General features: G+C 74.3%; 105 protein-coding genes, 4 tRNA genes, 1 other RNA gene and 1 pseudogene (2 of these 111 running past the window's edge). 51 read left to right on the forward strand and 60 right to left on the reverse strand.

The window, feature by feature from the left end; genetic code table 11:
- The 9 genes from ACFC2L_RS03010 to ACFC2L_RS03050 form a co-directional block, all read left to right on the forward strand.
- Window positions 1-161: the end of a hypothetical protein gene (locus ACFC2L_RS03010; RefSeq protein WP_375822831.1), read on the forward strand. Its footprint begins 412 nt before the window's first position; only the last 161 of its 573 coding nucleotides appear in the window; its start codon lies off the left edge, out of view; it ends in the stop codon at window positions 159-161.
- Complete coding sequence (locus ACFC2L_RS03015) at window positions 158-1900, forward strand: AAA family ATPase (RefSeq protein WP_375822833.1); 1743 nt, start codon at window positions 158-160, stop codon at window positions 1898-1900. The genes ACFC2L_RS03010 and ACFC2L_RS03015 overlap by 4 nt, the downstream gene beginning before the upstream one ends.
- On the forward strand, window positions 1897-3243 hold the full coding sequence (locus ACFC2L_RS03020; protein WP_375822835.1) for a hypothetical protein: 1347 nt from the start codon (window positions 1897-1899) through the stop codon (window positions 3241-3243). The genes ACFC2L_RS03015 and ACFC2L_RS03020 overlap by 4 nt, the downstream gene beginning before the upstream one ends.
- Window positions 3240-4268 (forward strand): glutamate ABC transporter substrate-binding protein, encoded by a 1029-nt coding sequence (locus tag ACFC2L_RS03025; RefSeq protein WP_375822837.1) that lies wholly within the window; start codon window positions 3240-3242, stop codon window positions 4266-4268. The genes ACFC2L_RS03020 and ACFC2L_RS03025 overlap by 4 nt, the downstream gene beginning before the upstream one ends.
- Window positions 4265-5371 (forward strand): hypothetical protein, encoded by a 1107-nt coding sequence (locus ACFC2L_RS03030; protein ID WP_375822838.1) that lies wholly within the window; start codon window positions 4265-4267, stop codon window positions 5369-5371. Before ACFC2L_RS03025 ends, ACFC2L_RS03030 begins: the two co-directional genes overlap by 4 nt.
- Window positions 5368-7725: a tetratricopeptide repeat protein gene (locus ACFC2L_RS03035; protein WP_375822840.1), complete on the forward strand. Its 2358-nt coding sequence runs from the start codon at window positions 5368-5370 to the stop codon at window positions 7723-7725. Before ACFC2L_RS03030 ends, ACFC2L_RS03035 begins: the two co-directional genes overlap by 4 nt.
- The gene (locus ACFC2L_RS03040) at window positions 7722-9011 is read left to right on the forward strand and encodes a protein phosphatase 2C domain-containing protein (RefSeq protein WP_375822841.1); all 1290 of its coding nucleotides are present in this window, start codon (window positions 7722-7724) and stop codon (window positions 9009-9011) included. The genes ACFC2L_RS03035 and ACFC2L_RS03040 overlap by 4 nt, the downstream gene beginning before the upstream one ends.
- Before the next feature lie 102 nt (window positions 9012-9113).
- Window positions 9114-10397 carry a VWA domain-containing protein gene (locus ACFC2L_RS03045; RefSeq protein ID WP_375822843.1) on the forward strand — a complete coding sequence of 428 codons (1284 nt, stop codon included), beginning with the start codon at window positions 9114-9116 and terminating at the stop codon, window positions 10395-10397.
- Complete coding sequence (locus ACFC2L_RS03050) at window positions 10394-11317, forward strand: FHA domain-containing protein (protein WP_375822845.1); 924 nt, start codon at window positions 10394-10396, stop codon at window positions 11315-11317. Before ACFC2L_RS03045 ends, ACFC2L_RS03050 begins: the two co-directional genes overlap by 4 nt.
- A gap of 6 nt (window positions 11318-11323) precedes the next feature.
- On the opposite strand, the gene ACFC2L_RS03055 is transcribed toward ACFC2L_RS03050, so the two are convergent.
- Window positions 11324-11812, reverse strand: coding sequence for an Hsp20/alpha crystallin family protein (locus tag ACFC2L_RS03055; protein WP_374614547.1), 489 nt, complete (start codon window positions 11810-11812; stop codon window positions 11324-11326).
- 358 nt (window positions 11813-12170) lie between these two features.
- Here ACFC2L_RS03055 and ACFC2L_RS03060 point away from each other — a divergent pair, with 358 nt between their 5' ends.
- The 5 genes from ACFC2L_RS03060 (at window position 12171) to ACFC2L_RS03080 (ending at window position 16938) form a co-directional block, all read left to right on the forward strand.
- Complete coding sequence (locus ACFC2L_RS03060) at window positions 12171-12851, forward strand: biotin transporter BioY (protein ID WP_375822847.1); 681 nt, start codon at window positions 12171-12173, stop codon at window positions 12849-12851.
- 19 nt (window positions 12852-12870) lie between these two features.
- Entirely contained in the window at window positions 12871-14337 is a 1467-nt protein-coding gene (locus ACFC2L_RS03065) for a class I adenylate-forming enzyme family protein (RefSeq protein WP_375822849.1), read from the forward strand.
- Window positions 14334-15527 carry a thiolase family protein gene (locus ACFC2L_RS03070; RefSeq protein ID WP_375822850.1) on the forward strand — a complete coding sequence of 398 codons (1194 nt, stop codon included), beginning with the start codon at window positions 14334-14336 and terminating at the stop codon, window positions 15525-15527. The genes ACFC2L_RS03065 and ACFC2L_RS03070 overlap by 4 nt, the downstream gene beginning before the upstream one ends.
- Window positions 15528-15682: 155 nt before the next feature.
- The gene (locus tag ACFC2L_RS03075) at window positions 15683-16342 is read left to right on the forward strand and encodes an energy-coupling factor ABC transporter ATP-binding protein (RefSeq protein WP_375823161.1); all 660 of its coding nucleotides are present in this window, start codon (window positions 15683-15685) and stop codon (window positions 16340-16342) included.
- The gene (locus ACFC2L_RS03080) at window positions 16339-16938 is read left to right on the forward strand and encodes a CbiQ family ECF transporter T component (RefSeq protein WP_375822852.1); all 600 of its coding nucleotides are present in this window, start codon (window positions 16339-16341) and stop codon (window positions 16936-16938) included. The genes ACFC2L_RS03075 and ACFC2L_RS03080 overlap by 4 nt, the downstream gene beginning before the upstream one ends.
- A 136-nt stretch (window positions 16939-17074) precedes the next feature.
- Here ACFC2L_RS03080 and ACFC2L_RS03085 read toward each other — a convergent pair whose 3' ends face one another.
- The 3 genes from ACFC2L_RS03085 to ACFC2L_RS03095 are packed head-to-tail and all read right to left on the reverse strand — an operon-like array spanning window position 17075 to window position 19879.
- Window positions 17075-18421, reverse strand: a complete 1347-nt coding sequence (locus tag ACFC2L_RS03085) for an MFS transporter (RefSeq protein ID WP_375822854.1) — start codon at window positions 18419-18421, stop codon at window positions 17075-17077.
- On the reverse strand, window positions 18418-19098 hold the full coding sequence (locus ACFC2L_RS03090; RefSeq protein ID WP_375822855.1) for an ArsR/SmtB family transcription factor: 681 nt from the start codon (window positions 19096-19098) through the stop codon (window positions 18418-18420). The genes ACFC2L_RS03085 and ACFC2L_RS03090 overlap by 4 nt, the downstream gene beginning before the upstream one ends.
- Window positions 19099-19141: 43 nt before the next feature.
- Entirely contained in the window at window positions 19142-19879 is a 738-nt protein-coding gene (locus ACFC2L_RS03095) for a phosphatase PAP2 family protein (RefSeq protein WP_375822856.1), read from the reverse strand.
- A 213-nt stretch (window positions 19880-20092) separates the two neighbouring features.
- On the opposite strand from ACFC2L_RS03095, the gene ACFC2L_RS03100 reads away from it, so the two are divergent.
- The 4 genes from ACFC2L_RS03100 (at window position 20093) to ACFC2L_RS03115 (ending at window position 22066) form a co-directional block, all read left to right on the forward strand.
- Window positions 20093-20242 (forward strand): hypothetical protein, encoded by a 150-nt coding sequence (locus tag ACFC2L_RS03100; RefSeq protein ID WP_156533217.1) that lies wholly within the window; start codon window positions 20093-20095, stop codon window positions 20240-20242.
- A 187-nt stretch (window positions 20243-20429) separates the two neighbouring features.
- Window positions 20430-21074, forward strand: a complete 645-nt coding sequence (gene orn, locus ACFC2L_RS03105; RefSeq protein WP_375823162.1) for an oligoribonuclease — start codon at window positions 20430-20432, stop codon at window positions 21072-21074.
- A gap of 75 nt (window positions 21075-21149) precedes the next feature.
- Window positions 21150-21225, forward strand: a tRNA-His gene (locus tag ACFC2L_RS03110).
- A gap of 115 nt (window positions 21226-21340) precedes the next feature.
- Window positions 21341-22066, forward strand: coding sequence for a Crp/Fnr family transcriptional regulator (locus ACFC2L_RS03115; protein WP_375822858.1), 726 nt, complete (start codon window positions 21341-21343; stop codon window positions 22064-22066).
- On the opposite strand, the gene ACFC2L_RS03120 is transcribed toward ACFC2L_RS03115, so the two are convergent.
- The 3 genes from ACFC2L_RS03120 to ACFC2L_RS03130 form a co-directional block, all read right to left on the reverse strand.
- Entirely contained in the window at window positions 21997-23988 is a 1992-nt protein-coding gene (locus tag ACFC2L_RS03120) for a heavy metal translocating P-type ATPase (protein ID WP_375822860.1), read from the reverse strand. The genes ACFC2L_RS03115 and ACFC2L_RS03120 overlap by 70 nt on opposite strands.
- Complete coding sequence (locus ACFC2L_RS03125; RefSeq protein ID WP_264032217.1) at window positions 23985-24218, reverse strand: heavy-metal-associated domain-containing protein; 234 nt, start codon at window positions 24216-24218, stop codon at window positions 23985-23987. Before ACFC2L_RS03125 ends, ACFC2L_RS03120 begins: the two co-directional genes overlap by 4 nt.
- A 142-nt stretch (window positions 24219-24360) precedes the next feature.
- Window positions 24361-25014, reverse strand: a complete 654-nt coding sequence (locus ACFC2L_RS03130; protein ID WP_375822861.1) for a LysE family translocator — start codon at window positions 25012-25014, stop codon at window positions 24361-24363.
- Window positions 25015-25249: 235 nt separating this feature from the next.
- On the opposite strand from ACFC2L_RS03130, the gene ACFC2L_RS03135 reads away from it, so the two are divergent.
- The 4 genes from ACFC2L_RS03135 (at window position 25250) to ACFC2L_RS03150 (ending at window position 28447) form a co-directional block, all read left to right on the forward strand.
- Window positions 25250-26083, forward strand: a complete 834-nt coding sequence (locus ACFC2L_RS03135; RefSeq protein ID WP_264032219.1) for an ABC transporter ATP-binding protein — start codon at window positions 25250-25252, stop codon at window positions 26081-26083.
- Entirely contained in the window at window positions 26080-26721 is a 642-nt protein-coding gene (locus tag ACFC2L_RS03140; RefSeq protein ID WP_237842265.1) for an ABC transporter permease, read from the forward strand. The genes ACFC2L_RS03135 and ACFC2L_RS03140 overlap by 4 nt, the downstream gene beginning before the upstream one ends.
- Window positions 26718-27452, forward strand: coding sequence for an ABC transporter permease (locus tag ACFC2L_RS03145; protein WP_375822863.1), 735 nt, complete (start codon window positions 26718-26720; stop codon window positions 27450-27452). Before ACFC2L_RS03140 ends, ACFC2L_RS03145 begins: the two co-directional genes overlap by 4 nt.
- A 77-nt stretch (window positions 27453-27529) precedes the next feature.
- Window positions 27530-28447 (forward strand): ABC transporter substrate-binding protein, encoded by a 918-nt coding sequence (locus tag ACFC2L_RS03150; RefSeq protein ID WP_375822865.1) that lies wholly within the window; start codon window positions 27530-27532, stop codon window positions 28445-28447.
- A gap of 109 nt (window positions 28448-28556) precedes the next feature.
- Here ACFC2L_RS03150 and ACFC2L_RS03155 read toward each other — a convergent pair whose 3' ends face one another.
- The 7 genes from ACFC2L_RS03155 to ACFC2L_RS03185 all read right to left on the reverse strand — a co-directional run bounded on the left by ACFC2L_RS03155 (window position 28557) and on the right by ACFC2L_RS03185 (window position 36217).
- Entirely contained in the window at window positions 28557-29480 is a 924-nt protein-coding gene (locus tag ACFC2L_RS03155) for a RimK family alpha-L-glutamate ligase (RefSeq protein ID WP_375822866.1), read from the reverse strand.
- 95 nt (window positions 29481-29575) lie between these two features.
- Window positions 29576-31159, reverse strand: coding sequence for a dihydrolipoyl dehydrogenase family protein (locus ACFC2L_RS03160; protein WP_375822868.1), 1584 nt, complete (start codon window positions 31157-31159; stop codon window positions 29576-29578).
- Window positions 31160-31223: 64 nt separating this feature from the next.
- Window positions 31224-31790, reverse strand: coding sequence for an AAA family ATPase (locus ACFC2L_RS03165; protein WP_375822870.1), 567 nt, complete (start codon window positions 31788-31790; stop codon window positions 31224-31226).
- A gap of 126 nt (window positions 31791-31916) precedes the next feature.
- A complete protein-coding gene (locus ACFC2L_RS03170) occupies window positions 31917-33563 on the reverse strand; it encodes a cation acetate symporter (RefSeq protein WP_375822871.1) in 1647 nt (548 codons plus the stop codon).
- On the reverse strand, window positions 33560-33910 hold the full coding sequence (locus tag ACFC2L_RS03175; RefSeq protein ID WP_375822873.1) for a DUF485 domain-containing protein: 351 nt from the start codon (window positions 33908-33910) through the stop codon (window positions 33560-33562). The genes ACFC2L_RS03170 and ACFC2L_RS03175 overlap by 4 nt, the downstream gene beginning before the upstream one ends.
- A 173-nt stretch (window positions 33911-34083) precedes the next feature.
- Window positions 34084-34848: a tRNA (guanosine(46)-N7)-methyltransferase TrmB gene (gene trmB / locus ACFC2L_RS03180; RefSeq protein ID WP_375822874.1), complete on the reverse strand. Its 765-nt coding sequence runs from the start codon at window positions 34846-34848 to the stop codon at window positions 34084-34086.
- Window positions 34849-34906: 58 nt separating this feature from the next.
- Window positions 34907-36217, reverse strand: coding sequence for a TrpB-like pyridoxal phosphate-dependent enzyme (locus ACFC2L_RS03185; protein WP_375822875.1), 1311 nt, complete (start codon window positions 36215-36217; stop codon window positions 34907-34909).
- A 349-nt stretch (window positions 36218-36566) separates the two neighbouring features.
- Here ACFC2L_RS03185 and ACFC2L_RS03190 point away from each other — a divergent pair, with 349 nt between their 5' ends.
- Window positions 36567-37328: an SDR family NAD(P)-dependent oxidoreductase gene (locus ACFC2L_RS03190; RefSeq protein ID WP_375822876.1), complete on the forward strand. Its 762-nt coding sequence runs from the start codon at window positions 36567-36569 to the stop codon at window positions 37326-37328.
- 123 nt (window positions 37329-37451) lie between these two features.
- Here the strand turns inward: ACFC2L_RS03190 and ACFC2L_RS03195 are convergent, their stop codons facing one another.
- The 4 genes from ACFC2L_RS03195 to ACFC2L_RS03210 all read right to left on the reverse strand — a co-directional run bounded on the left by ACFC2L_RS03195 (window position 37452) and on the right by ACFC2L_RS03210 (window position 42180).
- On the reverse strand, window positions 37452-41228 hold the full coding sequence (locus ACFC2L_RS03195; RefSeq protein ID WP_375822877.1) for a hypothetical protein: 3777 nt from the start codon (window positions 41226-41228) through the stop codon (window positions 37452-37454).
- A gap of 269 nt (window positions 41229-41497) precedes the next feature.
- Window positions 41498-41570, reverse strand: a tRNA-Lys gene (locus tag ACFC2L_RS03200).
- Window positions 41571-41690: 120 nt separating this feature from the next.
- Window positions 41691-41766 (reverse strand) — tRNA-Lys (locus ACFC2L_RS03205).
- Between the two features lie 117 nt (window positions 41767-41883).
- Window positions 41884-42180 (reverse strand): co-chaperone GroES, encoded by a 297-nt coding sequence (locus tag ACFC2L_RS03210; protein WP_253051451.1) that lies wholly within the window; start codon window positions 42178-42180, stop codon window positions 41884-41886.
- Between the two features lie 158 nt (window positions 42181-42338).
- Here ACFC2L_RS03210 and bcp point away from each other — a divergent pair, with 158 nt between their 5' ends.
- Together bcp and ACFC2L_RS03220 are read left to right on the forward strand one after the other, a co-directional pair.
- On the forward strand, window positions 42339-42815 hold the full coding sequence (gene bcp, locus ACFC2L_RS03215; protein ID WP_375822878.1) for a thioredoxin-dependent thiol peroxidase: 477 nt from the start codon (window positions 42339-42341) through the stop codon (window positions 42813-42815).
- A gap of 98 nt (window positions 42816-42913) precedes the next feature.
- Window positions 42914-42995 (forward strand) — tRNA-Leu (locus ACFC2L_RS03220).
- Between the two features lie 224 nt (window positions 42996-43219).
- Here ACFC2L_RS03220 and trxA read toward each other — a convergent pair.
- Window positions 43220-43603 carry a thioredoxin gene (gene trxA, locus ACFC2L_RS03225; RefSeq protein ID WP_375822879.1) on the reverse strand — a complete coding sequence of 128 codons (384 nt, stop codon included), beginning with the start codon at window positions 43601-43603 and terminating at the stop codon, window positions 43220-43222.
- Window positions 43604-43736: 133 nt separating this feature from the next.
- Here trxA and ACFC2L_RS03230 point away from each other — a divergent pair, with 133 nt between their 5' ends.
- From ACFC2L_RS03230 to ACFC2L_RS03250, 5 genes are all read left to right on the forward strand, one after another.
- On the forward strand, window positions 43737-45188 hold the full coding sequence (locus ACFC2L_RS03230) for an MFS transporter (protein ID WP_375822880.1): 1452 nt from the start codon (window positions 43737-43739) through the stop codon (window positions 45186-45188).
- Window positions 45154-46779 carry an aminotransferase class V-fold PLP-dependent enzyme gene (locus ACFC2L_RS03235; protein WP_375822881.1) on the forward strand — a complete coding sequence of 542 codons (1626 nt, stop codon included), beginning with the start codon at window positions 45154-45156 and terminating at the stop codon, window positions 46777-46779. Before ACFC2L_RS03230 ends, ACFC2L_RS03235 begins: the two co-directional genes overlap by 35 nt.
- Before the next feature lie 41 nt (window positions 46780-46820).
- Window positions 46821-47390, forward strand: coding sequence for an NUDIX hydrolase family protein (locus ACFC2L_RS03240; RefSeq protein ID WP_087471623.1), 570 nt, complete (start codon window positions 46821-46823; stop codon window positions 47388-47390).
- Window positions 47387-48049: a Pr6Pr family membrane protein gene (locus ACFC2L_RS03245; RefSeq protein ID WP_375822882.1), complete on the forward strand. Its 663-nt coding sequence runs from the start codon at window positions 47387-47389 to the stop codon at window positions 48047-48049. Before ACFC2L_RS03240 ends, ACFC2L_RS03245 begins: the two co-directional genes overlap by 4 nt.
- A 146-nt stretch (window positions 48050-48195) precedes the next feature.
- Window positions 48196-48738, forward strand: coding sequence for a flavodoxin domain-containing protein (locus ACFC2L_RS03250; RefSeq protein ID WP_375822883.1), 543 nt, complete (start codon window positions 48196-48198; stop codon window positions 48736-48738).
- Between the two features lie 103 nt (window positions 48739-48841).
- On the opposite strand, the gene ACFC2L_RS03255 is transcribed toward ACFC2L_RS03250, so the two are convergent.
- Entirely contained in the window at window positions 48842-50476 is a 1635-nt protein-coding gene (locus tag ACFC2L_RS03255; RefSeq protein ID WP_375822884.1) for an ABC-F family ATP-binding cassette domain-containing protein, read from the reverse strand.
- Between the two features lie 110 nt (window positions 50477-50586).
- On the opposite strand from ACFC2L_RS03255, the gene ACFC2L_RS03260 reads away from it, so the two are divergent.
- Window positions 50587-51060, forward strand: a complete 474-nt coding sequence (locus tag ACFC2L_RS03260; RefSeq protein WP_375822885.1) for a DUF3054 domain-containing protein — start codon at window positions 50587-50589, stop codon at window positions 51058-51060.
- 44 nt (window positions 51061-51104) lie between these two features.
- Here ACFC2L_RS03260 and rdgB read toward each other — a convergent pair whose 3' ends face one another.
- The 6 genes from rdgB to clpS form a co-directional block, all read right to left on the reverse strand.
- Entirely contained in the window at window positions 51105-51812 is a 708-nt protein-coding gene (rdgB, locus tag ACFC2L_RS03265; RefSeq protein ID WP_375822886.1) for an RdgB/HAM1 family non-canonical purine NTP pyrophosphatase, read from the reverse strand.
- The gene (gene rph, locus ACFC2L_RS03270; RefSeq protein WP_087471618.1) at window positions 51809-52579 is read right to left on the reverse strand and encodes a ribonuclease PH; all 771 of its coding nucleotides are present in this window, start codon (window positions 52577-52579) and stop codon (window positions 51809-51811) included. Before rph ends, rdgB begins: the two co-directional genes overlap by 4 nt.
- A 92-nt stretch (window positions 52580-52671) precedes the next feature.
- Window positions 52672-53502, reverse strand: a complete 831-nt coding sequence (locus ACFC2L_RS03275) for an MBL fold metallo-hydrolase (RefSeq protein WP_375822887.1) — start codon at window positions 53500-53502, stop codon at window positions 52672-52674.
- Entirely contained in the window at window positions 53502-54305 is an 804-nt protein-coding gene (murI, locus tag ACFC2L_RS03280; protein WP_375822888.1) for a glutamate racemase, read from the reverse strand. Before murI ends, ACFC2L_RS03275 begins: the two co-directional genes overlap by 1 nt.
- Window positions 54306-54416: 111 nt before the next feature.
- Window positions 54417-55085: a DUF2017 family protein gene (locus ACFC2L_RS03285; RefSeq protein WP_375822889.1), complete on the reverse strand. Its 669-nt coding sequence runs from the start codon at window positions 55083-55085 to the stop codon at window positions 54417-54419.
- Window positions 55082-55369, reverse strand: coding sequence for an ATP-dependent Clp protease adapter ClpS (clpS, locus tag ACFC2L_RS03290; RefSeq protein WP_375823163.1), 288 nt, complete (start codon window positions 55367-55369; stop codon window positions 55082-55084). The genes ACFC2L_RS03285 and clpS overlap by 4 nt, the downstream gene beginning before the upstream one ends.
- Before the next feature lie 113 nt (window positions 55370-55482).
- Here clpS and ACFC2L_RS03295 point away from each other — a divergent pair, with 113 nt between their 5' ends.
- Window positions 55483-56910 carry a nicotinate phosphoribosyltransferase gene (locus ACFC2L_RS03295; protein ID WP_375822890.1) on the forward strand — a complete coding sequence of 476 codons (1428 nt, stop codon included), beginning with the start codon at window positions 55483-55485 and terminating at the stop codon, window positions 56908-56910.
- A 19-nt stretch (window positions 56911-56929) separates the two neighbouring features.
- On the opposite strand, the gene ACFC2L_RS03300 is transcribed toward ACFC2L_RS03295, so the two are convergent.
- The 9 genes from ACFC2L_RS03300 to ACFC2L_RS03340 form a co-directional block, all read right to left on the reverse strand.
- Window positions 56930-58783, reverse strand: a complete 1854-nt coding sequence (locus tag ACFC2L_RS03300; RefSeq protein ID WP_375822891.1) for a DEAD/DEAH box helicase — start codon at window positions 58781-58783, stop codon at window positions 56930-56932.
- Window positions 58780-59115, reverse strand: coding sequence for a DUF3039 domain-containing protein (locus tag ACFC2L_RS03305; RefSeq protein WP_141388733.1), 336 nt, complete (start codon window positions 59113-59115; stop codon window positions 58780-58782). The genes ACFC2L_RS03300 and ACFC2L_RS03305 overlap by 4 nt, the downstream gene beginning before the upstream one ends.
- A 187-nt stretch (window positions 59116-59302) precedes the next feature.
- Complete coding sequence (gene nagB, locus ACFC2L_RS03310) at window positions 59303-60085, reverse strand: glucosamine-6-phosphate deaminase (RefSeq protein ID WP_375822892.1); 783 nt, start codon at window positions 60083-60085, stop codon at window positions 59303-59305.
- Window positions 60085-61113, reverse strand: a complete 1029-nt coding sequence (locus tag ACFC2L_RS03315) for an ROK family protein (protein ID WP_375822893.1) — start codon at window positions 61111-61113, stop codon at window positions 60085-60087. The genes nagB and ACFC2L_RS03315 overlap by 1 nt, the downstream gene beginning before the upstream one ends.
- A 1-nt stretch (window position 61114) precedes the next feature.
- Window positions 61115-62047 (reverse strand): carbohydrate ABC transporter permease, encoded by a 933-nt coding sequence (locus ACFC2L_RS03320; protein WP_375822894.1) that lies wholly within the window; start codon window positions 62045-62047, stop codon window positions 61115-61117.
- Complete coding sequence (locus ACFC2L_RS03325) at window positions 62044-62997, reverse strand: carbohydrate ABC transporter permease (protein WP_375822895.1); 954 nt, start codon at window positions 62995-62997, stop codon at window positions 62044-62046. Before ACFC2L_RS03325 ends, ACFC2L_RS03320 begins: the two co-directional genes overlap by 4 nt.
- Window positions 62998-63148: 151 nt before the next feature.
- Entirely contained in the window at window positions 63149-64459 is a 1311-nt protein-coding gene (locus ACFC2L_RS03330; RefSeq protein WP_375822896.1) for an extracellular solute-binding protein, read from the reverse strand.
- Between the two features lie 196 nt (window positions 64460-64655).
- Window positions 64656-65816, reverse strand: a complete 1161-nt coding sequence (locus tag ACFC2L_RS03335; protein WP_082141568.1) for an ROK family transcriptional regulator — start codon at window positions 65814-65816, stop codon at window positions 64656-64658.
- Between the two features lie 132 nt (window positions 65817-65948).
- Window positions 65949-66830: a PfkB family carbohydrate kinase gene (locus ACFC2L_RS03340; protein ID WP_375822897.1), complete on the reverse strand. Its 882-nt coding sequence runs from the start codon at window positions 66828-66830 to the stop codon at window positions 65949-65951.
- 150 nt (window positions 66831-66980) lie between these two features.
- On the opposite strand from ACFC2L_RS03340, the gene ACFC2L_RS03345 reads away from it, so the two are divergent.
- Both ACFC2L_RS03345 and ACFC2L_RS03350 read left to right on the forward strand, forming a co-directional pair.
- On the forward strand, window positions 66981-67964 hold the full coding sequence (locus ACFC2L_RS03345; protein WP_375822898.1) for a DUF4349 domain-containing protein: 984 nt from the start codon (window positions 66981-66983) through the stop codon (window positions 67962-67964).
- Complete coding sequence (locus ACFC2L_RS03350) at window positions 67957-68316, forward strand: hypothetical protein (protein ID WP_375822899.1); 360 nt, start codon at window positions 67957-67959, stop codon at window positions 68314-68316. Before ACFC2L_RS03345 ends, ACFC2L_RS03350 begins: the two co-directional genes overlap by 8 nt.
- Window positions 68317-68396: 80 nt before the next feature.
- On the opposite strand, the gene ssrA is transcribed toward ACFC2L_RS03350, so the two are convergent.
- From ssrA to ACFC2L_RS03430, 16 genes and pseudogenes are all read right to left on the reverse strand, one after another.
- Window positions 68397-68763, reverse strand: a transfer-messenger RNA (tmRNA) gene (gene ssrA / locus ACFC2L_RS03355).
- Window positions 68764-68892: 129 nt separating this feature from the next.
- Window positions 68893-69306, reverse strand: coding sequence for a hypothetical protein (locus ACFC2L_RS03360; protein WP_375822900.1), 414 nt, complete (start codon window positions 69304-69306; stop codon window positions 68893-68895).
- A 99-nt stretch (window positions 69307-69405) separates the two neighbouring features.
- The gene (gene smpB, locus ACFC2L_RS03365; protein ID WP_375822901.1) at window positions 69406-69876 is read right to left on the reverse strand and encodes an SsrA-binding protein SmpB; all 471 of its coding nucleotides are present in this window, start codon (window positions 69874-69876) and stop codon (window positions 69406-69408) included.
- 153 nt (window positions 69877-70029) lie between these two features.
- Window positions 70030-71409: a peptidoglycan DD-metalloendopeptidase family protein gene (locus ACFC2L_RS03370; RefSeq protein WP_375822902.1), complete on the reverse strand. Its 1380-nt coding sequence runs from the start codon at window positions 71407-71409 to the stop codon at window positions 70030-70032.
- Between the two features lies 1 nt (window position 71410).
- Window positions 71411-72322, reverse strand: a complete 912-nt coding sequence (gene ftsX, locus ACFC2L_RS03375; RefSeq protein ID WP_047234060.1) for a permease-like cell division protein FtsX — start codon at window positions 72320-72322, stop codon at window positions 71411-71413.
- Between the two features lie 224 nt (window positions 72323-72546).
- Window positions 72547-73227 (reverse strand): annotated as a pseudogene (gene ftsE / locus ACFC2L_RS03380) (cell division ATP-binding protein FtsE); the annotation flags it as partial.
- A 161-nt stretch (window positions 73228-73388) separates the two neighbouring features.
- A complete protein-coding gene (gene prfB, locus ACFC2L_RS03385) occupies window positions 73389-74501 on the reverse strand; it encodes a peptide chain release factor 2 (protein ID WP_375822903.1) in 1113 nt (370 codons plus the stop codon).
- A gap of 77 nt (window positions 74502-74578) precedes the next feature.
- Window positions 74579-75718, reverse strand: a complete 1140-nt coding sequence (locus ACFC2L_RS03390; RefSeq protein WP_375822904.1) for a WxL protein peptidoglycan domain-containing protein — start codon at window positions 75716-75718, stop codon at window positions 74579-74581.
- Between the two features lie 133 nt (window positions 75719-75851).
- Complete coding sequence (locus ACFC2L_RS03395) at window positions 75852-76466, reverse strand: hypothetical protein (protein ID WP_375822905.1); 615 nt, start codon at window positions 76464-76466, stop codon at window positions 75852-75854.
- A 189-nt stretch (window positions 76467-76655) separates the two neighbouring features.
- Window positions 76656-77147 carry a pilus assembly protein TadG-related protein gene (locus tag ACFC2L_RS03400; protein ID WP_375822906.1) on the reverse strand — a complete coding sequence of 164 codons (492 nt, stop codon included), beginning with the start codon at window positions 77145-77147 and terminating at the stop codon, window positions 76656-76658.
- Window positions 77147-77551 carry a pilus assembly protein gene (locus ACFC2L_RS03405; protein ID WP_375822907.1) on the reverse strand — a complete coding sequence of 135 codons (405 nt, stop codon included), beginning with the start codon at window positions 77549-77551 and terminating at the stop codon, window positions 77147-77149. The genes ACFC2L_RS03400 and ACFC2L_RS03405 overlap by 1 nt, the downstream gene beginning before the upstream one ends.
- Before the next feature lie 71 nt (window positions 77552-77622).
- Entirely contained in the window at window positions 77623-77973 is a 351-nt protein-coding gene (locus tag ACFC2L_RS03410) for a TadE family protein (RefSeq protein WP_375822908.1), read from the reverse strand.
- A gap of 58 nt (window positions 77974-78031) precedes the next feature.
- Entirely contained in the window at window positions 78032-78247 is a 216-nt protein-coding gene (locus ACFC2L_RS03415; RefSeq protein WP_375822909.1) for a hypothetical protein, read from the reverse strand.
- A 75-nt stretch (window positions 78248-78322) separates the two neighbouring features.
- Complete coding sequence (locus tag ACFC2L_RS03420) at window positions 78323-79264, reverse strand: type II secretion system F family protein (RefSeq protein WP_375822910.1); 942 nt, start codon at window positions 79262-79264, stop codon at window positions 78323-78325.
- Window positions 79261-80121, reverse strand: coding sequence for a type II secretion system F family protein (locus ACFC2L_RS03425; RefSeq protein WP_375822911.1), 861 nt, complete (start codon window positions 80119-80121; stop codon window positions 79261-79263). The genes ACFC2L_RS03420 and ACFC2L_RS03425 overlap by 4 nt, the downstream gene beginning before the upstream one ends.
- A gap of 1 nt (window position 80122) precedes the next feature.
- Window positions 80123-81424, reverse strand: a complete 1302-nt coding sequence (locus ACFC2L_RS03430; protein ID WP_375823164.1) for a CpaF family protein — start codon at window positions 81422-81424, stop codon at window positions 80123-80125.
- A 199-nt stretch (window positions 81425-81623) separates the two neighbouring features.
- Here ACFC2L_RS03430 and ACFC2L_RS03435 point away from each other — a divergent pair, with 199 nt between their 5' ends.
- Window positions 81624-82850, forward strand: a complete 1227-nt coding sequence (locus tag ACFC2L_RS03435; protein ID WP_375822912.1) for a pyridoxal phosphate-dependent aminotransferase — start codon at window positions 81624-81626, stop codon at window positions 82848-82850.
- Window positions 82851-82905: 55 nt separating this feature from the next.
- Here the strand turns inward: ACFC2L_RS03435 and ACFC2L_RS03440 are convergent, their stop codons facing one another.
- Together ACFC2L_RS03440 and ACFC2L_RS03445 are read right to left on the reverse strand one after the other, a co-directional pair.
- Window positions 82906-84273 (reverse strand): LCP family protein, encoded by a 1368-nt coding sequence (locus ACFC2L_RS03440; protein WP_375822913.1) that lies wholly within the window; start codon window positions 84271-84273, stop codon window positions 82906-82908.
- 86 nt (window positions 84274-84359) lie between these two features.
- Window positions 84360-85595: a multidrug effflux MFS transporter gene (locus ACFC2L_RS03445; RefSeq protein ID WP_375822914.1), complete on the reverse strand. Its 1236-nt coding sequence runs from the start codon at window positions 85593-85595 to the stop codon at window positions 84360-84362.
- 104 nt (window positions 85596-85699) lie between these two features.
- Between ACFC2L_RS03445 and ACFC2L_RS03450 the strand changes: the two genes are divergently transcribed.
- Window positions 85700-86467, forward strand: coding sequence for an SOS response-associated peptidase (locus ACFC2L_RS03450; protein ID WP_375823165.1), 768 nt, complete (start codon window positions 85700-85702; stop codon window positions 86465-86467).
- Between the two features lie 33 nt (window positions 86468-86500).
- Here ACFC2L_RS03450 and ACFC2L_RS03455 read toward each other — a convergent pair whose 3' ends face one another.
- Window positions 86501-87589, reverse strand: a complete 1089-nt coding sequence (locus tag ACFC2L_RS03455; protein ID WP_375822915.1) for an adenylate/guanylate cyclase domain-containing protein — start codon at window positions 87587-87589, stop codon at window positions 86501-86503.
- A gap of 128 nt (window positions 87590-87717) precedes the next feature.
- On the reverse strand, window positions 87718-88632 hold the full coding sequence (locus ACFC2L_RS03460) for a biotin--[acetyl-CoA-carboxylase] ligase (protein ID WP_375822916.1): 915 nt from the start codon (window positions 88630-88632) through the stop codon (window positions 87718-87720).
- Between the two features lie 168 nt (window positions 88633-88800).
- Between ACFC2L_RS03460 and ACFC2L_RS03465 the strand changes: the two genes are divergently transcribed.
- The 8 genes from ACFC2L_RS03465 (at window position 88801) to ACFC2L_RS03500 (ending at window position 97548) form a co-directional block, all read left to right on the forward strand.
- Window positions 88801-90444 (forward strand): acyl-CoA carboxylase subunit beta, encoded by a 1644-nt coding sequence (locus ACFC2L_RS03465; RefSeq protein WP_375822917.1) that lies wholly within the window; start codon window positions 88801-88803, stop codon window positions 90442-90444.
- Window positions 90445-90493: 49 nt separating this feature from the next.
- A complete protein-coding gene (locus ACFC2L_RS03470) occupies window positions 90494-91012 on the forward strand; it encodes a hypothetical protein (RefSeq protein ID WP_087471592.1) in 519 nt (172 codons plus the stop codon).
- The gene (locus tag ACFC2L_RS03475; RefSeq protein WP_375822918.1) at window positions 91009-91269 is read left to right on the forward strand and encodes an acyl-CoA carboxylase epsilon subunit; all 261 of its coding nucleotides are present in this window, start codon (window positions 91009-91011) and stop codon (window positions 91267-91269) included. The genes ACFC2L_RS03470 and ACFC2L_RS03475 overlap by 4 nt, the downstream gene beginning before the upstream one ends.
- Window positions 91266-92084 (forward strand): hypothetical protein, encoded by an 819-nt coding sequence (locus ACFC2L_RS03480; RefSeq protein ID WP_375822919.1) that lies wholly within the window; start codon window positions 91266-91268, stop codon window positions 92082-92084. The genes ACFC2L_RS03475 and ACFC2L_RS03480 overlap by 4 nt, the downstream gene beginning before the upstream one ends.
- 10 nt (window positions 92085-92094) lie before the next feature.
- On the forward strand, window positions 92095-93837 hold the full coding sequence (locus ACFC2L_RS03485; RefSeq protein ID WP_375822920.1) for a DUF885 domain-containing protein: 1743 nt from the start codon (window positions 92095-92097) through the stop codon (window positions 93835-93837).
- Window positions 93838-93911: 74 nt separating this feature from the next.
- Window positions 93912-94832: an AEC family transporter gene (locus tag ACFC2L_RS03490; RefSeq protein WP_375822921.1), complete on the forward strand. Its 921-nt coding sequence runs from the start codon at window positions 93912-93914 to the stop codon at window positions 94830-94832.
- Between the two features lie 60 nt (window positions 94833-94892).
- On the forward strand, window positions 94893-95552 hold the full coding sequence (locus tag ACFC2L_RS03495; RefSeq protein WP_375822922.1) for a Maf family protein: 660 nt from the start codon (window positions 94893-94895) through the stop codon (window positions 95550-95552).
- Between the two features lie 196 nt (window positions 95553-95748).
- Window positions 95749-97548, forward strand: a complete 1800-nt coding sequence (locus ACFC2L_RS03500; protein WP_375822923.1) for an acetyl/propionyl/methylcrotonyl-CoA carboxylase subunit alpha — start codon at window positions 95749-95751, stop codon at window positions 97546-97548.
- Between the two features lie 849 nt (window positions 97549-98397).
- Here the strand turns inward: ACFC2L_RS03500 and ACFC2L_RS03505 are convergent.
- Window positions 98398-99708, reverse strand: a complete 1311-nt coding sequence (locus ACFC2L_RS03505) for an MFS transporter (RefSeq protein WP_375822924.1) — start codon at window positions 99706-99708, stop codon at window positions 98398-98400.
- 58 nt (window positions 99709-99766) lie between these two features.
- Window positions 99767-100969, reverse strand: a complete 1203-nt coding sequence (locus ACFC2L_RS03510; protein ID WP_375823166.1) for an MFS transporter — start codon at window positions 100967-100969, stop codon at window positions 99767-99769.
- Window positions 100970-101110: 141 nt separating this feature from the next.
- Between ACFC2L_RS03510 and ACFC2L_RS03515 the strand changes: the two genes are divergently transcribed.
- The 7 genes from ACFC2L_RS03515 to narI all read left to right on the forward strand — a co-directional run bounded on the left by ACFC2L_RS03515 (window position 101111) and on the right by narI (window position 110837).
- Window positions 101111-101656: an NUDIX domain-containing protein gene (locus ACFC2L_RS03515; protein WP_375822925.1), complete on the forward strand. Its 546-nt coding sequence runs from the start codon at window positions 101111-101113 to the stop codon at window positions 101654-101656.
- Between the two features lie 91 nt (window positions 101657-101747).
- Entirely contained in the window at window positions 101748-102476 is a 729-nt protein-coding gene (locus tag ACFC2L_RS03520) for a helix-turn-helix transcriptional regulator (RefSeq protein ID WP_375822926.1), read from the forward strand.
- A gap of 121 nt (window positions 102477-102597) precedes the next feature.
- A complete protein-coding gene (locus ACFC2L_RS03525) occupies window positions 102598-103944 on the forward strand; it encodes an MFS transporter (RefSeq protein ID WP_255180872.1) in 1347 nt (448 codons plus the stop codon).
- Window positions 103945-104006: 62 nt separating this feature from the next.
- Window positions 104007-107759 carry a nitrate reductase subunit alpha gene (locus tag ACFC2L_RS03530; protein ID WP_375822927.1) on the forward strand — a complete coding sequence of 1251 codons (3753 nt, stop codon included), beginning with the start codon at window positions 104007-104009 and terminating at the stop codon, window positions 107757-107759.
- Entirely contained in the window at window positions 107759-109402 is a 1644-nt protein-coding gene (gene narH / locus ACFC2L_RS03535) for a nitrate reductase subunit beta (protein WP_375822928.1), read from the forward strand. Before ACFC2L_RS03530 ends, narH begins: the two co-directional genes overlap by 1 nt.
- Window positions 109399-110106, forward strand: a complete 708-nt coding sequence (gene narJ, locus ACFC2L_RS03540) for a nitrate reductase molybdenum cofactor assembly chaperone (RefSeq protein WP_375822929.1) — start codon at window positions 109399-109401, stop codon at window positions 110104-110106. The genes narH and narJ overlap by 4 nt, the downstream gene beginning before the upstream one ends.
- Complete coding sequence (narI, locus tag ACFC2L_RS03545; RefSeq protein WP_255180868.1) at window positions 110103-110837, forward strand: respiratory nitrate reductase subunit gamma; 735 nt, start codon at window positions 110103-110105, stop codon at window positions 110835-110837. The genes narJ and narI overlap by 4 nt, the downstream gene beginning before the upstream one ends.
- Window positions 110838-110941: 104 nt before the next feature.
- Here narI and ACFC2L_RS03550 read toward each other — a convergent pair whose 3' ends face one another.
- The 3 genes from ACFC2L_RS03550 to ACFC2L_RS03560 form a co-directional block, all read right to left on the reverse strand.
- Window positions 110942-111298 carry a DUF2249 domain-containing protein gene (locus ACFC2L_RS03550; RefSeq protein WP_255180867.1) on the reverse strand — a complete coding sequence of 119 codons (357 nt, stop codon included), beginning with the start codon at window positions 111296-111298 and terminating at the stop codon, window positions 110942-110944.
- Between the two features lie 92 nt (window positions 111299-111390).
- A complete protein-coding gene (locus tag ACFC2L_RS03555; protein ID WP_375822930.1) occupies window positions 111391-114303 on the reverse strand; it encodes a multicopper oxidase domain-containing protein in 2913 nt (970 codons plus the stop codon).
- Window positions 114300-114732, reverse strand: partial view of a hypothetical protein gene (locus ACFC2L_RS03560; protein WP_375822931.1) — the 3' portion only. 836 nt of this gene lie beyond the right edge of the window; 433 of the gene's 1269 nt are visible here — the last part of the coding sequence; its start codon lies off the right edge, out of view; its stop codon occupies window positions 114300-114302. The genes ACFC2L_RS03555 and ACFC2L_RS03560 overlap by 4 nt, the downstream gene beginning before the upstream one ends.

Consider the following 114732-nt stretch of genomic DNA (forward strand, 5'->3'; position numbering starts at 1 on the left):
CGGTCTCGCGCGCCGACGCCGCCGCGCTCGTCGCGCACGGCGCGTTCCTCGCGGAGAAGTTCCGCGACTCGTCGATCGCGCTCGACCCCGGGGCGGGCCAGGGCACGCCCCAGCCGCCGAGCGGCACGACGTCGGAACCCGGACGACTGGAGGCACCATGACCGGCCAGGTGGTCCCGAGCCTCGCGGCGGCGCTCGACGCGCTGGACGCCGCGGCGAGCGCCGCGGGCGTGGACGAGGAGGCCGCGCGCGACGAGGGTGCCCGCCTCGCGGCGGCCGTCGCCGAGTCCTCCCCCGGCGCACCCGCCGCGTGGCTCGCGGCGCTCGGGCACGACCCCGCCGCGACGGGCGCGTTCTTCACGGCCGCGTCGAGCGCGCGGCGCTGGCGCACGTCGCCGACGGACGTCCTCGCCGCGCTCGGCACGGCGCGCTCGAAGCACGCGACCGCGTACGGGCAGGCGCTCGCCGACGTCGCGCGCGCCGCCGCGCACCTCGGCTCCCCGGGCCCGCACGTGGCCGGGGCCGCCGCGGCCACCGCCGCGGTGCAGCAGTCGGGCGGCGTCCCGGCACCGGCCCCGGCCGCCGTCCCGGGTGCCGGTCGCACGCCGTCGGGCCCGACGCCGCTGCCCGCCGCGGGCGGGCCGCTCGCCGCGCGCCCGTCGGCCGGCGGGGCGGACCCGTTCGACCTCGGCGACCTGCTCGCCGCGCAGGGCTCGCTCGACGGCCTCCGCCGCCCCGCGCCCGAGGTCCCGTCGGTCGCGTCCATCCTCGACGCGCTCGGTGCCCGCCCCGCCGCGGCACCGTCCGGCACGTCGCACGGCCCGGCGCCCGCCGCACCGTCGGGCACGACGCCGGCCGGCGCGCCCGCGGGCGGCGCCGACGCCACGGCCACGCGGACCGAGGCGGCGACGACCGCCGAGGCCGCGGCCGAGGAGGAGCCTCCCCGCTCGATCGAGGAGCTGCTCGCCGAGCTCGACGCGCTCACCGGGCTCACCCGCGTGAAGGACGAGATCCACCGCCAGACCGAGCTGCTGCGCGTCGAGAAGCTGCGCACGGAGGCGGGCCTGACCCGCCCGACGCTCACGCGCCACCTCGTGTTCCTCGGCAACCCCGGCACGGGCAAGACGACGGTCGCTCGCCTCGTCGCGGGGATCTACCGGGCGCTCGGGCTGCTCGAGAAGGGCCACCTCGTCGAGGTCGACCGCTCCGAGCTCGTCGCGGGCTACCTCGGGCAGACCGCCGTGAAGACGTCCGAGGTCGTCGCGACCGCGCTCGGCGGCGTGCTGTTCGTCGACGAGGCGTACGGCCTCGCGGAGGACCAGTACGGCGCCGAGGCGATCAACACGCTCGTCAAGGACATGGAGGACCACCGCGACGAGCTCGTCGTCATCGTGGCGGGCTACCCCGGGCCGATGGCGGACTTCCTCGCCACGAACCCCGGCCTCGAGTCGCGGTTCTCCACGACCATCACGTTCGAGGACTACGCCGACGCCGAGCTGCGCGACATCTTCGCGGGCATGGCGGCGAAGTCCGACTTCGAGCCGACGCCCGAGGCGCTCGACGTGTTCGCGCGCCTCGCCGCGGCCCAGCCGCGCACCGAGGGCTTCGGCAACGCGCGCTGGGCGCGCAACGTGCTCGACGGCGCGATCGCGCGCCACGCGTGGCGCCTCAAGGACACCGACGCGCCGACGATCGACGAGCTCCGGCTCCTGCTGCCGGTCGACGTCGTCGACGGTGAGGGCGCCCCCGCGCTTCTCGCCACGCTCGACCCGCCCGAGCCCGACGGCGCCCCGGACGACGCCCCGACCGCGGACGCGCCCACCGACGACGCGCCGTCCCCCGACGTCGCGTCCGACGACGCGCCCGAGACCGCCCCCTCCACCGCCGAGGAGAACGCATGACGACCACCCCGGTCCGCCCTGCGGGCCAGCAGATCGTCCCCGCGGGCGGCCCCGCGCCGGGCGGCGCGCCCCGCCCGGCCGGCGCCCCGAGCGGAGCACCGAGCGCCGGCGTGTCCCGCGCCCGGGGCGCGCTGCGCCGCACGCCTGGCAAGCTGCGGCTCGTCATGGCGCTGTGCGTGCTCGCCGCCGTCGCGCTCGGCGTGCTCGGCTTCCAGGCGGGGAGCGTCCAGTCCCGGGCGCTCGAGGCCGCGAGCGAGGACACCGCGCAGCTCGTCGGCGTCCAGGAGGTCCGCAACGCGCTCGTCGCGGCCGACGCGACCGCGACCGGCGCGTTCCTCGTCGGAGGCCTCGAGCCCGCCGACCAGCGCGCCCGGTACGACGACCTCGTCGACCAGGCCGCGACCGGCCTCGCCACACTCTCCGGGAGCAACGAGGGCGACGCGGAGCTGCTCGGCCAGGTCGCGGCCGACCTCACGGTCTACACCGGGCTCGTCGAGCAGGCGCGCGCGAACAACCGGCAGGGCTTCCCCGTCGGCTCGGCGTACCTCGACCAGGCGTCGACGATCCTGCGCGAGCAGATGCTCCCGGCGCTCGACGAGGTCGTGCTCGACGACGCGGACCGCGTCGCCGCCGACTTCTCGGGCGTCCGCAACGCGCTGTGGGTGCTCGCGGGCGGGCTCGTGGCGCTCGCGGTGCTCGTCGTGAGCCAGGTGTGGCTCGCGCGCCGCACGCACCGCGTGCTCAACGTCGGCCTCGCGGTCGCCACCGCCGTCGTGCTCGTGGTCGGCATCGTGTCCACGGTCCTGCTGGCCCAGGCGGGCTCGCGCGCGCAGGACGTGCGCACCGGCCCGTACGCCGCGACGCTCGCCGCGTCCCAGGCCTACTCGCTCGCCAACGACGCCAAGTCGATGGAGGCGTTCACGCTCATCAAGCGCGGGTCCGGGCAGGCGTACGAGGAGGCGTTCGTCACGGCGACCGACGACGCCACCGCGCGGCTCGACACCGCGGCGTCCGAGGGGATCCTCGACGGGTCGACCGTGCAGGCGCTCGAGGCGTGGGTGACTCGGCACGCGGACATCCGCGCGCTCGACGACGCGGGCCAGTGGGACGATGCCGTCGCGCTCGCCACCGCGACGGACCCCGAAAGCCCCAACGCCGCGTTCGACGCGTTCTCCACGTCCGCGCGCGACGACATCGAGACCAACGCGGCCGCGACGAGCCAGCGGCTCGACGGGGCGGCGACGACCGCGACCGTCGCGGGCTGGCTCCTGCTCGCCGCGGGCCTGGTCGCCGCCCTGCTCGCGTGGCGCGGCGTGACCGCACGACTGGAGGAGTACCGGTGACCACGACGCTCGCCACCCCCGACCGGTCCGCCCGGAGCCGACGCGCCGCCGCACGCCGACGCCGCACCGGCGTCGTCGGCGCCGCGCTCGCCGCGGCGCTCGCGCTGACGGCGTGCTCGGGCCCGTCCGGCGCGGACGACCTCCGCCTCACGGAGGCTCCTCAGGACGAGGCCACCGAGGATGCGCCCGCCGCCCCCGCGGCTCCCGCGGAGTGCGCGGACCCGCTCGCCTCCTACGCGCCCGAGGGCGCGCTGCCCGGTCCGGACGCGCTGCCCGGCGGGAGCACCATGGCCGCGATCCGCGACCGGGGGTCGCTGGTCGTGGGCGTCTCGGCCGACACGCTGCTCATGGGCGCGCGCAACTCGCTGTCGGGCCAGATCGAGGGCTTCGACATCGACGTGCTGCACGAGATCTCGCGCGCGATCTTCGGCGACCCCGACCGGCTCCAGTTCCGCGTCATCACGTCGGGCCAGCGCATGGAGGTGCTCGAGAACGGCGAGGTCGACCTCGTCGCCCGCGCGTTCACCATCAACTGCGAGCGCTGGGAGACCATCGCGTTCTCGGCGGAGTACTACCACGCGGGCCAGAAGGTGCTCGTCACGCGGGACTCGACGGCGAGCGGGATCGCCGACCTCGAGGGCCAGCGCGTGTGCGCGCCCGAGGGCACGACGACGCTCACGCGCCTCGAGCAGTTCTCCGGCATCGAGCCCGTCCCGGCCACGACCCACACCCAGTGCCTCGTGCTGTTCCAGCAGGGCAAGGTCGACGCGATCACGGGCGACGACACGATCCTCGCGGGGTTCGCCGCGCAGGACCCGTACGCCACGGTGGTCGGCGAGGCGATCAGCGACGAGCCGTACGGCATCGGCGTCCCCGCGCAGAACGTGGACATGGTCCGGTTCGTCAACGGCGTGCTGGAGCAGATGAAGTCCGACGGGCGCTGGGCCGCGATCTACGACGAGTGGCTCGGCGGCCTCGGCCCGGCGCCGGCGCCGCCGACCGCGGTGTACGGCCGCACGCCGTGACCCGCTCGACCGCGCCCGAGGCGCCGGGACGCCTCGGCGAGGCGATCCCCGCCGCCGACCTCCTGGCGTACCTCGCCGCGCTCGAGACGTGGCTCGACGAGCGCCGCACGGAGCTCGACCGGCTCGACGCCGCCGCGCAGGCCGCGGCGACGCCCGACGTCTACACGGCCGACCTCGTGCTCGCGCTGTCGCTCTGGCAGGCGATCCGCTCGCGCGCGGACGAGATCCGGCCCGTCTGGGACTCCGGCCGGGCCGACGCCGTCGCGCGCGAGAAGATCTCCCAGCTCGTCTGGGGCCGGCTCGACTCCGGCTCCGGCGCCGCGCTCGTCTCGCTCGTCGAGGCGGTGAAGCTGTGCGACGCGCTCGTCGTGCAGCTCCGCACGCGCCTGTCGTTCGACCCGCACACGGCCGACCAGGTCGCGCGGCTGCGCGGCGTGCGCGCCGAGCTCGTGCGCTGCGAGGACCTGGCCGGCTCCGACGCGGACGCCCGCGGGCGCGTCGAGACCCTGCGCGGACGCCTCGACCACCTCGTCGCCCAGGCCGCGCGCGGGGCCGACGTCTCGGGCCCGCTCGCGGAGCTCGAGACCGAGGTCGCGCGCGCCGAGCGCGACCTCATCGTCGCGTCGGCGCAGCGCCGCGAGCTGCGCCGCGACCGTGCCCGCACCGAGGAGCAGCGCGACGCGCTGGAGGCGCGCGAGCCCGCCCTGCGCGAGCTCGTCGCGCGGTGCCGGCGCGAGATCGCGCACCCGCCGCGGCTCGCCGTCCCCGACGTCTCCCGCCTCGGTCCGGTCCCCGACTCCCGCTTCGAGCTCGACGCGTACACGGCGCGCCTGGCGACCGTGGCGCGCGCCGTCGAGACCGTCGAGGAGGCCTACACCCGCCCCCTGCGCGCCCGCGCCGAGCTGCGCTACAGCCTGGAGCGGCTCGCCGAGAGGGCCGAGGCCAACGGGCGTTCCGCGTCAGCGACCGTGCGCTCCGGCCACGCCGAGGCCCGCGAGGCCGTCGAGGCCGTGCCGTGCGACGTGACGCTCGCCCGCTTCCTCGTCGAGCAGTACCAGTTCCTCACCCGCGACCTGCCCACCCCGGAAGGAGCGTCGTCGTGACCACCACCGCGACCGTCCCGTGCTCGGAGCCCGGCTGCCCGGGCACCATCGAGGACGGCTACTGCAACGTCTGCGGCACGCCCGCGGGCGGCTCCGGCGGCACGCCGACGGGGGCCTCGACCGGCACCACCGGTGCGCCGGCGCCCGGCACGGCTGCCGCCGCGTCGCCGTCCGCGATGCTCGGCACCGGCTTCGTCCAGGGCCGTCCCGGGGCGGGGCCGGCCGCGGGCGCGGACCCCGACGCCGAGCGCTCGACGCGCACGGGCCGCACGAGCTCGAGCCGCCTCGCCACGGCCGCGCTCGGCTCGGCGCGCACCGCCGCGACCGGCTCGAAGGCCACGCGTCGCGTCGGGACGTCGTCGACCCGCCTGCGCGGTCGCGGCCTCGGCGCGGGGCTGACGACCGTGCCGTCCGTCCCCGCGCGCGACCCGCTGCAGTCCGTGATGGCGGTGCCCGAGGTCGCGGAGCGCAAGCGCTACTGCCCCGCGTGCGGCGAGAAGGTCGGCCGCGGACGCGACGGGCAGCCCGGCCGCACGTCCGGCTTCTGCCCCCACTGCGGCAACCGCTTCGACTTCACGCCCCAGCTCTCCCCGGGCGACCTGGTCGGCGGGCAGTACGAGGTCGTCGGCTGCCTCGCGCACGGCGGCCTCGGCTGGATCTACCTGGCCCGCGACCAGAACGTGTCCGGCCGGTGGGTCGTGCTCAAGGGCCTGCTCAACTCGGGCGACCCGGACGCCTACGCGGCCGCGATCTCCGAGCGGCAGTTCCTCGCGGAGGTCGAGCACCCGCTCATCGTCGAGATCTACAACTTCGCCATGCACGACGGCGCCGGCTACACCGTCATGGAGTACGTCGGCGGCGAGTCGCTCAAGGAGATCCTCCAGGACCGCCGGGACGCCAACAAGGGCGCGATCGACCCGATGCCGGTGGACCAGGCGCTCGCCTACGTGCTCGCGATCCTGCCCGCGTTCGCCTACCTGCACGACCACAACCTGCTGTTCTGCGACTTCAAGCCGGAGAACGTCATCCAGCAGGGCGACGGGGTCAAGCTCATCGACCTCGGCGGCGTGCGCCGCAGCGACGACCTCACGTCGGCGATCTTCGGGACCGTCGGGTACCAGGCGCCCGAGGTCGCGGAGGTCGGCCCGTCGATCGCCTCCGACATCTACACGATCGGCCGCACGCTCGCGACGCTCGTCCTCGACTTCCGCGGCAACACGACGACGTACGTCGCGTCGCTGCCCCCGGTCGCGGACACGCCCGTGTTCCAGCAGTACGACTCGTTCTACCGCCTGCTCGCCAAGGCGTGCGCGCTCGACCCGGCGGACCGCTTCGCGACCGCCGACGAGATGCGCACCCAGCTCCTCGGGGTGCTGCGCGAGGTCGTGGCCGCCGACGCGGGGCCGGGCAACCCGGCGCTGCACTCGGCGGCGTCCGTGCTGTTCGAGGCGCCGGTCGCCGACGTGGCGGCCCGGCCGCTCGCGTGGGACGAGCTCCCCACGCTGCGCCGCGACGACCACGACCCGATGGCGAGCTGGCTCGCCGGTGTCAACGTCGTCGACCCGGACGCGCGGCTCGCCGCGCTCGCCGACGCGCCCGAGGACACGGTCGAGGTGCACCTCGCGCGCGCCCGCGCGGCGATCGAGGCGGGCCGGTTCGACGTGCTGCGCGGCACGATCGGCACGATCCTCGCGGACGACCCGTGGGAGTGGCGCGCCGCGTGGCTCGGGGGTCTCGGCGAGCTCGCGCAGGGCGACCCGGTCGCCGCGCGCGCGTCGTTCAACGCGGTCTACGGCCAGGTGCCCGGCGAGCTCGCACCGAAGCTCGCGCTCGCCGCTGCCTGCGAGCTGAGCGCCGAGCCGGACATCGCGGAGTCGCTCTACGTGATCTGCGCGCGGACGGACGCCAACTACACCGCGCCCGCCGCGTTCGGGCTCATGCGCATCCGCGAGGCGCGCGGCGACCTGGACGGGGCGCTGCACGCGCTGGACCTCGTGGGGCCGACGCGCGGGTCGTACGTGGAGTCCCGCACCCTGCGCGCGCACCTGCTCGCCGAGTCGGGGCGCGGCCTGCCCGCGCTCGCGGACGCCATGGCGAGCGTCGCCGCGGTGTCGATCGCGCCGCGCGAGCGTGCCGAGCTGTCCGTCGGCGTGCTGCGCTCCGCGCTCGAGACCGTCACGCGGTCGGGTCCCGAGCCGACGACGCGGATCGCGGGCGTCCCCGCCGACGAGCCCGCGCTGCGCGACGCCCTCGAGGGCGCGTACCGCGAGCTCGCGTCGCTCACGGAGTCGCGCGACGAGCGCGTCACGCTCGTCGACCGCGCGAACGAGGTGCGACGGTGGACGGTCCGATGAGCGACGCCCCGGCGCCCTTGCCCGACCAGGCCGTCCCCGACCAGGCCGCCCGCGGCCAGATCGACCCCGACCGGGCGGTCCCGGCGTCGGCCGCAGTGCTCGCGTGCCCGGCGTGCGGCGAGCCGTCGCCCGAGGGCGCGCGGTTCTGCGAGGCGTGCGGCACGCCGCTCGCCCCGCTCCCCCCGGCGGGCGACGCGGACGGCGAGGCGGCGGACCGTGGCGGAGCGGACGGGGCACCCGCCGGCCCCGAGACGTCGCCGCGTGCGTCCGCGGACCCTGCGTCCGCGCCGGGCGACGGCGCCGCCGACCCCGGCGTCCGGCCGTGCGTGCGGTGCGGGGGCCGCGTCGCCGAGGACGGGTACTGCACCGAGTGCGGCGAGCCGGCCGCGTCCGAGCGGGACCACTGGGCCGAGCGCCCCGCGACGTGGGTCGCCGGCGTGTGCGACCGCGGCGTGCGGCACTCCCGCAACGAGGACGCGATGGCGCTCGCCGCGAGCCCGTCCGCGACCGCGGACCGCGCGTTCGCCGCGCTCGTCGTGTGCGACGGCGTCTCCTCCGCGCCCGACTCCGACGTCGCGAGCCTCGCGGCGGCGCGGGCGGCGCGCGACCTGCTGGCCGCGGGCGCCCCGGAGGGCACCTCCCCCGTCGTCGGCGAGCCGACGGCGCGGGTCGCCGCCTGGTCGGCGCTCGTCGGTGACGCCTCGCGGGCCGCGCAGGACGCGATCCTGACGACCGTCGGCGCGATGGCCGACCGCGAGAACCCGCCGTCGTGCACGTTCGTCGCGGCGGTCGTGGACGGCCCGCTCGTCGTCACGGGCTGGGTGGGCGACTCGCGCGCCTACTGGATCCCGGACGAGGGCGACGCGCACCAGCTCAGCGTCGACGACTCCTGGGCGCAGGAGATGATGGCCCAGGGCATCCCCCGCGTCCAGGCGGAGAGCTCCCCGCAGGCCCACGCGATCACGCGCTGGCTCGGCCCCGACGCCCCGGACCCCGTCGCCCGGACGGCCGCGACCTTCCCCGACCGCGACGGCTGGGTGCTGGTCTGCTCGGACGGGCTGTGGAACTACTGCTCCCCCGCCGCCGACCTCGCGGCGCTGCTCCACGCCACCCAGGAGCGGGTCGGCCACGAACCGCAGACCGTGGCGGGCGCGCTCGTGGACTGGGCCAACGCCCAGGGCGGCCGGGACAACATCACGGCGACGCTCGCGCGGTTCGACCGGTCGTCCGCCGCGACGTCCCCCGAGCTCGACCCGGACCTCGAGACGACGGTCCCCAGGTCCTGACGGGCCGCGCGCCGCGGTCCCGCCGGACCCCCCGCACGACCCGCCACCACCACCCCCGACCCGATAGCCTGCACGAACACCCGCACCACCGAAGGAGCCCCCATGGCCGAGTTCGCCGCCGAGGTCTACCAGAACGAGTTCCTGTCCGAGGGCGCCACGGACGTCCACGCGATCGTCACCGTGACGTGCACGGGGGCCGGGAGCGCGGGGAGCGTCGGCGGCGCGGGCGGGGTCGCCGAGATCATCATGGTCGACACGTCCGGCTCGATGTCGGGCCGCAACATGGAGGCCGCGAAGCACGCCGCCCAGGTGGCCGTGGACCAGATCCTCGACGGCACGTGGTTCGCGATCGTCGGCGGCAGCCACGTCGCCAACCGCGTCTTCCCGTACCCGAACGCGCGCATGGCGATGGTCCAGATGGAGCCGGGGGCGCGCGCCGAGGCGAAGCGCGCGATCTCGATGCTCACGCCCGGCGGCGGCACGGCGATGAGCACGTGGCTGCGCCTCGCGGACCAGCTCTTCGCGACGGTTCCCCAGGCGGCGCAGCGGCACGCGATCCTCCTCACGGACGGCAAGAACGAGTCGGAGCCGCGCGCGAACCTCTCCGCCGCGGTCCGGGACGTCACCGGGCACTTCCAGTGCGACGCGCGCGGCGTCGGCTCGCGCTGGCAGGTCGACGAGCTGCGCGAGATCTCGACGGCGCTGCTCGGCTCGGTCGGCCTCATCGCGGACCCGAACGAGATCGCGGCCGACTTCGAGCGGCTCATGCAGGCGTCCATGGCCCGCGGGGTGGCCTCGGCCGACCTGCGCGTGTGGGCCCCGCAGGGCTCGCAGGTGCTGTTCGTGCGCCAGGTCGCGCCGACGGTCGAGGACCTCACGCACCGCCGCGCCGAGGTGAACCCGCTCACGGGTGCCTACCCGACCGGCTCGTGGGGCGACGAGTCGCGCGACTACCACGTCGCGGTCCGCGTCGCGTCGAAGCCGGTCGGCTCCGAGCAGCTCGCGGCGCGCGTCCAGCTCGCGGTGAACGGCGAGGTCGTCTCCTCCGGGCTGGTGAAGGCCAAGTGGTCCGACGACGAGTCGCTCACCACCCGCATCAACCCCGAGGTCGCGCACTACACGGGCCAGACCGAGCTCGCCGCGGCGATCCAGGAGGGCCTCGCGGCCAAGGCGTCGGGCGACGAGGCGACGGCGACCGTCAAGCTCGGGCGGGCCGTGCAGCTCGCGCAGCAGACCGGCAACGAGGAGGCGACGTCGCGGCTGCGCAAGGTCGTCGACATCGACAACGAGGAGCAGGGGACGGTGCGCCTCAAGCGCAACACGTCGACCCTCGACGAGATGGCCCTCGACACCGCCTCGACGAAGACGACGCGGGTCCGCCGGTGAGCGCCGTCGTCTGCCCCAACGGGCACCCGTCGGAGTCGACCGACTACTGCGACGTGTGCGGCGAGCCGATCGGCGCGGCGTCGGCCCCGTCCGCGCCCGTCGCGAGCGGTGCGACGCCCGCGCCGGGCGGCGCCGGGGCGGCCGCGCCCGCGACGACGTGCCCGAACTGCGGGTCGCCGGCGCCCGGCGGCGCGCTGTTCTGCGAGAACTGCGGCTACGACTTCACCACGGGCGCCCTGCCCGACCCGGTCGAGCCGCCGTCCGCGCTCTCGCTCGACCCGCCGTCGCGCCCGACGCCCGCGCCCGCGACCTCCGCACCCCCGGTGCCGGGCACACCCTCCGGGTCCACGCCGCCCCCGCTGCCGACCTCCGCGGCAAGGTCCGCCGCGACGTCCCCGTCGTCGTCGACCCCGCCCCCGCTGCCCGCCCCGAGCCCCGCCGCCGCACCCGAGGCGGGCGCCCCGGGCGAGCCGGCGACGTCGGGCACCCACCTCCCGACGCCCCCGGTCCCGGGGCCGGACCAGTGGGTCGTGGAGATCTGGATCGACCCCGACTGGTACGCGGCGCAGCAGCCCGAGGACCCGATGCCCTCGGCGGGCCTGCCCGGCCTCGTCGTGCTGCGCGAGCGCAGCGTGCTCGTCGGCCGCCCGTCGGTGTCCCGCGGCATCCACCCGCAGGTCGACTGCGGCGCGGACACGGGCGTCTCCCGCCGGCACTGCCAGCTCAGCACGGACGGTCAACGGTGGTGGGTCGAGGACCTGCAGTCGTCGAACGGGACGTACGTGAGCCCCGCCGGCGAGCCGCTCCCCACGGACCCGGTCCCCGCCGGGCAGCGACGCGAGCTGTCCGACGGGGACCGGGTCTACCTCGGCGCGTGGACGCGGCTCGTCGTCCGCAAGGCGCTCCCGGGCGAGGTCTGAGCCGGCTCAGCCCTCGGTCGTCCGAGGCTCGGCCTCGGCCGTGATCTGGGTCGCCGCACCGCTGCTGCCCGCGCGGTGCGCGACCTCGATCCGGCGCGGCCGGGCCTCCTCGGCCACGGGGATCGTCAGCGACAGCACCCCGTCCTCGTACGACGCCGAGATCTGGTCGAGCGCGAGCCCGCGCCCCACCGTGAGCTGACGCGCGTAGGTCCCCGAGGGCCGCTCGCGCGCGAGCCACTGGACGTCGGGATCGGTCCGCGGGCTGCGCTCGGCGCGGATCGTCAGCGTGCGGTCCTCGACGGACACGTCGATCGTCCCCGGGTCGACACCGGGAAGGTCCATCGTCAGGACGTAGTGGTCGCCCGCCCGGAACAGGTCGAGCGGCATGCCGCCCGACGCCGACGCCGCGGTCGCGCGCGCCCCGGACGCGAGCTGGCCGACCAGGCGGTCCATCGCATCGAAGGTGGTCGTGAACGGGTCGATCATCGCAGCCACACCTCTCACCTCCTCGTCGGTCGGTCCCGGACCGTCCGGGACCGGTCGGTGGTCCCGCGAGGTAGGCACCTCGCAGGCGGCTACACCTCTGTTCTAGCACTCTCCCCCGGAGAGTGCCAAGAGCCGCCGTGGGCCGTCCCGGTGCACGCGGCAGAGGGGCGGTTGTCGACTTCCTCCGAGACCGGATCCCGCGACGACAGCCAGGTTGGTGGAACCCTCCAACCCGTTGTGCGATCCGTGCACGCGGCGACACCGCCGTCGTCCGCGTCCCCGTCGTCGCGCACCGCGCAGGGCCGGGAGAGTGGACCTGGCCACGACGGGTCGGGCACCGATCCGTCACGACGACGCAGGGAGCACCATGACCGACGCACCGACCACGGCGACCCCCGGGACGCCCGCGCCCGCCACGCAGACCACCGGTCCGGGAGCGGGGCGCCGCGCGCCGCTCGCGCTCGACGCGGGCGACGCCGCGCGCGTCGCGACCTTCGCGGCGCTGATCGCCGCGCTCGGGATGCCGGGGTCGATCGCGCTGTTCGGGAACGCGGTCCCGATCACGCTCCAGACGCTCGGCGTCATGCTCGCCGGGACGATCCTCGGCGCGTGGCGCGGCACGCTCGCGGTCGCGACGTTCCTCGCGCTCGCGGCGGCCGGCCTCCCGGTGCTCGCGGGCGGGCGCGGCGGCCTCGGGGCGTTCGTCGGCCCGTCCGCGGGCTACCTGCTCGGGTTCCTCGCGGGGGCGGCGGTCGTGGGCTGGCTCGTCGACCGGCTGCGCCGGGTGACGTTCGGCGGTGTGCTCGTCGCGTGCCTCGTCGGCGGGGTCGCGGTCGTCTACGCGTGCGGCGTGCCGGTCCAGTCCGCCGTCACGGGGGTACCGCTCGCGACGACGGCGCAGCTCTCCCTCGCGTTCCTCCCGGGCGACGTCCTCAAGGCGCTGGCCGCCGCGGCGATCACCGTGGGCGTCGTGCGCGCCTACCCGGCCGCGCGCCGGTCGGGCCGTTCTGCGGGCCGTCCCATGGCCGCCGGCCGCACCGCCTCCTGACACCTGCGAGAGTGTCCGCGTGCCCGTCGCCCACCAGGTCCTGACGCACGCCGCCGACCCGGCGGCGCGCGACCGCCCCGCCCTGCGCACCCCCGAGCGGTCGCGCACCTACGCCGCGCTCGCCGCCGACGTGCGCGCGGGCGCGACGCACCTCGCGGCGACCGGCACGCGCCCGGGCGACCTCGTCGCCGTGTCCCTGCCCGACCCGCTGGACCTGCTCACGGCGGTCCTCGCCGCCGACCACGCCGGCGCGACGCCGCTCGTGTGCGACCCGGCGTGGCCGCGCGCGCACCGCGCGGAGGTCCTGCGCACCCTCGCGCCGCGCACGTTCGTCGAGGTGCCCCTGCCGCGCGGGACCGGCGCCCTCCCCGACCTCGTGCCGGGGCTCGCCCCGCAGGGGGGTGCGGACCCCGGCACGGGCCACGAGCCCGGTCCGGACGACCTCGCGTGGGCGGGGTTCTCCTCGGGCAGCACGGGCCGGCCGCGCGCGGTCGTGCGCACGCGCGCGTCGTGGGCGGGCTCGTTCGACGACGTCACGCGGCTCCTCGGGCTGCGTCCCGCCGACACCGTGCTCGTCCCCGGCCCGCTCGCGTCGTCGCTCTACTGCTTCGCAGCCGTGCACACGCTCGCGGTCGGTGCGTGCGCCTACCTCACACGCACCCCGGCCGCCACGACCTCCGCGCTCGCGAGCAGCGACGTCGTGCACCTCGTGCCGCAGGTCCTCGACGACGTGCTCGACGCCGTCGCCGCAGGGGCGCCGTCGCGGCTGCGGCACGCGGTCGTCGGCGGGGCGTCCCTCGCCGCCGGGGCGCGGTCGCGCGCGGCGGCGCTCGGCGTCGACGTGCTCGCCTACTACGGCGCGGTCGAGCTCTCGTTCGTCGCCTACGACCCCGACGGGTCGGGGCTGCGTGCGTTCCCGGGGGTCGACCTCGAGGTCCGGCCGCTGCCGCAGGCGAGCGTCGGCGAGGTCTGGGTCCGTTCGCCCTGGGTGTCCCGCGGCTACCTCGCGCGCGCCACCGGACCGCTGCGGCGCGACGGCGCGTGGAGCACCGTGGGCGACCTCGCCGACCCCCTGCCCGACCCGTCGACGTCGCCGTCCGCGGCCGGTGCCCCGCCCGGCACGCTCGTGCTGCGCGGCCGCGGCGACGGGGCGATCCTCACCGGCGGGTCGACGGTCGTGCCCGAGGACGTCGAGGTCGTGCTGCGCGCCGTGCCGGGGGTCCGCGACGTCGTCGTGCTCGGGACCGCGCACCGGCGCCTCGGGGCGGTCGTGAGCGCCGTCGTCGAGTGCGACGACCGGCCCGGGCTGCGCGCCCACCTGGAGCGCGTCGCGCGCGCGGCGCTCGCCCCGGCGCAGCGGCCCCGGCGCTGGTACGGCACGCGCGCCCTCCCCCGGACCCCGTCGGGCAAGCCCGCGCGCGGGGCCGTGAGCGAGGCCCTGCTGGGGACCGACCCCGCGCGGTCGGGCCTGGAGCCGCTGCGGTGACCGCGCCGGGGGCGTGGGCGGACGCGCCCGTGGTCGTGGCCGCGCGCCGCACGTGGGTGGGGACCGCCGGGCACGGGCACCGGTCGGCGTCCGAGGTCGACCTCGCGGCCGGTGCGCTCGGCGCGACGCTCGGCGACGCGCGGGCCCTCGGGGTCGAGGACGACGTCGCCGACGTCCTGCTGGGGTGCTGCACCGGGCCCGGCGGGAACGTCGCCCGGGCCTCAGCGCTCGCCGCGGGCCTCGGCGTCACCGTGCCGGGGCTGACCGTCGACCGGCAGTGCGCCTCCGGTCTCGCCGCGGTGCTGCTCGCCGCGCAGCAGGTCCGCGCGGGCGAGGCGCGCCTCGTCCTGGCCGGCGGGACGGAGAGCGCGTCCCTCGCTCCCACGCGCGCCCACCACACGGTGTGGGGCGACGTGCCGTACGCGCGCGCCGCGTTCGCGCCGACGCCGTGGGCCGACCCGGGCATGGGTGCCGCCGCCGACGCGCTCGCGCGCCGCCGCGGCGTGACCCGCGAGCGCCAGGAGGCGTACGCGGTGCGCAGCCATGCGCGCGCCCTCGCCGCGCACGTGGGCGGGCGGTTCGCGGCCGAGACGGTCCGGGTCGGCGCGCCGACACGGTCGCTCGCGCGCGACGAACGGGCGCGGCGCCTCGACCCCGCGGTGCTCGCCCGCCTCTCGCCAGCCTTCACGCCCGGCGGCACGGTCACCGCCGCCACCACGAGCCCGGTGAGCGACGGCGCGGCGGCGGTCGCGGTCGTGCCCGAGCGCGTCCGGCGCGGGCTCGGAGTCCCGGGTCTGCGCGTGCTCGCGTCGGCGACGGTCGGCTGCGACCCGGCGCTGCCCGGGTGGGGGCCGGTCCCCGCGGTGCGCGCGGCGCTCGACCGCGCGGGCACGCGGCTGGACGACGTCGCGGCGGTCGAGGTCGTCGAGGCGTTCGCCGCGCAGGTCCTCGCGGTGACGGACGCGCTCGGCCTCGACCCGCTCGGCGACCCCGTCGACGACGCGCGGGTCTGCGCCGACGGCGGCGCGCTCGCGCTCGGGCACCCGTGGGGCGCGAGCGGCGCGGTGTCGGTCGTGCGGCTGTTCTCGCGGCTCGTGCGCGCGGGTGCACCTGCTGGGACGCTCGGTCTCGCGACCGCGGCCGTCGGCGGCGGCCTGGGTGTCGCGGCCGTGCTGGAGGTCGTCCGGTGATCGCGCGCGCCCGGTCGGCCCGGCGGCGACGAGCCGCCGCCGGGATCATCTCGACCGCGCCGGCGGACGGGTCCGGCGCCCTCCTCGCGACGGGCACCCCGGCCACGCCCGAGCACGACCCCGCCGGGCCCGCCTGCACGGTCCGGCTCGAGGACGTGCACGTGCGCCTCGGCGAGCGCGACGTGCTGCGCAGGGTCGACCTCGAGCTGCGCGAGCGGCGCGTGGGGATCGTCGGGGCCAACGGCTCGGGCAAGAGCACGCTCGCGCGCCTGCTCAACGGGCTCGTCGTGCCGACGTCGGGCCGGGTCCTGGTCGACGGCCTCGACACGCGCCGCGACGGCCCGGCGGTCCGTCGGCGCGTGGGGTTCGTGTTCACGGACCCGGACGCCCAGATCGTCATGCCGACGGTCGCGGAGGACGTCGCGTACTCGCTGCGTCGCCACGCTCCGGCCGAGCGCGACGCCCTCGTGCGGGCGGCCCTCGCCGCGCGCGGCCTGGCGGACCACGCCGACCACCCCGCACACCTGCTCTCGGGCGGGCAGAAGCAGCTCCTCGCGCTCACGTCGGTGCTCGCCGCGGGGCCGCGGCTCGTCGTCGCCGACGAGCCCACGACGCTCCTCGACCTGCGCAACACGCGGCGGTTCGCCGCCGAGCTCGCGGCGCTCCCCCAGCAGGTCGTGCTCGTCTCGCACGACCTGTCGCTCATGGACGCGATGGACCGCGTGCTCGTGGTGGACGACGGACGGGTCGTCGCCGACGACGCGCCGGGGCCCGCCGTCGCGCGCTACCTGCGCCTCGTCGACGGGGCGTCGTGACCCCGGGCACCTACCGGCCGGGGTCGTCGGTCCTGCACCGCGCCCCGGCCGGGGCCAAGCTCGCGGGGTTGGCGGCGGCGTCGGCCGTCGTGCTCCTCGTGTCCTCGCCGGCGGGGGTCGGCGCGGTGGTCCTCGCCGTCGGCGCGCTCTACGCGGTCGCCGGCGTGGGACGGCGTGCGGCGTGGGAGCAGGTGCGCCCCTTGCGCGTGGTCGTGCCCGTGCTCCTCGCCGTCCAGTGGCTCGCCCTCGGCCCGGTGCCGGCGGTCGTGCTCACGACCCGGCTCGTCGCGCTGGTCGCGCTCGCGGGGCTCGTGCTCCTCACGACCCGGACGTCCGCCGTCCTCGCCGCGATCGAGCGGGGGCTGCGGCCGCTGCGCCGCCTCGGCGTCGACGTCGACCGTGCGGCCCTCGTCCTGTCGCTCGCCGTACGCTGCGTCCCCGTCGTCGCCGCGCTGGCCCAGCGCGTGCGGGACGCGTGCCGCGCCCGGGGCCGCGAGCACGACGTCCGCGCCTACGCCGTCCCGCTCGTCGTCGGCGCGCTGCGCCAGGCCGACGCGCTCGGCGACGCGCTGCGCGCCCGCGGCCTCGACGACTGACGGCCCGTCCCGCCGTCGTGCCGAGATAGAGCGCTGGTCTCACGAGGTAGAGCCCTGGTCACGACCAGGCCTCTACCTCGCTGTACCAGTCCTCTACCCCGCCGCACCAGGCCTCTACCTCGCGGAGAGGGCGCTCTCATCGGGACGCAGGCTCGCCGGTGGCGCGGCGGCCGCGGAGGGAGACGACCGCCGCGACGAGGATGCCGACCACGGTCACGACCAGCAGGGCGCGGTAGTCGACGGCGCCCACGAGGGCCGCGCCGACCACGGTCAGCACGAGCTGCGGGACGTTGACCAGCAGCAGGCTGGCGGCGGCGACGCGCCCCTGGAGGCCCGGGGGCGTGCGGAGCTGCCGCTCGGTGACGAAGCCGACGATCGACCAGGTGGCGCCGAGCCCGACCGCGCCCAGCCCGAGCACGATCGCCACGACGTTCGTCCCCGTCGCGGGCACGATGCCGAGCGCGAGCACCAGCAGCCCGAGGGCGACGAGCCGCTGCGCGCCCCAGCGGGCGACGAGGCGGGCCGCCGTGAGCCCCGCGACGATCGCCGTGAGCGCCTGGACCGAGGAGATGGGACCCAGCAGCTCCGGGGCCAGCCCGAGCCCGTCCTCGACGATCGCGAGGCTGACCGCGTTGAGCAGCCCGACCCCCGCGAACGCGACGAGCATGGCGAGGGTGAGCACGCCGAGCGGGGCCGTCCGCACGAGGTGGCGGAAGCCCGCCGTCATCTCGGCCAGGTACGGCTCGCGCTCGGCGGCCGGGGTCGGCGGCGTCTCGACGAGCCGGATCCGGCCGATGACGGTGCCCGCGACGGCGAACGCGACGGAGGCGGCGACCACGAGCGGCCACGCGCCGGCGAGCGCGTAGGCGCCCGCGCCGACGACCGGCATGAGGAGGCGGAAGACCTGGTCGATCGTCGTGAGCCGGCCGTTCGCGGGCGCGATCGCCTCGTCCGGGAGCATGTCCCGCACGAGGCCCGCCTGGGCCGCCGCCGTCGCGAACCCGACCCCCGAGTAGATCACCGTCACCACGAACACGAGCCAGACCTGCTCGGGCCCGCGGACGGCGAGGAGGGCGAGGAGGCTCACAGCGCCGACGAGGTACGTGACGACGAGCATCCGTCGGCGCGACACCCGGTCGGCGAGCTGCCCGAGGAGCGGGGACGCGAGCGCCGGCAGCCCGAGCGCCGCGAACACCAGCCCCGCGGCACCGTTCGAGCCGGTGAGGTCCTTCACCCACACGGCGAGGATGATCGCGAGGACCGAGTCGGCGAAGTTCGTGAACCCCCACGCGACCGACAGGAGCCGGAACCCGCGGGACCGCAGCGCGGCCCGGGGGTCCGGGGCGTCGTCCCGGACGGCGACGGGGACGGCCGCGGCGCCGGGCTCCGCCGCCGCCCCCGGCGCGTCCTGGGGCGCGTCCCCGGGAGCGTCCCTGGGAGCGGGTGGGGCGGCGACGTCGGTCGGCTCGGGGGTCGCGCTCATCGGGGGGCCTCCGGGAGATCGGCGTTGACGACGGAGAAGAGGCGTGCACGGCGCGCGCCCGCGGGACGGAGCGACGTGTCCTCCCAGCGCCCCCGGAACCGGTCGGTGAGCGCCTCGACCTCGCGGGCGAGGGCGTCGAGCTCCTCGCGGGTCGCGTAGAAGGACGCGCCGGTCATCGTGGAGGCGAGGAGCCACTGCGGGTCGTCGGTGGCCGCGCCGGCGAGCCACGTCCGCACGCGCGCCGCCTCCTGGTCGATCATGAGGCTCGCGACCGCGCCCGCCGCGTGCAGCGTCTCCGGCACGTCGGGGTCGAACGTCGTCTGCCGGCCCCGCCCGACGGAACGCCACGGCCGCTCCTTGCCGCGCCGCTCCGCCGGCTCGACGTATCCGTACTTGGCGAGCATGCGCAGGTGGAAGGAGCAGCTCGCGACCGACTCGCCCATGACCTCGGCGCACCGCGTCGCGGTCACCTCGCCCTCGTCGTCGAGCAGCGCGAGGATCCGCAGGCGGAGCGGGTGGGCGAGCGCCCGGATGGTCGCCGGGTCGCGGGCGACGACCTGGCCCGCCTCGGGCCGGGGGCCGCGCGGGAGCGTGCCCGACGACGGCGCGGGGGCGGGATCGCTGGGCGCGCCCGGGTCGTCCGGGCCGGTGGCGTGAGGGTCGGCCGATGTGCTCATGCCCTCACGCTAGTTCACGAAAGACTTCTTGCGCAAGAGTTCTTTAGCGAGGCTCCGGCACCTCTTCCGAGCCGCCGCGACGCCGCACCCGCCCGTCGTGGACGCGACTCATCACGACCACCACGCCCAGGACCGCCACGGCGAGCGACAGGCCCGCCAGGACGTCGGTGAGGAAGTGGTACCCGAGGTAGAGCCGGCTCAGCGCCACGGCCCCGATCACGAGCACGGAGGCGACCGCCCAGACCGCGAGGACCCGCGGGTCGTGGTGGCGGTGCCACACCAGGTACCCGCCCACCAGGACCAGCGTGGCCGCGCCGATCGTGTGCCCGGACGGGAAGGAGAACGATCGCTCCACCCCGGCGACGACCATCGACACGTCCGGCGGCCGCGGCCGGGCGATCACCGCCTTGAGCACGGTCGAGACCAGCGTCGCGAGCAGCATGGCTCCCGCGAGCAGGCCCGGTTCCCACCACGTCCCCGTGCGCCGCGCCCACACCACGCACCCGACCGCGACGAGAACGGGCAGCACGAACGGCCCCGACACGGTGGTGACCACCGTGAGGACGCCCGTCACGACCGACGTCCGGTGCGCGACCATCCACGCGAGCAGCGGCTCGTCGAGCCGCCACAGGTCGTCCTGCTCGCGGACCGCGTCCAGGAGGAGGGCGAAACCCGCGACCCCCGCGAGCACCAGGAGCAGGCCCGGCCACACGCTCACGAGGACCCCGCGCAGCGACGCGCCGCCCGGCGTCCCGCCCGTCCGCCTCTCCCCCGCGCTCATCCCCGGAGGCTACGCACGGCGGGCCGACGCCGCACCGCGACCGTCCGCCGTCGGGCACCGGGGCGCGACCCGACGCTCGTGGCGAAAAAGGGATGCACCGCCCACGACCCCCGTGGTCGTATGTACCCACACCGCGGTGACGTCCGTCCGGTCCGTACCGGGCGGTGGAGGGTCCGGCCAGACCCACGAACCCAGCGTCACGAGAGCAGAACCATGCATCCCTTGATCACGTACGACGTGGCGGCCCTCAGCCGTCGCGAGCAGCTGCAGGAGCAGACCCTGCGCCGGTCGCAGCTGCGCCGCACCACGACCCGCGTCCCGGCGAACACCCGGCAGGCCCGCCTGCCGCGCCGTACCGCATGACGCGCACCGACCGCTCGCCGGGCCGGGGACCCTCCCCGACAGGCGGCGGCGCACCCCGTCGAAGGCCCCGACCGTCCGGACCCTGGTGGACCGGACAGCCGGGGCCTTCGTCGTGCGCGCCGCGGCTAGGCTGTGGCCCGTGAGTCCTGTGAACGCGAACGAACGCATCGTCTGGATCGACTGCGAGATGACCGGGCTGGACCTGGGCGCCGACGCCCTCGTCGAGGTCGCCGCCGTCGTCACCGACTCCGAGCTCAACGTGCTCGGCGACGGGGTCGACGTCCTCGTCCGGCCCCCGGCCGAGGCGCTCGAGCAGATGGGCGACTTCGTCCGCCAGATGCACACGACCTCCGGGCTGCTCGACGAGCTCGACGAGGGCCTGACGCTCGCCGAGGCCGAGCAGCGCGTCCTCGACTACGTCCGCACGTGGGTCCCCGAGCCGGGCAAGGCGCCGCTGGCGGGCAACTCCGTCGGCACCGACAAGGGGTTCCTGGACCGCGACATGCCCGCGCTCATGAGCCACCTGCACTACCGCATCATCGACGTGTCCTCCGTCAAGGAGCTCTCGCGCCGCTGGTACCCGCGGGCGTACTTCTCGTCGCCGGAGAAGCACGGCGGGCACCGCGCGCTCGCGGACATCCTCGAGAGCATCGACGAGCTGCGCTACTACCGCGCCGCCGTGTTCGTCCCGCAGCCCGGCCCCGACTCCGCGACGGCGCGCAAGGTCGCCGAGCAGGTCGTGGCGACGAGCGTCACGCGCGGCCGGACCCGACCCGCGGACGACGAGGTCGAGACGTCCGTGGCCACCGTCACAGGACCCACCGACGCCTGACCTCGAAAAGCGGTCCGGGAGCACCCCGCGGACCGGGTACACTTTTCGACGGCCGGTGCTTCACGCCCGGTCATGGTGGGTATAGCTCAGCTGGTAGAGCACCTGGTTGTGGTCCAGGGGGTCGCGGGTTCAAGTCCCGTTACTCACCCCAGTCACACGAGGCCCGGGTCGGTCGGAGGAGCTCCTCCGACCGACCCGGGCCTTCGTCGTCCGGCGCGCACCCCGCGCAGCGCCATGACGACACCGGCCCGCGAGGGAGGCGAGTCGTGGCCGAGAACACCGGTCCGAGCACCCGTGGCGACCTGTGCGTCCGGGTCGTCCCGGTCTTCCAGGGGCTCACGCCCGAGCAGCAGCTCGACGTCGCCGCGGTCGCCCGACCGACGACGGTGCGCCCGGGCGACCGCCCCTTCGCCCACGTCGCCACGTCACTGCTCCTGGTCGTGCACGCGGGCCGCTTCAAGGTCGCACGCTCGGACGCGGAGGGGCGCGAGCAGGTCCTGCGGGTCCTGGGCCCGGGCGACTTCCTCGGTGAGGCCGGCTTCCTCACCGGCCGGCGCTCGGAGCACGTCGTCACCGCACTGGAACCGGGCCGGCTGTGCGTCTTCCGGCACGCGGACCTGGGCGAGCTCGTGCGGCGCCACCCCTCCATCGCCTTCCGGATGCTCCAGGCGGTCAGCGCCCGGCTGGACGACGTCGAGCAGCGCCTGGCGTCCGTCGTCTCCGGCGGGGTGGGAGCCCGGCTCGCGGAGTACCTGTTGTCGCTGCCGGCCCGGGGCACGCGGTCGGGTACCACGACCGGGGCGGCGCCGGAGACCGTCGTCCGGCTCCCGCTCGCGAAGAAGGACGTCGCCTCGCTGCTCGGCACGACGCCGGAGTCGCTGAGCCGACAGCTGCGCAGGCTCCACGACTCCGGCGTCATCGCTCAGCGCGCAGGCGGGGAGATCGTCGTCCTCGATGCCGACGTCCTCATGGATCTCGCCGCGCGGTCCTGACCGCCCGGGACGGCGGCGGCCGACCGCGGCCGGCGGGCGAGCCGCATCGCGTTGACGACGACCACGAGCACCGAGGCCTCGTGAACGAGCATCCCGACGGCCATGGTGACCCCACCGACGAGGATCCCGGTGAGCAGCGCGGCGACCGTGACGAGCGCGATCACGATGTTCTGCCGCATGGTGCGCACCGTGCGGCGCGCGAGCGAGACCGCGTGCGGCACCTTGAGCAGGTCGTCGCCCAGCAGTGCGACGTCGGCCGTCTCGATCGCGACCCGCGTCCCCGCAGCGCCCATCGCGACCCCGACGTCCGCCGCGGCGAGGGCCGGGGCGTCGTTCACGCCGTCGCCGACCATCGCGACGGTGTACCCCTCGCGCTGGAGGTCCCGCACGGCCGCGAGCTTCTCCTCGGGCAGCAGCCCCGACCGCACCTCGTCGACGCCGGTCTCGGCGGCCACGGCTTGCGCGACCGGGTCGACGTCGCCGGTGAGCACGACGATCCGGCGCACGCCGACCGCGCGCAGCCGGGACACCATCGACGCCGCGTCGGGTCGCACCCGGTCCGCGACCGCGACCACGCCGAGCACGGCGTCGCCCCGGGTGACCACCATCGGGGTCCGTCCGACCGCTGCTCGTTCCGCCATGACGGCAGCGGCGCGCCCGGCGCCCACGACGTCACGCCCCGCCAGGAGCGCAAGGTTGCCGACGGCGACCGGCACGCCGTCGAGCACCGCCAGCACGCCCCTGCCGGGGACCGGCTCGGTGTGCTCGGGAAGACCGACGACGACGTGCCCCGACTCCGCGGCGGCGTCGACGACCGCGCGGGCGAGCGGGTGCTCCGAGCCTGCCTCCACGCGCGCGGCGGTCAGCAGGACGTCGTCCTCGTCGGCCGCCGGGTCCAGCACGACCACGTCGGTCAGGCGGGGCCGGCCCTCGGTGAGCGTGCCGGTCTTGTCGAGCGCGACGGCGTCGACCCGGGCGACCGTCTCCAGGAACTCCCCGCCCTTGACGAGGACCCCGTCCCGCGCCGCGCGGCCGATGCCGGCGACGACGGACACGGGGATCGAGATGACGAGCGCGCCCGGGCACGCGACGACGAGCAGAGTCAGGGCGAGCAGCACGTCGCGCGTGAGCACGCCGACGGCCACGGCGAGCACGATGACGGCCGGCGTGTACCAGGCCGAGAACCGCTCCATGAACCCCTGGGCGCGTGCTCGGGCGTCCTGCGCCTCCTCGACCCGGTGGATGATCCGAGCGAGCGTCGTGTCCTCCCCCACGCCCGTGGCGGTCACCTGGAGGAGCCCGGCCGTGACGATCGTCCCCGCGAACATCGCGTCCCCGGCGACCTTCTCGGTCGGGATCGACTCCCCCGTGACGGAGGACTCGTCCACGGCCCCCACGCCGCGGAGGATCGTGCCGTCCACCGGGACCTTGGCCCCGTTCTTCACCAGCACGGTCTCACCCGCCGCGACGTCGGCCGCCGTGACCTCGACCTGGCGCCCGTCGCGCAGGACGACGGCGGCGTCCGGCAGGACGGCGACCAGCTCGGCCAACGCGGCGCGGGTCCTGTCGAGCGTGGCCGACTCCAGAGCGTGCCCGACGGCGAACAGGAACGTGACGGCCGCCGCCTCCCAGAAGTTCCGGACCAGGATCGCTCCGACGGCCGCCACCGCGACCAGGAGGTCGATGCCGATGCTCCGCGCCGTGAGCGCGCGCCAGGCCGCGACCGCGACCGGCGCGCCCGCGACGACGGCGGCCGACACCATGAGGGCGTCGGACCACCACCCGTGCCCGGCGAGCGCGGAGGCCGCAAAGGACGCGAGGACCAGCGTCCCGGCTGCCGCCGGCACCGCCCATCGACCCCGCGCCCAGGCACGGAGGCGCGGGCCGGCGCTGCGGGCCGTGAACCCGCCCGGGGCGTTCATGCGAGCGCGGGGCGCGCGACGTACCCCGCCCTCGCGACCGCGGCCACGAGGTCCTCGACGCCGGAGACCGCGGGGTCGTGCACGACCTCGATCCGCGCGGACGCGAACCGGACCCGCACCGACCGGACGCCGTCGAGCCGACCGACCTGCTTCTCGATCTTCGCCACGCACGAGGGGCAGGAGAAGCCGTCCGCCCGCAGGATCGTGGTGACGTCCATCGTCGTGCTCATCGTGGTTCTCCCGTCGTCGCGCGGCCCCTCGTGGGCCGACGAGAACGACGCTAGGGAGACCGGCCGCAGTTGTCCTTGACCCTGGTCAAGTGGTGACGGGCGTCATGCTCGGCCATCGAGGGCCGTCGAGGGCCGTCGCCGCTCAGGTCGTGCGGTGCGAGGCGACGGCGAGCACGCCGCCCAGGCCGATCATCATGCCGCCGCCCGTCGCGCGGACCGCGCTCAGGCGCCGCGGGGAGGAGGCGAACCAGGACCGGGCCGCGCCGGCGGCGAGCGCCCACGCGCTGTCGCAGACGAACGCGATCACCGTGAAGACCAGTCCGAGCACCATCATCTGGGCGGGCACGCGACCGGCGTGGAAGTCCGTGAACTGGGGCAGGACGGCGACGAAGAACACGATGGTCTTCGGGTTCGTCACGCCGACGACGTAGCCCTGCCGCACGACGCGCCACCACGGCTCGCGCACGGGCGCGACGTCGACGTCGACGTCGACGTCGACGGCACCCTCGCGCCGGTGCCGGATCGCCTGGACGCCGAGGTAGACGAGGTAGGCCGCGCCGACGAGCTTGACGGCCGTGAAGACGGCCACGGACGTCGCGACGACCGTGCCGACCCCGAGCGCCACGGCGACGACGAGCGTCAGCGCGCCGAGCTCGTTGCCGAGGACGCTCAGCACCCCGCCCCGGTGCCCGAGCGTGAGCGACCGGCCGACGACGAACAGCACGCTCGGCCCGGGGATCACGACGAGCACGAGCGAGGCGAGGGAGAAGGCGAGCAGGGAGTCGAGGGGCGGCACAGCGCCACGATAGGCCCCGACGTGGTGTACGTCACGGGAGAATCCCGCGGCGCCCCGGGCGGCCCGCGCCGGACCGGCGTGGTGCGCGACGGCGCGAAGCCGACGTACCGGTGCGAGTGCGACGTGTCGGTGGTTCGACGTACGGTCGGTGGACGCGTGGCATCGCGCTCGGCTGGCCGGCCACGGTCGTGGTTGGGTGGAGGCCGGTTCACCGACTGTCGGGAGGCAGCGCCCCATGATCGAGTTCCGATCGGTCACCAAGACGTACCCGGACGGCACGGCGGCGGTCGCGGACTTCGACCTGGTGATCCCGCCCCACCGCACGACGGTGCTCGTCGGGTCGTCCGGGAGCGGCAAGACGACGCTCCTGCGCATGATCAACCGCATGGTGGAGCCCACGTCGGGCACGATCGAGATCGACGGCGCGTCCATCCTCGACCGCGACCCCGTGAAGCTGCGCCGCAGCATCGGGTACGTCCTGCAGAACGGCGGGCTCCTCCCCCACCACAAGGTCGTCGACAACGTGGCGACGGTGCTGCGCCTCGAGGGCACCCCGCGCCGGCAGGCGCGCGACCGTGCGCTCGAGCTGCTCGACACCGTGGGCCTCGACCGCGCGCTCGCGGACCGCTACCCGAGCCAACTCTCGGGGGGCCAGCAGCAGCGCGTCGGCGTGGCGCGCGCGCTCGCCGCGGACCCGAACATCCTGCTCATGGACGAGCCGTTCGGGGCCGTCGACCCGATCGTGCGCGCCGAGCTCCAGACGGAGACCATCCGGCTGCAGCGCGAGCTGGACAAGACGGTCGTCTTCGTCACGCACGACATCGACGAGGCGTTCCTGCTCGGCGACCAGGTCGTCATCCTCGAGAAGGGGGCGCAGGTGGCCCAGATCGGGTCCCCGAGCGAGATCCTGGAGAACCCCGCGAGCGAGTTCGTCGCGAGCTTCATCGGGGCGGAGCGGGGCGCCCGGGCTCTGCACACCAAGCGCACCGAGCACGGGACCGTGCTCGTGGACGGCACGGGACGCACCCAGGGCGTCCTGGTCGACGACCGCGCCGAGGGCGGCGCATGACCTGGGTCCTGGACAATCTCGACCTCATCGGCCGTCTCACGGTCGAGCACCTCAGCCAGTGCGTGGTGCCGATCGTGCTCGGGTTCCTCGTCTCGATCCCGCTGGGCTGGCTCGCCTTCCGGTTCCGCCTCACGCGGGGCCTCGTCCTGACGCTCGTCGGCCTGCTCTACACGATCCCGTCGCTCGCGCTCTTCGCGCTGCTCCCGCCGCTCCTCGGCATCAGCTTCCTGTCCGAGCTGAACCTGGTCGTCGCGCTGACGATCTACGCCGTGGCCATCATGACCCGGTTCGTCGCGGACGCCCTCGCCTCGGTCGACCCGACGGTCCGGCAAGCCGCTCTCGCGGTCGGCTACGGGCCGTGGCGGCGCTTCTGGCAGGTCGACCTCCCGCTCGCCGGACCGGTCGTGCTCGCCGGGCTGCGCGTCACCGCCGTGTCGACCATCTCGCTCGCGACGGTCGGCATCCTCATCGGGATCGACAACCTCGGCTACCTCTTCACCAACGGCTACCAGCGGCAGATCGTCGCCGAGATCCTCTCGGGCGTCGTCGCGGTCGTCGTCATCGCCCTGCTCGTCGACCTGCTGCTCGTCCTCGCCGGGCGAGCGGTCATGCCCTGGTCCAGGAAGGTGCGCGCATGAACCTGTTCTCCGACGCGATCGCCTGGATCTTCTCCCCCGACCGGCTCACGGGCGCGCTCCCCCTCCCGGAGGCGATCTGGACCCACCTCGCGTTCACGTTCGTCTCGGTGCTCATCGCCGCGGCGATCGCGATCCCGGCAGGCTGGGCCATCGGCCACACGGGTCGTGGCCGGGAGTTCGCCGTCGCGCTCTCGGGTGCGGCCCGCGCCGTCCCGTCGTTCGGGCTCGTCCTGCTCCTCGTCCTCGTCTTCGGGGTGACGCACAAGGTCACCGCGTCCGTCACCGCGTTCGTCCTCCTCGCGATCCCGCCGATCCTCGCGGGCGCCTACGCCGGTGTGGAAGCCGTCGAGCGGCGCGTCGTCGACGGCGCCCGGTCCGTCGGCATGACCGGGTGGCAGGTGCTCTTCAAGGCCGAGGTGCCGCTCGGGCTCCCGCTGCTCATCGGCGGTCTCCGCTCCGCGACCCTCCAGGTGGTCGCGACCGTCACGCTCGCGGGCTACATCGGCAACTGGGGCCTCGGCTTCTACATCGTCCAGGGCATCCAGATCCGCGACTTCTCCCAGATCCTCGGAGCCTCTCTCCTCGTCGTCGTCCTGGCCGTCGTGCTCGACGCGCTGTTCGCGATCCTCCAACGGGTCGTCGTCCCGCGCGGCGTGACGGTCGGCCGCTCCTCGGACGACGCACCCGCCCGGCGGCGCCGTCGCCGGGTCCCCGCACCGACCACCGCCTGATACTCGGGCCCGACCTCCCGCACCGCACTCCGCCCGACCCTCCCGGTCCCCGGGACGGCCCTCAGAAAGGCAGACACATGCGCAGCACCCGACGCACCGCCGCCCTCGTCGCCGCAGCGGCGACCGCCGTCCTCACGCTCACCGCCTGCGGCGGCGGGTCCGACCCGCTCGACGCCGACACCGGGGCGTCCGACGGCAGCGCCTCGTCCGACACGATCGTCATCGGCTCCCAGGCCTACGACTCGAACGAGATCATCGCCGAGATCTACGCCCAGGCGCTCGAGGCCCAGGGCTTCACGGTCGAGCGGAACTTCTCGATCGGCCAGCGCGACGCCTACATGCCCGCGCTCGAGGACGGCGAGATCCAGCTCTTCCCGGAGTACACGGGCAACCTGCTGCAGTTCTTCGACCCGGAGACCACCGCGACGTCCCCCGAGGACGTCTACGCCGCGCTCCAGGACGCGCTGCCCGACGGGCTCACGGTCCTCGACCAGTCGAGCGCGACCGACCAGGACTCGTACAACGTCACCGAGGCCTTCGCCACGGAGCACGACCTCACGAGCCTCGCGGACCTCGCCGGGCTCGACGTGCCGCTCACGCTCGGCGGCCCGGCGGAGCTCGAGCAGCGCCCCTACGGCCCGCAGGGTCTCAAGGACGTGTACGGCGTCGACGTCTCCTTCGTCGCCACGGGCGACACCACCGTGCAGGACCTCGTGGCCGGCACCGTGAACATCGCCAACGTGTTCAGCGCCGACCCGAGCATCCAGACCGAGAACCTCGTGACGCTCGAGGACCCCGAGGGGCTCTTCCTCGCGTCCAACGTGGTGCCGCTCGTCAACGCGGACCTCGCCGACGAGATCGCGGACGTCATCAACCCGGTCAGCGCGGCCCTCACCCCGGAGGGCCTGATCGCCCTGAACGTCGAGTCCCGGGTCGACCAGCGTTCGCCCGAGGACATCGCGGCGGACTGGCTGTCGGAGAACGGCCTGGCCTGACCGCCGGCCCTGCAGGATCGTGGCCCGTCCCGGTCCCCGGGACGGGCCACGGTCACGAGCCGGCCGGCAGCCGGTTCCCGACGTCGGTGCGCGACGTCAGGAGGTGACGTCAGTGCGCGACGCGCGCGGCGATCGCGTCGGCGAACCGGTCGAGCGACCCCGGGGCGAGGGCGAGGAACAGCGACGGCTCGGTGAGCTCGAGCTCGATGACGACGACGCCGCCGTCGTTGCCCGTCACGACGTCGACGCGGGCGTAGAGGAAGCTCGTCACGTCCCCGCCGCCGACCGCGTCCGCCGCCACCGCGAGCGCCCGGCGCGCGACGTCGAGCTGCTCCTCGGTCGCGGTGAACGGGCTCATCTCCTCCTGCTGGTACAGGCCGCGGGTCGGGCGGTGCGGGCCGGTGAGGAGCGCGTTCTTGCGCACGGCGTGGGAGAACTCGCCGTCGACGAAGACGAGGCCCGTCTCGCCCGCGGTGTCGACGCTCGTCACGTACGGCTGCACCATGACCTCGCGCCCCGAGACCAGCAGGTTCTTCGCGTGCTGGATCGCGAGCCCCCGCGAGTGCGCCTCGCCCGCCTGGTAGCGGCCCGTGTCCTTGGCCCCGGCGCTGACGACCGGCTTGATGACGAAGTCGCCCTGGGCGGGCAGGCGCGTGTGGATCGCGCGCGAGGACAGGTTGCGCGCGGGGTCGAGCCACAGCGTCGGGATCACGGGGATACCCGCGCCCTCCAGCTCGCGCAGGTAGCCCTTGTCGGTGTTCCAGCGGAGCACGGCCTCCGCGTTGAGGATGCGCGGGACGCGCGCCGCCCACGCGACGAACTCGTCGCGCCGGGCCGAGTAGTCCCACGTCGAGCGCACGACGACGGCGTCGAACGCTGCCCAGTCGACGTCCGGGTCGTCCCAGACGGCGGGCTGCGCGGCGACGCCACGGGCGTCGAGCGCGCGCACGAGCGGCGCGTCGTCAGGGTCCAGGTGCGGCAGGACGGAGCACGTCGCGAGGGCGACGCGCGGGGCTGAGGTCTCGGTCGTCACGCCCCGAGCCTAGGGGACGGGACCGCCGCGCGGGCGCCCGGCCCTGTGACGTGCCCGGTCTCGGCGGCGTGCCCTCGCCGCCGCGACGTCGCACGCTACAGCCCGTACTCCTCCAGGAAGCGCAGCCAGACCTCGCTCACCGTCGGGTACGACGGCACCGCGTGCCACAGCCGCCGCAGCGGGACCTCGCCCACGACGGCGATCGTCGCGGCGTGCAGCATCTCTGCCGCGTCGGGGCCGACGAACGTGGCGCCGACGACGACCTCGCGCGCGGCGTCGACGACGAGCTGGGCGCTGCCGGCGTAGTCCTCGGCGCGCACGGCGGCGCCGGAGACGCTCGCGAGGTCGTACCGCACGACCCGCACGTCGATCCCGGCCTCCCGGGCGGACGCCTCGGTGTGCCCGACGGCCGCGACCTCGGGGCGTGTGAAGACGACCTGCGGGGACGCGACGCCGTCGGCGGTCGCCGCGAACCGCGACCACGGCGCGGGCGCCGCGCCGACGGCGGGTGCCCGCTCCCCCGCCGTGGGGGCCCCGTCGGTGTCCGGGTCGCCGAACCGCGCGGCGACGACGTCGCCCACGACCCGGCCCTGGTACTTGCCCTGGTGGGTCGTCGCGACCCGGCCGGTGACGTCACCCGCGGCGTACAGCCAGCCGCCCTCGGCACCCTCGGCAGCGTCCTGCGGCAACCCCTGCACGAGCATCGTGTCGTCGACGTCGAGCGCGCGCCCCGGGGTGAGCCCGACGCTGTCGACGCCGAGGTCCTGCGTCCGGGGGGCACGACCGGTGGCGACGAGCACGCGCTCCGCCGTCACGGGCGACACGTCCGGCGCCTCGCCGGCGTCGTCCCCGCCCCACCGCGACCCGACGGCCGAGAGCGTGAGGCGCGCCCCGCCGTCGGGCAGCGCCTCGACCGACTCGGTGGCGACCCCGAGGCGCACGTCCACGCCCAGCTCACGCAGCGACGCCGCGACCGCCACGCCCGCCCAGGGCTCGGTCCGGCCGAGCAGCCCCCCGCGCGAGAGGACCGTGACGCGCGTGCCGAGGTCGGCGAACGCGACGGCCATCTCCGTCGCGACCACTCCGCCGCCCACGATCGCGAGCGACTCGGGGACGTCCTCGACCGCCGTCGCCTCGCGGCTCGTCCAGGGGTTGGCGTCGGCCAGGCCGGGCACGTCGGGGAGCACGGGGACGCTCCCCGTCGCGACGATCACGGCGTGCCGGGCCGCGAGCCGCCGCGTCCGCGGGAGGTCGTCCGGGTCGGCGTCGGGCTCCTCGGCGACGACCTCCACGAGACGCGGGCCGACGATCCGTCCCAGCCCGCGCACGAGCGCGATCCCCGCGCCCTCGACCCAGGAGACCTGGCCGCCGTCGTCCCAGTCCGCGACCATCGCGTCGCGCCGCGCGAGGATCGCGGGGACGTCGAGCGCGTCGTCCACGCCCACCCCCGGGACGCCGCGCGCCTCGGCGCGCGCCGCGCCCGGCCGCAGGAGCGTCTTGGAGGGGATGCACGCCCAGTAGGAGCACTCGCCCCCCACCAGCTCGGCCTCGACGAGCGCGACGCTCAGGCCCGTGCGCCCGGCGCGGTCGGCGGCGTTCTCCCCGACGGGCCCGCCGCCGATCACGATCACGTCGTAGGTCTCGTCGGGCGCGGTCTCCTGCTGCGGGTCGCTCGTCATGGGCCCATCCTCACGCGGCGTCGCGCTCGTCGCCCAGCGGGAGGTCGGCGGGCTCGGCGGCGGGTCAGGCGACGCGCGCCTCGTCGAGCCGGTCGAGGACCTGCCGCACCGTCTCGGCGACGGACCGTCCCGTGGTGTCGAGGTGCAGTCCGCCCGGCGTCGACCGGGCCGCCGCGGCGAACTCGTCCGGCGTCCAGTCCCCGTACGCCCGCTTGTGCCGCGCGGCGTCGCGCGCGGCGAGGGTCGCGGCGTCCGGGATGAGCACGACGGCGTAGCACGGCCGGGTGCGCACGCGCGCCGTGAACCGCTCCAGGTCGGGCCCGAGCAGGATGTCCTGGACGACCGCGACCACGCCCGCCGCGGCGTAGGTGTCCGCGGCCTGCGCCGCGAGCTCCTGCCGCAGGTCGAGCTGGGCACGGGCCGCGGCCGACAGGGGCGGCGCCATGGACGCCTGCCCGCTCACGACGAACCGGCGGAACATGTCGCCGCGCACGTGCGCGGCCAGGGGGAACGTCCGGGCGAGCGCGTCGGCGACCGTCGACTTGCCCGAGGCCATCGCCCCGGTGACCACGAGGACGGGTGCCGGGCCGGCCTCGGGGGCGACGGCGTCGGGCAGGGACGGGGAGGGCATGGCGGGACGGTACGTCACGGCCGACCGCCCGGGCCACGGGATTCCCGGGACGGGGACGCGCAGGAGGCCCCGGTCCGTCGCCCGGACCGGGGCCTCCTCGCGGCGCCCGCGACAGGTGTCGCGCGCTTAGTGCACGACCGCCTTCTCGGCGCCCGCGCCCGTGAGCGACCGGACCTCCATCTCGGCGAACTTCTCCGGGTGCGGCTTCTCCTTGCTGAGCAGCGTCCCGAGGACCCCGAGCAGGAACGCGAGCGGGATGGAGATGATGCCCGGGTTGCTCAGCGGGAAGATCGCGAAGTCGATGTCCGTGTTCTTGATCATCGACAGGCTCGCGCCCGTCACCGGGTCGACCTTGCCGGACACGACGGGCGAGAACGCGATGAGCACGATGCACGAGATCAGCCCGCCGTACATGCTCCACAGCGCCCCGGACGTGTTGAACCGCTTCCAGAACAGCGAGTAGAGGATCGTCGGCAGGTTCGCGCTCGCCGCGACGGCGAACGCGAGCGCCACGAGGAACGCCACGTTCTGGCCCTGGGCGAAGATGCCGCCGAGGATCGCGAGGATCCCGATGACGACGACCGTGATGCGCGCGACCTTGACCTCGCCGTCGGGCTTCACCTCGCCCCGCTTGATGACGTTGGCGTAGATGTCGTGGGCGAAGCTCGCCGCCGCGGTGATCGTCAGGCCCGCCACGACGGCGAGGATCGTCGCGAACGCGACCGCGGAGATGAAGCCGAGCAGGATCTCCCCGCCGAGAGCGAACGCGAGCAGCGGCGCCGCCGAGTTCACGCCGCCTGGTGCCGCGCTGATCGTCTCCGGTCCCACGAGCGCCCCGGCGCCGTACCCGAGCACGAGCGTGAACAGGTAGAAGATGCCGATGAGCCAGATCGCCCACACGACCGAGCGGCGGGCCTCCTTGGCCGAGGGCACGGTGTAGAAGCGCATGAGCACGTGCGGCAGCCCGGCGGTGCCGAGCACGAGGGCGAGGGCGAGGGAGAGGAAGTCGAGCTTGGTCGTGCCGGTCGCGCCGTACTGCTTGCCGGGCTCGATGAGCGCCTCGCCGCCGACGCCCGCCCTGTCGATCGCGCCCTGGAGCAGGTCGGACAGGTTGAAGCCGAACGTGGCGAGCACCCACACCGTCATGACCGCGGCGCCCGCGATGAGCAGCACCGCCTTGATGATCTGCACCCACGTGGTGCCCTTCATGCCGCCGACCAGCACGTAGAGGATCATGAGCGCGCCCACGACCGCGACGACCACGCTCTGCCCCGCCGTCGAGGAGACGCCGAGCAGCAGGGCCACGAGCCCGCCGGCGCCCGCCATCTGGGCGAGCAGGTAGAAGAACACGACGGCCAGGGTCGCGAGCGCCGCCGCCATCCGCACGGGGCGCTGCTTGAGCCGGAACGACAGCACGTCGGCCATCGTGAACTTGCCCGTGTTGCGCAGCAGCTCGGCCACGAGCAGGAGCGCGACGAGCCACGCCACGAGGAACCCGATCGAGTAGAGGAAGCCGTCGTAGCCGTTGATCGCGATGGCGCCGCAGATCCCGAGGAAGCTCGCGGCGGAGAGGTAGTCGCCCGCGATGGCGGTGCCGTTCTGCGGGCCCGTGAACGAGCGCCCGCCCGCGTAGTAGTCGGCGGCGGACTTGTTCTGCCGCGACGCGCGCAGCACGATGACGAGCGTCACGGCGACGAAGACGCCGAAGATCGCGACGTTGACGACCGGGTTCCCGACGTCGGTGGCCTCCGCGGCCAGGAGGTGCGCGCTCACAGCTCGTCCTCCTCGATCTCCCGGCGCAGCGCGTCGGCCGCGGTGTCGAAGCGCTTGTTGGCCCAGCGCGCGTAGATCATGGTGATCGCGAACGTGGACACGAACTGGCCGAGGCCGAAGAGCAGCCCGACCGTGACGTTCCCCCACACCCGGATGCTCATGAAGTCGTGCGCGTAGTTCGCCAGCAGCACGTAGACGAAGTACCACACGAGGAACAGCGCGGTCATCGGGAACACGAAGTTCCGGAAGCGTCTGCGCAGGTCCTGGAACTCGGGCGAGCGTTGCACGCGCTGGTAGTCGGTCTCGTCGGCGGACCCCGGTCCGGGGGCGGCCGTCACGTCGGTCATGACGCCTCCGTTGGCTCATTCCGTGGACTGACAGAGAGCCCGCACCCCGCAGACGGCCACCTGTCGACGCGACCGCACGCGACGCTGCGTGCCCGGGGCGACGTTCTCCCCCGGCACAATGTGCCGTAGATCACTTCTGTCCGCAAGAACCCGGCACGGCCGGTCGCGACACGTCAGACGCGCACGTACTCCAGGTCGGTGATGACGCGGCCGGCGTTCTCGCCCTTGCGCTCGAACCCGGTGAGGACGCGGCCCTCGAAGCGCGGCGCCACGCCGCGCGGGCCGTGGACGTTGCGCAGCCCGGGCGCGGCGTCGAGCACGTCGAGCATCTGCTCCGCGTACTCGGCCCAGTCCGTGGCGAGCCGCAGCGTGCCGCCCGGCCGGGCGCCGTCGCCCGGAGCCCGCAGCACCCGCTCGGCGAGGGCCGCGAACGACGGCGCCACGAGTCGCCGCTTGTGGTGGCGGGACTTGTGCCACGGGTCGGGGAAGAAGATCCACAGCTCGTCGACGCTCCCCGCGGGCAGCGTCGTGGCCAGGAGCTCGGCTGCGTTCGCCTGGACCAGGCGCACGTTCGTGAGGTCGTGCTGGGACGCGCGCAGCACGGTCTGCGCGAGGCCCGGGGCGTACACCTCGACGGCGAGGAAGTCGGTGCCCGGCTCGCGCTCTGCCGCGGCCACCACGGCCTCGCCCTGGCCCGAGCCGATCTCGACGACGAGGCGCGCGTCGCGCCCGAACGTGCCCGCGACGTCCAGCACGAACTCCGGGTCGACCGACGTCCGCGCGACGTCGCGCGGCACGTCGACGACGTAGCGGTCCCGGTGGGCGTCCCACGCCCGCTGCTGGCGGGGCGCGAGGCGCCCGCTGCGTCGCACGAACGACACCGGCTGCGTGCGGTAGCGCGGGCGGTCGTCGAGGGTGTCGGGGGTCGGCTCGGGCATCGCACCAGGGTACGGGCGCCCCGCGCGAGGACCTACCGCGCGGGGCGCCCGAGGTCCGTCAGACGTACGCCGCGTACGCCGGCAGGTCGAGGACGCCGTTGCCCGACAGCCCGAGCACGATCACCTCGGGCTCGGTCGCGGCGCGCGCGTGCGCGATCGCGGCCGCCACGGCGTGCGTCGACTCGGGCGCCGGGATGATGCCCTCGCTGCGCGCGAACAGCGTGCCCGCGACGAACGCCTCGTCCTGCTCGACGGCGACCGCGTCCATGAGCCCGAGGTTCACCGCGTGCGACACCATCGGCGACATGCCGTGGTACCGCAGGCCGCCCGCGTGGATCGCCGGCGGGACGAAGTCCTTGCCGAGCGTGTGCATCTTGAGCAGCGGCGTGAGGCCCGCGACGTCGCCGAAGTCGTAGCGGTACTCCCCCTGGGTCAGCGACGGGCACGCGGCCGGCTCGCACGCGACGAGCCGCGTCGTCGTGCCCTCGCGCAGGTTGCGGCCCAGGAACGGGAACGTCAGGCCCGCGAGGTTCGACCCGCCGCCCGCGCACCCGAACACGACGTCGGGCGCCCCCTCGCCCGCCTCGTCGAGCTGGACGAGGGCCTCCTGGCCGATGACGCTCTGGTGCAGCATGACGTGGTTGAGCACGCTGCCCAGCGCGTAGTGCGCCGCGGGGTCCTTCGCCGCCGTCTCCACGGCCTCGCTGATCGCCATGCCGAGCGACCCCGTCGTGCCCGGGTCGGCGGCGAGCATCGCGCGGCCCGCCTCGGTGAGGTCCGACGGCGACGGGTGGCAGATCCCGCCGTAGACCTCCATCTGCGCCCGGCGGTACGGCTTCGAGTCGAACGACGCGCGCACCTGCCACACCTCGACGTCGAGCCCGAGCAGCGCGCCCGCGAACGACAGCGACGCGCCCCACTGGCCCGCGCCGGTCTCGGTCGTGAGCTTCGTCGTGCCCTCGAGCGCGTTGTAGTACGCCTGAGCGACGGCGGTGTTCGGCTTGTGCGAGCCGACCGGGCTCACGCCCTCGTACTTGTAGTAGATCCGGGCCGGGGTGCCCAGGGCCCGCTCGAGGCGCCGCGCGCGCACGAGCGGCGACGGCCGCCACAGGGCGTAGATCTCGCGGACCGTCTGCGGGATCTCGACGTAGCGCTCCGTCGTCACCTCCTGCTGGACGAGCGCGAGCGGGAACAGCGGCGCGAGGTCGTCGGGCGTGAGCGGCTCGCGCGTGCCGGGGTGCAGGTGCGGCGGCACGGGCTCGGGCAGGTCCGCGGCGAGGTTGTACCAGTGCGTCGGGACGGTCGAGGGCACCTCCGCTCCGGTCGGCTCGAGGGACCGGACGGGGACGGGAGACTGCTGTGTCGTCATTCTGGGCTCCAGCTCGGGGGTACTCGTGGGGTACTCGGGAGGTACAGGCCGCTGGGCCGACGACGCGTGCACCGGGGTCCGCCGAGGCCGCCCACGTCGTCGGGGCACGGCCGGATGAGGTCACCGGCCGTCAGGCGGCCGGCCACCAGGGGGTCACGGACGGGTGCGTCACGACGCCGACCCTACCCCGGCGCGCGGGGTCGGGACACCGCCCGCGGAGGCTGCGGGACGGAGGACCACCGGCACCGGACCCGGGACGATCGGCTCTCGCGCGCGCCGGGAGCCGGACGGTGGGATGGGACCAGGACGCCGGACGACGGCAGTGCCGGCGCGGACGGAAGGAGCCGTCATGGTCAGCAACCACGTACCAGGAAGGTTCGAGGGCCGCACCGCGATCGTCACCGGCGCGGGCGCCGGGATCGGGCGCGCGACCGTCGAGCGGCTGCTCGCGGAGGGCGCGCGCGTCGTCGCGACGGACGTCCGGGAGGACCGGCTGGACAAGCTCGTCGCGGACGTCGGGACCGACGCCCTCGTGACGGTCGCGGGCGACGTGAGCGCGCAGACCACCGTGGACGCGGTGGTCGCGGCGGCGGACGGCCGCGTGGACGCGCTCGCCAACGTCGCGGGCATCATGGACGGCTTCCTGCCGACCGCTGAGGTCGACGACTCGACCTGGGACCTCGTCCTGGCCGTCAACGTCACGGCCGTCATGCGGCTCACGCGCGCGGTGCTGCCCCTCATGCTCGACGCCGGCAAGGGGTCGATCGTCAACGTCGGGTCCGAGGCGGGCTCGCGCGCGTCGGCCTCGGGCACCGCGTACGCGACGTCGAAGCACGCGATCGTCGGCTTCACGAAGAGCACGGCGTTCTTCTACACCCCGCAGGGCGTGCGGGCGAACGTCGTCGCGCCGGGCGCCGTCGCGACGAGCATCGAGGCGCCGTTCCGCTCGCCGTACGCCGGCGAGCGGCTCGGGCCGATCATGGCGACGACCGTCCCGCCCGCCGCGAGCGCCGACGAGCTCGCCGCGGCGATCACGTGGCTGCTGTCGGACGACTCGGCGAACGTCTCCGGCGCCGTCCTGCACAGCGACGGCGGGTGGGCCGCCGTCTGACCAGGACGGCTCCCGCGCCGAGGACGGAGACGTGGCCCCCCCGCGCGGGCGCGGGGGGGGCCCCGCTCACCGCGACGCCACGCGCGTCACCGGGTCGCCCCGGTCACCCGCGCGGCGCACGGGTCAGCCGCACGCCAGCGCGTCGAACGCGACGTCGCCCGCGAACGTGCGGCCGTCGCCGGTCGCGGCCACGTGCGCGCTGCCCGCCGCGACCTGCGCCGAGCGGACCGCGAACGCCTGGTACGCCGACGCGCCCGGCTGCACGCCCGTCACGGTGCGCTCGCCGTACGGCGTGCTCAGCGTGACGTCGACCGGCACGGTGTCGGCGTTCAGGGCCCGGACCGCGACGTACGCCGTGCCCGCCATGCACTGGCTGCGCGCCGTCGTCGCGACGACGAGCCCGTCCTCGCCGGGCGCCGTCGTGAACGTGCTCACCGGCGAGACGGAGGTGCCGCCGCCCGCGCTCGTCGCCGTGACGGTCCACGCGTGGAGGGCGCCGGGCTCGAGCCCGTCCCACGTGACCGTGGCGACCTCGCCCGACGGCACGGTCACGCGGCCGATCTCCTGCGCCGGGGCGTAGAGCGACACGGAGTCCGTCACGAGGCTCGTCACGCGCGAGGTGAGGTCCACGGGGACCGTGAAGTCGTCCTCGCGGCCGTCGTAGCGCAGCTCGTCGTCGTACTCGGTGGCCCCGAAGTTCGCGAGCCACGGCGAGTACGTGTCGACGATCATCTCCGAGCGGTCGACGTCGAACTGCAGCAGGCGCAGGAAGCTCGCGCCGAGGCGCAGGCCCTGGTCGGGCGCGTACCCGCCGATCTCGGTGAGCCCCGCCTCCTCGGCGGTGACCTCGTAGAACTGGTAGTCCGCGAGCAGCTCGACGACGCCGCTGCCCGGCGTGCCGACGTCCTGGCGCACGTTGATGCCGACGCCGTGACGGTGTCCCGCGAGGACGAGGAACACGTTCGGGTTGGGCTCGACGACCTTGGCGTGCACGAGGCGGCCGTCGGGCGTCGAGATCTCGGAGTCGCGCCCGTCGGGGTTCGTGCTGGGCACGAGGTAGTCGTGCGTGAGGACGACGGCGTTGCGGTCGGGGAACTGCTTGAGCACGCCGTCCGCCCAGGCCGCCTCCTCGTCCGTCACGCCGTACGACAGGTACACCGCGACGAAGTCGAGCCCGCCCGCGCTGAACAGGTCGTAGTGGTTCTGGTTGTCGCCGTCACGCCACGGCCCGCCGTAGGAGGCGTCCTCCCAGCCCGCGGACAGGGCCTCGTACCGCTCGGGCCCGTAGAACTCGTTGAACAGCGCCCCGGGCCCGTTGTCCTGGCCCGTGAGGTTGTCGTGGTTGCCGGCGAGGACGCCGTTGGGGATGTTCGCGTCGTCGAGGATCTTCTGCGCGGACGACGAGAACTCGTACTCGCCGCGGACCTGGGCCGCCATCGCGTCGTCGGCCGGGAGGCGCGTGTAGTTCTCGTTCACGTCGCCCGTGTGGCCGACGTACGCGATGCCCCGCTCCTCGGCGTTGTCCACGACCCACTGCGTGAGGTCCGTGTAGGCCTTCGCCCACACGGCACGCTCCTCGGCCGTCTCCTGCTCGACCGCGCCCTCGGACAGGTACTGCGTGTCGGTGAAGTGCACGAGCGAGAAGTCGTAGTCCTCGCGCGGCGCGAAGTCGGTCTCGTCGCGCGATCCGCCCGCCGCGATGTCGTCGGCGAACGGGTCCGTGCCCGTCACGAGCACGTGCACCGTCCCGTCGACGGCGGCGCCGCCGCGGAGCACGGCGCTCAGGGCTGTCGTGCCCTCGGCGGCACCGCGCGCGGACGCGAGCGGCTCCCACCGCTCCCCGTCCCACACGTGCAGCGTCGCGAGGCGCTGCGGGTCGACGACGCCCTCCCAGCGGGCGACCTGCCCGGCCGTGTCGCCGTCGGCGGGCAGCTCGAAGCGCTGGTAGGTGACGTCGCGGCTCTGCGGGGAGTCGAGCGTCAGGTCGTCGCCGGGTGCGAGCGCGTCCGCGGCGGCAGGCTGCTCGCCCGCGACGGGCAGCGTGGTCGGGATCTCGGCCGACTCGCCCTGCGCGACGAGCGCGGGGGCGGTGACGTCGGCGCGGGAGAACGTCGCGGTGACGTCGCCGCCGCCGGGAGCCGTCACGCGCGCCGACAGGTCGACGCTCCCGGTCACGTCGCGGGTGCCGTGCGCCGGGGCCAGGTCGGTCGGGACGTCGGGCACGCCGAGGCTCGTGAACGCGATCTCGTGGGTGCTCGCGTTGCCGAGCACGTCCGTCGCCGCGACGACGAGCGTGTGCTCGCCCGGGGCGAGGCCGGGGCCGACGGGCGCGCCGAGCGGGAGCGGCTCGCCGTCGAGCGTGACGTCGGGGCCGGACAGGACGCCCGAGGCGTCCTCGAGCTCGACGGCGAGGCTCGTCGCCGTGGCGAGCGCGGCACCCGCGGCGGGCGTGCTCGAGACGACCGCGGGACCGGTGTTGTCGGTCGTGACGGTCCGGCGCGCGACCGCGCCGGCGGCCGTCGCCGACGTGATCGTGTGCTGGCCGTCGGCGAGCGTCGTCGTGTCGACGTCGGCGCGCAGGCCGGTCGCGGGCGCGTCGGCGTCCCGCACGACGTCGAAGACGAGGTCGACCTCGCGCGGCTTCGTCGTGCTCGTGCCGCAGTCGCCGTCGCCCAACGAGTAGGACGGCGCGATGCCCACGCCCGTCGCCTTGCCGTCGGTCACGTCGAGACCGATGCCGGAGATCGCGAAGTCGTCGCGGTTGTCCCCGCACGACGTCGGGTAGGTGCCGGTCACGAAGCGGACGGTGTTGCGCCCGGGCAGGAGGAACGCGTTCGGGACGTCGATCCGCACCGTCTCGCTCACGTAGTCGCGGTCGACCAGGTCGATGCGCTGTCCGTTGACGAGCAGGTGGTTGGTGTAGCGGGCCTCGATCGAGTTGGAGCCCACGGTGAAGACGAACCGGGACGAGCCGGCGCCGAGCGTCGCGACGGTGGTCAGCGGGTCGCCGTCCAGCTCGATGCCCACGGGCGCGTCGCCACCGGCCGGCGGCGTCGCGAGGAGGCTCTGCGGCCCGTGCAGCAGCGCGCCGTCGGCGGGGACGACGACGGGGGCGCCCGGAGCGCCGTTGTTCACGGTGACCGCGCTCGACGCGGACGCGCCGGAGGCGGTCGTCGCGGTGAGCGTGTGGGCGCCGTTGTCCAGCGTCGTCGTGTCGAGGTCCGCGGCGAGGCCCGTGGTGGCCGCCGGGTCCTGCACGAGGTCGAACGTGAGGTCCGCCGAGAGCACCCGCGAGGTGTTGGTCCCGCACGACCCGTCGCCGAACGCGTAGGAGAAGCTGTTGGCCGACCCGTCGGCGGCCTCTCCCAGGAGCTCGAGCGACACGTCCGTGAGGTCGTAGTCGTCGTAGTTCGACCCGCAGGACGTCGTGACCGCGCCGACGACGAACCGCACCGTGTTCTCGCCCTGCGCGAGCCACTGCGCCGGCACGTCGAGGGCGACGCGCTCGGACACCATGTCGCGGTCGAGCTCGAGGCGCTCGCCGTTGACCAGCACGTAGCTGCCGTAGCGCCTCTCGATCGAGTTGCTGCCGACGTCGAACAGCAGGCGCGCCGTCGCGGGGGTCGCCGCGGCGTCGAGCGCCGTGCCGTCCACCGCGAGCGCGGTGACGGGGTCGCCCGCACGCACCGGGTCGGCCGCGACACGGACGGTGCCGTCGAGGAAGGTGCCGGCCGTCGGGCTCAGCACCGGCCGCGTCTCCGCGGCGGTCCCGGCGGTGCTGCCGGCAGCGGTCCGGGCGGCGCCGGTGACCGGGTCCGTCGCAGCGGCGGCGCCGGGCGCGAGCAGGCCGGCGACGAGCGCGGTCCCGAGCACCCCGGCGACCGCGCCGCGGCGCCGCACGCTGGCGGCGGTCCGTCTCTCGGTCCGTCTCGAAGTCCTGTGCGTGGGCACGGACGTGTCCATCGTGGTTCCCTTCCGTGGCGAGCTGGTCGACGGGCGACGTTGCCGAACGGCGACGGCGCCCGGACCGGACCCTTCCCGGCGCGGGTGAACACGAGGTCGGCGCGGAGCGAACTCCGGCGAAACGGACGGCGACGGTTGCTGCGGGCGACCAGCAGGAACGACGAAGGCCGCCCACCCGGGAGGGTGGACGGCCTGGTCAGGAAGGGTGCGCCATCAGGGACTCGAACCCCGAACCCGCTGATTAAGAGTCAGCTGCTCTGCCAATTGAGCTAATGGCGCGCGAGAGGGAACACTACCAGCGGCCGCGGGTCGTCCTGCACGAGGAGTTCCGCTCCCGCCGCCCCGGTCCCTCGACCGGCACGGCTCAGGCCGCCCGCGTACGGACGGCCCGATCGGTGGTGGTGCGCCATCAGGGACTCGAACCCCGAACCCGCTGATTAAGAGTCAGCTGCTCTGCCAATTGAGCTAATGGCGCGCGAGAGAAAACACTAGCAGCCGCGGGCGCGCCGGGAAAATCCGTTCCGCCCGCCCCCGTGTGACGTCGGCGACACCGCCCGACGCCCCGACCACGCGGCGGGGCCCACGGCCCGGTTCAGAGGTACAGGCCCGTCGGGCCGTCCTCCTCGACCTCCTGGGACACGGCGTGCACGTCGCGCTCGCGCAGCAGCACGAGGTCCCGGCCCCCGAGCTCGACCTCCGCGCGGTCGTCCGGGTCGAACAGGACGCGGTCGCCCACGGCCACCTGACGCACGTGCTCACCAGCGGCGACGACGACGGCCCACGCCAGGCGCTTCGGGCCCACGGCCGTCGCGGGGATGACGAGGCCCGCCGAGCTCTGGCGCTCGCTCGCGTCGACCTCCGGGTCGACGAGGAGCCGGTCGTGCAGCATCCGGATCGGGAGGTCACGGGCCGCCGGCCGGGCCGAGGACGGGCGGGTCGAGGACGCGGAGGGGGCGGACGTCGTCTTGCTCACAGCCACAACGCTACCGGTGCCACGACGCCTCACCTACGCTCGAGCCCACACCCTGGCCGGACCGAAGGAGATCCATGTCCACGCGCCTCACCGTCGGCGACACCGCTCCCGACTTCACCCTGCCCGCCGCCGACGGCAGCACCGTCACGCTCTCCGACCTGCGCGGCAAGCACGTCGTCGTCTACTTCTACCCGGCCGCCGGCACCCCCGGCTGCACGACCGAGGCCTGCGACTTCCGCGACAACCTCGCCTCGCTCCAGGGCGCCGGGTACTCGGTCGTCGGCGTCTCCCCCGACCCGGTCGAGAAGATCGCGGCCTTCGTCGAGGCCGAGCACCTCACGTTCCCGCTCGTCTCCGACGTCGACAAGACCGTCCTCGAGGCGTACGGCGCGTGGGGCGAGAAGAAGCTCTACGGCAAGACCGTCGTCGGCGTCATCCGCTCGACGGTCGTCGTCGACCCGGAGGGCACGGTCGAGCTCGCGCAGTACAACGTCAAGGCGACGGGCCACGTCGCCAAGCTGCGCCGCGACCTGGGCATCGACCCGAAGTAGCCCCTGCGGCGCGAGCGCTGCGTCCCCGCACGAGCGCGGCGCCCCGGACGCCTCGACCGACCGGGGACGCAGCGCTCGCGCCGTAGACTGACCACCGCGCGCGAGTGGCGTAACTGGCAGCCGCGCCAGGTTTAGGTCCTGGTGTCCTCGGACGTGCGGGTTCGAGTCCCGCCTCGCGCACCCTGAGCGACACCCTGTCTTTCACCCGCCCGTTAACTGGACGCCCGTCCAGTTGGGCGCCTAGCCTGACGTCAGAGCCGGTGTCCGCACCATTGCCCCCTGCCGGTGCGGGCACCGGCTTCTTCCGTCGAGGCGCATCCTGCGCGCGCACGACGGCCTCTGACCGAGACGCGAACGGCCCGGCACCTCGAGGTGCCGGGCCGTACGTGTACGCGGGGCCGGGGTCAGGCGTCCTTTGCCGGGGTGCCGTCGTTCGCCGCGGCGATCTGGCGCCGCACGTCCTCCATGTCGAGGCCCTTCACGGCGTCCACGACCTGCTTGAGCGCGGGGGCGGGGAGCGCGCCGGGCTGGGAGAAGACGAGGATGCCCTCGCGGAAGGCCATGAGCGTCGGGATCGACGTGATGTTCGCCGCCGCGGCCAGGCCGCGCTCGGCCTCGGTGTCGATCTTGCCGTGCACGACGTCCGGGTTCTCCTCCGACGACGCCTCGAACACGGGCGCGAACATCTTGCACGGTCCGCACCAGTCGGCCCAGAAGTCGACGAGGACGATGTCGTTCTCCGTGATCGTCTGCTCGAAGGTGGACTCGGTGAGCGTCTGCGTGGCCATGGATGATCCTCCTGGGACGGTGGGGGGTGTCTGCCTCGTAGAGCAACGATCCTGCCCCACGTATTCCCCTCGCCTACCCGGCGCGGCACGCGCCCGGGCCGCCCCGCGCCCGACCAGCCTCTACGCTGCCCCTGTGACGAACGCCACCGCCTCCCCCCGGCTCTCGCGCAGGACGATCGCCGGCTACGCCGCCGGCTCCGTGGGCACCGGGGGCTTCGGCACCCTGCCCGGGCTCGTGCTGCTCGTGTACCTGACCGACGCGCTCGCGGTGCCCGCCGCGGTCGCGGGGCTCATCGTCACCGGCGCGAAGGTCTGGGACGTCGTCATCGACCCGTTCATCGGGTACGGCTCCGACCGCGACCTCGCCCGCACCGGCTCGCGCCGGCGCTTCATGACGATCGGCGCCCTCACGCTGCCCGTCTTCTTCGCGCTGACGTTCGCCGTCCCCGCCGCGGCCGGGCCCACCGCGGCGGCGATCTGGGTGCTCGTCGCGTTCCTCCTCGCCGCGACGGCGTTCTCGCTCTTCCAGGTCCCGTACATCGCCCTGCCGGCCGAGCTCGACCCCACCTACGACGGCCGCACGCGGCTGCTCGCGTGGCGCGTCGCGGCGCTCGCGTTCGCGATCCTGCTGTTCGGCGCGGGGGGCCCCGCGCTGCGCGGTGGCGGCGACTCGACCTCGGGCTACCTCGTCATGGGCGTCGTGTCCGGCGTGGTCATCGGCGCGGGCATGCTCGTCGCCACCCGCGTCGCCCCCCGGACCGGCCGCTCGGGCACGACAGGTGGCTCGGCGCCGGTCGCGGGCACGACGCCGCTCGGCCCCGCCGCGTCGACGTCCGCCTCGCGCGCGTGGACCCTCGCGGTCCGCGAGGCGTTCGACGCGCTGCGCCGCTCGCGGCCGTTCCGCACGCTGCTCGCGGCGTTCTTCCTCCAGGCGGTCGCCACCGGCCTCATGCTCGCGGGCGCGGCGTACGTCGCCCGCTACGTGCTGCACGACGAGGCCGCGGTGAGCTACCTCTTCGCCGCCCTCATCGCCCCTGCCCTGCTCTGCATGCCCCTGTGGACCCGGCTCGCGCGCCGGGACGGGAAGGAGCGCGGCTTCGTCGTGGCCACGGTGCTCTTCGCCGTCGCCGCGCTCGGGATGATCCCGCTCCTGTGGGCGCCCGGCGCGTGGGTGTACGTCCCGACGGCGCTCGCCGGGATCGCCTACGCGGGCATGCAGGCGCTCCCGCTCGCGATGCTCCCGGACGTCATCGCCCACGACGCGCGCACGCACGGCGAGGGACGCGGCGGGGCGTTCAGCGGCGTCTGGACGGCGGGCGAGACCACGGGCATGGCGCTCGGCGCCGCGGTGCTCTCGCTCGTCCTCGGCATCACGGGCTACGTGTCGACGCGCGCCGGGGAGACCGTGACGCAGCCGACCGCGGCGGTCGACGGCATCGCCCTGTCGTTCTCGGTCGTCCCCGCGGTCCTCGTGCTGGCAAGCCTCGTACCGCTCGTACGGTACGGTCTGCGCAGGGGGGACATCGACGACACAGCACCGGAGCTGCCGCGTGACCACGCCGCCACCGACCGAGCGCACGACTGACCCCTCCACGAAGCACCCCGGCGCCGCGCCGGGCGACGTCCCCCTGCGCACGGACGGGATCCTGGACCGGCTCGCCGCGCTCCGCGCCGCCGACGCCCCCACGCACGGGGGCCGCGTCCTGTCCTACGTCTACGACCCCGGCCTCGCCGAGCTCGACGAGCTCGCCGCCGCGGCGGCCCGCGCGGTCCAGCCCGTCAACGGACTCGACCCGACGACGTTCACGTCGGTCGCCGTCATGGAGTCCGAGCTGGTCGCCTTCGCCCGGACCATGCTCCGCGGGCCCGCCACCGGGCCCGACGCCGTCGTGGGCTCGGTGACCTCCGGCGGGACCGAGAGCTGCCTCCTCGCGGTGAAGATCGCCCGCGACGCCGCCCGCGCGGCCCGGCCCGACGTGCGCCCGCGCGTCGTCGCCCCGGTGAGCGTGCACGCGGCGTTCCGCAAGGCCGCGCAGTACCTCGAGGTCGACCTCACGCTCGTGCCGGTCGACCCCGCGACCGGGACCCTCGCGGCCGCCGACCTCGTCGCGGCGCTCGACGGCGGGACCGACGGCGCCGAGGTCGCGCTGGTCGTCGTGTCCGCGCCGTCGTACCCGCACGGCGTCGTCGACCCGGTGGCCGAGGTCGCCGCCGCGGCCGCCGCGCGCGGCGTGCCGGTGCACGTGGACGCGTGCGTCGGCGGGTGGGTCCTGCCGTTCTGGGAGGGCGCGGGCGGTGCGCCGGTGCCCGCGTTCGACTTCTCCGTGCCGGGCGTGACGAGCATCTCCGCCGACGTGCACAAGTACGGCTACGCGCCCAAGGGCACGTCGGTCCTGCTCGTGCGCGGGCGCGACCGCCAGCGCCGTCAGTTCTTCGCGACGACGAGCTGGCCCGGCTACCCGGTGGTCAACCCGACGACGTCCGGCTCGCGCTCGGCGGCGCCGCTCGCGGCGGCGTGGGCCGTGAGCCAGGCCCTCGGCACGGCCGGGTACACGGCCCTCACCGCGCGGTGCGTGCGCGCGACCCGGGCCCTGCACGAGGCGATCGACGGGATCGACGGGCTGCGCGTCGTCGGGCGCCCCACCGGTCCCCTGATCGCGGTGGCCTGCGACGAGACGGTGCCGCCGGCGCGGCAGGTCGACCCGCACCTGTGGGCCGACGCCGTCCGGTCGCTCGGCTGGGTCCTCCAGCCCCAGCCGGGGCTCGCGCAGGACGACGGGACCCACCTGCCGCACACGACCCACCTCACGGTCACCCCCGTGACGGAGGCCGGTCTCGGTGGCCTCGGCGCGGCCCTCGTCCAGGGTGCGGACGCCGTACGCGGCGAGCCGCGTCCCGACGTGAGCGCCGTGCTCGGCGCGCTCGCGGGGGCGTTCGGCCCGGGCGCCGACGGCGCTGCGCCGGAGCCCACCGCCGACGCCGTCTGGGAGGCGCTGCTCGCGGCCCTCGCCGCGGACGGCGGCGAGCGCGGCGGGACGGCCCGCTCCGTCCTGCCCGACCGGCTCGCGCCGCTCATGGCCGTCATGGAGGTGCTGCCCGCGGCGGTGGCGGAACGGGCGCTCGTCGAGATCGTCGCGCGGGTCGCCGAGCCGCCCGCCGGTCCCGGCGCGCCGTGAGCGGACTCGCCCCGGCGCACCGCACGGGGTAGAACAGTCGCGTGACCGACACCGCCGACTTCGTGCCCGACGACTTCTCCCACGAGAACCCGCAGCCTGCGGGCTGGCTCAGCCCGGAGGAGATCGCGGTCGCGCGCGCGCAGCTCCCGCTCGTCTACGTGGACGCCGTCCCGGTGCGGGTCGACGACTCCGGCGACGTCGTCGCGGTCGGGCTCCTGCTGCGCGTCACGCCCGAGGGCATGATGACGCGTGCCCTGGTCTCCGGCCGCGTGATGTTCCACGAGCGCATCCGCGACGCCCTGCTGCGGCACATCGAGAAGGACCTCGGCCCGGTCGCGCTCCCGCAGGTCCCCGCGTCGCCGCAGCCGTTCACGGTGGCCGAGTACTTCCCGACCCCCGGCATCACCTCCTACCACGACCCGCGCCAGCACGCGGTGTCGCTCGCGTACGTCGTGCCGGTGACGGGCGACTGCCGCCCGCAGCAGAACGCGCTCGAGCTCGCGTGGCTCACGCCCGAGCAGGCGTGCAGCGACGAGGTGCAGCTCGAGATGCGCGGCGGCCAGGGGGTGCTGCTGCGCCAGGCGATGGCGTACGTCGGCCGCCTGCCGTGACGGGCGCGCCGCGCGTCCCGGCGGCCGGACGACGGATCGCCGTCGCGCGGGTGCTCCACGCGCTCGTGGCGCTCGCCGCGCTCGCGGGCGTCGCCATGGAGCTCGTCATCGCGCTCGTCGACGGGCCCGGCACGGCCCCGAGCCAGGCGGAGCGTCTCGTGCGCCTGTTCTCCTACTTCACGATCCAGTCGAACCTGCTCGTCGGCGTCGTCTCGGTCCTCCTCGCGGTGCGGCCCGAGCGCGACGGCCCGGTGCTCCGCGTCGCACACCTCGACGCGCTGCTCTGCATCGCCGTGACCGGCATCGTCTACAACACCGTCCTGCGCGGTCTCGCCGAGCTGAGCGCCGCCGGCCAGGTCTCGAACCTGCTCCTGCACCTGCTCGCGCCCGTGCTCGCCGTCGCCGCGTGGCTCGTGGTCGGGCCGCGTCCCCGGGTGGACGCCGCGACGGTGTGGTGGTCCGTCGTCTACCCCCTCGCGTGGATCGCGTACACGTTCCTCCGCGGCGCGGTCGTCGGCTGGTACCCGTACCCGTTCCTCGACGTGGGCGAGCTCGGCCTGGTCCGGGCGCTGGTCAACACGGCGGTCGTCGCGGTCGTCTTCCTCGCGCTGGCGTGGCTCGTGCGCCTCGTCGACGCGCGGCTGCGCCCGGCCCCCTGACGCCTCGCCCACCGGGCGGCGGTGAGCCCGGGACCAACGGCCCCCACGCTCCGTCCGCTCGACCCTGGGCCGGGCGTGGCGTCGCCCGGAGGCTGGAGGGAGGGGACCCGTCCGGTCCGGACGGGCGTTCGACGAAGGGGCGCGCCATGGATGCCGCAGTGGTCTACGAGTCGATGTACGGGAACAGCGAGCGGGTCGCGCAGGCCGTCGCCGAGGGGCTGAGCGAGACGGTCCGCGTGATGGTGGTCGACGTGACCGACCCCGCCGCGAGCCCCGAGGCGCTCCGGCACATGGGCCTCGTGGTCGCCGGAGGCCCGACCCACGCGTTCGGCATGACCCGTCCCGCGACCCGCGCCGAGGCCGTGCAGCGCGCGAGCGGCGACGTGTCCGACCGCGCGACGGGACTGCGCGAGTGGGTCGAGGCCGTCCCGCGCCAGGGCGAGACGCGTCTGGCCGCGACGTTCGACACGCGCGTCACCAAGGTCAAGCCCCTGCCCGGCTCCGCCGCGCGCGGCGCGGCCAAGGTGCTGCGCCGGGCCGGCTTCCGCCTGGTCGCTCCCCCGGCGTCGTTCTACGTCGGGGACGTCGAGGGGCCGCTCGACGACGGCGAGCTGGACCGCGCCCGGGCGTGGGGCCGCGCGCTGGGCAAGGTGCTCGTGCCCGCGGCGAGCCCCGCCGAGGGTCGCTGAGCGACCACCCGGCGGTCGGTGCGGACCGCGGGTCGGTGCCGTCCCGGATCCGTGCCGTCGCAGGTCGGTGCCGTCGCAGGTCGTTCCGGTCGCTCGGCCGGGGTCAGCCCGCGAGCTCGAGCCGCGGCCAGTCGTCGAGGTCCTCGCGCATCCGCCGGTCGTGCGTCGCGACGACCACGGCCGCGGGCGTGACCCGCAGCGCCTGCGTGAGCTCGTCGACGAGGTCGATCGAGAGGTGGTTGGTCGGCTCGTCGAGGATCAGCACGTGCGGCGCGGCCAGCAGCGCGCGGGCGAGGTCGAACCGGCGCCGCTGCCCCGCGGACAGCTTGCGCAGCGGACGCTCCAGGTCCTCCTCGGTCAGCAGGCCGAGGAACGCGACCGGCACGAGGTGGTCCGGGTCCAGCCGGTTCGTGTCGAGGAGCTCGAGGGCCTCGCGCGCGTACTCGTCGAACCCGGTGCGGTCCTCCGCCTCCGGGGGCAGCGCGGGACCCTCCTGCGCCACGACCCCGAGCCGCGCGCCGTCCACGACCGACCGCGCACCCCGGTCGAGCGCGACCAGCCCGGCGAGCGCCGCGAGGAACGTCGACTTGCCGCTCCCGTTGGGCCCCGTGACGAGCAGGCGCCCCGACGGCGGGAGCGCGACGCGCGTGCCGGGCAGGTCGAGGCGCGGGTCGGCGTCGGGCCCGACGCGCGGGCTGCGCAGCTCGAGCACCGGGTCGCCCGGGTCCCAGCCGGGCGACATCGCGGGCAGCTCGGGAAAGACGAGCTGGAGCGGCGGCACCGGGACCTCGACGGCCTCGGCCTCGAGCTGCTGGAGGCGCCGGTCCGCGGCCTTGACGTGGATGCGGGCCCGCGTCGCGCGACGGTGCTTCTGGCTGCCCTTGGGCGGGCGCCACTCGTCGGACAGCCCCTCGTACGAGGCGTCGAGCACCGCGGCGAGCTTCTCCGCGCGCTTCTGCTCCGCCCGGAACCGCTGACGCCAGCGGTGCAACGCCTGGTTCTTGGCGAACCGGTAGGACAGGTAGCCCGGCTGCCCGTAGAGCACCGGCTTCCCGTCCATGGCCGGGTCGAGGTCGAGGATCTCGGTCGCGACGTCGTCGAGGAGCTGCCGGTCGTGCGTGACCATGACCGCTCCCCCGCGCCACGCGACGAGCTCGCCCGTGAGGAAGTCGATGCCGCCCGCGTCGAGGTGGTTGGTGGGCTCGTCGAGGAGCAGCAGGTCGGCGCGCTCGGCGAGCCGGCACGCGAGCCGCACGCGGTAGCGCTCGCCGACGGACAGCGTCGCGAGCTCCCGGTCCCGGTCCCGGCACGCGCCGAGCCGCGACAGCGCGACGTCGACGCGCCGGTCTGCGTCCCACACCGCGAGGTGCTCTGCCCGCGCGAGGATCTCCGTGAGCTCGGCGAGGTCGCCGGCCTCGTGGTCGAAGTCGCGGGCCGCCGCCTCGAGCTCCGCGGCGACCGCGCGCAGCCCGCTCAGCGTCGCGGCGACGAGCGTGCCGACCGTCTGGCCCGGCGCGATCGCGAGCTCCTGCTCGACGAGCGCGAGCGAGCCCGCGCGGCGGACCTCGCCGCGGCTCGGCGCGAGGTCCCCCGAGAGCACGTGCAGCAGCGTCGACTTGCCCGTGCCGTTCTCCCCCACGACGCCGAGCCGGGTCCCCGCCGCGACGCGCACCCCGACGCCGTCGAGGACGGGTCGTCCGGGGTAGGCGAAGGCGAGGTCGTCGGCGGCAAGATGCACGGGGACTACCTTATGGTCCGCGAGATCGACCCCTGCGGCGCGAGGTCGACCTTCCGAGGGTCGATCTCGACCGTACGGGCCGATCTCGCGAGCGGGGTACGGTCGAGCCCATGAGCACCGCGCCCTCCGGACCGGCCCACCCGAGCGTCCCGTCCCCCACCGCCGACGCCCCCGGGACGACGCCGACGCCCCCCGCGGGCCGGACGACGGCCGGGGTCGTGACGCTCGCCGTCGTGCTCGACGTCGTGAGCGTCCTCGTCTTCGCCGCCGGCGGCCGCGCGACCCACTCCGCGGACAGCCCCCTCACCGCCGTCGCAGGCATCGCGTGGCCGTTCCTCGCCGGCCTCGCGGTCGCGTGGGTCGTGCTGCGCGCGTGGCGACGCCCGCTCGTGCCCTGGCCCGTCGGCGTCGGTGCGTGGGCGCTGACCTGGGCCGTCGGCATGGCGCTGCGGGCCGCGACGGGCGAGGGCCTCGCCGTGCCGTTCCTCGTCGTCTCCGCGCTGTTCCTGCTCGCGACGCTCGTCGGATGGCGCCTCGTCGCCACGCTCGTCACGCGCCTCCGCGCCGCCCGCGCCCCGAGGTAGCGGCGTGGTCGCCCGAGGGAGAGGCGTGCCCTGCGACCAGGCCTCTACCTCGCCGGATCGGGCCCCTGCCTCGACGAGAGCACGGTCACGATCTCGGGGGCGAGCGCGCGGAACGCCTTGCCCCGGTGGCTGACGGCGTTCTTCTCCGCCGGGCTGAGCTCGGCCGCGGAGCGGGCCGTCCCTGCGCCGGGCTGCTCGTCCGGCAGGAGGATCGGGTCGTAGCCGAACCCGTTCGCGCCGCGCGGCGCGGTGAGCAAGGTCCCGCGCATCTCCCCTGTCCGCACGACCTCGGTGCCGTCGGGCGTGACGAGCGCCGCCGCGCACACGAAGCCCGCGGCCCGGTGCTCCGCGGGCACGTCGCCGAGCTGGGCGAGCAGGAGCTCGAGGTTCGCGACGTCGTCGCCGTGCCGCCCGGCCCAGCGCGCCGAGAAGATCCCCGGGGCGCCGCCGAGCACGTCGACGGCGAGGCCCGAGTCGTCCGCGACCGCGGGCAGCCCCGTCGCCGCGACGAGCGCGCGCGCCTTGATGAGCGCGTTCTCCGCGAACGTCACGCCGTCCTCGACCGGCTCGGGCGCGCCGACGTCACCGGCACCGACGATCGCCTCGGGCGCGAGCTCGAGGCCCGGGTGCGCGTCCAGCTCAGCCGCCAGAATGGCGCGCAGCTCGGCGATCTTGCCCGGGTTGTGGGTCGCGAGCACGAGGCGGGCGCCGTCGGGCACGACGACGCCCGTCGCCTCGGGCGCGCCGCTCACCGTGCGTCCGCCGCGAGCGCCGCGCGCTGGATCGCCGTGAGGTCGGCGGTGCCCGCGACCGCGAGGTCGAGCAGCGCGTCGAGCTCGGCGCGGTCGAACGGGGCGTGCTCGGCGGTGCCCTGCACCTCGACGAACGTGCCCGAGCCCGTGACCACGACGTTCATGTCCGTCTCGGCCCGCACGTCCTCGACGTACGGGAGGTCGAGCATGGGCGTGCCGTCGATGATCCCGACGCTCACGGCCGCGACGGAGTCCGTCAGGACCGGCTTGCCACCCTTGATGTGCCCGTGCCTCTGGCCCCACGCGACCGCGTCGGCGAGCGCCACGTAGGCCCCCGTGATCGCGGCGGTGCGGGTGCCGCCGTCGGCCTGGAGGACGTCGCAGTCGAGCACGATCGTGTTCTCGCCGAGCGCCGAGACGTCGATGATCGCGCGCAGGGACCGGCCGATGAGGCGCGAGATCTCGTGCGTACGCCCGCCGATCTTGCCCTTGACCGACTCGCGCTGGCTGCGCTCGTTGGTCGCGCGCGGCAGCATCGCGTACTCGGCGGTGACCCAGCCCTCGCCCGACCCCTTGCGCCAGCGCGGCACGCCCTCCGTGAACGACGCCGCGCACAGCACGCGCGTGCGGCCGAACTCGACGAGCACGCTCCCCTCGGCCTGGTCGAGCCAGTGGCGGGTGATGGTCACGGGGCGGAGCTGGTCGGGCGTGCGGCCGTCGGCGCGCAGGGGCGCGCCCGTGTCCGAGGACGATGCGGGGATGGTCATGCCGCCACCCTACCGACCGCCCGGCACCCGCTGAGTGCGGGGTATCCGTCGTCACGACGCCGTGCGGGCGACCCATCCCCCGCGCTCAGCGGCTAGAGGTCGAAGACCGCGCCGGTCGTCGCGACGTCGACCTGGCCCGCGTACGACTCGCGGGCCTCCGCGCGCGACCGCTCGGGGTCGTTCCACGCGGGGAGGTGCGTCAGGACCAGCCGGTGCGCGCCGGCCGCCGTCGCGACCTCGCCCGCCCGGCGCCCCGTGAGGTGGATGCCGCGCTCGACGCCGTCGTCGCGGCCCTCGTGGAACGCGGCCTCCGACAGCAGCAGGTCGGCGTCCCGCGCGAGCTCGACGACGCCGTCGCACGCGTCGGTGTCGCCCGTGTACGCGAGCACGGCCCGCTCGCCCGGCCGTACGGACGACGGCCCCGTGACGCGCACGCCGTACGCCTCGACGGGGTGGAACACGCGGTAGGGCTCCAGCGTGAGCGGTCCCACCTGGACGGGCGCACTCGGGTCCCAGACCCGCACGTCGAGCTCCTCGGCCATCCCGTCGCCCGGCTCGGCGCCGTACGCCGCCTCGATGCGCGCGGCCGTCTCCGACGGACCGAGCACCGTCAGCCGGCTCGGCACCCCGGTCCGGGTCGAGCCGCGCTCGGGGTGGTAGCGCAGGTACACGTACAGCCCGCAGACGTCGACGAAGTGGTCGGGATGCAGGTGCGACAGCGCGACGGCGTCGAGGTCGAGGGGGTCGACGAACCGCTGGAGCGCACCCAGCGCCCCGTTGCCGAGGTCGAGCACGACGTTCCACTCGCGTGCCTCGAACCCCGCGGCCGCGGCCTCGGCTGCCGGGACCTGGACGAGGTACGACGACGCGGGCGACTCCGGCCCGGCGAACGACCCCGAGCACCCGACCGTGACGAGGCGCATCAGGCGGCCTCCACGCTGAGCACCTCGGGGCCGAGGAAGCGGCGCGCCAGGTGCTCGAACGGCTCCGCGCTCCCCGTCGCGAGGAAGCGGTGCTGCGGCGTCCCCGCGTCGCGCGAGCGTTCGAGGCCGTGCGCGACGAGCGTGCGGTAGACGTCCTTGGCGGTCTCCTCCGCGCTCGACACGAGCGTGACCTCCTCGCCCATGACGTAGGAGATCGCGCCCGTCAGGAGCGGGTAGTGCGTGCACCCGAGCACGAGCGTGTCGACGCCCGCCGCCTTGACCGGGTCGAGGTAGCGGTGCGCGACCTCCAGCACCTCGGGCCCCGACGTCACTCCCTGCTCGACGAGGGGCACGAAGTCCGGGCACGCCTGGGTCGTCAGGTGCAGGCCCGGCGTGACGGCGAACGCGTCCTCGTACGACCGCGACGTGATGGTGGCGCGCGTCCCGATGACCCCGATCCGCCCCGAGCGCGTCGCCGCGACCGCGCGGCGCGCCGCGGGGAGGATGACCTCGACGACCGGCAGGCCGTGACGCTGCGTGTACCGCTCGCGCGCGTCGCGCAGGACCGCCGAGGAGGCCGAGTTGCACGCGATGACGAGCATCTTCACGCCGTCGTCGACGAGCTGGTCCATGATCGCCAGCGCCATCGCCCGGACCGCCGCGAGCGGCTTGGGCCCGTAGGGGCCGTTCGCGGTGTCCCCGATGTAGAGGAGGGACTCGTTCGGGAGCTGGTCCAGGATCGAGCGCGCGACGGTCAGGCCACCCACGCCCGAGTCGAAGATCCCGATGGGAGCGTCGTTCACCCGCCCGAGCCTACTGGCGCGCCCGCGCGCGGGGCGCACCGAACCGCGGCTCCCGCCTGTGGCAGCGCCCACAGGGCGACCGCCCCTCCGACCCGACGCGCGGGACGACCCTCAGGACCGACCGTCGCGCCCCGCCCGCAGGTCGGCGAGCATCCCGTCCACGAGCGACTCCTGGAGCAGGCCCGTGAGCAGGAACACGCTCACGAGGAAGCGGCGCGGCGCGCCACCCACCTCGCCGTCGTCCGGGCCGTCGTCGCCCTCGCGGTCCAGCTCGTCGTAGAGGCTCTCGACCTGCTCGTCGGTCCGCAGGCCGAGCCGCTCCGCGAGCACGAGGCGGACGTCCGTCAGCGCCCCCGCCACGTCCTCGGCCTCGTCGCGCACGACGGCGAACGGGGCCACCTCGGCGGGCTCCGCGTCCACGAGCATGCGGGCCAGCAGCACCAGCCGCCCGACCTTGCGCGCCGCCAGGTCGTCCTGGGTGAACCGCCGGAACTCGGCCGCCACCTCGACGTCGTCCGACGCGTCCGGGAGCAGACGCCGCACGGCCGGGTCCGGCGGCGGCGTCGCGTCCGAGACGCTCCCCCCGGGGACCGGCCCCGTCCAGCCGGGAGGCGACCACGCGTCGTCGGGCCCGGACGGGCCGGGCTCCCCCGGCGCCCGCCCGGGCACGCCCTCCTGGAGCATCTGCGCGACGTCGCCCGCGAGCTGGGCCAGCACGATCCGCTCCGACGGCTCGAGCTCCGCGACGTACCCGTGCGCCTCGGCGCGGAACGGCCTCACTGCTCGCCGTCCTTCTGGAGGGTCGCCCACAGCCCGAACGAGTGCATCGCCTGCACGTCGACCTCCATGCGCTCGCGGTCGCCCGTCGACACGACGGCACGGCCCTCCTGGTGCACCTGCAGCATGAGCTCGTGGGCGCGCTCCGCGGCGTACCCGAAGTAGGACTCGAACACGTACGCGACGTAGCTCATGAGGTTGACCGGGTCGTTCCACACGAGGGTGACCCACGGGCTGTCGGGGAGGACGGACTCGTCGACCCGCGTCGCCTCCTCGGGCACGGTCACGGACGCCCGCGCGCCGACGGCGCGGGTGAAGATCGGCTGGGGGCTCACGCCACCACTGTATTCGTGGGCCTGTCGACACCCGTCGCGCCCGTCGCTGCCCTACCGTATTCCGCATGAGCCTCGCCGATCCGGGCAGCGTCGCCCTCTCCCCGACCGACAGCGCTGCCTCGCCGGGACAGGCCGGCCCGGTCCCGCAGCGCCCGCCGTACCGGCCGGTCGCGTCGACCGCCCTGCTCACCGACCGCTACGAGCTGACGATGCTCCAGGCCGCGCTCGCGGACGGCACCGCCGACCGGCACTGCCTGTTCGAGGTCTTCACGCGCCGCCTGCCCCCCGGGCGGCGCTACGGGGTCCTCGCGGGGACCGGACGCGTCCTCGAGGCGCTCTCGTCGTTCCGCTTCGGGGCCGAGGAGCTCGACTGGCTGCACGCCCAGTCCGTCGTCGACGACCGCACCCTCGAGTTCCTCGCGGGGTATCGGTTCACCGGGACGATCACGGGGTACGCCGAGGGTGAGGTCTTCTTCCCGCACTCCCCCGTGATGACCGTCGAGGGTACGTTCGCCGAGGCGGTCCTGCTCGAGACGCTCGTGCTCTCGATCCTCAACTACGACTCCGCCGTCGCGTCGGCCGCGTCGCGCATGACGAGCGCCGCCGTCGAGCGCCCCTGCCTCGAGATGGGCGCGCGTCGCGCGCACGAGCAGGCCGCCATCGCCGCGGCGCGCGCCGCCGTCGTCGGCGGGTTCGCCGGGACGTCGAACCTCGAGGCGGGACGCCGCTACGGGCTCGCGACCATCGGCACGGCCGCGCACGCCTTCACGCTCCTGCACGACGACGAGGAGTCCGCCTTCGCGTCGCAGGTCGCCTCCCTCGGGCCCGGCACGACCCTCCTCGTCGACACCTACGACGTGCGCAAGGGGGTCCAGAACGCGGTCCGCGCCGCCGGCGGACGGCTCGGCGCCGTCCGCCTCGACTCGGGTGACCTCGGTGTCCTCGCCGTCGAGGTGCGGCGCCAGCTCGACTCGCTCGGTGCGCACGACACGAGGATCACTGTCACGTCCGACCTCGACGAGTACGCCATCGCGTCGCTCGCCGCCGCCCCCGTGGACTCCTACGGCGTCGGCACCTCGCTCGTCACCGGCTCCGGCGCGCCCACGTGCGGCATGGTCTACAAGCTTGTCGCCCGCGCCGACTCCTCCGGCGTGCTCCAGCCCGTCGCCAAGGCGTCCACGGCCAAGACCAGCACCGGCGGGCGCAAGGTCGCGGCGCGCCGCTTCGACGTCGACGGCCGCGCGGTCGAGGAGGTCGTCGTCACCGGCGCCGACCTCCCCGTCCAGGAGTGGGAGCCCGACGACGGCGACCTGCGGCCCCTGCAGGTCCCGCTCGTCGTCGACGGCGCGGTCGACTCGCGCTGGGTCGGTTCCTACGGCGTCCAGAACGCCGCGCACCGCCACCGCGAGGCCCGCGCCGAGCTGCCCCGCGGCGCACGGCGCCTCTCCGCCGGCGACCCCGCGATCCCGACGGTCGTGCACACGCTCCCCTGACGCGCGGGGCCGGTCTCGGCTACCGCTTGCCGACGAACCAGCCGCGGACGGTCGCGACGCGGGCGTCGAGCTGTTCGACCGTCGCGAGCGGCACCTCGGGGCCGCCGCAGCGGCGGCGCAGCTCGGTGTGCACCGAGCCGTGCGGCTGCCCGCTGCGGCGGGACCACGCCGAGACGAGCTGCTGGAGCTCCTTGCGGAGCTCCGCCGCCCGGCGGTGGTCCATCTCGGACCGCTCCCGCTCCGCCGACTGCGTGATCTTCGAGCGGGCGCTCATCTGGTCCGCCTGGCGCTGCCGCAGCAGCGTGGTGACCTGGTCGGCGTCGAGGAGGCCCGGCAGGCCGAGGAAGTCGAGCTCCTCGTCCGACCCGACGTCCGCGCCCGTGCCGAACTCGCCGCCGTCGAACAGCACGCGGTCGAACGAGGCCTGAGCCTCGAGCGCCTCGAACGAGCCCTGGACGAGCTCGCCCGACGCCTTGTCCTCCCGGTTCGCCTCCGCCAGGAGCGCGTCCTCGGGATTGAAGCCCTCGCCCTGCTCCTCCGCGGTGAGCGGCCGGTCGAGCGCATGGTCGCGCTCGATCTCGAGCCCGTTCGCGAGCTCCAGCAGGTGCGGGACGCTCGGCAGGAAGACCGACGCAGTCTCGCCCCTCTTGCGCGCCCGCACGAACCGTCCGACCGCCTGCGCGAAGAACAGCGGGGTCGCCGTCGAGGTCGCGTACACGCCGACGGCGAGGCGCGGGACGTCCACGCCCTCCGACACCATGCGCACGGCGACCATCCACCGGCCGTCGCCGTCGGAGAACTCCTCGATGCGGCTGCTCGCCCCGTCGTCGTCGGAGAGGACGACCGTCGGGGACTTCCCGGTGATGCGCGCGAGGTGGCCTGCGTAGGCACGCGCGTCGGTCTGGTCCGTTGCGATGACGAGACCCCCGGCGTCGGGGATCGCGCGCCGCACCTCCGTGAGCCGCTTGTCGGCCGCGGCGAGGACCGACGGGATCCACTCGCCGTTCGGGTCGAGCGCGGTGCGCCACGCCTGGCCGGTCATGTCCTTGGTGAGCGCCTCGCCGAGACGCGCGCTCACCTCGTCGCCGGCCTTGGTGCGCCAGCGCATGTTGCCCGAGTACGACAGGAACAGCACCGGCCGGACGACGTGGTCGCGCAGCGCGTCGCCGTAGCCGTACGTGTAGTCCGCGCGCGAGCGGCGGATGCCGTCGGGGCCGCGCTCGTACTCGACGAACGGGATCGCCGCGGTGTCGGAGCGGAACGGCGTGCCCGTGAGGGCGAGACGGCGCGTCGCGTCCTCGAACGCCTCGCGCACCGCGTCGCCCCACGACAGCGCGTCGCCGCCGTGGTGCACCTCGTCGAGGATGACGAGCGTCCGGTCGGCGGTCGTGCGTGCCGCGTGCAGCGCGGGCTTGGCGGCGATCTGCGCGTAGGTCAGCGCGACGCCGTCGTAGTGGGCGCCGTGCCGCCCCTGGCTGTTGCGGAAGTTGGGGTCGATCCGGATTCCCACGCGCGCGGCCGCGTCGGCCCACTGGTGCTTGAGGTGCTCGGTCGGCGCGACGACCGTCACCCGGCGCACCACACCCTGCTCCAGGAGCTCGGTCGCGACGCGCAGCGCGAACGTCGTCTTGCCGGCGCCAGGGGTCGCGACGGCGAGGAAGTCTCGCGGCGCGCGCGTGCGGTACAGCTCGAGTGCCTCGGCCTGCCACGCGCGCAGCTTCGACGCCGAGCCCCAGGGGGCACGACGCGGGAACGCGGGCGAGAGGTGCGACGCCGCCGCCGACGAGGGGCTCTGCGGCGCGGGCGGGGTGGTCCTGCTACGGGTGTCGGGGGCGGAGTGACCGGTGGACGTCGTCTGGTGCTCCCCGCTCACTTGCCGGAGTCACCCTCGCCGTCCTGCGGGTCTCGCAGCCCCTCGTAGATCTCCTTGCACGTGGGGCACACGGGGAACTTGTTCGGGTCGCGGCCGGGTACCCAGACCTTGCCGCACAGCGCGATCACCGGCTTGCCGGAGAGCGCGGACTCCATGATCTTCTCCTTGCGCACGTAGTGCGCGAAGCGCTCGTGGTCGCCCGGCTCGGTCTGCTCGCGCGTCTCCTCGCGCTCGAGCACCCCGGTCGACGTGCCGGTCGTCGGCTCGGTCGCAGGGTTCCGGAACGGGTCCTCAGGACCGCCGGGGGGTGTGCTCGCACGGAGTTCGATCATGGGGGGAAGTCTACGTCGGCGTGCCGACACCTGGGGGTCCGCACCACGTCCTCGGCGGCACGTACGGACCCGAGCACGGGGAACGAGAGAGCCCGCCGGCGCGGCGGTCCAGGGGCGTGGACCGCGCGCCGGCGGGCAGCTGTGCCTCGCGGGCCACGGCCCGCGAGAGTTCATCGGCAGAGAGTGACTACAGGCCCTGCCAGCCCGGCTTCGACGCGTACGTCTGGCGGTAGTAGTCACCGAGCTGCAGTCGCGAGGCCGCCGCGTCGTCGACCAGGACCGTCGCGTGCGGGTGCATCTGCATGATCGTCGCGGGCCACAGCGCGCTGATCGGGCCCTCCACGAGCTGGTGCACCGCCTCCGCCTTGCCCTTGCCCGTCGCCAGCAGCACCAGGTGCCGCGCCGACATGATCGTCGCCAGCCCCTGCGTCAGGCAGTGCCGCGGCACCCGGTCCACGTCGTCACCGAAGAACCGCGCGTTGTCCTCGCGGGTCTGCGCCGTCAACGTCTTGATCCGCGTCCGCGACGCCAGCGACGACCCCGGCTCGTTGAACGCGATGTGGCCGTCCGTCCCGATGCCCAGGATCTGCAGGTCCACGCCCCCGGCGGCCGCGATCGACTCCTCGTAGGCCTCGCACGCCGCGACCAGGTCCTCGGCGTTGCCGTCCGGTCCCTGGACCGCGCCCGGGGCGAAGTCCACGCGCGAGGCGATCTCCGTCTCGATCACGTTGCGGTACCGCTCCGGGTGCTCCGCCGGGAGGCCCACGTACTCGTCCAGCATGAACGCCTTGACTCCCGCGAACGACAGCCCGTCCTCACGGTGCCGGCGCGCCAGCTCGTCGTACACCTTCAGCGGCGACGAACCCGTCGCCAGCCCCAGCACCGACTCCGGCTTCGACCGCACCAACCCTTCGATCGCGTCCGCAGCCAGCACCGCCAACCGCTCCGCAGGAGCGATCACGACCTCCATCACTTCACCTTTCGACGGCCGACGAGGGCAGCGCCCACCGCGGCGACGGGTACGTCCGCCGGAGCGAGCGAGACCCGCTCGGCGAGACGCAACGAGGACAGGAACGGGGACGTGCTCGACTGCGCGTCGAGCGCCGCGCGCACGGCGTCGAGGAGCGGCTGCCCCAGGGCGGACACACCGCCGCCGAGGACCACGTGCCGGACGTCGACCGTCAGCTCCAGGATCCGCACCGCGGAGGCGACGGCGGACGCGAACTCGTCCTTGATCCGGATCGCCTCCGGGTCGCCGGCGGCGGCCGCGTCGAAGAGCTCCGCGGGCGCGGGCCGGCCGTGGCGCGACGGCCACCGCGCGGACACGGCAGAGCCGGAGGCGTAGACCTCGACGCACCCCCGCTGACCGCACGCGCACTCGGGCCCGTGCGGGTCGATCGGGATGTGGCCGATCTCGCCCGCCGCGCCGCTCACGCCCCGCCGCAGCTCACCACCCAGGACGATCCCGGCAGCGAGACCGGTCCCCAGCGCGAGGAACGCGAGGTCCGACCCGTCGTCGCCGCGCAGGTGCGAGGCACCGAGCGCAGCGACGTTGAGGTCGTTGTCCACCTGGACCGGGACACCACCAAGCTCCGCCGACAGTGCCTCGGCGAGCGCGAAGCGCCCACCCTCGATGCCGAGGTTGACGGCGTGCATGACCGAGCCGTCCTCGGGGTCCACCAGCCCCGGCACGCCCACGCCGACGCCGTCGACGTCCGCGAGCTCCGCGCCCGCGCGGCGCACCACCTCACGGACGGCGCGGGCGGCGCTGGACACGACGCCCTGCGGCCCGCGCACCGTCGGCAGGCGCAGGGTCTCCCGTGCCACGCCGTCGGGCCCGAGGAAGGCGGCGAGCACCTTGGTCCCGCCGATGTCGAGACCGACCGCGCTCCCGGTCCCCGGGGCGTCGCACCGCGACGTGCCACGGGGGCCGGGGCGTCCGGCCAGGGCTGCGGCTGCCTCGCCGTTCAGCGAGGCAGCCGTGCTCAGGTCGCTCACGTCAGCCCTTCACCGCACCCGAGACGAGGCCACCGGTCATTCGACCCTGGACGATGAGGAAGAACACCACCGCCGGGATCGCGATGAGCACCGATCCCGCCATCAGAGCGCCCCAGTTGGTCGCCTGCGTCGCCTGTTGGAACGTGCGCAGCCACACCGGAAGGGTCATCGACTCGGGACGCGACATGATGATCAGCGCCATGACGAACTCGTTCCAGGCCTGGATGAAGGCGAAGACGCCCGTCGCGACGAGTCCAGGCGCGAGGAGAGGGAAGGTGATCTTCCAGAACGCCTTGCCACGCGAGCAGCCGTCGATCATCGCGGCCTCTTCGAGGTCGGCCGGAACGCCGTTCACGAAGCCACGCAGCGTCCAGATCGTGAAGGGCAGGACCCCGGAGACGTAGACGATGCCCAGGCCCACGACCGTGTTGAGCATCTGCCAGCCGTCGATGATCCGGAAGATCGAGATCATCATCGCCTCGCCCGGGATCATCTGAACGACGAGGATCGCGATGATGAACGTGCGACGGCCCTTGAACCGGAACCGGGTCACCGCGAGCGACGCGAGGAATCCGAGCACCATCGCGATGATCAACGTGAAGAACGTCACCGTCAGGGAGTTACCCATCGCGGGCACGAAGGGCGCTCGCGAGTCGTCGGTGATGGCCGTCACATAGTTGTTCAGGGTGAAGACATCGGGCGTCGGGAAGAACTGCAGATCTGTACCGCGCACGAGATTCGTCGGCAGGAACGAGGTGTTGACCATCCAGTACACCGGGAACACCGATGCCGCGAAGACGATGATCGCGATGATCGAGTAGCCGACGTTCGCGACCTTCTTGCGCTGCGTCTCACGGCTCTTGCGCGGGGCCGACCTGGGCACACCGGCGGCATGGCGGACCGAAGTCTGGGGAGTGGTCGAGATGGTGCTCACAGTTCTTCCTCCCGGACCGTCTGGCGCACGTAGTAGAAGGAGATGGCCAACATGATGAACACGAAGATCACCGAGATCGCGCCAGCGACTCCGTAGTGCCCCTGGGCCATACCCGTCTGGTAGATGTACACGCCGATCGTGTTCGTCTTCTCCCGGTCGCCGCCCACACCCTGGAGCGCGTAGATCTGTGTGAAGACGCGGAGATCCCAGATGATCGACAGCACGATCAGCACGGTGATGATGCTGCGGACGTAGGGGACCATGATGAGGCGGAAACGTTGAACCGGACCCGCGCCGTCGAGCTGCGCGGCCTCGAGCACCTCGCCGGGAATCTGCGTCAGGCCCGCGTACATCGTGAAGGCGACGAACGGGATCGCTCCCCAGACGATGATGAGCGTGGCGATGAGGAAGAACTGGAGCGGGTTGAGGAGCCACGAGTGGCCCATCCAGTTGTCGCCGGTGATCGTCGTCAGGAGGTTGTTGATCACGCCGTACTGGGTGTCGAAGATCCAGCCCCAGACGATCGTCGCGGCGAGGGCGGGCATGGCCCAGGCGAGGAGCAGGCCGACCGAGACCAGCAGGCGGAAGCCCTTGCCGAGCCGCATCATGAGCAGCGCGATGAGCGTGCCCAGGACCATCGTCAACGCGACGCAGACGACCATGAAGACGAAGCTGCGCAGCAGCACGGTCCAGAAGCCGTCGACGTCGGTGAGGACCTGGACGTAGTTGTCGAAGCCGACCCACTCGGCGGGCTGGCCCATGAGCTGGGCCCGCTCGTACTCCTGGAACGACATGACGATCAGTCGGACGATCGGGTACCCGACCAGCACCCCCAGCACGACGAGGCTGGGGACGAGGAGCGTCCAGGGCAGGACCGGTGGACGCCGCTTCTTGGGGGGCCGCACGGCGCCGGGGCGCTCGGTGCGGGGTTCGAGGGTGGTTGAGCTCATTTCCTCACTCCGTCAGGGGTGCGCGGTGGTGCGCGGGGACGTGCCGACGGCCCGTCATGGGAAGGGGTGGGGGCTCCCACGAGGAGACCCCACCCCTGACGGCTCGAGCCTCCGGTGGCGCCCGGACGAGCCCGGGCGCCACCGGACGGGCTCAGCTGTTGAGGATCTCCTCGATCTTCGCGTCCAGCTCGGTGGCGACAGTGTTGACGTCGTCACCGTTCGCGATCCGCGTGAAGGCGGTCTGGAGCACGTTCTGCGCCTCGACGTCCGCCCACTTGGGCGACGGCGGGGTGAGGCGCGTGTTCGCCGCAGCCGCGACACCGGCCTGGGCGATCGGGTTGTCCTGCGGGACCTCGCTCGAGAGCGAGACGCGGGCCGGGATGAGACCGTTCTGCGCCAGGATCGTCTGGTACTCGTCGCTCATCATGATCTCGAACGCCTTGAACGCGAGCTCAGGGTTGTTCGACTTCTGCGCCACGGCGATGTTCGAGCCACCGGCGAAGACCTGCGCGGTCGTGCCGGCCTCCTTGCCCGGGAGCGGGAAGGCCGTGAGGTCGGCGCCGTAGGTCGAGGCGCAGCCGGGGACGCCGTCCGGCGTCTCGGGCTCCTCCGGAGCGTTGATGGACCACTGGATCCACGTCGGCGCCGAGAGGAACGCGACGTTGCCCTCGCAGAACGGCACCTGGAGGTCGGTCTCCTGACCGTCCTTCGGCGCGAGCGACGCGTTGAGCATGAGGTCCTGGACCTGCGCGAGGCCGGCGAGGCCGCCCTCGCTCGAGAAGCCCGCCTCCCACTCGCCGGAGTCGTTCTGCTCGGCGATGAAGCCGCCGTTCTCCCACACGAACGGGAGCGCGTTGTACCAGTCCTGGCCGGGCCAGTAGACGCCCGAGCGGGTGTCGGTCTTGAGCGACTTGCCCAGCGCGACGTACTCGTCGAGCGTCGTCGGGACGGTGATCTCCGAGCCGATGGCCGACGGCGAGTAGAACACGGCGCGCGAGCCGGCGTAGTACGGCAGCGCGTAGTGCTTCTCGTCCCAGTCGCCGGCCTCGACGAAGCCCTTGAGCAGGTCGTCGCCGCCGAAGGACTGGAACTCCTCCTCCGTGATCTCACGGAAGTAGCCCGCGGACGTGAACGCCGGGGACTGCGTGTTGCCGACCTCGACGACGTCCGGGCTGTCCGACCCGGAGAGCGACGTCGTCAGCTTGTCGACGAGGCCGGTCCAGGACTGCTCCTCGATCGTGAGGGTGCTGCCCGGGTTCTCCTCCTCGAACGTCGTCTTGAGGTACTCGCGCGCGGCGTCGGGCGTGTCCGAGCCGTTGAGCCAGACGCGGATGTCGCCGGTCGTGGCCTCGGTCTCGCCGGAGCCGTTGTCGCCGCTCCCGCCGGTGCTGCAGGCGGTCAGCGCGAGCGCCAGGGTGATCGTCGACGCCACGGAGGCGGCGACGAGACGGTTCCTCTTCACTGGGTGCTTCCTCTCGGTGATTCTTGGTGGCGGCGTCAGTGACGCCACCGGAGGTGTGGCAGGAGTCCTGCGTAATCGAGCGCGTGCAGGGGTACTGCGTTCCTGGGGATGCTGTTCTGGGGTTCCCCAGGAGGTCTGAGGGCTGGGACGAACCGGCCCCGGTCGGGCGGTGGGGGTCAGTCCGAGCGTCGTCGGCTCATGAGACCCCCAGCTGTCCGGACAGGACGAGGACGGCTGCCCCGGCTAGGACGACGTCTTCGTCGAGCGTGGCCATCCGCACCTGGAGCCCGCTGCCGATGACCGGCATCGTGCGGGAGCGGATGGTCTCGAACGCCGCCTCGCGCAGCGGCCCGTCGAGCAGGTCCGCAGGACCGCTGACGAGCACCTCCGCGAGGTTGAGCGCACTGACGACAGGTGCCAGAGCGATGCCCAGCGTCCTGCCCACCGACGCCAGGACGGCGTCGGAAGCCTCGGTGTCGAGCCCGTCCACCGCGCGGCGCAGCGCCGGCACGGACAGGACGGTCTCCAGGCAGCCGCGGCGCCCGCAGGCACACGGCTCGCCGTCGTCGACGACGGTCACGTGCCCCAGCTCGCCGGCCGCGTCCGCGTGCCCGCGCACCCGTGCGCCGTCGACCATGATCCCGGCGCCCACGCCCTCGCCCACGGTGAGGACGAGCAGGCCGTCACCGGCCGCGCCGCCGAACGTGAACTCACCGAGCGCGGCGATGTTCGCGTCGTTGGCCACGTGGACCGCGAGGCCGAGCCGCTCGGTGAGCTGCGCGGCGAGCGGGACGTCGTACCAGCGTCGGTTGGGCGCCTCGATGACGCGACCCTCGGCGTCGACGACGCCGGGCGACCCGATCCCCACGCCGATGACCGGCTGGGTGGCGGACGCGATGAGGCCGCGGCAGAAGCGCGTGAGGAGGTCGACCAGCTCGGTGCCGGTGCGGCCGTCGACCGCCAGGCTCTGCCGGACGACGAAGTCGCCGGTGAGCGTGAGGACGGCGCCGCGCAGCACCTCGTCGTCGGTGAGGTCCACGGAGACGATCTGGTAGGCGCTGGTGCGCATCCCGACGAGGATCGCGGGCTTGCCGACGCGCTGGCCCGGGCGGACGCCGAGCTCCTCGACGAGGCCCTCCGCGATGAGCACGGACACGAGGTCCGAGATCGTCACCCGGGTGAGGGACGTGGCGCGGGCCAGGTCGGCGCGCGAGGTGGGTCCCTCGTGGAACAGGTGCTGCAGCACGAGGGACCGGTTGTGGGCCCGAGCGTGCTCGGGCAGCACCTTCGAGGTCGGCCTGAGCCCTGTGCTCAGACGCCTCCTCGGTGCTCCGGTCCCGGTGACTGCCGTTGTCATGTTTGTTAGTAGACTGCCTTTACTAAGTGGCTGTCAACTTCCTCGCGGCTTCGTGACCGAAATGTTGCCGATCGGCCCTCGCCACGGGACCTGGGTCCCGGGCACGGCGGCCCCTGGACCCGCCCGTCCTCCTCAGGGCGTCGCCGCCCCGACCCAGCCCCGCGCGCCCGGATGCTCCACCGAGCGCGACGCCACGACGACCGCCTCCTCGAGCGCGGCCCGCCACGACGCGCCGCGCGACCGCCCCGCCGCGAACGCGCCGTGGACGACGTCGCCCGCCCCGAGGGTGTCGACGACGCGCTCCGGCTCGGGGACCGCGACCTCGTAGCGCTCCCCCGCGTCGAGCACCTCGACGGCACGCGGTCCGCGCGTGCGGGCGACGAACAGCGGCCCGAGCGCCGCGACCGCGGCGAGCACGTCGCCCGCCCCGACCCCCGGCGGCCGGAAGTCCGCCGACACCACCACCGCGTCGCACAGCCCGATCATCCGGGCGGCGTCCGGCTTCCACGACCCGCCGTCGAGCACGACGGCCGTGCCCCGCTCGCGCGCCTGACGAGCCATCTCGAGGGCGAGGCCCGGGAGGTGCCCGTCCAGCAGCAGGACGTCACGCGGCCCGACACCGTCGAGGAGCCCGGGGCCGTCGGCCGTGGCGCGAGCCGCGAGGTCGCCGAACCCGGACGCGTTGGTGCTCACGACGGCGCGCTCGCCGGTGGTCCGCGTGACGAGCACGGTCGAGACGGCGAGGTGCCCGCCGGCCGTCTCCCCCGCGGCGTCGACCAGGTCGACGCCGCAGTCCGCGAGCTCGCGACGGACGACCGCGGCGAGCGGCCCGTCCCCGACCGCGGTGACGAGCCGCGTGGGGACGCCGAGCGCGACGGCGGTCGCGGCGGCGTTGGCGGCGGGTCCTCCGAAGGTCGCGGACAGGGACCGCGCGACGACCTTCTCGTCAGGACGCGGCAGCGCGTCGACGACCTGGACGACGTCGAGGGTCACGAGACCGCAGCACACCAGCACGCGACCATCCTGCCGTGCCGGGGCTCCGGGGCGCGCCGCCGTCCACGGTCGGGGGTGTCGCGCTGCGGTTGGATCACGACCAGTTCACAAGACGGTCACGATGTCGCGTGCGGTGTCCGGTTCGCGCGCTTGGCCCCCTACTCTCGCAGCATGCGGACCACTCGCCCCCTCGCCGTCGTCGCTGCGCTCCTGCTCGGCGGCGCCCTCCTGGCGGGCTGCTCCGCGTCCTCGGGTGACATGGCGTCGTACTCCGTGGACGACGGCGGCGCGGCCTCGGAGGTCGCGGGGAGCGGGGCGGCAGACGCCCCCGGCGACGCGTCCTCAGGGATCGCCCCCGGGGACGAGGACGCCGTCGCCGCGGCGGACCGGGAGATCGTCACCACGGGGTCGGTCACGGTCGTGGCCGCCGACCCGTCGGCGGCGGCAGACGCGGTCGCCGACCTCGCGGAGAGCGCGGGCGGCCGGGTCGAGAGCCGGCGGCAGTCGGAGCCCGAGGGCGACGCGCGCGCGTCGGCCGAGCTCACGATCCGCGTGCCGTCGGCGCAGACGACCGCCACCGTCGACGCGCTCGACCAGGTGGGCGAGGTGCGCGACCTGTCGATCGAGGCGGTCGACGTGACCGGGACCGCACGCGACCTCGACGCCCGCGTCGACGCCCTGACGACGTCGGTCGAACGGCTGCGCACGCTCATGGGCGACGCCGCCACCACCGCGGACCTGCTCGCCGCGGAGCAGGAGCTGACGACGCGCCAGGCCGAGCTGGAGTCGCTCCAGTCGCAGCGGGCGGCGCTCACGGACCAGGTCTCCATGTCGACCCTGCACGTCACGCTCGTGCAGGTCGCGCCCGCCGAGCAGCTCGCCCCCGGAGGCTTCCTCGGGGGCCTGCAGAACGGCTGGAACGCCCTGCTCGTGACGCTCAACGGGCTCGTCGTCGTCCTCGGGGCCCTGCTCCCGTGGCTCGTGGTCGCCGGGGTCGTGCTGGTCGTGGTCCGGTGGGTGCTGCGCCGGTCGCGGCGTCGCGCCGACGACGGTGGCACGCCGCCGACCGCGGCCGACCGTCCAGGGCCCGACGACGGCCCCGACGCTCCGGTCGCGAGCCGCGAGCCGCTCGTCGGGGCGTCCACGCATGACTGACCCAGCCTCCGCGACGACCCCGCCGACCGGGCGGGTCGCGCGCCTCTGGCACGACGCGGACGGCGCCTCGCGACCGGTCGGGCACCTCGTGACGCGCGTGTGCACGCACTGGGACACCGTCGGGCCCTACGCCTTCCCGCGGCACGTGAACCCCGAGCCGCGCGTGCAGTGGCGCGCCCACCTCGACGACACCGACCCGGCCCTGGCCGAGGACCTGTACAGCGACGACCCCGAGGCGCCGCCGCTCCCCCGCGAGGACGGCGACGGCCTCGTCGTGCGGGGGCGACGGCTGCGGGTCGAGTGGCTCGACGGCGAGGAGGCGGCCGCCGCCTGGGCGCAGCACGGCTGGTGACGGACCGTCCGAGGGGTCGACGTCCGCCCACGGAGACGACGACGGCCCGCACCCTCGAGGGGTGCGGGCCGTTGCCGCAGGGGTGGAGGTGCGGGGAATCGAACCCCGGTCCGGTGACGCCGATCGAGGACTTCTCCGGGCGCAGTCTGCTGTCGTTTTTCTCGGCCCCCGCACTCACGCAGACAAGATGCGGACGGGCTCAGTCACCTGAAAGTCCCCGCAGCCCCGATGACGAGGACTACGAGCAGTGGCTCTCTAGATGACGCCAGGATCCGAGTCGAGAGCTAGCTCGGGCTGACGGACTTCGGGGCTCGCTCAGGCGGCGAGGGCGAAGTCGGTGCGCTTGTTATCGGCACCTGTGGTTTGCAGACATCGTTAACGAGATAAGCCTGCATCCTCGGCCCGCTTCTCCTCGAAGCACGACCACCGTCGAAACCGATCACCCCCTGTGGAGTTGTCAAACCACTGCGCGGTTCCCGGGCGGACCCGGTCCTCGCTCAGCAGGACAAGCCTACGGGATGAACGCCGACTGCCGCACCGTTATTTCCGCGCGGCCGGACGCCGCCGGGCTCGCGCCTACTTCTTGCGGCTCAGCGCGTCCACGAGCAGACCGCCCGCGATCCCGAGGAGGAACACGTCCTTCGCGAGCCCGGTGCCCTGCTCGGTCGGCCGCACACCGTCCTCGCGCGTCATGCCCGGGGTCTTCAGGTACATGCCCACGAGCCCGGCCGAGAAGACGCCCAGGCCCACGGCCACGAGCCCGGTCGGGACGAACGGGGCGACCAGCGCCGCGCCGAGCGCGATCTCCGTGGTCGAGAGCGCCTTCGTGAACTGCCTCGGCTCGACGTCCTCGAGGAACGAGTACGTCCCGGCGGCCATGCCGTGGATCCCCTGCGCGGTCGCCTCGTCCGCCCCGCGCTTGTTCAGGCCGGAGTTGAGGATGTACGCACCCGCCGCGAGGCGCGGGATGTACTGACGGAGCTTGACCATGGGGCCTCCTGGTTCGTGGTCGTCTTCTCGCCCTCGACCGTACGTCGAGGGCGACGACGCCACCAGCGGGTGGGGCCGTCGGCCCGAACCCCGCCAGGGTCAGCGCAGCTCGCGCTGCCGTATCGCGCGCTGCGCCTCGCGGTTGTCCTGCTTCTCGCGCAGGGCCTGCCGCTTGTCGTACTCCTTCTTGCCGCGTGCGAGCGCGATCTCGACCTTGGCCCGGCCGTCGAGGAAGTACAGCGCGAGGGGCACGATCGTGTGCCCCTTCTCGCGCGTCTTGGACTCGAGGCGCAGGATCTCCTCCTTGTGCAGGAGCAGCTTGCGCTTGCGCCGCGGGGCGTGGTTGTTCCACGTGCCCTCGGTGTACTCCGGGATGTGGACGTTCTCCAGCCAGGCCTCGCCCCGGTCGACGGCGACGTAGCCGTCGACGAGCGAGGCCCGCCCCATCCGCAGCGCCTTGACCTCGGTGCCCGACAGGACGATCCCCGCCTCGTACACGTCCTCGATCACGTAGTCGTGGCGTGCCTTGCGGTTGCTGGCGACGACCTTGCGGCCGGTGTCCTTCGCCATCCGTGTCCTACCGTCCTTCGCTGTCGTGTCGTCGCCGGAGCACCAGCGTACGGGTGCCCGACGCCGCCCGGTACCGATTATCCCCTGCGCCCGGGACGGCGGGGGCCGGGCCGACCGTGCGGGGCACGGTCGTGCTCAGCCGGACGTCCCCGGTCAGCCCAGGACGGACATCGGGTCGATGGTGGACCCGTTGACGTACACCTCGAAGTGGAGGTGGCACGCCCCGGACAGCCCGGTGTTGCCCGAGTAGCCGATGACGTCCCCCTTGTTGACCGACTGCCCGGAGGAGACGGCGAAACGGGTGAGGTGGTTGTAGCTCGTCATGAGGTTCGACCCGCCGACGGTCCCGTGGTTGATCAGCACCTGGTTGCCGAAGCCGTTGCGCCACTGCGCGTGGACGACGGTCCCCGGCCCGGCGGCCATGATCGGGGTGCCGCAGTAGGCGCGCAGGTCGGTCCCCGCGTGCAGGCGGTAGTACCCGAGGATGGGGTGCAGCCGCATCCCGTAGCTCGACGTCACGTGCGGCACCGCGGTCGGGAACGACAGGAAGCTCGAGATGCTGCCCCGGTCGCCTCCCGACGAGGACCCGCCACCGCCGCCACCGCCGCCTCCCCCGCCGGACGACCCGCCCCCGCCGGACGGCTGCTGCTGCTGCTGGCGGCGCGCCTCCTCCTCAGCGGCCTTGCGGTCGCGCTCCGCCTGCTCGGCGATGATCCCCTTGATCTCCTGCTGCAGCGACTGCTGGGCGGCCTCGTTCTCGGCGACCTTCGCCTCGGCGGCAGCCTTGCGCGACTCGATCGTCGCCTTCTTCGCCTGCTGGTCGACGATGAGCTGCTCGACCTCGGCCTTGCGGTCCGCAGCCGCCTTGCGCGCGGCCTCGGCCGCGACGACGTTCTCGTCCGCCTGCTTCTTCAGGTCGGCGACCGTCTCCCGCACGGCCTGCAGGCGCGCCTCGCGGTTGCGTGCGACCGACTCGGCCTCCAGGAGATCCTGGAGGGACCGGGACTGGCTGCGTGCCGCCGTCGACGAGACCGCGTACTCCTCGATGAACTCCTCGGTGCTCTGCGCGCCCGTGACGATGCCGAGGCTCGAGACGTCGCCCTGACCGCGGTAGGCCTGGCGCGCCATCTCCGCGATGCTCGACTTCGCGTCGGCGACCTCGGTCGCGCCGCGCTCGATCTCGGCGCTGATCGCCGCCTCCTGGCCGAGCGCGTCCTCGAGCCGCTGCGCGAGCAGCTCCGCCTCGCGCTGGGTCCGCTCGACCTCGGCCTCGGCGGCGTCCAGCTCGGCCTGCGCGACCGGCAGGCGCGCCTCGATCGCCTGGAGGTCGACGACCGCCTGCGCGAGCTCGGCGTCCGTGTCCTCGAGCTGGGACTGGAGCTGCTCGCGGTTGCCGAGGATCTCGGACTGGCGCCGTTCCGCTGCGGCACGCCGGTCGTCGATGTCGTCGGCGGTAGCCGACGCGACGCTCCCCACGAGGAGCATCGTCGTGGCGATCAGGGCCGCGGTCGCGCGGCGGAGGTCCCGGGTCATCTCACACCCTCGTGTGGCGGTTGAGCGTGACGACCGAGGAGACGGCCGCCAGGAGGAACGCGATGCCGACGAGGACGGGCGCGATGCGCAGCACGTCCGACTCGTCGACGTAGGCCACCCACGTCACGGACTGCGACAACCAGTCGGTGACGAGGTACTTCACCCCCACCCACAGCCCGCCGACCGCGAGGAGCGCACCGAGCACGGCCGCGATCGCCCCCTCGAGGAGGAACGGGAGCTGGATGAAGAGGTTCGACGCCCCGACGAGCCGCATGATGCCGGTCTCGCGGCGCCTGCTCAGCGCCGACAGCCGGATCGTCGTCGTGATGAGGAGGACCGCGGCGAGGAGCATGACCGCGGCGAGGCCGGCGGCGAGGAGCGACGCGCGGTTCAGCGCGAGGAAGAGCGAGTCGAAGATGCGCCGCTGGTCCTCGACGACCTCGACGCCCGGGCGCCCGGTGACGACGTCGTTGACGACCTCGTAGTTCTCCGGGTTGGTGAGCTTGAGGCGGAAGGACGCCTGCATGTCGTCGACGGTGAGCTGCGTGCCGAGGTAACCGTCCGGGTACCGCTCCTGGAACGCGGCGAACGCGTCGTCCTTGGACTCGAAGTACACGGTCTGGATCTCGTCGGCGAGCTCGGACTCGAAGACGTCCTCGAGGGCCGCGATCTGGTCCGGGGTCGCCTCGCCCGCGGCGCAGGTCGGTGACGGCGAACCGGTCGGGCACAGGAAGACGGACACCTCGACCTTGTCGTACCAGTCGTCCTTGAGCTTCCCGATCTGCGCCTGGAGGAGCATGGACGCGCCGACGAACGTCAGCGAGACGAACGTGACGAGGACGACGGAGACCGTCATCGAGACGTTGCGGCGCAGGCCCTGGCCGAGCTCCGCGAGGATGAACTGGAGTCGCACGCCGATCACTCCCCCGCCGCTGCCTCGACGTGGCGGCGCACCGAGCGTCGCCTCGGCGCCGGCGGCTCGGCCGTCTCCTCCTCGGCGGCCGCCACCCCCGGGGCGGGGTCCTGCCGCGTACGCGGGACGACCGTCGTCGGCGTGGACTCCGGCGCCCCGGCGGGGACGCTCCCGGTCTCGGTGCCGGGCACGGTCCGCTCCGGGTCCGGGATGACCTGCCCCCGCGCCCCGTACGCACCGTGCGCCTGGTCGCGCACGAGCGTGCCGGTGTCGAGCTCGATGACGCGACGCCGCATCTGGTTGACGATCTCCTCGTCGTGCGTCGCCATGACGACGGTGGTCCCGGTGCGGTTGATGCGGTCGAGCAGGCGCATGATCCCGAGGGACGTCGTCGGGTCGAGGTTCCCGGTCGGCTCGTCGGCGAGCAGGATCGGCGGCCGGTTCACCATCGCGCGCGCGATGGCGACGCGCTGCTGCTCACCGCCGGAGAGCTCGTGCGGGCGCCGCTTCTCCTTGCCCGCGAGACCGACCATCTCGAGCGTCTCGGGGACGGTGATCGCGATCGTGTGCCGCGGCTTGCCGATGACCTGGAGCGCGAACGCCACGTTCTCGAACACCGTCTTGTTCGGCAGCAGGCGGAAGTCCTGGAAGACGACCCCGATCTGGCGCCGCAGCTTGGGCACGTTCCAGCTCGACAGCGAGCCGAGGTCCCGCCCCGCCACGAAGACCTTCCCCTTGGTCGGGCGCTCCTCGCGCAGGACGAGGTGCAGGCACGTCGACTTGCCGGAGCCCGACGCGCCGACGAGGAAGACGAACTCGCCGCGGCGGACCTCCATCGACACGTCGTCGACGGCCGGTCTCGCGCCGCGCGCATAGACCTTGGTGACGTTCTCGAAGCGGATCACAGCGGCACGTTCCTCGGGTCGGGGGTCGATCCGTGGACGAACGAGGTTCGTCGCACGATCCCGAGGGTAGGCACGCATCTGGGGCCCGGCGGGCCGGACACGCCGCGCCCGGGCGCATCGACCCGTTGCTCGGATCAACCGCTCCCGGGCGCCACGGCGGGTCAGTCGACCTGCTGCGCCCCGCGGCGCCAGCGGATCCCGGCCTCGATGAAGTCGTCGATGTCGCCGTCGAACACCGCCGACGGGTTGCCGACCTCGTGCTCGGTGCGCAGGTCCTTGACCATCTGGTACGGCTGCAGCACGTACGAGCGCATCTGGTCGCCCCAGCTCGCCTTGATGTCGCCCGCGAGCTCCTTCTTCTTCGCGTTCTCCTCCTCCTGGCGCACGAGCAGCAGGCGGGACTGGAGGACACGCAGCGCGGCGGCGCGGTTCTGGATCTGCGACTTCTCGTTCTGCATCGACACGACGATGCCGGTCGGGATGTGCGTCATGCGCACCGCGGAGTCCGTCGTGTTGACCGACTGCCCGCCCGGGCCCGAGGAGCGGAAGACGTCGACCTTGATCTCCGACTCCGGGATCTCGATCGAGTCCGTCTGCTCGATGAGCGGGATCACCTCGACGGCCGCGAAGGACGTCTGGCGCCGTCCCTGGTTGTCGAACGGCGAGATGCGCACGAGGCGGTGCGTGCCCGCCTCGACCGAGAGGTGGCCGAACGCGTAGGGCGCCTTCACCTCGAAAGTGGCCGACTTGAGCCCCGCCTCCTCGGCGTAGGACGTGTCGAGCACGGTGGTCGAGTAGCCGTGGCGCTCCGCCCAGCGCAGGTACATGCGCAGGAGCATCTCCGCGAAGTCGGCCGCGTCCACGCCGCCCGCGCCCGCGCGGATCGTCACGACGGCCTCACGGGCGTCGTACTCGCCGGCGAGGAGCGTGCGGACCTCGAGCTGGTCGAGGTCCTTGCGGATCGCCGCGACCTCGGTCTCCGCCTCGACGAGGGTGTCCTCGTCCTCCATCTCCTGGCCCATCTCGACCAGGGTCTCGACGTCGTCGATGCGCTGGCCGAGCTTCTTCACCCGGTCCAGCTCCGACAGTGCGGCGGAGAGCGCCGACGTCACCTTCTGCGCGGCGTCCGGGTCGTCCCACAGGTCGGGGGCCGACGCCTTCTCCGAGAGGTCCGCGATCTTCGCGCGCAGCACCTCCGGGTCGCTCACGCTCTCGATGGACTCGAGCGTGCTGCGCAGCGCCTTGATCTCGGTCGGAAAGTCGATGGTGGCCACGAGGTTCAAGGTTACGCGACACCGCGCGCGCTCCGCGCCGCCGGGCCGGCAGACCCGTGCCCGACGGCGCGGAGCGGTCAGGCCTTCGGCTCGCCCTTGGCGGCGGTCGCACCCGTGCCCGACGGCGCGGGCTCGCTCCCGCTCGCCTGCTGACGACCCTCGTCGCGCGCCTTGGCGAGCATCGCCTCCAGGCGCTGGCGGCGACGACGGCGGTCGTCGCGGACGCCGACGACCAGGACGACCACGATCGCGACGAGCAGGAGCTGCGGCCACGGGATGGCCCAGGTCGTCACGGTGACCGTGACCGGATCGAGCGGTGCGTCGACCTGGTCGTCGTCCACCACCGTCGGGGTGACGGTGATCGTCGACCGGACCGGGCCGAGCGGCCAGACGTTCGGCGTCTCGACGCGGGATCGCTGCGAACCCCCGGGCAGGACCTCGGGGATCTGCGTCGCCGAGCCGTCCGTGGACAGCAGTCCGAAGAACCCCGACGTCGCGACGTCGCCATCGGCCCCGAGACGCACGTTGCCGTCGTTCGTCACGTCGTAGGAGACGGTCATGTCACCCGCGGCGAACGGGTTCCACGACGGCGTGTAGGACGCCTTGACGTTCTCGACCGTCAGGACCGGCTCCACGTCCCCGGTGACGCGCGTGGAGACACGGAAGCCGACGCGGCTCTCCACGCCGACGCTCGTCCCGCCCTCACCCGCGCCGGTGCTCGTCATCGTCGCGGCGATACCGGCGACGTGGTCGCCGGGCGTGGCGTTGTCCGGGACGGTCACCGTGAACGGCACGACGACCGTCGCGTCGGGAGCGACCTCGACCGAGTCCTGGACCTCGATCCAGGTCCCGGCGCCGGTCGACTCCCGGTCGGAGGGCAGCATGTTGAACCGGCCCTTGGGGTTGATGTACCCGTCCGCGGCCTGGATCGAGAAGGTCACGGGCACGTCGCTGAAGTTCGACACGGCGAGATGCTCGGACGCGGACGCCCCGGGGTCGAGCACCAGCTCGACGCGGGACCGCCCGTCCGGGCCGTCCGCGTCGGCGGGCTTGACGCCCCAGGTGATGACGTCCTCGGTGTCGAGCGGCAGGACGCCGCCGGACGCCGCGCCCGCCGGCAGCGCGGGCGCGAGCGCCGCGACGAGCGCCGCTCCGGCCGCGGCGACCCAGCGGGCCGGGCGGCGCGGTCCGTGGCTCAGGTGTGATGCAGGGTTCACGCAGGTGCTCTCTCCGTACGACGGCGGGCCGCCCACCCGATCCGACCTCTGTCGGACGAGTGGAGCGGCCCGCCGTGGACTGCTCGGTCGACGGCCGACCGCGGCCGGCCGTCAGGTCACGAGGACCGTGTGCTCAGTCCTCGAAGAGGGAGAGCGTGATCGTCGAGGAGTAGGCGCCCGCGGCGACGTCCTCGGCGGTGCGGAGCGTGAGGCCCGCGGACGCGGTCCACGAGCCCTCCGGGTTGACCTCGGCCGAGTCGTAGGCCGAGACGAGGAGGTCCTGCTCGACGAGGCCGACGCCACCCTCGAGCTCGGGGTCGACGCCCTCGCCGGCCTCGACGAGGCCACTCTCGCTCCCGCTGACCAGCGACGGCGCCCAGCCGAGGTTCTCCGCCCCGATGGTGCCCGCGTCGCCCGTGAAGTCCTCAGCGACGCCGACCACGTACCAGAACGCCCCGTCGGGGACCTCGGTGCGCGTGTCGGTGACCGTGACGTCGGGAAGGGTGCCCGTGAACTCACGGGTGCCGGCGACGGTCGAGTCCTGCTCGGTGAGCGTGGTCGCGTTCGAGGCGACCGAGAGCGCGAGGTTGCCCGGCTCGACGTTCGACTCGATCTCGACGGAGACGTCGACACCCTGGTCGTCGCCCACCTGGTCTGCGGAGGCAGCGGACGCGAGGGCGACCGTGCCGATGAGCATCGCGCCGAGGGCACCCCCGGCGACGAGCTTCTTCGTTGCTCGTGCGTTCATGTTGTAGCTCTCCATCGTTGGAGTTGTTGTCGGACCGGATCACCATAGCGGCGAACCTGGGGTTTTGACAGAGAGGAACCAGAAGTGGCCATCCAAAGTTAAGAAAGTAAACAAAGATGCGGGAGCATGCTCACGCGTCGTTGCGTACCGTCCCTTCCTGGATGCTCGTCGTCGAACAGCAACAGGTGCTCACCACGCTCTGGCACGTGACTCTGCACGCACGATGATGCCATCACTCCACGCCTGGGTCACCCAGCTGACCATCGCGGGTCGTGCGCGGGCGGCGAGACTCACCGTCGCGGTGCGCCCGTCGGAGGTCGACGCCTCGATCACCACGACGTCGTGCAGGCCGCCGAGCGCCCCGGGGTTCCGGGCCAGGTAGTCCTGGACGTCCGACCGGATCGAGGAATCCGTGAGCGTCAGGACGCCGCTCTCGACCGGCGCGGTCGCGGCGCCCGTGTAGAACGACTCGGGCGTCATCGAGTCCGCTGCCGTGAGCGCGAGCGCGTCCGCCAGCTCGTAGAGCCGCTTGCGCTCGAGGTGCACCTGGGTCGCGCTCACCACGACCGTGACCAGCAGCAGGGCGAAGGCGACGAACGCCGTCGTGAGGAGCATGATGCGGCCGTCCTCGGGCTCGTCGGGCGACCCGCTCCGTCGCCGTGGGTCGAGGCTCGCGCGCATCACGGCCGCCTCGCGGCGTACTCGTCGACGGAGGCGACGTGCTGGGCCTCGACCGGGACCGCGAGGGGCACGGCGGCGCGGACGAACGACGGGACCAGCGGGAGCGGCACCTCGAACCGCACCCGCGCGACCACCTCGCCCCCGGGCTCGAGACAGGGCTCCGCGGAGCACGAGATCGTCAGCACGTCCGCCCCTGTCCGGAATCCCTGGTCGTCGAGCGCGAGCGCGACCGCCGCCTCGGCGAGCCGCGCGCCGTCGTCCGCGGACGGCGCGGTCACGAACGCGCGCGCGGCCTCCCGCGAGGCGCCCTCGACCGCGAACGTGGCCGCCTGCAGCCGCCCGATCGTCAGCACGAGGTACAGCACCGGCAGCAGCAGCACGAGCGCGACGCCCAGGAACTCCACGACGGCGCTCCCCCCCTCTGCCCGCTGCCCACCCCCGGTGAGGCGAGCGAGCAGTATCCGCACCCGGCGGGTCACGGTGCCTCCTCGAGCGCGTGCCCGTCGACGGTCACCACGCCCGCGGGACCGAGAAGCCCCACCACCGGGAGCGGCGCGGAGACCGTCACCTCGACGACCGGGAGGCCGTCGACGACCGTCTGACGGGCCACGACGTCCTGGGCGTACCGCGACGAGAGCGCGGCTGTGATCAGGTCGCGCGTCCGGGCGGCCCCGTCCAGCGGGCCGCGATCGGCGCGGCCCGCGACCCGAGCGCCCTCCGCGGCGCAGTCCACCAGCGTCGCCCGGACGTGGACCGCGAGCGCCACCTGGACGACACCGAGGAACAGCGCGAGCACCAGGAGGGAGACGAGGGTGAAGTCGACCACCGCAGACCCGCGCTCACGATCTTCCGACGCCGGGACGCGATCGCCTCCGTGCGCCACCTCAGGGCGCGCCCACGCTCGAGATCGCGTTGCTGAAGGCCTGCGTCAGCGCCGGGCCCGCGACCGCCCACAGCGCGATGACGAGACCCGCCGTCATCAGGGTGATGAGCACCCACCCCGGGACGTCGCCCCGTTCCGCGTCTCCTCCCACCAGGCGTCCGAACGCCTCGCGTCCTGCTCGCCGTGCATCCTTCGTCCTGCGTCCCGACCCCTGCATGGTTCCCCCTCGTTCGTCCGTCGTGAGTCGTGTCGTGCGTGAGATGTGCGCGCCGGGCGCCCCGGGCGCTGCCGCTCAGAACCCGAGCCGCAACGTGGCGAGCGACGGATAGACGGCAAAGACCACCGTCACCGGGAGGATGAGGAAGACGACCGGGATCATCATCGCCACCTCCTTCTTGCCGCCCGCCTCCATGAGTGCGCGACGCCCGGACTCGCGCACGTCCTGCGCCTGGGCGCGCAGGACGTCGGCGAGCGGAGTCCCGCGCTCCACCGCGACGGCGACGCCCTCCGCGAAGCGGGTCAGGCTCGGCAGACCCGTCCGGTCGGCGAGCTGCTCGAGCGCCCGCGCGAGCGGCGTGCCGGCGCGCACGGACGCGAGCGTCGCGCGCAGCTCTCCGGAGAGCTCTCCGCGGGCCGTCGTGGCGACCCGTTCGAGCGCCGCGACGGGGCCCTCGCCGGCGTTCACCGCGAGGGCGAGCAGCTCCGCGACGGTCGGGAACTCCGCGAGCATGCGTTCCTCGCGACGTCGCACGGCCCGCGTCAGGGCGTGGTCGCAGGCGAGGATGCCGCCCACCCCGCACAGGAGCGCGAGGAGCACGAGCAGCACGACGGACGAGCCCCGCGTCGCGGCGAGGACCACCGCGACGAACGTGCCCAGCGCGAGCCCGACGACGCCCCACACGAGCTGGCGGGCACGGAACTGCTCGACGCTCTGGCGCCGTCCGGCACGCTCGAGCCGACGGCGGACGTCGGAGGACGTCGAGCCGAGCCGCTCGAGCGCCCGGCCGGCGTCGGCGAGCACCGGGGCGACCAGGCGTTCGACCGTCGGGAACGGCGTCCGGGTCGGCTGGTCGCGGAGCAGCACCGACGTCCGGTCGTGCGTCCGCAGGTAGGGCGCGAGGCGCTCGTCGAGCCGGATCGCGCGGCCGCGGACGCCCGCGACGACGAGCAGCAGCCCCACTGCGCCGAGCGCGCCGATCGCGGCTCCCGTCAGCGACACGTCGAGCGCGTTCATCGGAGCACCCTCTCCTCCTCGGGCAGCCGCCCGATCCGCAGCATGAGCTGGTACGCCGCGGCCGAGCAGGCTGCGCCGACGCCGAGGACGAGAGCGCCCGACAGCGAGTTGTACGCCGCCGCCGTCTCGGGCCGGGTCGCGAGGAAGCCGAGCACCACCCAGGGGCCCGCGACGGCGAGCCGCGCACCGTTGACCGTCCAGGACTGGCGGGCCTCGAGCTCGCCGCGGGTCCGCGCGTCCTCGCGCAGGAACGTCGAGAGGGTGCGCAGGAGCCGTCCGAGGTCCGTCCCGCCGACGTCGCGCGTCAGCCGGAGCGCCTCCACGATGCGGTCCGCCACCGGGTCCGCGAGCCGCTCCTTGAGCCGGTCCAGGCACTCCCCGAAGCGCCCCGACGCCCGGTAGTCGACCGCGAACCGGACGAACGGCTCCCGCAGGTCCGCCGGACCGCGCTCGCCCAGCTGGCCCACGGCCTCAGGGAGCGACAGGCCCGCACGGACGCCGGAGGCGAGGTGGTCCAGCACCTCGGGCCAGACGTCGCGCAGCCGCGCCCTCCGGCGCCGGGCACGGGAGCGCACGACGAGCACCGGCACCGACGCGGCGATCGCACCGAAGCACGCGGCGATCGTGACCGACCCGGCGAGGACCGTCGCGACGAGGAGGACCACGAGCCCCACGCCCACGCTCGTCGCGACGAGCGCGCCCGGCGTCACGGACGGCGCACCCGCCTGCACGAGGAGATCCTGGGTGCGCGCCGTCCAGCCGTCCGACCGGCGCTCCCGGCGCGGGCCCGGCGTCCAGAACGACCACCACACGCAGAACAAGCCCGCGCCGAGCAGGAACCCCACGACGACGCCCACGTCAGCTCGCTCCCGACCAGGCCGTGCTCGCCGAGGTGCCCGCCGCCGCGGCGGCGGGCACGCGCGAGCGCTCCGGGTGCAGCACGGCGGACAGGTCGATCCCCGCGCGGGCGAACCGGTCCGCGCCGGGCGGGAACCCGTCCGCCCGCACCAGCCGGTCCCCCGTCCGGACGAAGATCTCCGCGGCCTCCACCACGCCCTGCTCGACCCGGCCCGTGACTCCCAGTACCTCGCGCACGACGCGCCGCCCGTCGGCGTCCACGCCGAGGTGGACGACCAGGTCGATCGAGGACGCGACGGTGGGCACCACGAAGCGGTCGGAGACGTTCTCGCCGGCGAGCAGCGGCAGCGTGCACATCTTGGTGATCGCCTCGCGGGCCGAGTTGGCGTGCAGGGTGCACATCCCGGGGACGCCCGCGTTGAGGGCCACGAGCAGGTCGAAGCTCTCCGCCTCGCGGACCTCCCCGATGACGATCCGGTCCGGGCGCATGCGCAGCGCCTCCTTGACCAGGCGGCGCAGCGGGATCTCGCCGGTCCCCTCGAGGCTCGGCTGCCGGCACTGCATGGAGACGACGTCCCGCACGGCGAACCGGAGCTCGAACACCTCCTCGCACGTGACGACGCGCTGCGTGGGCGGGACCGAGCCCGCGAGAGCGTTGAGCATCGTCGTCTTGCCCGCCTGCGTAGCGCCCGCGACGAGGATGTTCAGCCCGGCGCAGACCGAGGCGTCGAGGAACGTCGCCGCCTGCGGGGTGAGCGACCCGAGCCGGACGAGGTCGTCGAGGTGCGACGCACGGACGACGTGCTTGCGGATGTTGACCGCCCATGCGCTGCGCGTGACGTCAGGGATGACCACGTGGAGCCGCTCGCCCCCGGGAAGCGAGGCGTCGACGAACGGGCTGGACAGGTCCAGCCGGCGTCCGGACGAGCGCAGCATCTGCTCGACGAGGTCGCGCACCTGCTCCGCGGTGAGGATCGTCGTCGTGAGCTCGGACCTGCCGCCCCGCGCGACGAAGACCTGCGACGGCGCGTTGATCCAGATCTCCTCGATCTCCGGGTCGTCGAGGTAGGGCTGGAGCGGTCCGAGGCCGGCCACGGAGTCGACCACCGCGCGACCGGCGGCCGTCGGGTCGGCGAGCGGCGCGACGGCTCCGAGCGCGCTGCGCGTCTCGTAGTCGGCGACCACCTCGCGGACGAGCTCGTCGACCGCAGCCCGATCGCGCGCGGGGTCCACCCCGCGGCGTCGGACGAGCTCGCGCACCTCGCCCTCGAGCACGCCGACGGCGTGCGTGTCCGTAGACATCTCGAGCATTCCCCCTGCTCTGCTGGCCGGCTGCCCCGCCGGACCGAAAGACCTGACCGAGAGAGTAGGGCATCCGCGCGACTCGCGGGAGAGCCCTGTGGATACCCGCGCCGGGAGGCTCGCGATCACGGCCGCGCCCGCCGGGGAACCCGCCCGCGCCGTCCCACATCGTGGGCACGGGCGGCGCTAGGGTCGGGTCATGACCGACCTCCCGCCCGGCCGCTGGCAGGCGGCCGCCCGCGCCACCGGCCTCCTCGGCGCGGACGGCACGGTCGCGGCGACGGTCTTCGCCGAGATGACGGCCCTCGCGCACCGCACGGGCGCGATCAACCTGGGGCAGGGGTTCCCGGACGTCGACGGCCCGGCGACGGTCAAGCACGCGGCGGTCCGCGCGATCGAGGAGGGCCAGAACCAGTACGCGCCGGGTCCGGGCATCCTCGAGCTGCGCAACGCCGTCGCGAGCCACCAGTACCGCCACTACGGGCTGGACCCCGACCCGGAGACCGAGGTCCTCGTGACGACGGGTGCGACGGAGGCCCTCGCCGCGACGATCCTCGCGCTCGCCGGCCCGGGCGACGACGTCGTCACGCTCGAGCCGTTCTACGACTCGCACGCCGCGTGCATCGCGCTCGCGGGGGCGAACCACGTGACGGTCCCGCTCGTGGCGGGCCCGGACCGCTTCCGGCTCGACCTCGACGCCCTGCGCGCCGCGGTCACCGACCGCACGCGGCTGATCCTCGTGAACTCGCCCCACAACCCCACGGGCACCGTCCTCGACCTCGACGAGCTCGACGCGATCGCCGCCTTCGCGCGCCGTCACGACGCGGTCGTCGTCACGGACGAGGTCTACGAGCACCTGACGTTCGACGACGCCCGGCACGTGCCGATCGGCACCCTCCCCGGGATGCGCCAGCGCACGATCACGATCTCCTCGGCCGGCAAGACGTTCTCGTTCACCGGCTGGAAGATCGGCTGGCTGCACGGGCCGGAGCCGCTCGTCACCGCGGTCCGCACGGTCAAGCAGTTCCTCACCTACACGTCGGGCGCGCCGTTCCAGCCCGCGATCGCCGACGCCCTGTCCGACGACGAGACCCCGCGCGCGCTCGCCGACTCGCTCGCCGCGCGTCGGGACCTGCTGTGCGAGGGCCTCGTCCGGGCCGGGTTCGACGTCGTCGTGCCGCAGGGCACGTACTTCGTCATCGCCGACGGCGCTCCGCTCGGTTTCGAGGACGGCACCGCCCTGTGCCGCGAGCTGCCCGCCCTCGCGGGCGTCGTCGCCGTCCCCGTGAGCGCGTTCTGCACGCCGGGGTCGACGACGGCCCGCGCGCTGGCCTCACGGGTGCGGTTCACGTTCGTCAAGCGCGAGGACGTGCTGCGCGAGGCGGTGGGGCGGCTCGCCCGCCTTGGCACGACGCCTCGCTCCTGAGCGGGCCTCGACCCGGTCGCCTGATCTGGATCGACCCGAACAGCGCGGAGCCGGTTCAGCCGCAGACGCCGGGTTGCAGCTCCTCGACCGGGGTCTCGGGCGTCGTGCCCGGGTCAGTCGTCCCGGGATCGGTCGTCCCAGGATCGGTCGTGCCGGCCCCCGGGTCGGTGGCGCCGGTGTCGGTCCCGGTCGCCGGGTCGGTCGTGCCGTCCGCAGGGGCAGTCGCGTCGTCGCGGGGGTCGGTGACGGGCTCGTGGCCGGGCGGGGGCGCGTCGTCGATGAGCCGCTGCCAGATGGCGTCCGCCTCCGACGTCCACTCGACCCGGTTGCGGTCGCTCGCCGCCTCCACGACGGGTACCTGCGTGAAGACGACCTCGGAGGGCTTGATCGCGCGAAGGCTGAACGCGAGGCCCGCGAGCGCCGTCGGGTCCGCGATCGTGGGGTCGGCGCTGATCGAGCTGAGCACCGCCTCGATGACGCCGTAGAGCTGGGGCGAGTTGGTGATGATGTTCTGGGAGAGCAGCTCGCGCACGGCCGAGTCGATGAACGCCTGCTGGCGCGCGATGCGCGTGAGGTCGGACCCCATCTCGAGCCCCATGCCCGTCCCGTGGCGCGCCCGGAGGAAGCTGATCGCCTCGTGGCCGTTGAGCGTGTACTCCCCGGCCGGCAGGTCGAGGGTGCCGTACCGGGGGCTCTCCTTGACGGGCTCCGGGAAGCACATGGTGACGCCGTCGATGGCGTCGACGACACCGATGACCCCGGTCATCTTGACGACGACGTGGTTGGTGATCGGGACGCCCGTGAGGTCCTGCACCGCGGTGATCGTGCACGCGGCGGCGTACGTCATGTCGTCGACACCGCCCGACCCGATCTGGAACGCCTCGTTGAACATCGTGTTGCGCCGCGGGCCCGACATCGACCCGTCGGGCAGGTTGCACGCCGGCAGGTCGACGAGCGAGTCGCGGGGGATGGACACGACCTCCATGCGCGTGCGGTCGCCGGACACGTGCACGATGAACGTCGTGTCCGACCGCATGCCCTCCTCCTCGCCGGCGATCGCGGCGTTCTCGGCGTCGCGGTAGTCCGTGCCCATGACGAGGATGTTGAGCGACTTGCCGGCGAACGGGTCGGACGGGTCCTTCGGCGGCTCGGCCGTCGGGCCACCGACGACGAGTCCCGACACGTCGCTCACGGTGATCTTCGACTTGAGGTCGAGGTAGACGGCTCCCGCACCGACGGCGACGAACACGAGGGCCCCGGTGAGGACGAGCCCGACGGCCCGCGCGACGCGGTGCGAGCGCAGCGCGCGCGCGTGGTGGGGGCCGCCGGAGGGCTTGTCCTCGCCGCCCTTCCGGGAGGCCGTCGTCGGTGTCGCGCGAGGCCGCGAGCGCGGGGTCGACGAGGCGTGGGCGGTCGTTGGCACGGTCCGAGGGTAAGGGGTGCGGCGTGGATGCGTGCGCCGAACCAGCAGGAGGACGTGTGAAAGGGCGGCGAAGACCGGCCGTGGCGTCAGACGGGCGTGTGCCAGCCGCCGCGGCGGAACGCGGGCGTGGCGAGGGCGAGCACGAGCAGCGACGCGACGACCGCGCCGAGCATGACGGTCGCCATCGCGACGGCGTCGCCCCCGAGGACGCCGACGAGCGGGCTCACGAGCCCGGCGACGCCGGACTGGAACGCCCCGATGACGGCGGCCGCGGTCCCGGCGATCTCGCCGTGCCGGGTGAGCGCGAGCGCGGAGGCGTTCGCGGGGATCATGCCCTGCATCGACAGGACGAGGAAGAGGGCGGCGACGATCCCGACGATCCCGCCCGCGCCGGTGAGCGCGACGACCAGCAGCCCGACGGCGAACACGCCCTGCACGACGAGCGCGGTCCGGAGCAGGCGCACGGGGGCGACACGGCGGACGAGAGCGGCGTTGGCCTGCGCGGACAGAACGAGACCGATGCCGTTGACGGCGAAGAGGAGCGCGAACTGACCGTGGCTGAGCCCGTACCCCTCCTGGAGGACGAACGGCGACCCGACGACGTAGCTCATGAGCACGGCCTGGCCGAGTCCGGGGAGGACGGCGAGCGCGACGAAGTGGCGGTCGCGCAGGAGGCTCGCGTAGCCGCGCAGGACGGTCCGCGCCCCGGCGGGTCGCCGTCGCTCGAGCGGCAGGGACTCGGGCATCCAGAGCAGCACGATCGCGCCGAGCGCGATGCCGCCGAGCGCGAGGACCCAGAACACCGCGCGCCACGTGGCGTGGGCCCCGATGAACGACCCGATCGACGGGGCCAGGAGCGGGGCGAGCCCGATGACGAGCATGAGGCGCGACAGGATGCGCGCGGCGTCCGACCCGGTGAAGCGGTCGCGGATCGCGGCGATCGCGACGACGGAGGCGGACGCGTTGAAGAACCCCTGCAGCACGCGGAGCCCGACGAGGATGCCGATGTTGGGCGCGAGCGCGCACAGGAGCGAGGTCACGACGTGCAGCGAGAGCCCGACGAGGACGGGCAGGCGCCGGCCGTAGCGGTCGGAGAGCGGCCCGATGACGAGCTGGCCGACCGCGCCGCCGAGGAGCATCCCGGACAGGGTGAGCTGCGCGAGCGAGTCGGGCGCGCCGAGCTCGGCGCCCACCTCCGGCAGGAGCGGGAGGTACATGTCGACCGTGAGCGCGGGGAGCGTGGCGAGCGCGCCGAGGAGCAGCACCCAGCGGGCGGACGATCTCGGTCGGGGCACGGCGGGGTCGACCGAGGACGAGGGCATGACGCCCATCGTATCGATTCGATCGCGCCGGACGAGGCGTTCGGGGCGTGAGCCTGCTCTCCCTCGCCGCCCGCGCGTGGGTGGCGTGCGGCAGGCTGGGAGGCATGTGCGGACGCTATGCCTCCTTCCGGGACGCGCAGGACCTCGCGGACGAGTTCGCGATCGCGGACGTCGCCGACGACGCGCGGCTCCTGCCGCCGTCGTGGAACCTCGCGCCCACGGACCCGGTGCGGATCGTCGTCGAGCGCGCCGCGAAGGACACGGGCGAGGTCCGGCGCTCGCTGCGGGTGGCGCGCTGGGGCCTCGTGCCCTCATGGTCCAAGGACGCGAGGGGCGGCGCGCGCATGATCAACGCGCGCGCGGAGTCGATCCTCGACAAGCCGGCGTTCGCCAAGCCGTTCGGCGTGCGGCGCTGCCTGGTCCCGGCGGACGGCTACTACGAGTGGCGCGTCCTGCCCGACGGCGCGGCGCCGGCAGGGTCCGCGAGCGCGCCGCCGCGCCGGGGCAAGGTCCCCAAGCAGCCGTACTGGATCGCCCCGGGCGACGGCGAGAGCGCCGCGTTCGCCGGGCTCTACGAGTTCTGGCGCGACCGGTCCAAGGCCGACGACGACCCCGACCGCTGGCTCGTCTCGACCACGATCATCACGACGGACGCGGCGCCGTACCTCGCCGAGATCCACGACCGCATGCCGCTGGCCCTGCCCTCCGACGCGTGGGACGCGTGGCTCGACCCGGCCGTCGACGCCCGTGGGGCGGCCGACCTGCTCGGGCTCGGCGGCCCGCACGACGACGTCCCCATGGTCGCGCGCGAGATCTCGACGCTGGTCAACTCGGTGACGAACGACGGGCCCGGCCTGCTCGAGGCCGTCTGACGGCCGCGCCTCGGCGCGAGAGGGCGGCGGCAGTCAGCCGCGGTAGGCCCACTGGAGGCGCACGGGCTCGATCGTGCCGAGCCCCTGCACCTCGGTCTCGGGCTGCGCCGTGAGCGCGAAGCGCTGGTCGCCTGCGAGCAGGCCCGCGGTCTCGCGGTCGACGAGGACCGTCGTCGGCTCGGCGATGTCCACGAGGCGGGCGGCGAGGTTGACGCTCGGCCCGAACACGTCGCCGAACCGCGAGAGCACCCGGCCCCACACGAGGCTCACGCGGACGGGCGGGACGTCGACGTCCTCCTCGCGCCCGCCGGCCTCGGCCAGGCCGAGCGCGACGCGCGCCCCGGTCGCGACGTCGTCGGCGACGTAGAGCACGGCGTCGCCGATCGTCTTGACGACGCGCCCGCCCGCGGCGGTGATGACGTCGCGCGCGCTGGTCTCGAAGAGCTGGACGAACTCGGCGAGCTCGCTCGACCCGAGCCCGCGCGTGCGCTGCGTGAACGAGACGATGTCCGCGAACCCGACGGCCCGCGGCAGCGGGAGCTCGTGCTCGTCGACCGCGGTGGCCCGCGCGTCGGAGAACTCGACCGCGAACCGACCCGCGACCGCGGCGAGTTGGCGGCGCCACGCGTGCAGGAGCTGCTCCTCGAGGACCGGCGCGAGCTCGGGCAGCCGGTCGAGGACGAGGAGGCGCGCGCTCGTGTCGTCGAGGTCGAACCGGCGCGTCATGTGCTCGACGAGCGCCTCGACCTGCCACAGCACGAGCCGCTCGGTGGTGTGCCCGGTGGACCGGATGAGGGTCGTCAGGGCACGCTCGTCGAGCCGTTCCGTCGCGGCGAAGTCGAACACGTCCGCGAGCGCCTGCGCGTCCCTCTCGGTGAACGCGTGCTCCTCCCCTTCGGTGAGGGGGAGGCCGAGCGCCTGCCAGTAGGCGCGCACCCGGTCCGTCCCGACGCCCGCGCGCTCGGCGAGCCGCTCGACGGTCAGGGTGCGAGGTCCCCCGAGGAGCGCCTCGTCGAGCACGGCCTCGGTCGCCTCGGTGTCCGGGGCCGCCTCGCCGCCGTCCCCGCCGTTCGGAGACGTGGTGGTGGGGACGGGCTCGTTCTGCTCAGGGTCCACGGGCACCCGGCGATCCTATTCCTCGGCCAGGGTCGGTGAGATCGGCGGTCGTGACCGAGATCGGCAGGGACGCGCGAGATCGGCGGTCGTGACCGCCGACGTCGTCCCGGACTGCCGATCTCGGCCGCAGACCGTCACCCGTGCGGGCGCAGGTGGTGGACGTCGCCGCTGTGGTGGACGCTCGTCGTGCCGTCGTCGTCGCGCACCACCAGTCCGCCGTCGGGCGCGAGCGCCGTGGCGAGCCCGACGACGTCGCCGCCCGCGACGCGCTCGACCCGCACGCGCGTGCCGAGCGTGGCGCTGACCTGCGCGCAGTCGGCGTCGAGCCCGGCGGCGTGCGCGTCTCCCCCGGCGTCCTGCCAGCGGGCGAGGACCTCGCCGAACGCCTCGTGGAGCGCGACGAGCAGGACCTCGCGGTCGGTCGTCGCGGCCCCCACGAGGGCGAGCGAGGTGGCCGTGGGGACGGGGAGCTCGTCGCGTGCCTGGGAGACGTTGAGCCCGACGCCGACGACGACACCGCCGTCGGGCAGCACCTCGGCGAGGATGCCGGCGACCTTGCGCAGCGGCGCCTGGTCGCCGGCTCCCGGTGACGCGACGTCCAGCGACCCCGGCGCGGCGCCCGGGTCCGGCACGAGGACGTCGTTCGGCCACTTGACGACCGCGTCGACCCCGGCGGTCGCGCGCAGCGCGCGGGCGGTCGCGAGCCCGGCGAGGAGCGGGAGCCAGCTCAGCGCCTCGCGGGGCACCTCGGGGCGCAGCAGGAGCGAGCCGAGGAGCGCGGCGCGCGGCGGCGTCGTCCACGAGCGCCCGAGCCGGCCGCGGCCGCCGGGCTGGTGCTCGGCGACGAGGAGCGCCGGCGCGGGCCAGGCGTCCGGGTCGTCGGCGACCGCGCGCGCGAGCTCGGCGTTCGTCGACGCCGACTCGGGGACGACCTCGAGCCGGGCGAGGGGCCCCGCGGGCGCCACGAGCAGCTCTCGTAGGAACTCCGCCCGCAGCGGGGGCCGCCCGTCGCCGTCGGGCCTGGTCTCGTCGTCGCGCGCGCTCGCCATGCCCGCCATCCTCCCGCACGCGGACGGCCCGGCACGAGGGTGGGCGGGGACCACGGCCGCGTCCGTGGGCGTCGACGTCGGGTTTGTCGACACCCACCAAGACCCGCCCCGGACGTGCTGGCGTCGCCCGCATCGAGTTGGCGCCACCCGCCAACTAGGCTCGGGTCCGTGACGGACTCTGCGACCACCTCGCCCGCGACGCCCGAGGCACCCCCGACATCGCCCGACGCGCCCCACCTCGTGGGCACCGCGGCCAAGCTCGCCGACCTCGACCGTCGTCGCGCCGAGGCGACGGAGCTGCCCGAGGAGGCGGCGCGGACCAAGCAGCACGCGCGCGGCAAGAAGACGGCGCGCGAGCGCATCGAGGCGCTGCTCGACGAGGGCAGCTTCGTCGAGCTCGACGCGTTCGCGAAGCACCGCTCGCACAACTTCGGGCTCGAGAAGAAGCGCCTGGCGGGCGACGGCGTCGTCGTCGGGCACGGCACGATCGACGGCCGCCAGGTGTGCGTGTACTCCCAGGACTTCACGGTGTTCGGCGGGAGCCTCGGCGAGGTCCACGGCCAGAAGATCACCAAGGTGCAGGACCTCGCGCTGCGCACCGGCGTGCCGCTGATCGGCATCTCCGACGGCGGCGGCGCCCGCATCCAGGAGGGCGTCGCGGCGCTCACGCAGTTCGCGGAGATCTTCCGCCGCAACGTCGCGTCGTCGGGCGTGATCCCGCAGATCTCGCTCATCCTCGGTCCCAGCGCGGGCGGCGCGGTGTACTCCCCCGCGCTGACCGACTTCATCGTCATGGCCGACAAGACGTCGAACATGTTCATCACCGGACCGGACGTGATCCGCGCGGTGACGGGCGAGGACGTGGGCTTCGAGGAGCTCGGCGGTGGTCTGACGCACAACGAGAAGTCCGGCGTCGCGCACTACCTCGGCGCGGACGAGGACGACGCGATCGACTACGTGCGCCACCTCGTGTCCTACCTGCCGCAGAACAACCTCTCGGACGCGCCGTCGTTCCCGCCCGACGACGTCGAGCTCGACGTCACGGAGGAGGACCTCGAGCTGGACGCGCTCGTGCCCGACTCGGACTCGCAGCCGTACGACATGCGCACCGTGATCGAGCACGTGCTCGACGAGGGCGCGTTCCTCGAGGTGCAGCCGCTGTTCGCGAAGAACGTGCTCGTCGGGTTCGGGCACGTCGAGGGCCAGTCCGTCGGCGTCGTCGCGAACCAGCCCCTCGCGATGGCGGGCACGCTCGACATCGACGCCGCGGAGAAGGCGGCGCGGTTCGTGCGCACGTGCGACGCGTTCAACATCCCGGTGCTCACTCTCGTGGACGTCCCCGGCTTCCTGCCGGGCGTCGACCAGGAGCACCAGGGCATCATCCGGCGCGGCGCCAAGCTCATCTACGCCTACGCCGAGGCCACGGTCCCGCTCGTCACGGTCATCACGCGCAAGGCGTACGGCGGGGCGTACATCGTCATGGGCTCCAAGCAGCTCGGCGCCGACGTCAACCTCGCGTGGCCGACGGCGCAGGTCGCCGTCATGGGCGCGGGCGGCGCGGTGAGCATCCTCCAGCGGGCGGCACTCAAGCGCGCGGCCGACGCGGGCGACGACGTCGAGGCGGAGCGCGCCCGGCTCGTCGCCGAGTACGAGGACGCGATCGTCAACCCGTGGGACGCCGCCGAGCGCGGGTACGTGGACGCGGTCATCCGTCCGTCCGAGACACGCGTGCAGGTCGTGCGGGCGCTGCGCGCGCTGCGCACCAAGCGCGCGACCCTGCCGCCCAAGAAGCACGGCAACATCCCGCTGTGACCACGAGCGAGCACGAGCACCCGACGAACCTCGCGAGGGAGAACCAGGAATGAGCCACGACGACGCCACGCACGGACCCGTCCCGCTCGGGTCGGTGGACCCGGCGCCGCTGCACGCCGCGGTCGACGCGCTCACGGCGGCGCTGCACGAGTACGTCGAGACCGCGGTCGGGGTGCGGGCCGAGTTCGGGGCGTCCGAGGCGGACGAGGACCCGCGCGTGCTCGCGCTCGAGGGCCGCATCGGCGCGCTCAACGCGCGGCTGTTCGACGAGCTGCACGGCACGCTCGGCATCCACGCCGACCTCACGACGTCGGTGTGGGATCCGGGCGCCGACGAGGAGGTCGACGAGGACGCCTCCCCGGCGGACGTGCAGGACGACACCTTCACGCTCGACTACGTCGTCATGACGCACCCCGGCGGGCCGGACCTCGACGACGTCGTCGGGCTGCTGGACCGGTGGGGCCACGAGGCGCGCGAGCGGCTCGTCGAGGCCGGGTACGCCGTCCCCGAGTGGGGCGTGGGGCGCGGGGCGGACGACGACCACGACCACGACGAGGACGACGAGTGAGCACGCCACGGCCCGGTTCCCCGAGCGTCCGCGTCGTGCGCGGCGTGCCGGACGAGCTCGAGGTCGCGGCGCTCGTCGCCGGCCTCGCCGCGGCGGCCGCCGCGAGCGGCCTTCCGGACGACGTCGCGCCCGTCGACGAGTGGACCAACCGGGCGCGCGGGCTGCGCGGGACCGGGGACGGCGCGACCGCGAAGAGCTTCGGCGGGCGCTCCGGCCGGCACAACGCCGACTCGTGGCGCTGGAGCCTGCGGTCGTGACGACGCCGAGCACGTCGCCGCGCACGCGCCGCCTGCCCGAGCGGGGCGTGCTCGTCGAGCTCCCCGCGTCCGCCGACGAGGTCGAGGCGGACCCGACGAGCCTGCCGGCCGTGGAGCCCGTGCCGGGCTGGCGCCGGTGGGCCTGGGCCGTGGCGTTCGTGCCGACCGTCGCGCTGCTCGTCTACCAGCGCCTCGCGTCGGGCCGTGGCTGGCCCGTGCCGGACGCCGTCGTGGTGGTCGCGACGCTGGGGCTCCTCGTCACGGCCCTGCTCGCGCTCGTGCGCTACCGGGACGACCGTGTGATCGCGGGGCTCACCCGTGGCCGTGACGCGCTGCTCGCCGCGCCGGTCCGGGCGACCGGGACGCTCGTGCTCCCCGACGCGGGTGCCGCGGACCTGGCGGCGGGCACGGCGGCAGGCACTGCGGAGGGCACGGCAGAGGGCTCGATGGAGGGCGCCGCCACGGGCGCCCGGACGGCCGGGCCGACGGTCGTCCGGACGACCCTGGTCGTGACCACCGCGTCCGGCGCGAGGACCGCACGACCGGCGCGCGTCGTCGTGCCCGACGGCGTGGTGGGCCCGCGCGCGGGCGACCCGGTCGCCGTCTGGCACGCCGCGGACGACACGGACGCCACGGGGGTGCTCCTGGTGCGCTACCACCGTGCCTGGGCGGACGACCTCGTGGCGGCACTGCGCGGCCGCACCGACACCGCTCCCGACGCGGCGCCACCCCCGGACCCGTCCGGCGAGCCGACCGAGGACGACCGCGGGGAGAGCCCGGAGAATCCGGCAGACCCGCGACCGGGTGCCGAGTAGTCTCGACCGGGTGAGCGACACCACCACCACACCCGCCGGCGCATCCGCCGGGACCCCCGACCGCACACCCACGCCGATCGACGCCGTCGCCGAGGCCTACGTCACGCGGATCGCCGAGCTCGACCCGATCGCCGCGACCGCGATGGGCCTGTCCGGCTACGACCACCTCGTCTCCGACCTCTCGCCCGCCGGGCACGACGCGCGGGCCGACGCCGACCGCGCGGTGCTGCGCGAGCTCGAGGGCCTGGAGCCGGTCGACGACGTCGACCGGGTCACCCTGGCCGCGATGCGCGAGCGCGTCGGTCTCCAGCTCGAGCTGCACGAGGCGGGCGAGCCGCTGGCGACCCTCAACAACATCGCGTCGCCGGTGCAGGAGCTGCGCGACGTCTTCGACATCATGCCGACCGGGACCGTCGAGGCGTGGGAGAACATCGCGTCCCGCCTCAACTCCCTCCCCGGCGCGGTCGACGGGTACATGGCCTCCCTCACCGAGGCGGCAGCGCGCGGCAACGTCGCCGCGATCCGTCAGGTGCGGATCGGCGTGCAGCAGTCGCGCGAGCTCGCCGACGCGAAGGGCTCGTTCTTCACGACGTTCGTCGCCGGCCCCGAGGCCAGCGCCGTCCTCGACGACTCCTCGGCGTGCTCGCTCGTGCGCAAGGAGCTCGAGCTCGGCGCCGCCGCGGCGCGCGAGGCCTACGGCCGCCTCGCGGACTTCCTCGAGACGACGCTGGCGCCACAGGCCCGCGAGCAGGACGCCGTCGGCCGCGAGCGCTACGGGCTCTTCTCGCGCACGTTCCTCGGCGCGCAGGTCGACCTCGACGAGACGTACGCGTGGGGGCTCGAGGAGCTCGCGCGCGTCGTCGCCGAGCAGGAGGAGATCGCGGGCCGCATCGCCGGACCGGGCGCGAGCGTCGAGGACGCCGTCGCCGCGCTCGACGCCGACCCGGCGCGCACGCTGCACGGCACCGACGCCCTGAGGTCCTGGATGCAGGAGACGTCGGACGCCGCGATCACCGCGCTGAACGGCGTCCACTTCGACGTCCCGACCCCGGTGCTGGACCTCGAGTGCATGATCGCGCCGACCCAGACGGGCGGGATCTACTACACGCCGCCGAGCGACGACTTCTCCCGGCCCGGCCGCATGTGGTGGTCGGTGCCGTCGGACGTCACGGAGTTCAACACGTGGCGCGAGAAGACGACCGTTTACCACGAGGGCGTCCCCGGCCACCACCTGCAGTGCGGCCAGGCCGTGTACGCGCGCGCGACGCTCAACACGTGGCGCCGGCTCGCGTGCTGGGTCTCGGGCCACGGCGAGGGCTGGGCCCTGTACGCGGAGCGCCTCATGGCGGACCTCGGGTTCCTCGACGACGACGGCGACCGTCTGGGCATGCTCGACGCGCAGCGCATGCGCGCGGCGCGCGTCGTGCTCGACATCGGCGTGCACCTCGGCCTGCCCGCGCCCGAGCGGTGGGGCGGCGGGACCTGGGACGCCGACAAGGCGCTCACGTTCCTGCGCGCCAACGTCAACATGCCGGACTCGTTCGTGCGCTTCGAGCTCGACCGCTACCTCGGGTGGCCGGGCCAGGCGCCGTCGTACAAGGTCGGGCAGCGCCTGTGGGAGGCCACGCGCGACGATGCGCGCGCCGCTGCCACCGCGCGCGGCGAGTCGTTCGACGCGAAGGCGTTCCACGCGCGCGCGCTGAACCTCGGCTCGGTCGGCCTGGACGTGCTGCGCGACGCGCTCTCCTCGTGACCCGGTCGTCCACCCCGCCCGGGTCGGCCTCGCGCCGGCCCGGGCGGGGCGGTCCCGCCCTGAGGGCCTGACGCGTGGGCGCCGTCCTCACCGGTTTCGCCATCATCGCCGTGGTCGTCGCGGCCGGGTACGTCACCGCGCGCCTCGGGATCGGCGGACCCGACGCGCGGACGGCGCTCAACCGCGTCGGGTTCTTCGTCGCGAGCCCCGCCCTGCTGTTCACCGTGCTCGCGCAGGCCGACGTCGGAGCGCTCTTCCAGGCACCGCTCGCAGTCGCGGCGGCGTCGGCCGTCGTGACCGCGGGCGTGTTCGTGCTCGTCGACCGGCTGTGGCTGCGGCTCCCCGCCCCCGAGGCGACCATCGGGGCGGTCGGCTCCGGCTACGTGAACGCGAACAACATCGGCCTGCCCGTCGCGGTGTACGTGCTGGGCGACGCGACCGCCGTCGTGCCGGTGATCCTGCTCCAGCTCCTCGTGCTCGCCCCCGTCGCGCTGCTCGTCCTCGACGCGACGACGAGCGGGCGCCTGTCCTGGCGATTCGTCCTCGCGCAGCCCGTGCGCAACCCGATCATCCTCGGGTCCTTCGCGGGCGCCGTCGTCTCGTTGACCGGCTGGACCCCGCCCGTCGCGGTCACGGCCCCGCTCGAGATCCTCGGCGGCGCCGCCATCCCCATGATCCTGCTCGCGTTCGGCATGTCGTTGCACGGCACCAGGCCGCTGCGCCGCGGCGAGCCCCGCGCGGCCGTCGGGGTGGCGAGCGTCGCGAAGCTGCTCGTCATGCCCGTCGTCGCGTTCGCCGTCTCCCGGCTCGTGCTCGGTCTCGACGACGCCGCGGTCGCGTCGGCCGTCACGCTCGCCGCGCTGCCGACCGCCCAGAACGTCTACAACTACGCGGCGCGGTTCGGGCGGGGTGAGATCCTCGCGCGCGACACGATCCTCGTCACGACCCTCGGCTCGCCCGTCGTGCTGCTCGTCGCCGCGCTGCTGGTCGCGTAGCGGGTTCGTCGGCGGGCGGCACGCCCCGTCGCGCCGGTGCCCGACGGGTAGTCTGCGCGGGTGCTCCGACTCGTGCTCGCCTCCCGCTCCCCCGCCCGCCTCGCGACGCTGCGCGCGGCCGGCGTCGAACCCCTCGTGCGCGTGTCGGGCGTCGACGAGGACGCGGTCCTGCGCGCGGCCGCCGCGGAGCGCGGCGGGCTCGACCCCGTGGACGCGGTGCTCGTCCTGGCCCGGGCGAAGGCGGAGGAGATCGTGCGCACGCTCGCCGACGACGGGTCCGGCACGCCGATCGACGACCCCGCGCTGCTCGTCGGCTGCGACTCGATGCTCGAGCTCGACGGTGAGGTGCTCGGCAAGCCCGCCGACGCCGAGGACGCCCGCGCCCGCTGGCGCTCGATGCGCGGGCGGGCCGGCGTCCTGCACACCGGCCACTGGCTCGTCGACCTTCGCCCGCTGCCCGACGGCGGGACGGGCACCGCGGCAGGAGCCACGAGCTCGACGACCGTGCACTTCGCGGACCTCACCGACGACGAGATCGACGCGTACGTCGCCACGGGCGAGCCGCTGCACGTCGCGGGCGCGTTCACGGTCGACGGCCTCGGCGGGCCCTACGTCGAGCGCATCGAGGGCGACCACCACGGCGTCGTCGGCATCAGCCTCCCGCTGCTGCGGTCGCTGCTCCGGGAGGCCGGCGTCGCGTGGCACGAGCTGCGCGCCTGAGACCGGGCGGCCGACGTCGGTCGTCGATGCTCGTTGTGGGTGCCGGACAACCCCACGGGACGAGCGAGGCCCAGGAGCGCGCCGCTATGGAGGTTTCCTCCAACCGCCCCGCATGCGCCTTGGCATGTTCTCCAATCTTGTCCGGTACCCGGCCCGGGAGCGTGAACGGCGCGGCGCGCACGCGTTACCGTGAGCCGTGCCCGCGAACCCCACCCGCCCCCTGAGCAAGGTCCTCGTCGCCAACCGTGGCGAGATCGCCGTCCGGATCGTCCGCGCCTGCGCCGACGCCGGCATCGCGTCCGTCGCGGTCTACGCGGACCCCGACCGGCAGGCGCCGCACGTGCACCTCGCCGACGAGGCGTTCGCGCTCGGCGGCTCCCGGGCGGCCGAGACGTACCTCGACATCGCGAAGCTGCTCGACGTCGCGCGCCGCTCCGGCGCGGACGCGGTGCACCCCGGGTACGGCTTCCTCGCCGAGAACGCGGAGTTCGCCCAGGCCGTCCTCGACGCCGGCCTCGTCTGGATCGGGCCCCCGCCGGCCGCGATCGACGCGCTGGGCGACAAGGTGAGCGCGCGCCACATCGCGCAGCGCGCGGGCGCCCCGCTCGTGCCCGGCACCCCCGACCCCGTCGCCGACGCGAGCGAGGTGCACGCCTTCGCCGCCGAGCACGGCCTGCCCATCGCGATCAAGGCGGCGTTCGGCGGCGGCGGCCGCGGCCTCAAGGTCGCCCGCACCGCCGACGAGATCGACGAGCTCTACGAGTCCGCGGTGCGCGAGGCCACGGCCGCGTTCGGGCGCGGCGAGTGCTTCGTCGAGCGCTACCTCGACACCCCCCGTCACGTCGAGACCCAGTGCCTCGCGGACGAGCACGGCACCGTCGTCGTCGTGTCCACGCGCGACTGCTCCCTCCAGCGCCGCCACCAGAAGCTCGTCGAGGAGGCCCCTGCGCCCTACCTCAGCGCCGCCCAGGAGGCCGAGCTGTACAAGGCGTCCGAGGCGATCCTGCGCGAGGCCGGCTACGTCGGCGCGGGCACGTGCGAGTTCCTCGTCGGCGCCGACGGCACCATCTCCTTCCTCGAGGTCAACACGCGCCTCCAGGTCGAGCACCCGGTGTCCGAGGAGGTCACCGGCATCGACCTCGTCCGCGAGCAGCTCCGCATCGCCGCGGGCGAGCCGCTCGGCTACACGTCGACGCAGGTGCGCGGCCACTCGATCGAGTTCCGCATCAACGGCGAGGACCCGGCCGCGAACTTCCTCCCCGCACCCGGCCGCATCTCGCGCCTGCGCTTCCCGTCCGGGCCCGGCGTGCGCGTCGACTCCGGCGTCGTCGAGGGCGACACGATCTCCGGCGCGTTCGACTCCATGATCGCCAAGGTCATCGTCACCGGCGCCACGCGCGAGCAGGCCGTCCAGCGCGCCCGCCGCGCGCTGCGCGAGCTCGAGGTCGAGGGCATCCCGACGGTCGTGCCGTTCCACCGCGCCGTGCTCGACGCCGAGGCGTTCGTCCCCACGGACGACGAGCCGTTCCGCGTGCACACCCGCTGGATCGAGACCGAGTTCGCGGACCAGCTCGCCGCACTCGCCCCCGCCCCGGCCGCCCCCGCCGACGATGACGACGAGCCCCTGGCGACCGAGCGCGTCGTCGTCGAGGTCGGCGGCAAGCGCCTGGAGGTCGTCCTCCCGGCGGGCCTCGGCATGGCCGCGGGTCGCGCCCGCACCGCGAACGCCGCCCGTCGGCCCGCACGGCGCAGCACCGGGAAGGCCAACGGCGGCGCCTCCGGCACGACGCTCGCCTCCCCCATGCAGGGCACGATCGTCAAGGTCGCCGTCGCCGACGGCACCCAGGTCGCCGAGGGCGACCTCGTCGTCGTGCTCGAGGCCATGAAGATGGAGCAGCCGCTCCTCGCCCACCGCGCCGGCACCGTCCGCTCGCTCTCCGCCACCGCCGGCGCGAGCGTCAGCTCCGGCACCGCCATCTGCGAGATCGTCGACTGACCCTCGGCGCCGCCGTCGGGCCCGCGCGCCGTCGTCCGTCTCGCGACCCGCAGACTCGGCTCGGGCGACCGGGTCGCTGCTCGGTGAACGCCCGCGGGACCGCCGGCACGGCCGACCATGCTGCGGTCCGGAGAACCGCCCCGACACGCCGGCTCGGGTGAACGCCACCTCCAGCACGTCGCGGCCCGCGCCGACCGAGGTACGGCCCGGTGCATGCCCGCCAGCCGGATCGGGTGACCGAGGCACGGCCCCGCACATGCCGGCGGCGTCGTCTCGGGCGCCCGAGGCGCGGCCCAGCGCATGCCCGCCAGGCGGCTCGGGTGACCGAGGTACGGCCCCGCGCATGCCCGCAGGTTCGGCTCGGGCGACCGAGGAGCGGCCCGGCGAACTACCCGCGGTCGGCTCGAGTGGTCGGGGTGGGGGCGCGCCCGGCCCGCCGCGCCGTCACCTCGGCCCCTCGGCCGACGTCGCCACCACCAAGAGTCCCGCGCGTGGTGACGAGAAGGGAGAAATGGCCCACGGGACAAGGCCCGCAGGGGCCACTTCTCGCATCTCGACAAGACCCTCCCTCCGCCGGGCGGCGCGACCGCCCGCCCAGGCCGAGCCTGTCCGCAGAACCGGGGCCGCGGGTCGTGCGGCGACGGACAGGACGAGCGGTGGGGTCGGACCGTGTGCGCAGGACGTCAGAGGCGCACTCCGAGAACCCCCGCCCGACAGACCAGGGTGACGGTGCGCCAGTCCAAGCACACGGTGCGACCCCACCGCGGACCCGACCCCGCGGGCAGGAGACCGTAATCCACGAGCGGACCTCGCGAGCAGTCGGCCCGATCCGGCACGGAGACGCGGGTGCTAGCCGGGCTGGGCGGCCGAGCGCATGGCGCGGCGGCCCGACGGCAGGGCGACGGCGACGGTGATGACGAGGAACATGAGGATCCCGGAGACGACGAGGAGCGACTCCACGGTGAAACGGTCGGCGAGCGGGCCGAACACGACCATGCCGAGCGGCATCGAGACGGCCATGACGATCCCGACGAACCCGAAGACGCGGCCCTGGCGCTCGGGCTCGACCGTCTCCTGCAGGACGGTCATGGACGTCGTCGAGAACGGCGGCACCGAGAGGCCGAGCAGGAACATGAAGACGAAGAACACCCACATGTTCGTCGAGAGACCCATCGCGACGGACAGCACGCCGAAGACGAACGTCGAGCCGACGATCATGGCGATGCGGTTCTTGAGCCCGCCCCACGTCGCGAGGAGCACGCCACCGAGCAGCATGCCGACGGAGAACGCGACCTCGTTGACGGTGAGCTTCCAGACCTCCTCGCCGAAGGTCCGCGCGACCATGAGCGGCGTGAGGTACGACGGCGCGACGATGAGCAGGAACACGACGGCATAGAGGCCGAGGACCCACCGGACGAACGAGTGGGAACCGAGGTAGCGGAAGCCCTCGACGAGGTCGTCGAAGTACCCGGCCCGCTCCCCCGCGGCGGCGTGCGCGAGCGTCGGGACGGGGACGAGGAGGAGGAGCCCGATCCCGATCGCGGCGGTGACGACGTCGACGAAGAAGACGGAGACGATGGACGTGCTCGCGTAGACCGCCGCGGCGACGGCGGGGGCGAGCAGCATCATCGCGGACTGGATCGACTGGTTGATCCCGTTGACGCGCAGCAGCTTGCTCGTCGGGACGATCTGCGGGAGCAGGGCCGCGACGGCAGGGGTCTGGATGCCGGCACCCGTGGAGCGGATCGCGAGCGCGGCGTAGATGAGCCAGAGATCGTCCGCACCGCCGAGCATGAGCAGCGCGAGCGCGAGGGTCGTCACGGCGATCGTGCCGTCCGCGGCGATGACGAGCGCCTTGCGGTTCACGCGGTCGGCCCACACGCCGCCGAAGATCGAGACGACGGCCTGCGGCAGGAACCCGAAGAGCGTGCTCAGCGCGAGCACGGCGCCGGACTTCGTCTCGATCGTCAGGTGCCACATCACGGCGTACTGCACGAGCATCGAGCCGAACAGGGAGACCGTCTGGCCGGAGAGGAAGATCGCGGTGTCCCGCCGCCACCGGGGCTTGGCGAGCGTGTCGTCGACCGGGGCGCCGGTCTCCGCGCCGTCGGAGACGTCGGCGGTGGGGGCGTCGGTGTTCTCGTACGGCGTATGGCTCACCCGCACATCCTGACGGCCGCCACCCACAGGGTCCACGGAATTCACCGTCGGCGGACGGTCAGTCGGCGGTGGGGACCTCGCCCACGTGCGCGATGTGCCCGAGCTGGCGCCACACGAGCGCGAGCGTGATGCCCGCGCCGACGAACGCGAACCAGAACGGTGCGGTGATCCCCCACGCCTGGGCGAGGACGCCGCCGAGCGCCTGCCCGACGACGCTGCCGCCGAACACGCAGACCATGTAGACCGAGCCGACCCGTCCCTGGAACTCCGTGGGGACGGCACGCTGCCGGATCGTGTTGGACACGGTGCCCCACACGAACGCGTACGCGCCGAAGACGACCATGATCGCGAGGGCGATCCAGCCGGTCGTGGTGAGGGCGAGCGCGAGGTGCATGAGGACCTCGAGCGAGAGGCACACGCGCATGAGGGTCGACAGGCGCACGTGCCGCTCGAGCCACCCGAACGACGCGATGCCCACGACGCCGCCGACGGCCGACGCCGTCGTGAGCAGCCCGAACCCGACCTCACCCATGTCGAGGTGGTCGAGCGCGTACTTGACGAGGACGCCCCACGGCGCTGCCCAGGTCACGTTGAAGGCGAGGATGACGATCGCGAGCGTCCGCACCGGGGCGTTCCCGAGGATCCACCGCACGCCCTCGGCGATGTCCTGGCGCACGTGCGTCTGCGTCTCGCGCACACCGCCCGGTGTGGTCGCGATCCGCCCCACGAGCACGACGGCGAGCCCGACGCACACGACCTGGACGACGAACGGCCAGACCATCCCGAGCGCGAAGAGGAACGCGCCCACGGGCGGCCCGAGCAGCTGGTTGGCGGTGAGGAACCCGGCCTGGAGCCGCGCGTTGCCCGTGCCGAGGTCGCGCGGCTCGACGAGCATCGGGAGCAGGGTCTGGGACGCGGAGTCCGCGAACACCTCGGCGACGCCGTAGAGGAACATCACGGCGAGCACGACGCCGATGCTCACGTGCCCGGTCACGATGAGGACGCACAGCGCCACGACGACGACCGCCCGCAGCGCGTTGGCCACCATGACGACGACGCGCCGGTCGAGGCGGTCGGCCAGCGCCCCGGCCCACAGCCCGAACAGGAGCCAGGGCAGTCGCTGCAGCAGGGCGGCGAGCGCGACGAGGAACGCGGAGTCCGTCTGGGACGCGACGAGCAGGGGCCCCGCCGCCAGGGCGATGCCGTCGCCGACGTTGCTCGTCCACGACGACGACAGCAGCCAGCGGAAGCTGGTGCCCATGCGTCGCGGTGCGACGACCTCCCCGATCCTGCTCACAAGCGGAGAAGCGTACGCCGCCGCGCCGTCTGCCCGGGCAACCTTTTCCGGACGCCGGCGTGGGGTGCGGTGCCGAGCGGCACGCCGGCCTGGCAGCATGGCCCCGTGACCATCCCGACCGCGCCCCGCGACCCCGGCGAGCCGCCCCCGCGGCTCCCCCGCCACCTGCAGCCGGGCGACGGCTGGGTGGAGTGCGCGTGCGGCCGGCGGCACTGGGGACTGTTCGGCGCCGCCGGGCTCCTGCTCGGACGGCGCGACGGAGCGGGCCGGCTGACCGACGTCGTGCTCCAGCACCGCGCCCCGTGGTCCGACCAGGGCGGGACGTGGGGAGTGCCGGGCGGCGCCGTCGGGCCGGACGAGACCCCTGTGCAGGGCGCGCTGCGCGAGGCGCAGGAGGAGGCGGGGCTCGAGCCGGCGCACGTGCGCGTCGTGGGCGAGCGCGTGCTCGACCACGGCCCGTGGCGCTACACGACGGTCCTCGCCGAGGTCGCGGACGGCGCGGTCGTCGAGCCGCGCGCGACGGACGCGGAGAGCGTCGAGGTCCGCTGGGTCCCGGTCGACGACGTCGCGACCCTCGACCTGCTGCCCGCGTTCGCGGACGCCTGGCCGAGCCTGCGCGCGGCGCTCGACCAGGGCGGCCCCGGGGCCTGACGGCCCGCGCCCGCAGGACCTTCGTCATCGATCCGCGTCGGACGCGCCCCGGGACCGGTCCGACGGCGTCGGGCCGGGGCACGATGGCGTCGTGCCCGAGGACACGTCGACCACGTACCGCGCGCTCGCGTCGTCGAGCCGGCTGACGCTGCTGCACGCCCTCCAGGAACGCGGCCCGATGACGGTCGCGGACCTGTCGCGCGAGGCGGCGCTCTGCCCGAGCGCGACGCGCGAGCACCTCCAGCGGCTCGCGGACGCGGGGTTCGTGCGCAGCGCCCCCGAGGTGCGCACGACGCGCGGACGCCCGCGCATCCTCTACGAGGCCATCGCGGGCGAGGACCCGCCCCGGGACGACGGCGCAGCGCGGCGCCTCGGCGAGTCGCTCGTCCGGGCCGCGCTGACCCGCGCGGTGCTCGGTCACGACGACGCCCCCCAGGACCCCGCGCACGCCCCCGCGCCCGGCTCCGGAGACGACCTCGCCGGGACCGCTCGCGCCGCGGGGCGGCGGCTCGCCGACGTGCTCCGTTCCTCGGGCCGGGAGGCGCCCGCGCCCACGCCGGAGAACCAGCTCGCCGCGCTCGACGACCACCTGCACCAGCTCGGGCTCGACCCCGAGCTCGAGGAGGAACGGCTGCGGTTCCACCTCTACCGGTGCCCGTTCCTCGCGCTCGCGGCCGACCGCGAGGACGTGGTCTGCGCGGTCCACCTCGGCCTCGTCCAGGGCGTGCTCGCCGGCGTCGGGGGGCCCGTCCGTGCGGAGGCGCTGCTGCCCTTCGTCGAGCCGCACCACTGCGTGCTGCAGCTCTCGCGCGCGGGCTGATTATTCACGGTCCGCGACCCGCCGCGGCTCCCGCCCGTCGGGTCATGCTGACGGCGCACCGGGTACGGGCCCGGCGTCACGACGTCGGTGTGGTCGTGACCTGCGACGACGGGAGGACGACATGACCGCCCCTGCCACCACCAGGCCGCCCTCGCTGCTGCGGGCGGTGCGCACGCCGTCGAGCGTGGACCTGTCGACGTGGGACCCCGAGGACGAGTCCCGCTGGGACCGCCGGTTCGCGTGGCGCACGCTGTGGATCACGACGTACAACCTCACGCTCGCGTTCTGCGCGTGGTACCTCGTGAGCGCGGTCGCGCCCCGGCTCAACGACGTCGGCTTCGACCTCACGACGGCGCAGCTCTACTGGCTCACGGCCGTCCCCGGCCTCGCCGGCGGGCTGTTCCGCATGGTCTACATGTTCCTGCCCCCCGTCGTCGGCACGCGCACGCTCGTGGGCGGGACGGCGACGCTCGTCCTCCTGCCGATGCTCGGCTGGGCGTTCGCCGTGCGTGACGCGAGCACGCCGTACTCGGTGCTCATGCTGCTCGCGGTCGCGGCGGGGATCGGCGGCGGCGCGTTCTCCGGCTTCATGCCCTCGACGAGCTACTTCTTCCCCAAGCGCATGGCGGGGACGGCGCTGGGGCTGCAGGCCGGGATCGGCAACTTCGGCGTGAGCCTCATCCAGTTCCTCACGCCGTGGGTCGTCGGCTTCGGCCTCCTCGGCACGGCGGTCCTCACGCCGCAGCAGACGGCGACGGGCAGCCACCTGTGGCTGCACAACGCGGGCCTCGTCCTCGTGCCGTGGACCGTGCTCGGCGCGGTGCTCGCCGCCCTGTACCTGCGCCGGGTCCCGGTGAGCGCGAACTTCCGCGAGCAGCTCGACATCTTCGGCAACAAGCACACGTGGATCATGACGGCGATCTACCTCATGACCTTCGGCGCGTTCAGCGGGTTCGCGGCGCAGCTCGGGCTGCTCATCGTCGCGCAGTACGGCGGGTTCGCGAACGCGCCCGACCCGCTGCGCTACGCGTTCCTCGGCCCGCTGCTCGGCTCGGCCGCGCGCGCCGGGTTCGGGCCGCTGTGCGACCGGTTCGGCGGCGCGGTCTGGACCCTCGTCGCCGGGATCGGCATGACGGTCTCGACGGTGTTCTCGCTGTTCTTCCTCGACCCGCACGACGTCGGGCAGTTCGGCTGGTTCCTCGCGGGGATGCTCGCGGTGTTCACCTTCGCCGGGATCGGCAACGCGGGGACGTTCAAGCAGATGCCGATGATCTTCCCGCGTCGTCAGGCGGGCGGGGTGATCGGCTGGACCGCCTCGATCGCCGCGTTCGGCCCGTTCCTCGTGGGCATCGGCCTGTCGCTCGTCCCCGCGCGGTCGTTCTTCGTCGGGTGCGCCGTGTTCTTCGCCCTGTGCACGTGGCTCACGTGGCACTACTACGCCCGACCGGGCGCCCCGAACCCCTCCTGACCCGACCGGGAACGCCGGCGACGCGTCCGCCGTCCCCGCCCCAGAGAACCCGAGGAGCTGTCGTGCCCCCACTCGACGAGCGCACCCCCCGTGACCCGGCGGACACCCTGCTGCGCCTGGGCAGCCGCCTGCGGCGCGGGAAGGTGTCGGACGACCTGCGGCAGGTGTTCCTGACCGGCGGGCGCCAGGGCGACGTGTTCTACCGCGACCGCTGGTCCCACGACAAGGTCGTGCGCTCCACCCACGGCGTGAACTGCACCGGGTCCTGCTCCTGGAAGGTCTACGTCAAGGACGGCATCATCACCTGGGAGACCCAGCAGACCGACTACCCCTCCGTCGGCCCCGACTCCCCCGAGTACGAACCCCGCGGCTGCCCCCGCGGCGCCGCGTTCTCCTGGTACACCTACTCCCCCACCCGCGTGCGCTACCCCTACGTCCGCGGCACCCTGCTCGACCTGTACCGGCGCGCGAAGGACGAGGTGGGCGGCGACCCCGTGCTCGCGTGGGCGAAGGTCACGTCCGACCCGGGGTCGGCCCGCGCCTACAAGTCGGCGCGCGGCAAGGGCGGGCTCGTGCGCACCACCTGGGACGAGGCCGCCGAGATCGTCGCCGCCGCCCACGTCCACACCATCAAGACCTACGGACCCGACCGCGTCGCCGGGTTCTCCCCCATCCCCGCGATGTCCATGGTGTCGCACGGGGTGGGTTCGCGGTTCGTGCAGCTCCTGGGCGGGAGCATGCTGTCGTTCTACGACTGGTACGCCGACCTCCCGGTCGCGTCCCCGCAGGTGTTCGGCGACCAGACCGACGTCCCGGAGTCCGCCGACTGGTGGAACTCCACCTACTGCATCATGTGGGGCTCCAACGTCCCGGTCACCCGCACGCCGGACGCCCACTTCATGACCGAGGCCCGCTACCGCGGCCAGAAGGTCGTCGTCGTCTCCCCCGACTACGCCGACAACACCAAGTTCGCCGACGAGTGGCTCGCCCCGCACCCGGGGACGGACGGTGCCCTCGCCCAGGCCATGGGCCACGTCATCCTCACCGAGTTCCACGTGCGCGACCGCGCGCCGCGGTTCCTCGACTACATGGCCCGGTTCACGGACTCCCCGTACCTGGTCACGCTGGAGAAGCGCGGGGACGCGTACGTGCCCGGGCGCTTCCTCACGGCGGACCGGCTCGCGGGCACGCCCGCCGCCGACCAGGCCGACACTGCGAACGCGGCGTCCAAGACGGTGATCCTGTCCCGCGCGGGCGACGTCGTCGTCCCCAACGGGTCGCTCGGGCACCGCTACGGCGACCCCGGGAGGTGGAACCTCGACCTCGAGGGCGTCGAGCCCGCGCTGTCGGTCGCGGACCTTTCGGGCGGCGCGTCGGGCGAGCCGGTCGCCGTCGACCTCCCGCGCTTCGACCTCGCTCCCGAGGAGGGCGCGGAGCACCAGGGCGGCGCGGGCGCCGTCCGGCGCGGCGTGCCGACGCACCGCGTGGGCGAGCACCTGGTGACGACGGTCTACGACCTGCTGCTCGCGCAGTACGGCGTGGACCGCCCCGACCTCGACCTGCCGGGCACGTGGCCGACCGGATACGACGACCCCGCGACCCCGGGCACCCCGGCGTGGCAGGAGGAGATCACCGGCGTTCCCGCCGTCGCCGCGGCGCGCATCGGGCGCGAGTTCGCGCAGAACGCGCTCGACTCCGACGGCCGGTCGATGATCATCATGGGAGCGGGCACCAACCACTGGTTCCACTCCGACACGATCTACCGCACGTTCCTCGCGCTCGTCACCATGACGGGCTGCCAGGGCGTCAACGGCGGCGGCTGGGCGCACTACGTCGGGCAGGAGAAGGTCCGCCCGATCACGGGGTTCCAGCAGTACGCGAACGCGGCGGACTGGGTCCGGCCCCCGCGCCTCATGATCAGCACGGCCTTCTGGTACCTCGCGACGGACCAGTGGCGCTACGACGGCCTGCCCGCGGACGCGCTCGCGTCCCCGCTCGCCACCGGGAAGCTCGCGGGCCGCACGACGGCGGACACGCTGGTGGAGTCCGTCCGTCGCGGCTGGACGCCGAGCTACCCGACGTTCGACCGCAACCCGCTCGACCTGGTGGACGAGGCCGAGGCGGCGGGCAAGGACCCGGTGCGCCACGTCGTCGACCAGCTCTCCTCGGGCGAGCTGGACTACGCGTGCGCGGACCCCGACGACCCGGCGAACTTCCCGCGCGTGCTCACCGTCTGGCGCGCGAACCTGCTGGGGTCGTCGGGCAAGGGCAACGAGTACTTCCTCAAGCACCTGCTCGGGACCGACGCCGCGGTGCGCGCACCGGAGTCGGGGCCGGACCGGCGGCCGCGGGACATCGCGTGGCACGACGAGGCGCCGCAGGGGAAGCTCGACCTGCTCGTCACGGCCGACTTCCGGATGACGTCGACGACGCTGTTCTCGGACGTCGTGCTGCCGGCGGCGACGTGGTACGAGAAGCACGACCTGTCCTCGACGGACATGCACCCGTTCGTGCACTCGTTCAACCCGGCGATCAGCCCGCCCTGGCAGACGCGCACCGACTTCGACATCTTCCACACGCTCGCCCGGCACGTCTCGGAGCTGTCAGTGACGCACCTGGGCGTGCGCAAGGACGTCGTGGCCGTCCCGCTCGCGCACGACACGCCGGACGCCATGGCGACGCCGCACGGCGAGGTCCTGCCACAGGACGAGCTCGTGCCCGGGGTCACGATGGCGAAGCTCGTCGTCGTCGAGCGGGACTACCCCGCGCTCGCGGCGCGGCTCGCCGCCCTCGGTCCGCTCACGCAGAAGGTCGGCATGGTCACCAAGGGCGTCGCGTTCGACCCGACGCCGGAGGTCGAGCGGCTCGCCGTCGCGAACGGCGTCGTCGCCGACGGCCCGACGGCGGGGCGTCCGCGCCTGGACCGGGACACGCACGTCTGCGAGATGATCCTCGCGCTGTCGGGGACGACGAACGGGCGGCTCGCGGTGCAGGGGTTCGAGGACCTGGAGCGGCGCACCGGGCAGCGTCTGGCCGACCTGGCGCGGGACGAGCAGGGCAAGAGGATCACCTTCCCGGACGTGCAGTCCCGCCCGACGGCGGTCATCACCTCTCCCGAGTGGTCCGGGTCGGAGCACGGCGGGCGGCGCTACAGCGCCTTCGTCATCAACGTGGAGCGGCTCAAGCCGTGGCACACGCTCACGGGCCGCCAGCACTTCTTCCTCGACCACGACTGGATGACGGAGCTCGGCGAGCAGCTCCCGGTCTACCGTCCGCCGCTGGACATGCACCGCCTGTTCGGCGACTCACGGGTCGGCGACACGTCCCCCACGGGGGCGCAGGGGTCCGAGGGCTACGCCGAGGTCGCGGTGCGGTACCTGACCCCGCACTCGAAGTGGTCGATCCACTCCGAGTACCAGGACAACCTCTTCATGCTGTCGCTCTCGCGCGGCGGTCCCACGATCTGGATGAGCCCGCAGGACGCGGAGAAGATCGGCGTCGCGGACAACGAGTGGATCGAGTCCTACAACCGCAACGGCGTCGTGGTCGCGCGGGCCGTCGTCTCGCACCGCATGCCCGAGGGCACGGTCTTCATGTACCACGCGAAGGACCGGACCGTGGACGTGCCGCGGTCGGAGACCTCCGGCCTGCGGGGCGGCATCCACAACTCCCTGACCCGCGTGCTGCTCAAGCCCACCCACCTCATCGGCGGCTACGCGCAGCTCTCGTACGGCTTCAACTACATCGGCCCGACGGGCAACCAGCGTGACGAGGTCACGGTGATCCGTCGTCGTTCTCAGGAGGTGACCTACTGATGAAGGTCATGGCGCAGATGTCGATGGTGATGAACCTGGACAAGTGCATCGGGTGTCACACGTGCTCGGTCACGTGCAAGCAGGCCTGGACCAACCGCACCGGGGTCGAGTACGTGTGGTTCAACAACGTCGAGACCCGCCCCGGACTCGGGTACCCCCGCACCTACCAGGACCAGGACCGCTGGCAGGGCGGGTGGGTGCGGACCAAGAAGGGCAAGCTCAAGCTGCGCGCCGGGGGCCGGTTGAAGAAGCTCGCCACGATCTTCTCCAACCCCGTCCTGCCCTCGATCCACGACTACTACGAACCGTGGACGTATGAGTACGACATGCTGCTCTCGGCCCCCCAGGGCGCCCACACCCCCGTCGCCAGGCCGAAGTCGCTGCTCACGGGCAAGGACATGAACATCTCCTGGTCGGCGAACTGGGACGACGACCTCGCCGGGTCCACCACCACCATGGCCGACGACCCGGTGCTGCAGCACATGTCCGAGCACGTCGCGACCGAGCTCGACAAGACGTTCATGTTCTACCTGCCCCGCATCTGCGAGCACTGCCTCAACCCCGCCTGCGTCGCGTCCTGCCCGTCGGGCGCCATGTACAAGCGGGCCGAGGACGGCATCGTGCTCGTGGACCAGGACCAGTGCCGGGGTTGGCGCATGTGCGTCACCGGCTGCCCCTACAAGAAGGTCTACTTCAACCACAAGACCGGCAAGGCCGAGAAATGCACCCTGTGCTACCCGCGCATCGAGGTCGGCCTGCCGACCGTGTGCTCCGAGACGTGCGTGGGACGCCTGCGCTACCTCGGCCTCGTCCTGTACGACGCGGACAAGGTCACCCAGGCCGCGTCGGTGGAGGACGAGCACGACCTCCTGGCCTCCCAGCGCGCCGTCTTCCTCGACCCGAACGACCCCGACGTCATCGCCGCCGCACGCGCCGAGGGGATCCCCGAGGACTGGATCACCGCCGCCCAACGCTCCCCCATCTGGGACCTCATCACCCGGTACGAGGTCGCCCTGCCCCTGCACCCGGAGTACCGCACCCTGCCCATGGTCTGGTACATCCCACCCCTGTCCCCCGTCGTCGACGTCATCACCGCCTCCGGCAACGACGGCGAGGACGGACGAACCCTGTTCGCCGCCATCTCGAAGCTACGCATCCCCCTGGAGTACCTCGCCGGACTGTTCACCGCCGGAGACACCGCCCCCGTCGAGAAGGTCCTGCGCCGCCTGGCCGCCATGCGCTCCTACATGCGCGACATCAACCTCGGCCACGACGCCAACGAAGAGACCGCGGCCGCCGTCGGCATGACCGGGCAACAGGTCCAGGACATGTACCGCCTCCTCGCGATCGCCAAGTACGAAGACCGCTACGTCATCCCCACCGCCCACACCGAGATCGCCCGCGAGCTGAGCGACATGGCGTGCTCGCTCGACTACGACGGCGGACCGGGGATGGGGGGCGCGGGACCGACGACGGGCGAGTCGTTCCACGCGGTCGGCGAGAAGGAACGGGCCACCAGCCCGTACACCCCCTCCACCACGGGTCGGGTCAACCTGCTCAACTGGGACGGCGACGGGACCCCGGGCGGTCTCTTCCCGCCGCCGCGACCGGCGGGCCCGGAGGCCTCGGGGGGTGCGGCATGAGGCGCGCGACCCGCTCCCGGCCGGTGTCCTCGACGAGCGCGTCGTCGCCCGGTCCCCTGCCGGACGACCAGCGCCGCGCCGCGCACACCGTGATCTCGCTCCTGCTCGACTACCCCACCGCGGAGGCCGCCGCGCACCGAACGGACGTCGAGGACGTCGTCGCCGGGCTGCCGTCCGACGTGCGGCGGCCCCTGCGCGCGTTCCTCGACGCCACGGCGTCGCTGTCCCTCGGGGAGCGGCAGGCCGCCTACGTCGCGACGTTCGACCTCAAGCGCCGGTGCTCGCTGTACCTGTCGTACTACGCGGCCGGGGACACCCGGAAGCGCGGCGCCGCGCTCGTCACGTTCGTGGAGGCGTTCCGCGCGGCGGGATGGGAGACGGACGGCTCGGAGCTGCCCGACCACCTGCCCACGGTGCTCGAGCTCTCCGCACGCACGGACGGCGAGATCGCCGGCATGGTGCTCGACGCGCACCGCGACGGCATCGAGGTCCTGCGCGCCGCGCTCGAGACCCTGCGCAGCCCGTACGCCCACGTGGTCGCGGCGCTCGTCGCGACGCTGCCCGCGATGCAGTCGGAGACGGCGGCACGCTTCCGCGACCTGGTCGCCGCGGGACCGCCCACCGAGCTCGTCGGCCTGAGCGACCTGTCCCACCTCACGCCGTTCGCCACGATCCCGAGCCTGACCGAGGAGACCCGACGATGAGCCCGCTCGACGTCCTGCTGTGGGTCGCCGTCCCGTACGCGGTGGCGGCGGTGTTCGTCGTCGGGCACGTGTGGCGGTACCGCTACGACCAGTTCGGCTGGACGACGCGCTCGTCGCAGCTCTACGAGAACCGCTGGCTGCGCCTCGGCTCGCCGCTGTTCCACGTCGGCATCCTCATGGTGATCGGCGGGCACGTGGTCGGGATCCTCGTGCCGCGCCCGTGGCTGGAGGCCGTCGGCGTGGACGAGCACGCCTACCACCTCGTCGCGACGATCGCCGGGACGTTCGCGGCGGTCCTCACGGTCGTCGGGCTCGTGATCCTCGTCCTGCGCCGGAGGCTCTCCGGCGCGGTCTTCCGCGTGACCACGCGCACGGACAAGCTCATGTACGTCGTGCTCGGCGCCGCGATCGGGTTCGGCACGCTCGCGACGGTCCAGCACCAGATCTTCGGCGGCGGGTACGACTACCGCGGCTCGATCTCGCCGTGGTTCCGCTCGCTGCTCACGTTCCAGCCCGACCCGTCGCTCATGGCCGACGTCCCGCTCGCGTTCCAGCTCCACGTCCTGTGCGGCCTGGCGCTGTTCGCCCTGTGGCCGTTCACGCGCCTCGTGCACGTGTTCTCCGCGCCGCTCGGCTACCTCACGCGGCCGTACGTCGTCTACCGGCGTCGCGCGGTCGCGACGACGTCGCGCGCACCGCGCCGCGGCTGGGAGCCCCCGACGACCCCGTAGCGAGGACCGTCCTCGCTCGACCCGGTGCGCGCACGACGACGCCCGGCGGCCATCCCCGTGCCGCCGGGCGTCGTGTCGTGCCGGGACCGTGTCGGCCCGGCCGCTCAGTCCTGTGCGGGCACAGGACGGCGCGTGAGGCGGATGCTCACCTCGGTCGCCTCGCGCGACAGGTACTCGCGGTCGAACGCGCCGGGCTCACGACCCTCGAGCTGCGCGAGCAGCGGGAGCGGGTCGTGCGGCGCGACGAGGACGAGCCCGTCCCCGGGCGCGAGCGCCTCGAGCGCCCCGAAGACGACGCCGTGACGCACGGCGTGCGGGATCGTGCGGACGTCGAGGACGATCTCGGCGTCGTCGTGCGCGCACCCGCAGGTGTGCCCCTCCTCGGCCCCTTCCCCGGGCCCTTCCTCGTTCACCGCCGCGTGCTGCGGGGGCTCGGTGATCTCGATCGGTTCTGCTGCCATGGTGGTCCTCCTGGTCGTGGCGCGAGCGCCGGGTGGGGGTGCTGGGTCTGCGGTGCTGCCGGCGTGGACGACGACGCCGGCGGGCGGGCCGGTCAGGGCCTCACGGCGAACGCCCCGGACGCGCCGCGCTCGGCGTCGGACATGGCGTGCGTGACGAACGGGTAGGTCCCGGCCTCGGGGAACGTGAGCTCGACGAACCCGCCCTGCGCGGGCAGCAGGCCGAGCACCTGGCTCCCGCCGGAGGTTCCCGGCGGGAGCGCGTACGCGCCCTCGTGGTAGACGGTGTCGAACTGGCCGCCGACGACGTGGAACGCGCTCGGGCGGTTCGGCCCGGCGTCGAGCACCCAGACGCGCACGCGCTCGCCCACCCGGGCCGCGAGCGGGTCGTAGCGGTACTGGTTCGCGTACCCGTTGAACGTGAGGAGGTCGGGCTCGGCGGCGGCGACCTTCGCGTCGTCGGCGGACGCGCCCTGCGCGCCGAGGTAGAGCTCGGACTGCACGACGACGTACTCGCGGTCCACGGGGGCGAGGTCCGGCGGGTCGACGATCACCGTGCCGAACATGCCGTTCGCGATGTGCAGCGACATGGGCATGGTCGAGCAGTGGTACATCCAGATCCCCGCCCGGGTCGCCGTGAAGCGGTAGGTGAGCGACTCCCCCGGCGCGATGGTCCGCATCGGCTCGTCGGGCGCGAGCGCGCCCGCGTGGAAGTCGATCGAGTGCCCGATCGTCCCGTCGTTGACGAGCGTGATCTCGAAGACGTCGCCGACCTTCCCCCGGAGCACGGGCCCGGGCGCGGTCCCGCCGAACGTCCACACGGTCTGCTCGACGCCGGGCGCCACCTCCTGCACCGCCTCCGTCACGGTGAGGGTGCGCCGGTGCACGACGGGTCCGCCGGACGGGTCCGACTCGGCGGGCGGGAGCGTGGCGTCGCGCGCGACGAACCCGTCCCCGGGCCCGCCCATGAGGTCGGCGTCCGCCACGCCGAGCGAGTCCGTCCCCGAGGACGTCCCGTGCCCCGCGTGCGCCCCCTCGGCCGCGGGCGCCTCCTCAGGACCCGCTGGGTCGACGAGCGCCGCGCCCCCGGTGACCTCCACCGTGAGCGTCATGCCCATGAGCCGGTGACCGGCCACGGAGCACCACCCGTCGAGGTCGCCGCTCACGACGCCCGCGTCGAGGGTCGCGGTCGCGCCCGGTGCGACACGGCCGGTCGTCGCGCCGTCGGCGAGGACCAGGTCGTGCACGTCGTCGTCGGCGTTCGTCAGCTCGATGACGAGCCGGTCGCCCGCGGGCACGCTGATCGTGTCGGGGACGAAGCGCATGTCGACGGCGTCGACCTGCACGGTCGTCGTGCGGCCGGTCGCGACCACCCCGGGGGCGCCCGCCGCACCGTCCACGGCGGCGACGGACCCGCCCCCGCCGACGCCGGCCGCGACCGGGTCGGCTGCGACGCCGCCCACGACCGCGAGCGCGAGGGTCGCGACCGCGGCGGTCACCGCCCCGGCGAGCGGCCGGCGCGCCTGAGTCTCCCGCCGAGCAGCGACCGCCCGGGCGGCCTCGTCGCGGCGCGTGCCCGACGGCGGAGCGTCCGCCGCGACGGGTGCGGCACCCGGGGCGGGTGCCCCGACCGGGGACGGGACCGCCGTCGGCCCGGGTCCGTCGGCGCGCGCGGTGACGGCTCCCCCCGGAACCGCATCGCCCCGCGGGGCCGTGTCGCTCTGCGAGACCGTATCGCCCCGCGAGACGAGGACGGCGCGGAGTGCGAGCACGAGGAACGCGAGGAAGGTCGCGAAGACGACGAGCGACAGCCCGACGCGCACCCACGACGGCAGCGGCAGGAGGTACAGCGCGAGCCCGCCGTTCGCGACGAGCACGCGGTACGCCCCGCCGGCGCCGACGACGGCCTCGGTGCGCCGCCGTCGTGCAGGGCCGCCGCCGAGCACGACGGGGACGAGGTACGTGAGCGCGCCGAGGAGCACCTGCGCGGCGAACCCGACGACGAACGGGAGCAGCAGCCCGCCGATCGCGTCCTGCGCGGCGGCCCACGACGGCGCCGTCGCGACCCGGGCCCCGAACGCGGCCACGCTCCCGGCGAACCACACGACCGACGCGGCGAGGCTCCACGCGGCGAACCCCCAGGCTCCGCGCTGCGCGGCGCGACCCTGTGCCGCGAGGTGCCGCCCGACGAGCACGACACCGCCCAGCACGACCGCCGCCCCGGCCGCGACGAGGGGCCGCCAGCCGACCGTGCACGCCACGACGACGAGCAGGATCCCCGCGGTGAGCACCGGGAGCGCGCGGCGGGCCGCGACGTCGGCGTCGGGCTCGATGCGGGTGCGCAGCACGGTCGGCCACAGGAGCACGAGCGTGCCGAGCACGGTGAGCCCCACCCACCCGAGGACGTTGAGCGTCACGTGCGCCACGTAGAGGCGGCCGTACGCCTCCGTCCCCGCGCCGCCACGGGCCATGAGGACGCCGAGCGTCACGCCGACCGGGAGGCACGCCGCGGCGACCACGTAGTAGCGGACGAGCCGGCCGAAGCGCGACGGCAGCGCACCGCGGCCCTGGAGCACGAGCACCGTCGCGTGCGTCACCGCGCCCGCACCCACGAGCACCCCGCCCGCCACGACCAGGGACCACACGTCGGTGAGGAGCCCCGCGACGACGAGCAGCGCGCCGACCGTGTGCGCGGCGAGCCGCGCGACGTGCAGCGGGCGCCCGCCCGGCGCCTGGCGGCGCAGCATCGTGTCGGCGAAGTGCTGGCTCCACACGAGGATCGCCGTGCTCACCGCGCCGAGCATGAGCACGTGAACCATGAGCCACAGCGCGTCGGGCACGAACCGGTGCACCACGACGAGCACCGCCTCGGCGACGAACCACCCGAGGACGAGCGCGTGGAGCCACAGGTTCCGGCCCGTTCCCCCGACCTTCTGCGTGCCGGGCAGCGGTCCGGCGGGTCGGGCGGTCAGGAGCGAGGGTCGCTCGGGCGAGGCGGGCACGGTCACCTTCCGGAGACGATCGGGAGCACGGCGGACGGGGCCGAGGGAGAACCCCGGTCGCGCGAGGCAGAGGCCCGGTCGGCCGAGGTAGAGCCCTGGTCACGCGAGGCAGAGGGCTGGTCACGCGAGGTAGAGGCCGGGTCACGCGAGGTAGAGCTCTGGTCGCGGAGCAGTGCCGACCACAGCGCGACCCCGACGAACGCGAGCACGGCGACGACGTTCCCGACGCCGCCGACGCGGACGGCCGCGACCGCGCCCGGTCCGTCGCCCGCGAGGTCACCGGTGACCCGGACCGCGAGCGAGGCGTGCAGCAGGACGAGCGGCGCCCACATCGCGGCGCGGTACGGGAGCGGACGGCGCAGGACGGCCGGGAGGATGAGCGGCCCGTGCGCCATGATCATCGACAGCCCGAACCCGAGGAACACGGCGTGCACG

It is taken from the genome of Cellulosimicrobium sp. NPDC055967 (genome assembly GCF_042269845.1).
Classification (GTDB): Bacteria; Actinomycetota; Actinomycetes; order Actinomycetales; family Cellulomonadaceae; genus Cellulosimicrobium.

What these genes read in the sequence shown, in the direction of transcription:
- ACFC2L_RS03020 (WP_375822835.1), top strand. Translation starts at nt 1,897, where the DNA reads ATGACGACCACCCCGGTCCGCCCTGCGGGCCAGCAGATCGTCCCCGCG.
- ACFC2L_RS03090 (WP_375822855.1), bottom strand. Translation starts at nt 19,098, where the DNA reads ATGAGCACATCGGCCGACCCTCACGCCACCGGCCCGGACGACCCGGGC.
- ACFC2L_RS03165 (WP_375822870.1), bottom strand. Translation starts at nt 31,790, where the DNA reads ATGCCCTCCCCGTCCCTGCCCGACGCCGTCGCCCCCGAGGCCGGCCCG.
- ACFC2L_RS03295 (WP_375822890.1), top strand. Translation starts at nt 55,483, where the DNA reads ATGAGCCTCGCCGATCCGGGCAGCGTCGCCCTCTCCCCGACCGACAGC.
- ACFC2L_RS03325 (WP_375822895.1), bottom strand. Translation starts at nt 62,997, where the DNA reads ATGAGCTCAACCACCCTCGAACCCCGCACCGAGCGCCCCGGCGCCGTG.
- ACFC2L_RS03045 (WP_375822843.1), top strand. Translation starts at nt 9,114, where the DNA reads ATGGCCGAGTTCGCCGCCGAGGTCTACCAGAACGAGTTCCTGTCCGAG.
- ACFC2L_RS03145 (WP_375822863.1), top strand. Translation starts at nt 26,718, where the DNA reads ATGAACCTGTTCTCCGACGCGATCGCCTGGATCTTCTCCCCCGACCGG.
- ACFC2L_RS03360 (WP_375822900.1), bottom strand. Translation starts at nt 69,306, where the DNA reads ATGGTCAAGCTCCGTCAGTACATCCCGCGCCTCGCGGCGGGTGCGTAC.
- ACFC2L_RS03150 (WP_375822865.1), top strand. Translation starts at nt 27,530, where the DNA reads ATGCGCAGCACCCGACGCACCGCCGCCCTCGTCGCCGCAGCGGCGACC.
- ACFC2L_RS03470 (WP_087471592.1), top strand. Translation starts at nt 90,494, where the DNA reads ATGAGCCACGACGACGCCACGCACGGACCCGTCCCGCTCGGGTCGGTG.
- ACFC2L_RS03040 (WP_375822841.1), top strand. Translation starts at nt 7,722, where the DNA reads ATGAGCGACGCCCCGGCGCCCTTGCCCGACCAGGCCGTCCCCGACCAG.
- ACFC2L_RS03060 (WP_375822847.1), top strand. Translation starts at nt 12,171, where the DNA reads ATGACCGACGCACCGACCACGGCGACCCCCGGGACGCCCGCGCCCGCC.
- ACFC2L_RS03430 (WP_375823164.1), bottom strand. Translation starts at nt 81,424, where the DNA reads ATGTCTACGGACACGCACGCCGTCGGCGTGCTCGAGGGCGAGGTGCGC.
- ACFC2L_RS03095 (WP_375822856.1), bottom strand. Translation starts at nt 19,879, where the DNA reads ATGAGCGCGGGGGAGAGGCGGACGGGCGGGACGCCGGGCGGCGCGTCG.
- ACFC2L_RS03350 (WP_375822899.1), top strand. Translation starts at nt 67,957, where the DNA reads ATGACTGACCCAGCCTCCGCGACGACCCCGCCGACCGGGCGGGTCGCG.
- ACFC2L_RS03370 (WP_375822902.1), bottom strand. Translation starts at nt 71,409, where the DNA reads ATGACCCGGGACCTCCGCCGCGCGACCGCGGCCCTGATCGCCACGACG.
- ACFC2L_RS03185 (WP_375822875.1), bottom strand. Translation starts at nt 36,217, where the DNA reads ATGACGACACAGCAGTCTCCCGTCCCCGTCCGGTCCCTCGAGCCGACC.
- trmB (WP_375822874.1), bottom strand. Translation starts at nt 34,848, where the DNA reads ATGCCCGAGCCGACCCCCGACACCCTCGACGACCGCCCGCGCTACCGC.
- ACFC2L_RS03135 (WP_264032219.1), top strand. Translation starts at nt 25,250, where the DNA reads ATGATCGAGTTCCGATCGGTCACCAAGACGTACCCGGACGGCACGGCG.
- smpB (WP_375822901.1), bottom strand. Translation starts at nt 69,876, where the DNA reads ATGGCGAAGGACACCGGCCGCAAGGTCGTCGCCAGCAACCGCAAGGCA.
- ACFC2L_RS03120 (WP_375822860.1), bottom strand. Translation starts at nt 23,988, where the DNA reads ATGAACGCCCCGGGCGGGTTCACGGCCCGCAGCGCCGGCCCGCGCCTC.
- ACFC2L_RS03525 (WP_255180872.1), top strand. Translation starts at nt 102,598, where the DNA reads ATGACCGCCCCTGCCACCACCAGGCCGCCCTCGCTGCTGCGGGCGGTG.
- ACFC2L_RS03510 (WP_375823166.1), bottom strand. Translation starts at nt 100,969, where the DNA reads ATGGGCACCAGCTTCCGCTGGCTGCTGTCGTCGTCGTGGACGAGCAAC.
- ACFC2L_RS03210 (WP_253051451.1), bottom strand. Translation starts at nt 42,180, where the DNA reads ATGCTGCACGACCGGCTCCTCGTCGACCCGGAGGTCGACGCGAGCGAG.
- ACFC2L_RS03140 (WP_237842265.1), top strand. Translation starts at nt 26,080, where the DNA reads ATGACCTGGGTCCTGGACAATCTCGACCTCATCGGCCGTCTCACGGTC.
- ACFC2L_RS03420 (WP_375822910.1), bottom strand. Translation starts at nt 79,264, where the DNA reads ATGAACGCGCTCGACGTGTCGCTGACGGGAGCCGCGATCGGCGCGCTC.
- ACFC2L_RS03550 (WP_255180867.1), bottom strand. Translation starts at nt 111,298, where the DNA reads ATGGCAGCAGAACCGATCGAGATCACCGAGCCCCCGCAGCACGCGGCG.
- ACFC2L_RS03260 (WP_375822885.1), top strand. Translation starts at nt 50,587, where the DNA reads ATGAGCACCGCGCCCTCCGGACCGGCCCACCCGAGCGTCCCGTCCCCC.
- ACFC2L_RS03085 (WP_375822854.1), bottom strand. Translation starts at nt 18,421, where the DNA reads ATGAGCGCGACCCCCGAGCCGACCGACGTCGCCGCCCCACCCGCTCCC.
- trxA (WP_375822879.1), bottom strand. Translation starts at nt 43,603, where the DNA reads ATGGCCACGCAGACGCTCACCGAGTCCACCTTCGAGCAGACGATCACG.
- ACFC2L_RS03250 (WP_375822883.1), top strand. Translation starts at nt 48,196, where the DNA reads ATGGATGCCGCAGTGGTCTACGAGTCGATGTACGGGAACAGCGAGCGG.
- narI (WP_255180868.1), top strand. Translation starts at nt 110,103, where the DNA reads ATGAGCCCGCTCGACGTCCTGCTGTGGGTCGCCGTCCCGTACGCGGTG.
- ACFC2L_RS03400 (WP_375822906.1), bottom strand. Translation starts at nt 77,147, where the DNA reads ATGCGCGCGAGCCTCGACCCACGGCGACGGAGCGGGTCGCCCGACGAG.
- bcp (WP_375822878.1), top strand. Translation starts at nt 42,339, where the DNA reads ATGTCCACGCGCCTCACCGTCGGCGACACCGCTCCCGACTTCACCCTG.
- ACFC2L_RS03445 (WP_375822914.1), bottom strand. Translation starts at nt 85,595, where the DNA reads ATGCCCTCGTCCTCGGTCGACCCCGCCGTGCCCCGACCGAGATCGTCC.
- ACFC2L_RS03345 (WP_375822898.1), top strand. Translation starts at nt 66,981, where the DNA reads ATGCGGACCACTCGCCCCCTCGCCGTCGTCGCTGCGCTCCTGCTCGGC.
- orn (WP_375823162.1), top strand. Translation starts at nt 20,430, where the DNA reads ATGACCGGGCTGGACCTGGGCGCCGACGCCCTCGTCGAGGTCGCCGCC.
- ACFC2L_RS03335 (WP_082141568.1), bottom strand. Translation starts at nt 65,816, where the DNA reads ATGACAACGGCAGTCACCGGGACCGGAGCACCGAGGAGGCGTCTGAGC.
- ACFC2L_RS03160 (WP_375822868.1), bottom strand. Translation starts at nt 31,159, where the DNA reads ATGACGAGCGACCCGCAGCAGGAGACCGCGCCCGACGAGACCTACGAC.
- ACFC2L_RS03015 (WP_375822833.1), top strand. Translation starts at nt 158, where the DNA reads ATGACCGGCCAGGTGGTCCCGAGCCTCGCGGCGGCGCTCGACGCGCTG.
- ACFC2L_RS03460 (WP_375822916.1), bottom strand. Translation starts at nt 88,632, where the DNA reads ATGGCGAGCGCGCGCGACGACGAGACCAGGCCCGACGGCGACGGGCGG.
- ACFC2L_RS03275 (WP_375822887.1), bottom strand. Translation starts at nt 53,502, where the DNA reads ATGCGCCTCGTCACGGTCGGGTGCTCGGGGTCGTTCGCCGGGCCGGAG.
- nagB (WP_375822892.1), bottom strand. Translation starts at nt 60,085, where the DNA reads ATGGAGGTCGTGATCGCTCCTGCGGAGCGGTTGGCGGTGCTGGCTGCG.
- ACFC2L_RS03100 (WP_156533217.1), top strand. Translation starts at nt 20,093, where the DNA reads ATGCATCCCTTGATCACGTACGACGTGGCGGCCCTCAGCCGTCGCGAG.
- narH (WP_375822928.1), top strand. Translation starts at nt 107,759, where the DNA reads ATGAAGGTCATGGCGCAGATGTCGATGGTGATGAACCTGGACAAGTGC.
- ACFC2L_RS03125 (WP_264032217.1), bottom strand. Translation starts at nt 24,218, where the DNA reads ATGAGCACGACGATGGACGTCACCACGATCCTGCGGGCGGACGGCTTC.
- ACFC2L_RS03305 (WP_141388733.1), bottom strand. Translation starts at nt 59,115, where the DNA reads ATGATCGAACTCCGTGCGAGCACACCCCCCGGCGGTCCTGAGGACCCG.
- ACFC2L_RS03190 (WP_375822876.1), top strand. Translation starts at nt 36,567, where the DNA reads ATGGTCAGCAACCACGTACCAGGAAGGTTCGAGGGCCGCACCGCGATC.
- ACFC2L_RS03175 (WP_375822873.1), bottom strand. Translation starts at nt 33,910, where the DNA reads ATGACCGACGTGACGGCCGCCCCCGGACCGGGGTCCGCCGACGAGACC.
- narJ (WP_375822929.1), top strand. Translation starts at nt 109,399, where the DNA reads ATGAGGCGCGCGACCCGCTCCCGGCCGGTGTCCTCGACGAGCGCGTCG.
- ACFC2L_RS03415 (WP_375822909.1), bottom strand. Translation starts at nt 78,247, where the DNA reads ATGCAGGGGTCGGGACGCAGGACGAAGGATGCACGGCGAGCAGGACGC.
- ACFC2L_RS03435 (WP_375822912.1), top strand. Translation starts at nt 81,624, where the DNA reads ATGACCGACCTCCCGCCCGGCCGCTGGCAGGCGGCCGCCCGCGCCACC.
- ACFC2L_RS03395 (WP_375822905.1), bottom strand. Translation starts at nt 76,466, where the DNA reads ATGAACGCACGAGCAACGAAGAAGCTCGTCGCCGGGGGTGCCCTCGGC.
- ACFC2L_RS03450 (WP_375823165.1), top strand. Translation starts at nt 85,700, where the DNA reads ATGTGCGGACGCTATGCCTCCTTCCGGGACGCGCAGGACCTCGCGGAC.
- rph (WP_087471618.1), bottom strand. Translation starts at nt 52,579, where the DNA reads ATGACCATCCCCGCATCGTCCTCGGACACGGGCGCGCCCCTGCGCGCC.